General features: G+C 61.0%; 128 protein-coding genes, 2 pseudogenes and 2 riboswitches (2 of these 132 cut by a window edge). Of the genes and pseudogenes, 54 read left to right on the top strand and 76 right to left on the bottom strand.

Translation table 11 applies throughout. From position 1 onward, the window contains the following. The 16 genes from BXA07_RS30300 to BXA07_RS19140 form a co-directional block, all read right to left on the bottom strand. Nucleotides 1-665, bottom strand: the 5' portion of a protein-coding gene (locus tag BXA07_RS30300; RefSeq protein ID WP_076569929.1) for a phage tail tube protein. The gene continues 541 nt to the left of window position 1, outside the view; 665 of the gene's 1206 nt are visible here — the first part of the coding sequence; the start codon lies at nucleotides 663-665; the stop codon falls past the left edge of the window. Nucleotides 666-731: 66 nt separating this feature from the next. Next, nucleotides 732-1133, bottom strand: coding sequence for a DUF4128 domain-containing protein (locus BXA07_RS19210; RefSeq protein WP_076569927.1), 402 nt, complete (start codon nucleotides 1131-1133; stop codon nucleotides 732-734). Continuing rightward, nucleotides 1130-1606 carry a hypothetical protein gene (locus tag BXA07_RS19205; protein WP_139335654.1) on the bottom strand — a complete coding sequence of 159 codons (477 nt, stop codon included), beginning with the start codon at nucleotides 1604-1606 and terminating at the stop codon, nucleotides 1130-1132. The genes BXA07_RS19210 and BXA07_RS19205 overlap by 4 nt, the downstream gene beginning before the upstream one ends. A gap of 20 nt (nucleotides 1607-1626) precedes the next feature. Then, complete coding sequence (locus tag BXA07_RS19200) at nucleotides 1627-2001, bottom strand: hypothetical protein (RefSeq protein WP_076569923.1); 375 nt, start codon at nucleotides 1999-2001, stop codon at nucleotides 1627-1629. Nucleotides 2002-2004: 3 nt separating this feature from the next. Next, nucleotides 2005-2376, bottom strand: a complete 372-nt coding sequence (locus tag BXA07_RS19195) for a hypothetical protein (RefSeq protein WP_076569921.1) — start codon at nucleotides 2374-2376, stop codon at nucleotides 2005-2007. After that, a complete protein-coding gene (locus BXA07_RS19190; protein WP_076569919.1) occupies nucleotides 2373-2885 on the bottom strand; it encodes a DnaT-like ssDNA-binding protein in 513 nt (170 codons plus the stop codon). Before BXA07_RS19190 ends, BXA07_RS19195 begins: the two co-directional genes overlap by 4 nt. After that, nucleotides 2882-4777: an SGNH/GDSL hydrolase family protein gene (locus BXA07_RS19185; protein ID WP_076569916.1), complete on the bottom strand. Its 1896-nt coding sequence runs from the start codon at nucleotides 4775-4777 to the stop codon at nucleotides 2882-2884. The genes BXA07_RS19190 and BXA07_RS19185 overlap by 4 nt, the downstream gene beginning before the upstream one ends. A 54-nt stretch (nucleotides 4778-4831) precedes the next feature. Next, nucleotides 4832-5188: a hypothetical protein gene (locus BXA07_RS19180; RefSeq protein ID WP_076569913.1), complete on the bottom strand. Its 357-nt coding sequence runs from the start codon at nucleotides 5186-5188 to the stop codon at nucleotides 4832-4834. Between the two features lie 57 nt (nucleotides 5189-5245). Then, on the bottom strand, nucleotides 5246-6610 hold the full coding sequence (locus tag BXA07_RS19175; protein WP_083708398.1) for a major capsid protein: 1365 nt from the start codon (nucleotides 6608-6610) through the stop codon (nucleotides 5246-5248). A 142-nt stretch (nucleotides 6611-6752) separates the two neighbouring features. Further along, nucleotides 6753-7562 (bottom strand): DUF6651 domain-containing protein, encoded by an 810-nt coding sequence (locus BXA07_RS19170; RefSeq protein WP_076569911.1) that lies wholly within the window; start codon nucleotides 7560-7562, stop codon nucleotides 6753-6755. A 124-nt stretch (nucleotides 7563-7686) separates the two neighbouring features. Further along, complete coding sequence (locus tag BXA07_RS19165) at nucleotides 7687-8868, bottom strand: structural protein (RefSeq protein WP_076569908.1); 1182 nt, start codon at nucleotides 8866-8868, stop codon at nucleotides 7687-7689. Further along, on the bottom strand, nucleotides 8869-10233 hold the full coding sequence (locus BXA07_RS19160; protein WP_076569906.1) for a DUF4055 domain-containing protein: 1365 nt from the start codon (nucleotides 10231-10233) through the stop codon (nucleotides 8869-8871). 14 nt (nucleotides 10234-10247) lie between these two features. Beyond that, the gene (locus BXA07_RS19155) at nucleotides 10248-11573 is read right to left on the bottom strand and encodes a phage terminase large subunit family protein (RefSeq protein ID WP_076569904.1); all 1326 of its coding nucleotides are present in this window, start codon (nucleotides 11571-11573) and stop codon (nucleotides 10248-10250) included. Beyond that, nucleotides 11542-12018, bottom strand: coding sequence for a DUF2280 domain-containing protein (locus tag BXA07_RS19150; protein ID WP_076569902.1), 477 nt, complete (start codon nucleotides 12016-12018; stop codon nucleotides 11542-11544). Before BXA07_RS19150 ends, BXA07_RS19155 begins: the two co-directional genes overlap by 32 nt. 31 nt (nucleotides 12019-12049) lie before the next feature. Next, entirely contained in the window at nucleotides 12050-12604 is a 555-nt protein-coding gene (locus BXA07_RS19145) for a putative metallopeptidase (protein ID WP_083708403.1), read from the bottom strand. Nucleotides 12605-12786: 182 nt separating this feature from the next. Further along, a complete protein-coding gene (locus BXA07_RS19140) occupies nucleotides 12787-13032 on the bottom strand; it encodes a hypothetical protein (RefSeq protein ID WP_076569898.1) in 246 nt (81 codons plus the stop codon). 514 nt (nucleotides 13033-13546) lie between these two features. Here BXA07_RS19140 and BXA07_RS30295 point away from each other — a divergent pair. After that, nucleotides 13547-13789, top strand: a complete 243-nt coding sequence (locus BXA07_RS30295) for a hypothetical protein (RefSeq protein ID WP_139335653.1) — start codon at nucleotides 13547-13549, stop codon at nucleotides 13787-13789. 155 nt (nucleotides 13790-13944) lie between these two features. Here the strand turns inward: BXA07_RS30295 and BXA07_RS30850 are convergent, their stop codons facing one another. From BXA07_RS30850 to BXA07_RS19090, 11 genes are all read right to left on the bottom strand, one after another. Further along, complete coding sequence (locus BXA07_RS30850; RefSeq protein WP_170909690.1) at nucleotides 13945-14112, bottom strand: hypothetical protein; 168 nt, start codon at nucleotides 14110-14112, stop codon at nucleotides 13945-13947. A gap of 242 nt (nucleotides 14113-14354) precedes the next feature. Further along, nucleotides 14355-14948 (bottom strand): hypothetical protein, encoded by a 594-nt coding sequence (locus tag BXA07_RS30290; protein WP_139335652.1) that lies wholly within the window; start codon nucleotides 14946-14948, stop codon nucleotides 14355-14357. A gap of 275 nt (nucleotides 14949-15223) precedes the next feature. Further along, complete coding sequence (locus tag BXA07_RS19130) at nucleotides 15224-15751, bottom strand: hypothetical protein (protein ID WP_076569894.1); 528 nt, start codon at nucleotides 15749-15751, stop codon at nucleotides 15224-15226. 80 nt (nucleotides 15752-15831) lie between these two features. Continuing rightward, nucleotides 15832-16257 (bottom strand): hypothetical protein, encoded by a 426-nt coding sequence (locus tag BXA07_RS19125; RefSeq protein ID WP_076569892.1) that lies wholly within the window; start codon nucleotides 16255-16257, stop codon nucleotides 15832-15834. Further along, complete coding sequence (locus tag BXA07_RS19120; RefSeq protein ID WP_244556337.1) at nucleotides 16257-16556, bottom strand: DUF1064 domain-containing protein; 300 nt, start codon at nucleotides 16554-16556, stop codon at nucleotides 16257-16259. Before BXA07_RS19120 ends, BXA07_RS19125 begins: the two co-directional genes overlap by 1 nt. Before the next feature lie 44 nt (nucleotides 16557-16600). Beyond that, nucleotides 16601-16933, bottom strand: coding sequence for a hypothetical protein (locus BXA07_RS19115; protein ID WP_076569890.1), 333 nt, complete (start codon nucleotides 16931-16933; stop codon nucleotides 16601-16603). A 36-nt stretch (nucleotides 16934-16969) separates the two neighbouring features. After that, nucleotides 16970-17785 carry a hypothetical protein gene (locus BXA07_RS19110; protein WP_076569888.1) on the bottom strand — a complete coding sequence of 272 codons (816 nt, stop codon included), beginning with the start codon at nucleotides 17783-17785 and terminating at the stop codon, nucleotides 16970-16972. Beyond that, nucleotides 17782-18654 (bottom strand): hypothetical protein, encoded by an 873-nt coding sequence (locus BXA07_RS19105; protein ID WP_076569886.1) that lies wholly within the window; start codon nucleotides 18652-18654, stop codon nucleotides 17782-17784. The genes BXA07_RS19110 and BXA07_RS19105 overlap by 4 nt, the downstream gene beginning before the upstream one ends. After that, on the bottom strand, nucleotides 18654-19058 hold the full coding sequence (locus tag BXA07_RS19100; protein WP_076569883.1) for a hypothetical protein: 405 nt from the start codon (nucleotides 19056-19058) through the stop codon (nucleotides 18654-18656). Before BXA07_RS19100 ends, BXA07_RS19105 begins: the two co-directional genes overlap by 1 nt. Next, the gene (locus tag BXA07_RS19095) at nucleotides 19055-21682 is read right to left on the bottom strand and encodes a DNA methyltransferase (protein ID WP_076569881.1); all 2628 of its coding nucleotides are present in this window, start codon (nucleotides 21680-21682) and stop codon (nucleotides 19055-19057) included. The genes BXA07_RS19100 and BXA07_RS19095 overlap by 4 nt, the downstream gene beginning before the upstream one ends. Beyond that, entirely contained in the window at nucleotides 21679-22158 is a 480-nt protein-coding gene (locus BXA07_RS19090; RefSeq protein WP_244556336.1) for a Ref family recombination enhancement nuclease, read from the bottom strand. Before BXA07_RS19090 ends, BXA07_RS19095 begins: the two co-directional genes overlap by 4 nt. 71 nt (nucleotides 22159-22229) lie before the next feature. On the opposite strand from BXA07_RS19090, the gene BXA07_RS19085 reads away from it, so the two are divergent. Further along, nucleotides 22230-22919, top strand: coding sequence for a hypothetical protein (locus BXA07_RS19085; RefSeq protein ID WP_139335651.1), 690 nt, complete (start codon nucleotides 22230-22232; stop codon nucleotides 22917-22919). Between the two features lie 2 nt (nucleotides 22920-22921). On the opposite strand, the gene BXA07_RS19080 is transcribed toward BXA07_RS19085, so the two are convergent. Beyond that, nucleotides 22922-23104, bottom strand: a complete 183-nt coding sequence (locus BXA07_RS19080; RefSeq protein ID WP_076569877.1) for a hypothetical protein — start codon at nucleotides 23102-23104, stop codon at nucleotides 22922-22924. Between the two features lie 2 nt (nucleotides 23105-23106). Further along, entirely contained in the window at nucleotides 23107-23532 is a 426-nt protein-coding gene (locus tag BXA07_RS19075) for a hypothetical protein (RefSeq protein ID WP_076569875.1), read from the bottom strand. A 35-nt stretch (nucleotides 23533-23567) separates the two neighbouring features. Between BXA07_RS19075 and BXA07_RS19070 the strand changes: the two genes are divergently transcribed. Then, complete coding sequence (locus tag BXA07_RS19070; RefSeq protein ID WP_076569873.1) at nucleotides 23568-23870, top strand: hypothetical protein; 303 nt, start codon at nucleotides 23568-23570, stop codon at nucleotides 23868-23870. Nucleotides 23871-23886: 16 nt separating this feature from the next. Here BXA07_RS19070 and BXA07_RS19065 read toward each other — a convergent pair whose 3' ends face one another. From BXA07_RS19065 to BXA07_RS19035, 8 genes are all read right to left on the bottom strand, one after another. Further along, the gene (locus tag BXA07_RS19065; protein ID WP_076569871.1) at nucleotides 23887-26028 is read right to left on the bottom strand and encodes a DNA cytosine methyltransferase; all 2142 of its coding nucleotides are present in this window, start codon (nucleotides 26026-26028) and stop codon (nucleotides 23887-23889) included. After that, a complete protein-coding gene (locus tag BXA07_RS19060) occupies nucleotides 26025-26675 on the bottom strand; it encodes a hypothetical protein (protein ID WP_083708397.1) in 651 nt (216 codons plus the stop codon). The genes BXA07_RS19065 and BXA07_RS19060 overlap by 4 nt, the downstream gene beginning before the upstream one ends. Next, nucleotides 26672-26986, bottom strand: coding sequence for a hypothetical protein (locus BXA07_RS19055; protein WP_076569869.1), 315 nt, complete (start codon nucleotides 26984-26986; stop codon nucleotides 26672-26674). The genes BXA07_RS19060 and BXA07_RS19055 overlap by 4 nt, the downstream gene beginning before the upstream one ends. Beyond that, nucleotides 26983-27678 (bottom strand): phage regulatory protein/antirepressor Ant, encoded by a 696-nt coding sequence (locus tag BXA07_RS19050; RefSeq protein ID WP_076569867.1) that lies wholly within the window; start codon nucleotides 27676-27678, stop codon nucleotides 26983-26985. The genes BXA07_RS19055 and BXA07_RS19050 overlap by 4 nt, the downstream gene beginning before the upstream one ends. 52 nt (nucleotides 27679-27730) lie before the next feature. Further along, the gene (locus BXA07_RS30285; RefSeq protein ID WP_139335650.1) at nucleotides 27731-27913 is read right to left on the bottom strand and encodes a hypothetical protein; all 183 of its coding nucleotides are present in this window, start codon (nucleotides 27911-27913) and stop codon (nucleotides 27731-27733) included. Then, nucleotides 27910-28173: a helix-turn-helix domain-containing protein gene (locus BXA07_RS19045; protein ID WP_076569865.1), complete on the bottom strand. Its 264-nt coding sequence runs from the start codon at nucleotides 28171-28173 to the stop codon at nucleotides 27910-27912. The genes BXA07_RS30285 and BXA07_RS19045 overlap by 4 nt, the downstream gene beginning before the upstream one ends. A 76-nt stretch (nucleotides 28174-28249) precedes the next feature. After that, complete coding sequence (locus BXA07_RS19040) at nucleotides 28250-28465, bottom strand: hypothetical protein (protein WP_071077715.1); 216 nt, start codon at nucleotides 28463-28465, stop codon at nucleotides 28250-28252. A 17-nt stretch (nucleotides 28466-28482) separates the two neighbouring features. Then, nucleotides 28483-28773: a hypothetical protein gene (locus BXA07_RS19035; protein WP_076569863.1), complete on the bottom strand. Its 291-nt coding sequence runs from the start codon at nucleotides 28771-28773 to the stop codon at nucleotides 28483-28485. Nucleotides 28774-28896: 123 nt separating this feature from the next. On the opposite strand from BXA07_RS19035, the gene BXA07_RS19030 reads away from it, so the two are divergent. Beyond that, nucleotides 28897-29361, top strand: coding sequence for a hypothetical protein (locus tag BXA07_RS19030; RefSeq protein WP_076569860.1), 465 nt, complete (start codon nucleotides 28897-28899; stop codon nucleotides 29359-29361). Between the two features lie 28 nt (nucleotides 29362-29389). Here BXA07_RS19030 and BXA07_RS31660 read toward each other — a convergent pair whose 3' ends face one another. After that, nucleotides 29390-29524, bottom strand: a complete 135-nt coding sequence (locus BXA07_RS31660) for a hypothetical protein (RefSeq protein WP_280175066.1) — start codon at nucleotides 29522-29524, stop codon at nucleotides 29390-29392. Next, nucleotides 29521-29844, bottom strand: a complete 324-nt coding sequence (locus BXA07_RS19025) for a helix-turn-helix domain-containing protein (RefSeq protein ID WP_076569858.1) — start codon at nucleotides 29842-29844, stop codon at nucleotides 29521-29523. The genes BXA07_RS31660 and BXA07_RS19025 overlap by 4 nt, the downstream gene beginning before the upstream one ends. Before the next feature lie 83 nt (nucleotides 29845-29927). On the opposite strand from BXA07_RS19025, the gene BXA07_RS19020 reads away from it, so the two are divergent. The 34 genes and pseudogenes from BXA07_RS19020 to BXA07_RS18870 all read left to right on the top strand — a co-directional run bounded on the left by BXA07_RS19020 (nucleotide 29928) and on the right by BXA07_RS18870 (nucleotide 47702). After that, complete coding sequence (locus tag BXA07_RS19020; RefSeq protein ID WP_076569855.1) at nucleotides 29928-30713, top strand: LexA family transcriptional regulator; 786 nt, start codon at nucleotides 29928-29930, stop codon at nucleotides 30711-30713. Next, complete coding sequence (locus BXA07_RS19015) at nucleotides 30710-31021, top strand: hypothetical protein (RefSeq protein ID WP_076569853.1); 312 nt, start codon at nucleotides 30710-30712, stop codon at nucleotides 31019-31021. The genes BXA07_RS19020 and BXA07_RS19015 overlap by 4 nt, the downstream gene beginning before the upstream one ends. Then, entirely contained in the window at nucleotides 31018-31341 is a 324-nt protein-coding gene (locus BXA07_RS19010) for a hypothetical protein (protein ID WP_076569852.1), read from the top strand. The genes BXA07_RS19015 and BXA07_RS19010 overlap by 4 nt, the downstream gene beginning before the upstream one ends. Nucleotides 31342-31577: 236 nt before the next feature. Further along, nucleotides 31578-31826: a type II toxin-antitoxin system HicA family toxin gene (locus tag BXA07_RS19005; RefSeq protein WP_076569850.1), complete on the top strand. Its 249-nt coding sequence runs from the start codon at nucleotides 31578-31580 to the stop codon at nucleotides 31824-31826. 12 nt (nucleotides 31827-31838) lie between these two features. Next, nucleotides 31839-32342 carry a type II toxin-antitoxin system HicB family antitoxin gene (locus BXA07_RS19000; protein ID WP_076569849.1) on the top strand — a complete coding sequence of 168 codons (504 nt, stop codon included), beginning with the start codon at nucleotides 31839-31841 and terminating at the stop codon, nucleotides 32340-32342. Beyond that, nucleotides 32279-32830: a hypothetical protein gene (locus tag BXA07_RS30280; RefSeq protein WP_170909689.1), complete on the top strand. Its 552-nt coding sequence runs from the start codon at nucleotides 32279-32281 to the stop codon at nucleotides 32828-32830. The genes BXA07_RS19000 and BXA07_RS30280 overlap by 64 nt, the downstream gene beginning before the upstream one ends. Before the next feature lie 61 nt (nucleotides 32831-32891). Further along, nucleotides 32892-33182 (top strand): hypothetical protein, encoded by a 291-nt coding sequence (locus BXA07_RS18995; protein WP_076569847.1) that lies wholly within the window; start codon nucleotides 32892-32894, stop codon nucleotides 33180-33182. A 235-nt stretch (nucleotides 33183-33417) separates the two neighbouring features. Then, a complete protein-coding gene (locus BXA07_RS18990) occupies nucleotides 33418-33714 on the top strand; it encodes a hypothetical protein (protein ID WP_139335648.1) in 297 nt (98 codons plus the stop codon). After that, the gene (locus tag BXA07_RS18985) at nucleotides 33711-34085 is read left to right on the top strand and encodes a hypothetical protein (protein WP_076569844.1); all 375 of its coding nucleotides are present in this window, start codon (nucleotides 33711-33713) and stop codon (nucleotides 34083-34085) included. The genes BXA07_RS18990 and BXA07_RS18985 overlap by 4 nt, the downstream gene beginning before the upstream one ends. A 62-nt stretch (nucleotides 34086-34147) precedes the next feature. Beyond that, nucleotides 34148-34669 carry an HNH endonuclease gene (locus BXA07_RS18980; protein WP_083708396.1) on the top strand — a complete coding sequence of 174 codons (522 nt, stop codon included), beginning with the start codon at nucleotides 34148-34150 and terminating at the stop codon, nucleotides 34667-34669. Nucleotides 34670-34817: 148 nt separating this feature from the next. Continuing rightward, the gene (locus BXA07_RS18975; protein WP_076569842.1) at nucleotides 34818-34997 is read left to right on the top strand and encodes a hypothetical protein; all 180 of its coding nucleotides are present in this window, start codon (nucleotides 34818-34820) and stop codon (nucleotides 34995-34997) included. Nucleotides 34998-35233: 236 nt separating this feature from the next. Further along, nucleotides 35234-35548 (top strand): hypothetical protein, encoded by a 315-nt coding sequence (locus BXA07_RS18970; protein WP_076569840.1) that lies wholly within the window; start codon nucleotides 35234-35236, stop codon nucleotides 35546-35548. Further along, on the top strand, nucleotides 35545-35676 hold the full coding sequence (locus BXA07_RS31655) for a hypothetical protein (protein WP_256267347.1): 132 nt from the start codon (nucleotides 35545-35547) through the stop codon (nucleotides 35674-35676). The genes BXA07_RS18970 and BXA07_RS31655 overlap by 4 nt, the downstream gene beginning before the upstream one ends. Then, entirely contained in the window at nucleotides 35673-35906 is a 234-nt protein-coding gene (locus BXA07_RS18965) for a hypothetical protein (RefSeq protein ID WP_076569839.1), read from the top strand. Before BXA07_RS31655 ends, BXA07_RS18965 begins: the two co-directional genes overlap by 4 nt. Then, nucleotides 35894-36034 carry a hypothetical protein gene (locus BXA07_RS30845; RefSeq protein ID WP_158301319.1) on the top strand — a complete coding sequence of 47 codons (141 nt, stop codon included), beginning with the start codon at nucleotides 35894-35896 and terminating at the stop codon, nucleotides 36032-36034. Before BXA07_RS18965 ends, BXA07_RS30845 begins: the two co-directional genes overlap by 13 nt. Continuing rightward, nucleotides 36031-37107 (top strand): hypothetical protein, encoded by a 1077-nt coding sequence (locus BXA07_RS18960; RefSeq protein ID WP_076569837.1) that lies wholly within the window; start codon nucleotides 36031-36033, stop codon nucleotides 37105-37107. Before BXA07_RS30845 ends, BXA07_RS18960 begins: the two co-directional genes overlap by 4 nt. A gap of 40 nt (nucleotides 37108-37147) precedes the next feature. Continuing rightward, nucleotides 37148-38929 (top strand): YqaJ viral recombinase family protein, encoded by a 1782-nt coding sequence (locus BXA07_RS18955; RefSeq protein WP_076569835.1) that lies wholly within the window; start codon nucleotides 37148-37150, stop codon nucleotides 38927-38929. Between the two features lie 31 nt (nucleotides 38930-38960). Beyond that, complete coding sequence (locus BXA07_RS31140) at nucleotides 38961-39671, top strand: KTSC domain-containing protein (protein ID WP_212592334.1); 711 nt, start codon at nucleotides 38961-38963, stop codon at nucleotides 39669-39671. Further along, the gene (locus tag BXA07_RS18940; protein WP_076569834.1) at nucleotides 39668-39910 is read left to right on the top strand and encodes a hypothetical protein; all 243 of its coding nucleotides are present in this window, start codon (nucleotides 39668-39670) and stop codon (nucleotides 39908-39910) included. The genes BXA07_RS31140 and BXA07_RS18940 overlap by 4 nt, the downstream gene beginning before the upstream one ends. Beyond that, nucleotides 39907-40593: a hypothetical protein gene (locus BXA07_RS18935; RefSeq protein WP_076569832.1), complete on the top strand. Its 687-nt coding sequence runs from the start codon at nucleotides 39907-39909 to the stop codon at nucleotides 40591-40593. Before BXA07_RS18940 ends, BXA07_RS18935 begins: the two co-directional genes overlap by 4 nt. A gap of 28 nt (nucleotides 40594-40621) precedes the next feature. After that, complete coding sequence (locus BXA07_RS18930; RefSeq protein WP_076569831.1) at nucleotides 40622-41035, top strand: recombination protein NinB; 414 nt, start codon at nucleotides 40622-40624, stop codon at nucleotides 41033-41035. Nucleotides 41036-41044: 9 nt separating this feature from the next. Continuing rightward, nucleotides 41045-41932: pseudogene (locus tag BXA07_RS18925) on the top strand (recombination-associated protein RdgC); the annotation flags it as partial. A 138-nt stretch (nucleotides 41933-42070) separates the two neighbouring features. After that, a pseudogene (locus tag BXA07_RS31385) lies at nucleotides 42071-42262 on the top strand (DNA translocase FtsK); the annotation flags it as partial. Then, on the top strand, nucleotides 42259-42684 hold the full coding sequence (locus BXA07_RS18915; RefSeq protein WP_076569829.1) for a hypothetical protein: 426 nt from the start codon (nucleotides 42259-42261) through the stop codon (nucleotides 42682-42684). The pseudogene BXA07_RS31385 and the gene BXA07_RS18915, both read left to right, overlap by 4 nt. Then, the gene (locus tag BXA07_RS18910; protein ID WP_076569827.1) at nucleotides 42681-42998 is read left to right on the top strand and encodes a hypothetical protein; all 318 of its coding nucleotides are present in this window, start codon (nucleotides 42681-42683) and stop codon (nucleotides 42996-42998) included. The genes BXA07_RS18915 and BXA07_RS18910 overlap by 4 nt, the downstream gene beginning before the upstream one ends. Then, complete coding sequence (locus BXA07_RS18905) at nucleotides 42995-43609, top strand: hypothetical protein (RefSeq protein ID WP_076569825.1); 615 nt, start codon at nucleotides 42995-42997, stop codon at nucleotides 43607-43609. The genes BXA07_RS18910 and BXA07_RS18905 overlap by 4 nt, the downstream gene beginning before the upstream one ends. After that, a complete protein-coding gene (locus BXA07_RS18900; RefSeq protein WP_076569823.1) occupies nucleotides 43606-44040 on the top strand; it encodes a hypothetical protein in 435 nt (144 codons plus the stop codon). Before BXA07_RS18905 ends, BXA07_RS18900 begins: the two co-directional genes overlap by 4 nt. A gap of 70 nt (nucleotides 44041-44110) precedes the next feature. Next, nucleotides 44111-44233, top strand: coding sequence for a hypothetical protein (locus BXA07_RS31650; RefSeq protein ID WP_280175065.1), 123 nt, complete (start codon nucleotides 44111-44113; stop codon nucleotides 44231-44233). A 9-nt stretch (nucleotides 44234-44242) separates the two neighbouring features. Further along, nucleotides 44243-44569, top strand: a complete 327-nt coding sequence (locus BXA07_RS18895; RefSeq protein ID WP_076569822.1) for a hypothetical protein — start codon at nucleotides 44243-44245, stop codon at nucleotides 44567-44569. Further along, the gene (locus tag BXA07_RS18890) at nucleotides 44566-44808 is read left to right on the top strand and encodes a hypothetical protein (RefSeq protein ID WP_076569820.1); all 243 of its coding nucleotides are present in this window, start codon (nucleotides 44566-44568) and stop codon (nucleotides 44806-44808) included. The genes BXA07_RS18895 and BXA07_RS18890 overlap by 4 nt, the downstream gene beginning before the upstream one ends. Beyond that, the gene (locus BXA07_RS18885) at nucleotides 44805-45392 is read left to right on the top strand and encodes a hypothetical protein (RefSeq protein ID WP_212592333.1); all 588 of its coding nucleotides are present in this window, start codon (nucleotides 44805-44807) and stop codon (nucleotides 45390-45392) included. Before BXA07_RS18890 ends, BXA07_RS18885 begins: the two co-directional genes overlap by 4 nt. Further along, nucleotides 45389-45724 carry a hypothetical protein gene (locus tag BXA07_RS31135; RefSeq protein WP_076569819.1) on the top strand — a complete coding sequence of 112 codons (336 nt, stop codon included), beginning with the start codon at nucleotides 45389-45391 and terminating at the stop codon, nucleotides 45722-45724. The genes BXA07_RS18885 and BXA07_RS31135 overlap by 4 nt, the downstream gene beginning before the upstream one ends. Beyond that, nucleotides 45640-46839 (top strand): Arm DNA-binding domain-containing protein, encoded by a 1200-nt coding sequence (locus tag BXA07_RS18875; RefSeq protein WP_348532967.1) that lies wholly within the window; start codon nucleotides 45640-45642, stop codon nucleotides 46837-46839. Before BXA07_RS31135 ends, BXA07_RS18875 begins: the two co-directional genes overlap by 85 nt. A 257-nt stretch (nucleotides 46840-47096) precedes the next feature. After that, nucleotides 47097-47702 carry a hypothetical protein gene (locus BXA07_RS18870; RefSeq protein ID WP_076569815.1) on the top strand — a complete coding sequence of 202 codons (606 nt, stop codon included), beginning with the start codon at nucleotides 47097-47099 and terminating at the stop codon, nucleotides 47700-47702. Nucleotides 47703-47710: 8 nt separating this feature from the next. On the opposite strand, the gene BXA07_RS18865 is transcribed toward BXA07_RS18870, so the two are convergent. Together BXA07_RS18865 and BXA07_RS18860 are read right to left on the bottom strand one after the other, a co-directional pair. Further along, nucleotides 47711-48007 carry an RnfH family protein gene (locus BXA07_RS18865; RefSeq protein ID WP_076569813.1) on the bottom strand — a complete coding sequence of 99 codons (297 nt, stop codon included), beginning with the start codon at nucleotides 48005-48007 and terminating at the stop codon, nucleotides 47711-47713. Continuing rightward, the gene (locus BXA07_RS18860; RefSeq protein WP_076569812.1) at nucleotides 48000-48431 is read right to left on the bottom strand and encodes a type II toxin-antitoxin system RatA family toxin; all 432 of its coding nucleotides are present in this window, start codon (nucleotides 48429-48431) and stop codon (nucleotides 48000-48002) included. The genes BXA07_RS18865 and BXA07_RS18860 overlap by 8 nt, the downstream gene beginning before the upstream one ends. A 93-nt stretch (nucleotides 48432-48524) precedes the next feature. On the opposite strand from BXA07_RS18860, the gene smpB reads away from it, so the two are divergent. Further along, entirely contained in the window at nucleotides 48525-48974 is a 450-nt protein-coding gene (gene smpB / locus BXA07_RS18855) for an SsrA-binding protein SmpB (RefSeq protein ID WP_076569810.1), read from the top strand. 313 nt (nucleotides 48975-49287) lie between these two features. Here smpB and BXA07_RS18850 read toward each other — a convergent pair whose 3' ends face one another. The 5 genes from BXA07_RS18850 to ppsA form a co-directional block, all read right to left on the bottom strand. Continuing rightward, nucleotides 49288-49596 carry an H-NS histone family protein gene (locus tag BXA07_RS18850; protein WP_076569808.1) on the bottom strand — a complete coding sequence of 103 codons (309 nt, stop codon included), beginning with the start codon at nucleotides 49594-49596 and terminating at the stop codon, nucleotides 49288-49290. A gap of 626 nt (nucleotides 49597-50222) precedes the next feature. After that, nucleotides 50223-51167 (bottom strand): SPFH domain-containing protein, encoded by a 945-nt coding sequence (locus tag BXA07_RS18845; protein ID WP_076569806.1) that lies wholly within the window; start codon nucleotides 51165-51167, stop codon nucleotides 50223-50225. Between the two features lie 15 nt (nucleotides 51168-51182). Further along, on the bottom strand, nucleotides 51183-51599 hold the full coding sequence (locus tag BXA07_RS18840) for an NfeD family protein (RefSeq protein ID WP_076569970.1): 417 nt from the start codon (nucleotides 51597-51599) through the stop codon (nucleotides 51183-51185). Nucleotides 51600-51914: 315 nt separating this feature from the next. Further along, nucleotides 51915-52412 (bottom strand): Dps family protein, encoded by a 498-nt coding sequence (locus tag BXA07_RS18835; protein ID WP_076569804.1) that lies wholly within the window; start codon nucleotides 52410-52412, stop codon nucleotides 51915-51917. Between the two features lie 165 nt (nucleotides 52413-52577). Continuing rightward, complete coding sequence (gene ppsA, locus BXA07_RS18830) at nucleotides 52578-55010, bottom strand: phosphoenolpyruvate synthase (protein WP_076569969.1); 2433 nt, start codon at nucleotides 55008-55010, stop codon at nucleotides 52578-52580. A gap of 152 nt (nucleotides 55011-55162) precedes the next feature. On the opposite strand from ppsA, the gene BXA07_RS18825 reads away from it, so the two are divergent. Then, on the top strand, nucleotides 55163-56011 hold the full coding sequence (locus tag BXA07_RS18825; protein ID WP_076569801.1) for a posphoenolpyruvate synthetase regulatory kinase/phosphorylase PpsR: 849 nt from the start codon (nucleotides 55163-55165) through the stop codon (nucleotides 56009-56011). On the opposite strand, the gene BXA07_RS18820 is transcribed toward BXA07_RS18825, so the two are convergent. The 17 genes from BXA07_RS18820 to rpsB form a co-directional block, all read right to left on the bottom strand. Further along, nucleotides 56008-57219, bottom strand: coding sequence for an aminotransferase class V-fold PLP-dependent enzyme (locus BXA07_RS18820; protein ID WP_076569799.1), 1212 nt, complete (start codon nucleotides 57217-57219; stop codon nucleotides 56008-56010). The genes BXA07_RS18825 and BXA07_RS18820 overlap by 4 nt on opposite strands. Nucleotides 57220-57240: 21 nt before the next feature. Further along, complete coding sequence (locus BXA07_RS18815; RefSeq protein ID WP_076569797.1) at nucleotides 57241-58026, bottom strand: TrmH family RNA methyltransferase; 786 nt, start codon at nucleotides 58024-58026, stop codon at nucleotides 57241-57243. Further along, entirely contained in the window at nucleotides 58023-58661 is a 639-nt protein-coding gene (gene rnhB / locus BXA07_RS18810) for a ribonuclease HII (RefSeq protein WP_076569794.1), read from the bottom strand. Before rnhB ends, BXA07_RS18815 begins: the two co-directional genes overlap by 4 nt. A 37-nt stretch (nucleotides 58662-58698) precedes the next feature. Next, entirely contained in the window at nucleotides 58699-59874 is a 1176-nt protein-coding gene (gene lpxB, locus BXA07_RS18805; RefSeq protein WP_076569967.1) for a lipid-A-disaccharide synthase, read from the bottom strand. Beyond that, nucleotides 59858-60649 carry an acyl-ACP--UDP-N-acetylglucosamine O-acyltransferase gene (gene lpxA / locus BXA07_RS18800; RefSeq protein ID WP_076569791.1) on the bottom strand — a complete coding sequence of 264 codons (792 nt, stop codon included), beginning with the start codon at nucleotides 60647-60649 and terminating at the stop codon, nucleotides 59858-59860. The genes lpxB and lpxA overlap by 17 nt, the downstream gene beginning before the upstream one ends. Then, nucleotides 60649-61143: a 3-hydroxyacyl-ACP dehydratase FabZ gene (gene fabZ / locus BXA07_RS18795; protein ID WP_071324018.1), complete on the bottom strand. Its 495-nt coding sequence runs from the start codon at nucleotides 61141-61143 to the stop codon at nucleotides 60649-60651. Before fabZ ends, lpxA begins: the two co-directional genes overlap by 1 nt. After that, nucleotides 61140-62195: a UDP-3-O-(3-hydroxymyristoyl)glucosamine N-acyltransferase gene (gene lpxD / locus BXA07_RS18790; RefSeq protein ID WP_076569788.1), complete on the bottom strand. Its 1056-nt coding sequence runs from the start codon at nucleotides 62193-62195 to the stop codon at nucleotides 61140-61142. Before lpxD ends, fabZ begins: the two co-directional genes overlap by 4 nt. A 65-nt stretch (nucleotides 62196-62260) precedes the next feature. Then, on the bottom strand, nucleotides 62261-62779 hold the full coding sequence (locus BXA07_RS18785) for an OmpH/Skp family outer membrane protein (RefSeq protein WP_076569785.1): 519 nt from the start codon (nucleotides 62777-62779) through the stop codon (nucleotides 62261-62263). Between the two features lie 51 nt (nucleotides 62780-62830). After that, complete coding sequence (gene bamA / locus BXA07_RS18780; RefSeq protein WP_076569782.1) at nucleotides 62831-65167, bottom strand: outer membrane protein assembly factor BamA; 2337 nt, start codon at nucleotides 65165-65167, stop codon at nucleotides 62831-62833. A gap of 84 nt (nucleotides 65168-65251) precedes the next feature. Continuing rightward, nucleotides 65252-66613, bottom strand: a complete 1362-nt coding sequence (gene rseP / locus BXA07_RS18775) for an RIP metalloprotease RseP (protein WP_076569780.1) — start codon at nucleotides 66611-66613, stop codon at nucleotides 65252-65254. Further along, nucleotides 66610-67794 carry a 1-deoxy-D-xylulose-5-phosphate reductoisomerase gene (gene ispC, locus BXA07_RS18770; RefSeq protein ID WP_076569778.1) on the bottom strand — a complete coding sequence of 395 codons (1185 nt, stop codon included), beginning with the start codon at nucleotides 67792-67794 and terminating at the stop codon, nucleotides 66610-66612. Before ispC ends, rseP begins: the two co-directional genes overlap by 4 nt. A gap of 8 nt (nucleotides 67795-67802) precedes the next feature. Beyond that, entirely contained in the window at nucleotides 67803-68636 is an 834-nt protein-coding gene (locus tag BXA07_RS18765; protein WP_076569776.1) for a phosphatidate cytidylyltransferase, read from the bottom strand. Beyond that, on the bottom strand, nucleotides 68636-69403 hold the full coding sequence (uppS, locus tag BXA07_RS18760) for a polyprenyl diphosphate synthase (RefSeq protein WP_076569774.1): 768 nt from the start codon (nucleotides 69401-69403) through the stop codon (nucleotides 68636-68638). The genes BXA07_RS18765 and uppS overlap by 1 nt, the downstream gene beginning before the upstream one ends. Nucleotides 69404-69502: 99 nt before the next feature. Further along, on the bottom strand, nucleotides 69503-70063 hold the full coding sequence (gene frr / locus BXA07_RS18755; protein WP_076569771.1) for a ribosome recycling factor: 561 nt from the start codon (nucleotides 70061-70063) through the stop codon (nucleotides 69503-69505). Nucleotides 70064-70239: 176 nt separating this feature from the next. Beyond that, nucleotides 70240-70956 (bottom strand): UMP kinase, encoded by a 717-nt coding sequence (gene pyrH / locus BXA07_RS18750; RefSeq protein ID WP_076569768.1) that lies wholly within the window; start codon nucleotides 70954-70956, stop codon nucleotides 70240-70242. A gap of 148 nt (nucleotides 70957-71104) precedes the next feature. Next, nucleotides 71105-72016 carry a translation elongation factor Ts gene (tsf, locus tag BXA07_RS18745; RefSeq protein ID WP_076569765.1) on the bottom strand — a complete coding sequence of 304 codons (912 nt, stop codon included), beginning with the start codon at nucleotides 72014-72016 and terminating at the stop codon, nucleotides 71105-71107. Nucleotides 72017-72175: 159 nt separating this feature from the next. Next, entirely contained in the window at nucleotides 72176-72928 is a 753-nt protein-coding gene (gene rpsB / locus BXA07_RS18740; protein ID WP_076569763.1) for a 30S ribosomal protein S2, read from the bottom strand. Nucleotides 72929-73318: 390 nt separating this feature from the next. Here rpsB and map point away from each other — a divergent pair, with 390 nt between their 5' ends. The 4 genes from map to BXA07_RS18720 all read left to right on the top strand — a co-directional run bounded on the left by map (nucleotide 73319) and on the right by BXA07_RS18720 (nucleotide 78421). Beyond that, entirely contained in the window at nucleotides 73319-74131 is an 813-nt protein-coding gene (gene map / locus BXA07_RS18735; RefSeq protein WP_076569965.1) for a type I methionyl aminopeptidase, read from the top strand. 36 nt (nucleotides 74132-74167) lie between these two features. After that, on the top strand, nucleotides 74168-76735 hold the full coding sequence (locus BXA07_RS18730; protein ID WP_076569761.1) for a [protein-PII] uridylyltransferase: 2568 nt from the start codon (nucleotides 74168-74170) through the stop codon (nucleotides 76733-76735). Nucleotides 76736-76776: 41 nt separating this feature from the next. Next, entirely contained in the window at nucleotides 76777-77526 is a 750-nt protein-coding gene (locus BXA07_RS18725; RefSeq protein WP_034752263.1) for a pseudouridine synthase, read from the top strand. Nucleotides 77527-77656: 130 nt separating this feature from the next. After that, on the top strand, nucleotides 77657-78421 hold the full coding sequence (locus tag BXA07_RS18720; RefSeq protein WP_083708394.1) for a flagellar brake protein: 765 nt from the start codon (nucleotides 77657-77659) through the stop codon (nucleotides 78419-78421). A gap of 140 nt (nucleotides 78422-78561) precedes the next feature. Here the strand turns inward: BXA07_RS18720 and def are convergent, their stop codons facing one another. From def to BXA07_RS18685, 7 genes are all read right to left on the bottom strand, one after another. Then, nucleotides 78562-79098: a peptide deformylase gene (def, locus tag BXA07_RS18715; RefSeq protein WP_076569759.1), complete on the bottom strand. Its 537-nt coding sequence runs from the start codon at nucleotides 79096-79098 to the stop codon at nucleotides 78562-78564. Next, nucleotides 79095-79988, bottom strand: coding sequence for a UTP--glucose-1-phosphate uridylyltransferase GalU (gene galU / locus BXA07_RS18710; RefSeq protein ID WP_076569757.1), 894 nt, complete (start codon nucleotides 79986-79988; stop codon nucleotides 79095-79097). Before galU ends, def begins: the two co-directional genes overlap by 4 nt. Before the next feature lie 25 nt (nucleotides 79989-80013). Next, the gene (gene ligA / locus BXA07_RS18705) at nucleotides 80014-82380 is read right to left on the bottom strand and encodes an NAD-dependent DNA ligase LigA (protein WP_076569755.1); all 2367 of its coding nucleotides are present in this window, start codon (nucleotides 82378-82380) and stop codon (nucleotides 80014-80016) included. Between the two features lie 14 nt (nucleotides 82381-82394). Beyond that, the gene (locus tag BXA07_RS18700) at nucleotides 82395-83567 is read right to left on the bottom strand and encodes a cell division protein ZipA C-terminal FtsZ-binding domain-containing protein (RefSeq protein WP_076569753.1); all 1173 of its coding nucleotides are present in this window, start codon (nucleotides 83565-83567) and stop codon (nucleotides 82395-82397) included. Further along, complete coding sequence (gene smc, locus BXA07_RS18695; RefSeq protein ID WP_076569751.1) at nucleotides 83564-87091, bottom strand: chromosome segregation protein SMC; 3528 nt, start codon at nucleotides 87089-87091, stop codon at nucleotides 83564-83566. Before smc ends, BXA07_RS18700 begins: the two co-directional genes overlap by 4 nt. Before the next feature lie 184 nt (nucleotides 87092-87275). Then, nucleotides 87276-87875: a phosphatase PAP2 family protein gene (locus tag BXA07_RS18690; RefSeq protein WP_076569749.1), complete on the bottom strand. Its 600-nt coding sequence runs from the start codon at nucleotides 87873-87875 to the stop codon at nucleotides 87276-87278. A 197-nt stretch (nucleotides 87876-88072) separates the two neighbouring features. Then, nucleotides 88073-88645, bottom strand: coding sequence for an ATP-dependent Clp protease proteolytic subunit (locus tag BXA07_RS18685; protein ID WP_076569747.1), 573 nt, complete (start codon nucleotides 88643-88645; stop codon nucleotides 88073-88075). Nucleotides 88646-88814: 169 nt separating this feature from the next. Continuing rightward, a riboswitch (glycine riboswitch) is annotated at nucleotides 88815-88901 on the top strand. A gap of 28 nt (nucleotides 88902-88929) precedes the next feature. Then, nucleotides 88930-89035, top strand: a riboswitch (glycine riboswitch). 75 nt (nucleotides 89036-89110) lie between these two features. Between BXA07_RS18685 and gcvT the strand changes: the two genes are divergently transcribed. The 3 genes from gcvT to gcvP all read left to right on the top strand — a co-directional run bounded on the left by gcvT (nucleotide 89111) and on the right by gcvP (nucleotide 93703). Continuing rightward, the gene (gcvT, locus tag BXA07_RS18680; RefSeq protein ID WP_076569745.1) at nucleotides 89111-90232 is read left to right on the top strand and encodes a glycine cleavage system aminomethyltransferase GcvT; all 1122 of its coding nucleotides are present in this window, start codon (nucleotides 89111-89113) and stop codon (nucleotides 90230-90232) included. 71 nt (nucleotides 90233-90303) lie between these two features. Next, on the top strand, nucleotides 90304-90684 hold the full coding sequence (gcvH, locus tag BXA07_RS18675) for a glycine cleavage system protein GcvH (protein ID WP_076569743.1): 381 nt from the start codon (nucleotides 90304-90306) through the stop codon (nucleotides 90682-90684). Nucleotides 90685-90802: 118 nt separating this feature from the next. Further along, nucleotides 90803-93703 (top strand): aminomethyl-transferring glycine dehydrogenase, encoded by a 2901-nt coding sequence (gcvP, locus tag BXA07_RS18670; RefSeq protein WP_076569741.1) that lies wholly within the window; start codon nucleotides 90803-90805, stop codon nucleotides 93701-93703. A gap of 231 nt (nucleotides 93704-93934) precedes the next feature. Here gcvP and BXA07_RS30840 read toward each other — a convergent pair whose 3' ends face one another. After that, nucleotides 93935-94093, bottom strand: a complete 159-nt coding sequence (locus BXA07_RS30840; protein WP_170909688.1) for a hypothetical protein — start codon at nucleotides 94091-94093, stop codon at nucleotides 93935-93937. 144 nt (nucleotides 94094-94237) lie between these two features. On the opposite strand from BXA07_RS30840, the gene BXA07_RS18665 reads away from it, so the two are divergent. Both BXA07_RS18665 and BXA07_RS18660 read left to right on the top strand, forming a co-directional pair. Continuing rightward, a complete protein-coding gene (locus tag BXA07_RS18665; protein WP_076569739.1) occupies nucleotides 94238-95455 on the top strand; it encodes a Bcr/CflA family efflux MFS transporter in 1218 nt (405 codons plus the stop codon). 22 nt (nucleotides 95456-95477) lie between these two features. After that, a complete protein-coding gene (locus BXA07_RS18660) occupies nucleotides 95478-96083 on the top strand; it encodes a TetR/AcrR family transcriptional regulator (protein WP_083708392.1) in 606 nt (201 codons plus the stop codon). A gap of 12 nt (nucleotides 96084-96095) precedes the next feature. Here BXA07_RS18660 and BXA07_RS18655 read toward each other — a convergent pair whose 3' ends face one another. Together BXA07_RS18655 and BXA07_RS30275 are read right to left on the bottom strand one after the other, a co-directional pair. Continuing rightward, nucleotides 96096-96392: a hypothetical protein gene (locus BXA07_RS18655; protein WP_076569737.1), complete on the bottom strand. Its 297-nt coding sequence runs from the start codon at nucleotides 96390-96392 to the stop codon at nucleotides 96096-96098. Between the two features lie 17 nt (nucleotides 96393-96409). Next, nucleotides 96410-96658, bottom strand: a complete 249-nt coding sequence (locus BXA07_RS30275) for a hypothetical protein (protein WP_139335646.1) — start codon at nucleotides 96656-96658, stop codon at nucleotides 96410-96412. A 684-nt stretch (nucleotides 96659-97342) separates the two neighbouring features. On the opposite strand from BXA07_RS30275, the gene mgtA reads away from it, so the two are divergent. The 3 genes from mgtA to BXA07_RS18640 are packed head-to-tail and all read left to right on the top strand — an operon-like array spanning nucleotide 97343 to nucleotide 100929. Then, nucleotides 97343-100027 carry a magnesium-translocating P-type ATPase gene (gene mgtA / locus BXA07_RS18650; protein WP_076569735.1) on the top strand — a complete coding sequence of 895 codons (2685 nt, stop codon included), beginning with the start codon at nucleotides 97343-97345 and terminating at the stop codon, nucleotides 100025-100027. 36 nt (nucleotides 100028-100063) lie between these two features. Further along, entirely contained in the window at nucleotides 100064-100405 is a 342-nt protein-coding gene (locus BXA07_RS18645) for a DUF6677 family protein (RefSeq protein ID WP_076569732.1), read from the top strand. Next, entirely contained in the window at nucleotides 100402-100929 is a 528-nt protein-coding gene (locus BXA07_RS18640) for a ribonuclease HI family protein (protein WP_076569729.1), read from the top strand. Before BXA07_RS18645 ends, BXA07_RS18640 begins: the two co-directional genes overlap by 4 nt. Here the strand turns inward: BXA07_RS18640 and BXA07_RS18635 are convergent. From BXA07_RS18635 to BXA07_RS18625, 3 genes are all read right to left on the bottom strand, one after another. After that, nucleotides 100926-102563, bottom strand: coding sequence for a methyl-accepting chemotaxis protein (locus BXA07_RS18635; RefSeq protein ID WP_076569726.1), 1638 nt, complete (start codon nucleotides 102561-102563; stop codon nucleotides 100926-100928). The two genes, BXA07_RS18640 and BXA07_RS18635, sit on opposite strands and share 4 nt — an antisense overlap. A gap of 109 nt (nucleotides 102564-102672) precedes the next feature. After that, nucleotides 102673-104304, bottom strand: coding sequence for a methyl-accepting chemotaxis protein (locus tag BXA07_RS18630; RefSeq protein ID WP_076569723.1), 1632 nt, complete (start codon nucleotides 104302-104304; stop codon nucleotides 102673-102675). A gap of 217 nt (nucleotides 104305-104521) precedes the next feature. After that, nucleotides 104522-105013 carry a chemotaxis protein CheW gene (locus BXA07_RS18625; protein ID WP_076569720.1) on the bottom strand — a complete coding sequence of 164 codons (492 nt, stop codon included), beginning with the start codon at nucleotides 105011-105013 and terminating at the stop codon, nucleotides 104522-104524. A 318-nt stretch (nucleotides 105014-105331) separates the two neighbouring features. Here BXA07_RS18625 and BXA07_RS18620 point away from each other — a divergent pair, with 318 nt between their 5' ends. Then, nucleotides 105332-105982, top strand: a complete 651-nt coding sequence (locus BXA07_RS18620; protein ID WP_076569717.1) for an HD domain-containing protein — start codon at nucleotides 105332-105334, stop codon at nucleotides 105980-105982. Nucleotides 105983-106101: 119 nt separating this feature from the next. Then, nucleotides 106102-107085, top strand: the 5' portion of a protein-coding gene (locus tag BXA07_RS18615; RefSeq protein WP_076569961.1) for a TCR/Tet family MFS transporter. 306 nt of this gene lie beyond the right edge of the window; only the first 984 of its 1290 coding nucleotides appear in the window; its start codon is at nucleotides 106102-106104; the stop codon falls past the right edge of the window.

Raw genomic sequence — 107085 nt, 5'->3', positions numbered from 1 at the left:
ACGGCGATATCGACCTTGCTGACCAGCTGGTCGATGAAGCAGCGGTTGACGGCGATGCCCGGATCCTGAACTTCCGCGGTGAACCAGTCCGTGGTGTGCCCGGTCAGCGGCGTGAAGCTGCGCTTGCCGGTCGCGGTCACGGTCACAGGGTCGCCGGCGGCTTTGACCGTCATCGCCGAGCCGTCCATGAACTGACCTGCCAATACCAAGGCAGTCACCGAGGTCACGAAGAAATTCTTACCGTTGTTGGCGGCGCCAGTGGTCAGCAGGCCGCTGATGCGCACCACGGTACCGGCGCGGTGACCGTCGGCCAGCCAGGAACCGGCGCTGCGCGTCAGGCCCGTTGCGCCCGATGCGATGGTATTTTGCGCCGTGGTGACGCCGCCAGCAGTGAAGTCGCGGCGCAGCAGCGCGGCCAGCAGCACCGCGTAGGTCCCGCAGCTCGCCTCGCCCTTAATGGCGCCGGAGGTGCGGAAGTTGCCCAGGCGGGTGTCGCTCTGTTGCTGGCTTGGGTCGATCTCGGCCGAACTGTACTTGTCGGCGTCCGTGTCGAACGTCGCGGTCACGCGCGGATAGAGGCGGCCGGCGGCGGCCAGCGCCTTCGTGCCTTCCGCTGTTTGCTTGCCGATAACGAGCAGGCTGTCGATGCCGTTTGCAGTGGTCATGATGTGGATTGCCTTTCTTTGGTCGAAAAAAAAGACCGCCGAGGCGATCTGTGTGGGGTGATGTGGTTACAGGTTGCAGAAATACCTGATCTTGACAGGGACCATCCAGCGATCACCGTCCTCGCGGCCGTCAGCGATTTCAGGCGTGCGCTCAATCTGAACGGTCACGTCGCCCTTCGTGAAGCTAGCGCCGCGGCGGAACAACTCCCTGATCATTTCAGCGCGCGCGCCGGCGGCGGCGGTGCCCTGCCCTGGCGGATACAGCAAGCTGACCTGGAAGATGCCGCGCTCCTGGCGTGCGCCATCGCCCATGGAATGATTGTCCGGTTCCGCCGGCAGCAAATAGGCCGCTTGGTACGGCCGGCCAGTGACTGGCGTGTACGGCACGTTCTGCCAAGCGGTGTCGATGGCTGGCGCGAGGCTGGCCAAGGCCGCCTCCAGCGCCGCTCGTATTGTTGGTTGGCTCATAATTTATAGCTCGAATAGCCTTGGGCGAACTCGCTTGCGGTGGTGCCGTCGCGCACGCCGTTCACAGCATTGTCCACAATGGTGCGGAATTCCACGACCGTCAGCATCACGACGCCGACGGGCGCCTGGCGCGACCAGCCCTCCTCGATGCGTTTCGCATAAGGTAAATTGTTGACTAGGTAGATCACGTCACCTGCCTTCGCCGCGTTGATCGTGCTGCCGTGCGCGGCAATCGTGGCGCTGCCGTCCTTATCGATCAGGTCCCGCACGCCCGCAGCCGGCGAGCCGATGGAAAGCTGCCAGTTGGCACGGAAACGACCGCCGGTGTAACCAGGTGGAGGCTTGTGCTTCCAGAACTTGGCGTCACCGACCGGCGAGCGTTGCACCAGCCTGTTGTCGATCTTCATGGTGATGGCGCGCACCACCAAGTCCTGATTGGCCTTGGTCTTCGCGATGAATTCGGCGATCTGCATGGAAAACGACATACTAGCCATCAAATCCCCCTGAGTTGCAGCGTGTGCAGCACGGCCACGTCGACCGGCGCTGTGGTTTCGACGGTCTTGACCGTGTAGCTGGCGCCGCCGAACAGCACCAGGTCGGCCGTGGTCGGCGTCGGCATTGGCGCGCCGTTGCGCTGCAGTGGCGAAAGCAGCAACTGCTGGTCGCCCGAATGTATCAGCGTGCCGTCGATATTCTCGGCCTCGTAGTTGATCTTGACGCCCGTGCCTTCGTAGTCCGTGGTGATGATAGGCGCCGCGCCCAAGCCCGGGTCGTACTCGCCGGTCACGACTTGGCGCAGAACCGCGATGCCGCCCTTACGGCGCAGCGAATGGTCGGCGCGCGCGGCAGTTTTGGCGTAGTCGGTCATAAGCTATGGAACTTTCACGTAGTCATACGGCGGCGTCTCGGCGAAGCGCACCGCCTTGATCGTGGTCTTGCCGTCGATCAGCGCGCGCAGCACCCGGTGCCAGCCGTCCATGATGAAGCCTTGCTGGCACATGATGATCGGGAAACTGGTATCGACGTCCAGCGCACGCCGCACGTGATGCGCGATCCCGTAGGCCGAGCCGACCGGCGTCCACACCTCCGACCCGCTGTAGATCGCCGCCAGCGGCAAGTCGAACGCTTCGAGATCCTTGGCGCGCGCGATCAAGTTGGTCACAGTCCATACCTTCCCATCGGAACTGTATGTGTTGTCTGCGACGAAACAGCCGTCGATCTTCACTGCTGGGTAAGCGCTCATGCTCGTGTCACCTTAATCGAATTGCCGCCACCGGCCGAGCCGAAGTACGGCGCCAGGAGCGCGTCCACGGCCACGAAGCGCTCTCGCGCGTCTGTGGTGTTCTGGAAGTACTCCGTTTCCAGCGGTCCCGTTTTGTCTTTCTTGATCGCGTTCGAGCCAGTATCGAGGTCGGGAAGCAGCTCCTCGCCGCGCCCGGCGCGCACGGCCAGGTCGATGCAGGCATTGACCACTTCCGCTGGCACGATGGTGCTGGGCACGGTGAAGCCGTCGACCGCCACGTTGTAGCGCGGCCAATCCAACGCTTGGCGCTGAGACACGCGGCAGCCGGCCCAGCGCGTGCGGTAGGTGGTCATGAACAGCGTTGCCTTACGCAAGGCGATCTCCTTGGATGCCTCGGCCAGCGCCACCCATCCGGTGAGGCCCAGGCTGGCGCAACGGGCATCTGCGGCTGCAATGCTGGCGTAGGATTCGGCATCGGCCAGGCCGGCGCCAGTTTCGATGATGATCATTGGGCCACCTTATGCAGATTCTGCGTCTGTCCGATGTCGAGAACGGCTGTTCCGCCGGCGCGCATACCGACCACGATTCCGATGATCATCCGCGTGATGCCGGCATCAACGCGCACCGGGGCGCCACGGTACGGAATGGGCACAACATCACCACCCAGATCGCCCATCGCAGCATTGGCCACGGTATTCGTGCCGACAGCTGCAGCTGAGTAGACCACCGCCCCCGGCGAATTGTCCAGCACGGTCTCGACAAACACGTACTGGATGCCCGTGCCCTGGATGCGGATATCACCCTCCAGCACAAACAAATCGCCGGGCGCGTAGCCGGCAGTGATAAATGCGGCAGGCCGAAAACGGATTGCCTCGCCGTCCACACCGCCGACATTAGAGATTTCAACGGACGCGTATTTACCCTGGCGTTTATCAGCACGGGAAACCGCGTTCGCGCTGTCTGGTGCGCGACACACGGCGGTGATATTCGCACTAGCGCCATCACGAGCACACGCCCAACCATTGGGAACCTCACCCGTAACCCCGGCGCCCTTACCGCCACCCACGCCAGCCATCTGAGGATTGATCAGATGATTGCCGAACGGCGCTGTGGCTGCGTTATACGGCGAGCCGCAGAATGTTGGCACGTCAGCTGCGCCCACATATTTCCGGTGGATCGCAGCCTCAACGCGAGCAGCTACCAAGTAGCCGCCCAGGTTGGAGAAATGCAGACCATCCGAGGCCATACCCGGCGCGAAACCACCGGTGCCACTGGCGTTGGCCAGATACGGCCACGGGTCCGACAGATCAACGTTATAGCGCGCTGCCATCGCACGCAGGCCTTGATTGAATTCAAGTACGGCAGCTGTCGCGGCTGCTGGGCGCGTGTCATATGGCGTGAGCGTCACCAGGAACGGGCGCGAGCCAATCGCTAAACGCAGCCGCACAATTTGCTCGACATCAGCCAAGGCCTGCAATGCAGTTGCACGATCACTCACATCGTTGGTGCCCAGCGCGATACAAGTCACATCGGTGTAGACGTTTTGCCACTGTTCGCACGCGTCGAGCCAGTCCGCTGCCCGGATGCTGGGGATCGCATAAGCCAAAATCGTCGAGTAAGGACTTCCCAGCAGTAGCTGAGCCCATGCTATCGGGCCAAATACTCCGGCGTTGCTGTTCATGCGCAAGACGCCAGTATTATTGATAGCGTCCATTTTATCGACCGTTGGGCGCAAACGAGCTACCACGCCCACATGCATAGCGTGGCCAGCAACTCCACTCTGGAGCGTATAAAAACCAGAGGTGGGGATCGCAACAGGCGGTCCCTCTACATCGCCCGGCGCCTGCCAGCTCAGTGATTTTCTGCTGACGTAGTAACGCACAGTCCCTGCCCCCACCGGGCAATCGGTTGACGTTTCCGACAGCACGATGAACAGGCCGCCGGCATTGATATTGGTGAATGCCTGGTTTAATGGCCGTGTCGCTCCGTTGGCTGGCAAAATAGGCATGCGCATGCCCTGGGCACGCAGGCTATCGCCCAACACCATAAGCGAAGAGGCGCGGGACCGATACCATGACGGGATCGCATTGCCGCTAGGCGCACTGAGTAGTCCAGGGACATCACCGACCGCGCGCACACTCGTCAACGTCGCCGCGACATGGGCTGCGTCAATACTGCCTGCCGAGCAGGAGATCAGAAAGCGCTGCTGGCCTGCGTACGGTCCGATGGCTGCCAGCGTGCCCGCACCAACCTGCCACGACTGCAGCGAGTTTGTCCCGCCCAGCTCTTGGTCGAGCCGATATACCACGCCGGCGGTGCTGGGGGCACCGGTTACATTAAGAACTCGTCCCTCTGGCAGAATGATGGTTTGTGGCGTGCCGCCGGGGACGATAGTTGGCATGATGATCCTACGGTGAAGTGGTGAATGAGGTGGCCTGGCTGCGCTGACGGCCGATTACGAAGCCTTGCCAGCCTTGGCAGGCTTATCGGTCGATGCTGGCGCCGCTGCTGCTGCCGCGTCTCCGGCGGCCTGCAGGCTCGCAGCCTCGGCGCGCAGGCGCTGCGCTTCGGCCTCGTTGGCACGGGCCTGCTCGCCAACACGTTCTTTCTCGGCCGCCAGTTCGCGCTCGCGTTCCAGCAGCTGATCACGTGCCGCCAGCAATTCGGCCTTGGTTGGCGCGCGCTCGGTTGGCGCGCCCAGGTCGTTGTCGTCGCCGTACAGTTCGTGCAGGTCAGGGTTGAAGTCAGATTTGTTGATGACGACGAACGGGCCTTGAGTGGCCGGATCGCTCGAAACGATTTTGATGGTCATGGTGAATTCCAGGTGAGGTCCGGCAGCACAGCAGTGCTGGCCGGGCCGGGTTGGTGGTTAGCCGTGCAGGATGCCGATGAATTCATCCTTGACCGAACCGCAGCCCCATGCCAGCGCCACTTCGTACTGCATCTGGCGGTACTGGGCGTACATGCTGATCTCGAAGGTCAGGTTGGTCAGCGGGTCGGTGACCAGCATGCGATCAACGGCAGAGTCCCCCTGCTTCGGCAGCGCTGGCGCACGCGTAGCCAGTTGGATGGCCGAACGGGCGAAAAACATGTTGCGGAAGCCCGATGCAGCGACGGTGATGGCGGTGGCGGCGGCCGGAATGGCTTTCAGCAGGCCAGGTGCTGCGAGTGTGATCGTGCCGCCGTTCGAGACATCGCCATCGCCGCTCGACACGACGTACTGATTGGTATCGCCAGCGAAGGTGATGGTGTCGCCAGCCAGCGAAGTGCCGGTACCAGCTGCCGCCAGGGTGATGACAGTGGCGCCAACAGCATAGCCCGTGGCATTGGTAGTTGCGGCAGCGGCGGTGCCTTTGGTATGCAGTTTGATGCCCGAGCTGTTGCGCAGTGCAAAGCCCTGCAGGCGGTCAGTCATGCCGTTGCGCAGCATGTCTTCGCGGCCAGCTTCATTGACCTTGAACAGGCCAGACTGCTTGCCGCGCAGGTTGACCATGGCGGCCGATCCCAGTACCAACTGGAAATCCAGGCCTTGAGCGCCATTCTCTTCCAGGATGCGCAGCGCGCCAGCGGTGTCGGTCAGGTCGCCAGCAGTAGCGAACGGAGCGACGTTCGCAGTGCCGCAAGCGCGGGATGCTTTGACATACAGTGCAGCCAAATCGCTCTCGACTTCGTTCACCAGCGTACGCATGGCCTGCGAAATCTGATCACGCAGGATCACGTTATAGCTCGCGCCATTGTTATCCAGGGCAAGTTGCTCTTCGCCATTCCAGCGGATCGGCACGCGGCGCGCCTTGGTGATTACCACGCCTTTTTTGCCGATGTTCTGGTCGCCGTCATTCGGCGGGGTCACCGCTGGGGCAATATCGGTAGCAGTCGCGGCAGGCGCCACTGGCGACGTAACCTCCTGGCCGACCGCCGCTCGGGTAAAGTTCATATCTGCGGAAACTGCTGGGATGAAGCCGACCAGCTCGCGTGCAACTTGGTCCGAAGCACTGTAGATGGTGGTAACCAGACCGCTCAGCGAGTTGGCGCCGAGGATCAGGCCGGTGCGCGCAGCGTAGTTGGTGATATAGCGATATGCCAGTTCGACCAGCACGCGACCGGCGAAATCGGCTTTTGCCGGCACGACCACCAGCATCTCGACGGCCTTGTGGGCAATCGCTGTGGCCGCCGACGCGGTCAGAGACATGGTCACAGCGCACAGGGCCATGACCGACAGCAGGGTTTTCTTCATGGTAAAGCCTTTAAAAGTTGGTGATTTGGAATTTTTTAAAACAGACAGGCCATCCAGCCCAAAGCACCAACCCCCATCCAGGCGTTGGCTATGCGTTGCGGTACTAAGGAAATAGAAACGGTTTGCTCAATGTCAGCAGCGATTAATCTGTAACGGCACCGCCGCCCTTGGCAAATTCCGCCTTGGCGGCCGGCGTCGCTGCATCAAAAGCGGCGCGCGTCATGGATTTGCCTGCGCCAGCGCCTGCACCACCGCCCGTCGCGCCACCACCTGATGCGCCGGAACCCTTGAGGATCTGATCTTTGAACGGGCAGGCTTGCACCAACTGCGCCAGGCCTTCATCGAAGTCGGCGATTTCGCCCGGGCGGGTCGGCGAGAAGATCTTGTTACCGGCGGCGTCATACGGAACGGTCTTGCCGTCCTCGACTTTGAAGTTGCTGCCGAAATACGCCTTGGCCATTTCGGGAGGGATGGCCAGGCGCAGCGGGTGCTTGTCGTCAGTGAACAGCTTCGAGCTGGAAAAGCCGCCGCCGATCATATGGGTATTCAGTTCGCTGGTGCGCTTTTCCAGCTGCGCAGTCAATTCCTGCAACTGCGTGGCGCTAGCCTTTGCCTGCGCGGCCACCTGCTCTTGCGCGGTCTTGGCAGCCGCGTCTTGGATTTCCTTGACCTGGGCGGCCGTTTTCAGTTCGCCAGAGCTGAGGCTCTTGACAGTATTCAGCGCGGCCAGGGCGGCCACACCATCTTCGATGCCATCGAACGACTTCAGGCGCTGCTCGGCAGCCTCCTTCGCCTCGCGGTGGGTCTTTGCCTCGCCGTTCAGGCGGGTAATTGTGCCCAGCGTGGTATCCGCGTCGAATGGAGCTTCGGTACCGTTCGGATGAATGAAGATCGGCAGCTTCTTCTCGCTGTCGATCGCAATGGTTCCGTCTGCGTTGAATTTGAATGGCATGGTCGTTCTTTCCGGGCATCCGCCCTATCGATGGCCTTCCGGCCGTGCACCGCGTCGCGTCCGCTTGCGGCAATAAAAAAGGGCCACCTGGTTGCCCGGGCGGCCCTCGTTGGCGTGAAAAAGTCTACTTGTACTTCGCCTGCAGCTCCTCCAGAGTCAGTTTGCGCCCCTTGAGATTCATCAGGTCATTCAGCGTGATCTTGCCCGCCTCGTACATCTCGGCGCGGCCTGGGCCCAGGTACTCAGCCCGCCAGGCCTTGTCCTTGCTGGCCAAGAAGTCCTTGAAGTTCATTTTGCTGCTGACCGGGCCGCCGTCGCTCGGCCGCGTGCTATCGCCCGGTTCGTCCAGCTCGATGCCCAGGTCTTTAAATGACTTGGTACGCGTGCTGAGCACGCATCGGCAGCTGAAATGGATGGCGCCCGGTCCACCCGCCCACTCGTGGGTGTGGTTGATCGGTTCCTGATCGTCCAGCGAGTACTCGTGCAAGTCGCGCATGGCGCACAGCAGGCAGGTATGCGAATCGAGCGTCGACAGCCACACCAGGCACTCGATCAGGTCGGCGTTCTGCTGAAAGGACGCCAGGCGCGCGGCGTTGGCCACAGCCTGCACCGAACTGTGCACCAGCGCGCGCGCGTTTGCGGCTGACGTTTTCAAGATGCCCTGCTCGCCCGGCGCAACAGGATCCGGCGCAGGCGCAGGCCCCTTGGCTGCCGGGGCCGCTAACGCGCTTGGTGTCCCGGACGGCATCGGTGGCGTGGCAGGCGTGCTTGGCGCCAGATCGGCCGCCTTGGCGCTCTTGCCCAGCACACGCGACACGATCTGCGACGTCGTTTCGCCCTGCGCCGCGCCGAGACGCACCTGGCTGGCGAAGCGGAATTGCGTATCCAGCGCTTGGCGCTTCCACCAGTCCGCCGACGGCGCGCCCTTAATCAGGGTGTCGCCGACCAGCTTTTCCAGATAGGTCGCCGGCGGAAGCTTGGCGCCCAGCTCGATCTTGAGCGCTTGCGTCAGCACTTTGGCCGTGTAATCGGCCTCGATGCGCACCATGCCGGTCAAGTTGCGGGTCATTTCCGCCTGCATGCCGGTGTAGTGCGACGAAATCACGGCATTCGACTCGCGCAGCAGTGCGCCCAGGCGCTGCTTGCCGTAGGTCGATATCTCGCCTTCGTTCAGCTTGGCCGTCAATTCCTTCGACATGGCCGCCATCAGCAGCAAGATTTTCTCTTGCGCGCCGGATGAAAAGCGCAGCAGATTCAGGGAATGAACGAGGAACATCTCGGCAATCCACTCTTCGAGCGCGCCCATTTATGCTCCCATCAGGTCTGGCGGAGCCGACTGGATACGCTCTTGCTCCGTCTCCCAGTCCAGATCCGGCGACAGGATGCCGCGGCGCTGCAGTTCGTTGAAGTAGGTTTCGCCCGAGATTTTCCCGCCGGCGGCGCTCTTGAACAGCAGCTCGGCACTGGCCTCGGCCAGCGACGCGGCACCGAAGTCCTTGAAAATGGTGATGTGGCCACCTTCGGCCTCCCCCACCCAATCAGCCATGAACTGCAGCGCCTGGTCACCGGCGTCCTCGACGTTGCCCGCGATCTTCTGCAGCGCGCATGCGCCCTGCTCGTTGTCGGCCAGGGTCTGGCTCTCGGTCACGTTGCCTGGCTTGATCACCAGCAGCTCGGCGCCAGCCTGGCGCATGCGGTCTTCCAGGTCGAGGATGGACAGACGGCCGGCCTCGATGGCCTTGCCACCGTGCTCCACGAATTTCAGATCGCCCCCTGGCGATTCGGACTTGACCGCACTGCCGGCGCCGACCGTGATACCGCCCTCGCCCAGCATCTTGGCGAACAGGATCGGTACGCGCGCGACGTGCAGGATGTTCTGTTGGTCGCTCTTGCTTTGCCAGTGCTCGATGTTGCTGTGCGCCAGTTCCAGCAGCGGCGGCGTGGCCTGCATGTAGCCCAGGCGCTTGCCGTAGACGGGCACGAATGGGATGATTTTCAGGCTGGTGATGCCCTCTTCATGCAGCGCCCACTCCTTTTTGCTGCCGGTATCGCTCTGGCGCCAGGTCTGCCAGGTGCCCCGTCCCAAGACGCGAACCTGCTCGATTTCCTTGGTGTCGAAGTCGCCATTCGGCTCGGACACACTTTCCAGCAACCGCAACTGGGTCAGCCCATCAAGGCTGGTCGCATTCTTCGGCAGCCAGCCCAGGACGTTTTGCACATGCACTTGGACGAAGTACGGGCGCACGCCGGCAGCCTGCTCGTCGGCCTTCGTGACCAAGTTGCCAGCCTTGGGGAAGTCGACCAGGATGCCAGCGAAGCCATAGCCCATCGCCTCCTGTGTAATTTCCGACAGGAAGCTATGCAGGTCACGGCCGGACAGGTCGACGTTTTGCAGCCAAGGCTTGAGCCGCTCCGGCACGTCCTCGCCCAGCGTCACTGGCTTACTGAATGGCTTGGCCGACAGCACGTCGATGGTGCGGGCATAGGCCGGGAACAGCGTGGCCACGGCCAAGCGAAGGGTGTAGCTTTCGCTGTCCTCGCCTGGCCACTGCGGCAAATACTTCTTGCCAGCGGCGCGCATGGTCTTCGTGCCGCCCAGCAGCGCAGCGATCAGCGCGCAATCCTCGTTCAGCTTGGCGGCTTCGGCTGATTGTGTGCGTACATCGGTCATGGAAATCCTTGTTGTTACATGCGCAGCGGCGCCGTGGTAGTCGTGCGACTCGTCACTGGCCATCGCTTGGTGATGAAGTAGCCGCCGGCATCATTGGCATGGTCGAAGCCACCCTTCTTGTCCGGTTCGCCCTTGTCGTCATATATCTGACGCTCCAGGCTGAGTGTGTATTTCTGGCACTTCGTGGTGTTGACCAGCATCCGGCGCTGGTCATAGGTGTTGCACAGCATGGCGTTCACGCTGTTGATGCGATCTTTCACGGCCGGGTTGCTATGGTCGACCACCACCGTGAAGCCGGCTGCCTTGAGCAGCGACAGGTCCGATTCGCTGGCGCCACTGCTCTTGCGGTTCTGGCCGGACGCATCCGGATAAATCGTTATCAGATGCTGCTGGCCAGTTTGCTTGTACCGGCCCTTGATCTTTTCAATCATGGCCGGCGTGTCGAACACTTCCATGAACTCATCGACAGCGCGGGGAAGGTCGTCGCGGATCACGAAAACCACCGCCGCACCTTTGCCAACGTTAAAGTCCATGCCGATGTGCAGCGCGTCGCCTGGCTTGACTGAATCGTCGGTATGGTTGCGCCGACGGTCAAAGCAGTAATAGATGACGCCCTGGTAGTTCTCGAAGCTGGCCAGGTACTCTTGGCGGAACGTGCGCGGGTCCATCTTGCGCCGCGCGGCTTCGATCTCTTCGGCCGGCACGTTGCCGCCGTCGACCGACGTATATAGCCAGCTCTTGTGGTCAGGCTCACGCCCTTGGCCATCGAGGTAGCTGTCATAGCAATGATTGAAGCCTTTCGGCGTGCCGATGCGCAGCGCGTGACCGCCAACCCGCTCCTCGCCGTTGATGACGAAGCGGCAGGTCGACAGCATCGGCCGCAGCACCTCTTCCCACGCCGCGTACACGCAGTCGGCCCATTCATCGACCAGCGCGAAGAACAGGCCGGAGCCGCGAAGGTTGTCGTACGCGTCCAAGCCGACGATGCGGATGACGTGGCCGGCCTTAGTGGTGATCGAGCACTCTGTTTCGTTCGGCTTGCCGGCGCGCCAGCTCGGTGGAATGGCTTGCTTGAGGCGTTTCCAGAAAACCCGCTTCGCCTGCTTGAACGTCGGCGCGCAATACCATATCTCGTCCTCGGTGCTGACGCCCCACTCTGCAGCCAGGCGCGCAGCACGGCGAATCTCGGCCTTGCCCAGGAACGTCTTGCCGAAGCGGCGGCCGCAAACCGCGTCACGGAAGCGCGCCTTCTTTTGCCACCCCCAGCAGTAAATGTTCGCCTGCTTGGGCGTCAGTGCGACCGGCCCTTCAGAGAATCGGGCTGTCGGGGAGGTCTTCATCGGGCTTCAATATGTATTCAGGTGCGGCCGGCATGCCTTCGCCGGTATCACCTGGTGCTTTCGGTGCATCAAGGCGGCGGTTTACGTAGACGTCGCCTACTTCCTTGGCTGCCTGCTCGATCACGGCGACGGCCAGCGCGATATTGCGCATGCCCTCTGCCTGCTGTGCCATCCTGGCCAGCGCACGCAGGCGGAATGCCTTGCTGGCAATCGGGATCACCGCGACGTCTTCGCGGAACTTGGCACGCGTGTCATGGAAAAGCGTCTTCCACTTCGTGCTGAGACTGCGCCCGACGTGCTTTTCAGGATCGTAGGTTGCGATCTGCTGACGCGGTACATCAAGGCCGAATTCTTCCTTTACTGCGATGGATACCTGCGTCGGCGTGTCGAAGCATGCCAGCGCCTTGACGATGAACAGCTTCACCTCGTCTTTAAGTGCTGCCATGTGTTGCCTTCCGGTAAATGGCCGGTCAACCTTATGCAGCCTTCAGCAAACAGGTTCCGCAAGCCCTCGCGATGTTGATTTTCGCCACTTCTGGCGCTGTCTTTGCTGCGTCGATAATGCGCTGCACGTCATCGCTGGCGCCGTAGCGCCGGACCACGCCGACGAACTCTTCGACGTCATGCGAGCGCATGCACAGCTTCGGCAAGCCGTACTTGTTGAAAGCTGGCGCGCCGAATTCGTCCTGCTCTTGGGCGATGTGATACAGCTCGTGCTCGAGCAGCGCGCAGAACTCGGCATCGCTGCAGGTCAGGCAATACGATGCGTCCAGGGTGATGAGGAAGTCCGGCACCGCGCCGAACCAGTCAACCATCTGCTGTTGCAGGCGCCCCTTTTGCCACGGCCCACAGCGGAACGTTACTTCTTCGCACTGGCCCAGCACGGTACGGCCAGCCTTCACGAAGCCCATCGGTGCCCACAGAAACTGCACGTCGGCATATTCCAGGTGGGCGTGGTCTTCGTTATAGAGCGTGCCGCCTTCGGTGAGAATTGTTGCGCGTGCCCATTTGAGCACCTCGGGCGCGGGCATGTACCGATTATTCAGCGGGTCGGTGAATTCGGTCGGCGGCGTCGGGCGCGCCGACGTGGGCGCTGCGGAATTGTGGCTTTTCTTCATTCCGACCTACTAGATGTAGTGTTTGGTAGCGATTATGGCGGTCTCATCCCGGTGTTTTTTGACACTTTTGCTCGCGACCTACTAAATGTAGTGTCTCAGGCGTTTTCGACGTCCAGCATCACGGGCGGCATCGTTGCGCCCACCACCCACAGCCGGACGGCGCCGCCGGCGTTCAGTGCGGCCAGTTCGTCGGCATCGGGGCGCCAGTACGACAGTACGGTCGGCAGGTCGCCGACGTGCGTGTGCGTGATCGGTAGCGCGCTGCAGGGCAACTCGACCTGGTCCCAGCCCGCAGGCGCGCCCAGCACGCCGTTGTTCGACGGATGTTGAATTTTATTCATTTCGCTTATTCGCCAATATGTTGACGCAAATCAAAGTCCACTCAGGTGGCTTTGACATCATTTGATTTCGAACAAGGATCTGATGTGATGCCAAAAAATGACGCGCTTGCGCCCGCCAGAGGCTACCCTCCAGACAGCGCACTTCATGCAATTGTCGAGACCGCAGTGCAACTCGTCATGGAGGAAGGCCTGTTCGCGGCTGAAGGATATCTTCAAGCCCAAGGCGTTAGTCGGTACTCGCTGATAGCTCCCGCAAATGCGGATAACCTGTGTCACCGCCCGTGCCAAGCAGGGCCGCGATGAATTGCGGTGGAGCCTCTTGGCCATGATGCGTCGGTGACTGCGCCCGCTTTTCAAAGCCCTGCCACTGCAGCGCGATGGCAGGACAAGCAAGGAATTTTTAGTTTTTTTATTGCATTTTTCGCAAAAACAGCAATACTGTAGCTTGCATTCCGCGATGCAAATTATGCACTATCGGAGTTTTTATCAACGCGGATTCCCTAGGAGATGGATAATGAAAAAGATGCTTCTGCTTTCTGCACTTCTTTGCGCCATGGGTTCGGTTGCAGCACAGTCAGATACAGATAAGTCTCACAAGCAAGGAGAGCGGAAAAGTCCTGACGTCGAAGATAATCGAAAGAATCCCTCGGTCAACAATAGCAATAAAGACATGGGATACAATAGCTCAAGGAAAACGGAAAACGATCCCGCACCAAAGAAGGTGCCTCAAAAAAATGAGTGCCCTAGTTGCAAATAAACTAGGTCGAAAGCGGGCAGATTGAGAATCTCTTGCAGTACACGCAGCAGATTACAGATCGGCGCATGGTGCGCCGCGATCATTTGGATTACTACTTCGCGGCGCACCTCCTTTTCAGATCTGCGGCGGCATGATCGCGCGCGCATCCGGCCAGTTCAGTTTCGTTCGTCGCGTTCGGCGCGCGTCTGGCGCTCAGCAGCGATCAAAGCCCAGCCCAGCTCGCGGCGCACCTCTTCCCGCGTGGGAAGAGAATCGGGCACCGGCGTGTGGAGCTCCAGGTAGTCGCGAGCCAAGCGGTGTGGTGTTTGTGTGGTTTCAGACATGGCGGCCTCGAAAGTGGGCGCGCAATAGAAAAAGCCCGCATGAGCGGGCTTCGGTGTTTGCTCCCACGGCCATAGTGCGTGGTGGGCGGCTAATTCAAGACGAGCAGATCCTATGCTGGGGCGGGTACTGTCGCAAGTTCCGGCTATCGGCGCATTTAAGCGTGGAGTGCCAGAAGAATTTTACTGAAATTAACTATGCATCATAATAGCAGAAAATACTGTTTGCAAACACAGCTGGAAAATTATTTTTTTGATTCACCAGTAGGCTTGGCAATCGGCAGTTGGGGCGATGGTTTTTGCGGAGAAGGAACGCGAGGTAAGGCACCTGAAGGTATTCCATTTTGCAGAGGCCCAACACCGGGCACTTTGTGAAGCATGCCTGGAGGAATTCCATCTTGAGCAATATTTGGCTTTTTCATTTCGGGTGTCCTAATTCCATTAATAAACACAAAAAAAACAGTGACGGCTACGGCCAATACAAATATGGTGGCCGCACCAAGATTTCCCCATCTAAGATACCGGTTCCTCCAACCAGGCCTGACGCTGCCCTCATCGATTCCACACAGATACAACTTATAAGCATCATTGGCGTTAGTTTCGGATGCTGTGAAACTAACTTGAAAAGAAATCATGGTGATAACTATTGCCAATAAGAATAATGCCCATGAAAGATAAAGAAGCCACGGGAAAACTGCTGTTGCGAGCGGTACCACATCCTTAGAAAAAGCCAATGATATTACTAAGCCGGCAGTCGAGCAGTTCAGTATTCCCTTGTCGAAATTATCAGAGCTTAGGCGCTGCCTCGTTTGTGCCTCAGCCCAAGTCAACAGAAACATTTTCCAATGAGTGTCAGAAGGTTCAAACTCACTCGCAGGGCCTGGAGTGGATACCCCTATCTCCGACGCGGATGATTTAGACGACCTGACTATTCTCTTAAAAATCCGTTGCTTCATTTTTCCCTAGGCCTATTCCACCACAATCCACGATACCAAGCAGAATTTACATTAAGATCGAAAAAATCAGTAGCACTTTTAGCAAATATTTGCCGTTCCGACCTAATCAAAGAAATTTCACGCAATAAAGCGGATGCACCTGCCAAAAATTGCAGCAACTACCGAAGAATGGAATTCGCGCGCCACTGATGACTTGCCAACATTGAGTGCAGTTCACTTACCATATCCTTGATGCGCTCCCGCTCGAATCCTCCGGCACAAACAACGTCTGCCTGGCCGCTCCCGGAGCACGTCACGCAGCCACGCAAACTCCTGAGTGACACACCAGTGCCATTACAGTCCTTGCAATGGCCGTCCAACCAATGCGCCAGCGATGCATGCGCCACGCGCTTATACAAAGCATGTGCAGTGAAAATGTCGCGCTCACTGTTAATTTTCACCCAGCGGCGCGCCTTGCCCTTCTCCGTCACTGCCGCCGTCCAGATACGCAGCAGCTGCGCAAGGTTTCCTGAGTTCCCCTCGAAAAGCTTATTGATTGTGCCGTCCGCATACTTGACCCGGCACAGCAGCGAGCCCAGATCACCGGCCAGGGCAGCCGCAGCAATGGCATCGAGGTCGTGATGAAACGCATCATCCCGTAGATTTGACGATTGCAACGATGCTACAAATTTTTCTGCGAAGCCCATGAATTCCCTTTCATTCCGTATGTCAACGTTAACACCCTTTTTTGACCTGTGCTAGTCCTGCCACTCCTCGGGAGGGGCGCTCATACCCGCAGCACGCCGGTGCGGTTGAATTCGCGCACGGCCGCCAGTCCGGCGCGCGCAATGTCGACGTTCGGCACGCCGCGCAGGAAGACCATCGTCTTGCCGACGCCCTCGCGCAGCACGCGCATCTCGTCGCCGTTGACGCCGAAGGCGCCCGTGCGCTGGGCGCGCGCCTGGATCTCGGCAATCGCCTCGACCATGGTCTGCGCCACCGGCAGGATGGCATGGCCAGTTGGTGCAATGCGGCGCGCCAGGTCGGCGTTGCTCAGCAAGTCGTAGACGTGCTGCTCCTGGAAGTGGCCCTTCCCCATCGCCTCGCTGGCCTGGAACCCTGGCATTTCGAAGGCAAGGTCTGCGCGCAGGCCCGCCGGCAGCACGGCTGGCTTCGGGATGTACCGCTTGCGCGGCTTCTTGTTCGCGGCCATCAGAATTCCTCCGTTTTCCAACCGCCGCCCGCCTTCTTCGGCAGCGCCTGCACGGCGACAAAGCGCAGCGGGTACATGTCGGCCGCGATCTTGATCTTCGCTCGAGCATCCTCTTGCCAGTACCCTTTCACTTCGTGCGCCTCCAGTGCACCGTCGGCCAGCTGTACGGCAAAATCTGGCGTGTAGAACGTGTTGTCGGCCAGGCGGAATTTGAGGCCTTCGAACCGGTACCAAGCCACCTCGCCGGCGGCCTTGCGCAGCTCCAGCGTCTGCGCATACGCGGCCTCGGTCTTGTTCATGGCGCCGACCTTGAGGCGACCCAGGGCCTGTAAGCCACGTGCCATCATCGCGCTTTCTCCAGGCGATGTGTGACCGCCTTGACGATTGCTGCGCGCGCAGCTGCGTCCCTGTCCGGATAGAACCGGTACCACTCCAGGAAGCCGGCGGCATCCACGCCCGCCGACATCGGCATCAGCCGGATCTCGAACTGCGCGAGCAGCGGCCCGGCGGCCGACCAGTCGCCCAGCCAGTCCGGCACCAGCGCCTGGCCGCGGCTTTCGGCTGTGCCCGCCGGCGGCGTGCCGACCAGGGCGCCGCCCACCTCGAGGAGGCTGGTCCAGCCGAGCAGCTCGGCCAAGCGTTTGTTTGCTGCGATTTTGTTTTCTTGATTTTTCATTTGAAGCCTTTTAAGCCGTTTTTTCTGATGGGTACGTCACTTCGTAGCGGCCATGGCCCTTGCGCAGTGCGGCGGTGCCTCTGGCAAATCCTGAGCAGCATTCGCGCTTGCCGGGCCAGGTGCATTTCTGCCGTCAGCCAGGTAAAGCTGCACGCGCTTAGCGGTCGACCGTTTGAATTCTTCGTCCGCCAGGCGCTGCTGCTCGACGCGCTCCAAGCGCGCCGCTTCCTTCGCGGCAGCGCCGTCGGAAATCATTTTTTTGATGGCGGCAAGCTGGGCGCGCGCGGCGTCGTCCGGCGTCTGGTCCTGCTTGCCCTGCAGCAGGCCTGCCACGGCCGGCGCCGGCAGGAGCCCTGCCCTCACCGCATTACCCAGCACCTCGACGTGGCGGGTCTTGTCCCAGCCCACGGACGCCACCCACTCAGCCGGGTGCCGCGCAGCGCGCGCTGCGGCAACGATGCGCTCGTAAGCCTCCAGGAACGGCTTGCGGGCGCTGATGGCGCCGCTGGAGTCGAGCACTGGCCGGCAGATGCGGAAGGCCTCAGCAATCTCGGTCGTCCAAACCACGCTGGCCATTTCGTCCTGGCTGGTCAGCGCGATAGCCCATGCCTCCTCCGCGCCAGGCCGGCCATCCATGAGCTTGCAACGCTTGGCGATGCCGGCCGGTACCGGTGCAAATTCGCCGCTCTCGTCGCGGTAGGCCTGCATGGCGGCTTCCACCGTGCGCAGCGGATACGGCTCAAGGTTGGCCAGCCAGGCCCGGGCCATTGCCGCCTCGGGCAGCGGCTTGCCGTAGGCGGCCAGCGTTTCGGCCAGCAGCTGCATGAAGCGCGGCGTGTCGGCGGTGTTCATGCGGGCTCCATGTCGATGACGTCGCCGGCTGGCGCAGAAGCGCCCATCAACTCGCGCATGACCCGCGCATTCGTCTGCTCGATCGTCTCGCTGCCGGCGCTGGCGCGGGCCTGGCCAGCATCGTTGCGGATGAAGCGGTCTATGTGGTCCGCGTCGCGCAGGATCAAGCCCAGGCCGTTGTACTTCGTTTTGCTGTCGTTCTGGCCCATGTTGTGTGGCGTTTTCGAGCAGCCACGGATGGCCTTGCAGATATCGGCCGGCGAGTAACCCTTGAGCGCTTTGACGATCAGCTGCTTGCGCTTGTCGTCCAGAACTGACTTGGGCGAGTCCATGACTTTTTGCCAGAACGCGAAGATCGTCTTCACGGGGTCGAGCTGGGTTTGCTCGACAAGAGTCTCCTTCCCTTTCTGTTCCCCTTCCCTTCCTTTCCCTTCCTTTCCCTTCCCTTCCACTTGAGCATGCTTAAGGGGCGTGACTGTCGCGTCATCCACGCGTGCCGCACGCGTCGAAGTCATTGATATATATAGGGATTCGTCCGGCGCTGGCAATTCCGAGTCAGATTCACGATTATTTATGACTTGGTGCTTGGAAAACGTCGGAATGAAGCCGAAAAACTCGCTTTCGACCTCATATTTCACTACAAATCCACGCGTCATTAACGCGTCAAGCACGCGTGAAAAATCAACTTCGTCGTATGGAAGAATATCGAGCTTGAGCGCGCGCGGGCGCCACTTAAAGCGCCCTTCCTTGTCGCAGCAGGTGAAAAGACCCATGAATGCGGTACGGATTGGCAGGCCAGTTTCTTTTTCCAAGTCGAACAAATCCTCGTGCTTGAAGAGCTCCGGCTTTACAGTGCGAATACGGCCCATCAGCGAACCTCCTGCGCACGCGCCGCGCCAAACAGCGCAGCCACCAGCGGATCGCCCACAGCGCCCGCCTTGCGTATCCAGTACTTACTGCGCCAGCGCGCCTTCATTGCGTCATAGCGGCCATCCTTCCTGGCCTTGGCCTCGAAGCGCAAACGAATCTGGCGCTTGGTCAGGTGCGGCAGCGTGCACGGGGCGTCTGGCAGGTCACCGACGGCATACACGGCCATGGCGGCGCCAGCGCGCGGGTGCGGCTTCCAGTTGGCGATGTAAATCTTGCGCCCGGCGTGCAGCAGGCGAACCCAGCGCAGCACGGCCGCCTGGCTGACGCCCGACTTGATGACGATCTCGGCCTTGGTGCCGGGCATTGCGCCCAGCACGAATTCACTGAAATTTGCGCGCGTCACTTTGCATTCTCCTCGTCCATCAATTCCATATCGAACAGCGTGGGCATGCTCACCTCGCGCTCCATTGCCTGGCAGTAATGCACCTGGTCAGTGAAATACGCCGGGTTCAACTCACTGCCGGCGCCGCAGCGGCCCAGCTTCATCGCGCGCACTGGCACGGTACCCAGGCCACAGAACGGGTCATAAATCACCTCGCCCGGGTTGCTGTAGCGGCCGATCAGGCGGTCCACGATGTCGATCTGAAACGGGCAGACATGCTTTTCAACCGCGCGCGCCGACTGCTCACCGTTCAGGGTGCGCATGCGCACAATGTCGTGCCACACGGCCGGATCGGCGCTGCCCGGCGCCAGGCTGAGATAATCGGCAGGCAGCGCTTTGCCGGCCAGCAGCGCCTCGCCCACCTCAACGTGGTATTCGTAGTTGTAGACGTTGTCCAGCGACATGCTGGTGAACAGCTTCGCAAGCTTGCCCGGGCCGAAACTGGCCAGCTCGGCCGCGCCCAGCAGGCGATCGCCGCTCGAGCGCCAGAAAGCATGCGCGTCGACCTGCCAGCGCGCTACGCTGTAGCCGGTACCGGGAATCGGCGCGGCCTTGCGGTCAAACGGGATCCGGTCGCCGGCATCGTCCAGGCACATCGGCTTGGCCTTCGTGACCGGCGTATCCGCGTAGCCGCGGCTGCGGTCCGTCTGCGGCTTGTGGAACAGCAGGATGTATTCCGGCGAGCCGACGCCCATCTTCGTGCCGTCCTTGCACACCTCGGAATAGCCCAGGCGGTAGGTCTGGTTGTTTTCGCGCACCACATCGGTCACGACGGTGATCATGCCCATATAGTCGAAGCCGTGCTTGATGCCGTGGAACAGCGCCTCAGCATGGAACGGGCTGACAGTGGGCACGCCGGCGCCGGTGACATTGCCAAAGTTGATGCGGTCCTTGACGTGGCAGGCGTAAATGCGGCCCGGCTGCAAGATGCGCAGCAGCTCCGGCGTCAGGAAGTCCATCTGCGCCCAGAAGTGGTCGTTGTCCTGGGTGTGGCCGAAGTCGTTATAGCTCGGTGTGTATTCATAATGGTTTGCGAACGGGACGCTGGTGATGATCATGCCGACCGAGTTGTCCGGCTGCTGCAGCGCTTCGAGCACGCAGTCGTTATTGGCCACCGAGAAGCGCTCGCCAGCCACCACGGCGCGCTCGACGCCAATGGTGCGCGCCAGCGAATCCTGCATCGACAGCTGGTCCAGGCCATAGGCGCGGATGATCTTGCCCATCGTTTCCTGCATTTCGTCGTGGCGGCGCCATTTTTCCATCAGGTCGGCCAGCACCTTGCGCTCGACCTCCGTGTGGATGATGTCGATGCGCACGGCGTGCTGCTGCTGGAAGCGCTGGACGCGGTGGACGGCCTGGATAAAATCGTTGAACTTGAAGCCGATGCCCGCGAAAATCTCGCGATGGCAATGCATCTGGAAGTTGCAGCCGCTGCCCGCGATGATCGGCTTGGTCGAAAGATCCTTGATCTTGCCGTCGCTGAAATCGGCGATACGCTGCTCGCGCTGGTCCAGGTCCTGCGTACCCCACACACTGACCACGCCAGGCACGGCAGCCTGGATGGCATGACGCTCGTCCTCCAGGTCGTGCCAGATCAGGAAATGATCATCAGGATCCGCCGCCATTATCTCGGCCACCTTGGCGACGCGCGCGGCCATGCTGTCGCGCTTCTCGCCGGCGGCCGCCGACAGGCCCATGGCAACGTTCGGGATCAGCAGGCCCTGGCCGTTCTTTTCTGCGCCCGCCGTGCTGTAATTGCTCGGTACCTCGTGAAAGCGCACGTCCAGCGCCGGCAGGTCATAGCCTTCGTCCGAATGGCCCAGGTCGCTCGGGCGCTGGATGAAGACCGCCCAGCTGGCCACCCACAGCCAGAATTCCTGTTCCTTATGCGGATACAGGGTCAGGTTTCCTGCCTTCTCGCTGTCGCGCTGGAAGAAGCGCGTCAGGGCCTGGCCCGTGTCCATCACGCCCAGGAAGCCGGCATAGTGGATCAATTCCTTGAAGCGGTTCGGCGACGGCGTGGCGGTGTAGACGAATTTGAACTCGACCTGCTCGAACAGTGGCAGGAACTCCTGATAGGTCTTGCTGCCGTAGCTGCGCAGCACGCTGGCCTCGTCCAGGCCGACGGCGCGGAACTTGCGCACGTCGATTTTGCCCTCGCGCACCGATTCGTAGTTCGTCAGGTAGACGACGTCCTGGCTATCGATCTCGGCGTCCGTGCGGATAAACCGCACTTGCACCTCGTATTCGCTAGTGAAGCGCTTCGCGGCCTCGCGGATGAACTCCTGGCGCACCCCCAGCGGCAGCACGATCAGGCGCAGGCCTGGCCGGTGGATGCCGATCTGGCGCATCACTTCCAGGTTGGTGCTGGTCTTGTGCAGGCCGAACGAGGCGAAGATAGCGCGCTGGCCGCCGGCCAGGGCCCAGCGCACGATGTCGCGGGTGTGCGGCTTGAGGCCAGAATGGATATCGGCCAGCGGCACGTCGAAGCCCTTGCGCTGCGCCAACTTGATCTTAGCGCGCAGGAATTCGCTGTATTCGGCTTCTTTCAGGTGTTTTTGCTCTTGCGGGCTAAAGGCGCTCATGGGTGTTCCAAAGTAGGTTGAATGGTGGCTGGCGCCGCTGCGGCGTCCTGCTGTTCAAATAAGAGTTGCGCGCATTCATCCATCAGCTCGCCCTGCGTGCCGTAGCGCGCTTCAAAACGGGCTTTCCATGGATGAACCGCGATCAGGGTTTTGTCTTCTCCTGTGCCGTCCTGATGGTGACCGGCGCAAAGTGGCAGCACGAGCTGGTGACAGCCGGGCTTTGTACGGCCGTCGACGTGATGAATGCTGACGTGCGTATTGAAATTGCCGTCTTTCATGCAGGCGACGCAGCCAAGCGCGGCCAGGCGGGTCCACATCAACTTCTCGGCCGCCGTGACAGCGCGCTCTTTTGATTTCAGGCCGGACTTGCGCTTCGTCGCCGTGCGCTGGTGCGACTGAATGGAAAGCATGCCGGTGCTGGGCATGGGTGAGGTGCGCTTAAATGGCGTGCGCGCCAAGGGTTTGCCGGGCTTCATGGGTGAGCGTTTCATTTCCCACCACCAATACTCGCCGTGTTACGATTCCACCAACTTTGATTGGAGAGATAATGTTTCTGCGCATATCGCTGGGCGTTTTTATTGGCGTTGTTACAATCACGTTGATTGGCTGTGCTCTTGCGCTCTGGATCCCGTGGTGCACAGTTGGACAGAATGGATGCAAAATGGGAGCTTCCGAATGGGCGTATTGGGTCGGAGCAATAGGCACCATAACTGCCGTAGGGGTAGCAATAGCCCTTGCCTCGTATCAAAATAGCATGCACGAACAACGTGAAGCCCGTGCCGAGGCGGACGCCTTGCATGGGCTGCTTTTGGGTATTCGTGCCGAACTTCAGGTTAGTTTCAATTTGGTTGAAAATCGAGTCGGCGAACACATAGAAAACATCGTTCCAGGACAAATCTTCGGCATTGATTTTCCGATATCGGAGCGGGTGTTGCCTGTCTATCATGCAATGCTGCCGAGTTTCTACTTGATCAAAGACCATGCTTTGCGAGTGCAGATAATCCAAGCTTGTGCAGTTGCAAATAGCCTTGTTACAACATTCAGAGCGAATAACTCCATCCTTGCCGAATTCGCTGCGGCTAATTCCCTTGCCCGCAGATCTGAAGCCGCGGTGGACATTGCGATAGCTCAGGAGAAATTTAATCAGCTTGCAACTTACGCACTCGGACTGAAGGCAATTTATGCTGAGGCTAAAACCGAAATACTCAATTTGTTGGCTGTGTTGCCGAGTAAATAACCTCATACCTCCCTCACTATCCCGCACCTCGGCGACTCAGTCGATACTCCAGGCGGCAGCACCATGTCCTGGCTGCAGTTGCCGCCAATGTAGTTGATGTCGAAGGCGGGGCCGCGCGCGATCAGGTCGATGATTTGCTCGGGCAACTGCGTGACCCAGGCAGCGAACAATACGGGCTCGCTCATCGTTATTCCTCCAATGCGCGCTTGATGCCAGCGGCGTCGAGGCCGGCAGCCTTGCAGCCCATGCGAGTAGCATGGAAGTAGGTCATTTCGTTGGCGGCACGGCCAGCCGTGGCCAAGCCGGCGGCCACCAGGCGCTGCATGGCCTCGTACTGTTGGCCGCTGCCGGCGGCAAAGTAATTGCGCCAGCCCCACTTGGACTTCGGATATTGCTGTACGACGCCCAGCATGTGCTGCAGCTTGGCAAAGTCGCCAGGCATGATTGCGTCGCGGACGGCCTCCAGCGCGCAGGCGGCGCATTTACCGTACTGGGCCAGCTGCTTGGCGGTGCTGGCCTTGCCGCAGGCGCAGACCTTGCGGATCAGCGAATAAGCAGGCGCGGCTTGGTTCGCCAAATGATGGCGGGTAATTTGGGCGGGGTTGGTAATCATGATAGGATTGCCTTTTAATTAATATCGAGGATCGTATGGCGACCATGTGGAACTCTCCGATGCATAACTGGTGCGCGATTGAGTTTGCCCAGATGGGGGAAAGTGTCTTTGTGCAAATCTGGCTAGGCCCTGACAAGAAGGGCCCGTCGCAGACATACAATCTCCATTTCTTCACTGGCGATGTCCCTTTGAGTGGCCAGGAGCACTTTTCCAGAGCCATGCATTTGGCAATGGGTGAATTCAACCAAAGAGACAAATTCAATGAGCCGCTTGTTGAGTTGGCAGATGATGGAACTATCAATCCATGGGAGGGCGAGCTCTTTAAGACGGAAAACTGAAGACCGGAAACTACGCTCACGCCACCCTCGCAAACTCACGTTCATGCGCGAAGTTGGCGAGGATCAAGGCCTTCGCCATGGGTGGACAGACAGAATTGCCGCACATGCGCACTTGGGCGCTCTTCGTCAGCTTCAATCCCTGGGCAGGGTCATCGCCGATGATGTAATCGTCGGGAAATCCCTGGGCCCGGAACAGCTCGCGCGGCTGCAGCATGCGCAGGCCGATATCCACGATCTGGTAATCCTGGCCATGGATCGTCACCAGGCCGAACCGGTCGCGGCTCGTGACGGTGGCCAGCGGCCCGTCGATCTCGGGCGCCTGGTCCGTGCCGTAGTAGCTCAGCAGGAACGCGCGCACCTCGGCGTGGTGCTGGCCGCCGGCGCTGACCGTGCCCAGCGGCTCGTCGGTACCGGCCGCCGTGCTGGTGCCGCGCAGCTTGACCAGATTGCTGGTGACGATGCCCAGCGCATGCGGCGCGCCAGCCGGGTTTTCCTTCGGCCCAGCCGTGATCGTCGGCAGCGGCGTGTTCATGTCGCTACCGGTGGCGCCCGTGCGGAATTTGGTGATATGCGCCGACACCATCGAGAAATGTCCACCCTTGACCTGGGCGCAGATCGTGCGCAGCGGCGCGTCGGCCGGCATCACGCGCTGCGTGCTCGCGTTGGCATGCTCCGTCAAGAAGGCGGTCACCAAACTGTGGTGGTCGCACGCGGTGACCGTGCCGATAGGGTCGGCCAGGTCCGAGCCCACGACGCCGGTGTAATGCTTGGCCAGGAATGCCGTGGCCACTGCCTTGTTGCCGCTGGCCGTGACGGTGCTCAGCGGCGCCTCGACGTCGTGTGCACCCGTTCCCCAGCGCTTCACGCCGCTTGGCGACACCTCGCCGTGCGCGGCATCGACCAGCACGGCCGTGACCAGCGCCGCGTCAGCCTTCGACGTTGCTGTTGCCGTCGGCTCGTCCACGCCGCGTGGGCGACTCTGGCCAGCACGGCCACCGACGCCGGTCAGTAGCGCGGACACGAGCGCATGCTTGCTCTCGCCCACCACCGTGCCCAGAGGCTTCTCTATATCCAGCGCGCGCGGCGCCTGGCCTTCGCGCTCGCCGTAGCCGACTTGCACCAGCGTTGCCACGCCCAGCGCCTTCTCGCCGCGGTGCGCTCCAGTGATGGTGCGAAACGGCTCGCCGATGGATTCGGTGCGATCTCCGCCCTGGTGCGTGACCGGGACGATGGTCGGCGCCACGACAGAAAAGCCTGGCGCACTGGTGATGGTGCGCAGCGGTTCGGCCGCTTCCCAAACGTTCGGGGCCCTGCCGGTGGTTTTGCTGTTGGCCGTGTTCACGATGAACGGATCCGCCGCATCGACCACATAACGCATGATGCCTTTGGCGATGCGGCGCAGCGTGGCCGGCGCCAGCGGCTTATCGCGCTCGAAGATCGACGGGCATGGCAGGCTGAAGTCGATGCACTCGGCGGCCGTGCGGTACGGCAGCAGCTTGCCGGCGCGCACGCCGATGCTGTCCGGCGCGCCGTGAGTAGGCTCCGGCCACTTGATGGCGATGCCGTCGCGGCGCGCCACCAGGAAGAATCGCTTACGGATAGTAGGCGTGTCGTGGTCGCAGCCGCGCATTTCGCGGTAGTCGACGGTGTAACCGTGCGCGCGCAGCTGGCGGATGAAGCTGTCGAAGGTCTTGCCCTTTTTGGCCGGGTCCGGCTTGGCGCTGCCGTCGGCGGCGATCAGCAGCGGGCCCCATGTTTTGAATTCCTCGACGTTTTCCAGCATGATCACGCGCGGCTTGCACTTGGCCGCCCAGCGCAGCGTCACCCAGGCCAGGCCACGGATGCGCTTCTCGACGGGCTTGCCGCCCTTGGCCTTGCTGAAATGCTTGCAGTCGGGCGACAGCCACACCAGGCCCACCGGGCGGTTGTTCGTGACCTTGATCGGGTCGACGTCCCACACGCTCTCGCACAGGTGCGTGGTATGCGGGTGGTTCGCCGCGTGCATGGCCAGGGCTTCAGGGTCGTGGTTGATGGCGATATCGACCGGGCGGCCGAATGCCTGCTCCAAGCCGGTGCTGGTCCCTCCTCCGCCCGCAAAATTATCTATTATCAATTCGCTACCAAGATCGAGCGATAAAGTGAATGCGTCGCGCTTCATGGGCGCACCTCCGCGCCAGCCGGGCCGAAAAACGCCTCTACCAGCGGATCGCGCGTCGGCGTCCCGCGCCAGGCGCGCACTGAGTACGGCACGTCGTCGCCCATGATGTGCAAGTGGCGGCCTGGCACCTCCGGCTTGCGGTCCTTGGCCGCCGGCGGTACGGCGCGGTGCTGCACCGCAACTCTCGGCTCCGACAGCGTGGCGATGAAAGCATTCACGACGCCCTGGTCATCACTCAGTCGAAACACTGGCTTGCCGATGTAGCTCGCTGTGCCGCCGATGTGGCGCGCCAGCTCGATCACGCCGGCATTGCGCAGGATCCTGACGTACTTGCGGGTGCCGGACGGCGAAAATCCGAGGAAGAAGCAGATCTCGTCCGACAGCATCTCGCGCGTCGCAAATTCGGCGATCAGTGCTTTCGTGTGCTTGACGCGGCGCTCGGTAGCTGTGGTGCACCGCTTAGCCGGGGCCGGCACAACTGGCGCAACTGGGCTCGGCTTGGCCGCCACGGCCAGCGCCGCGCGGGCGATATCGGCGACGCTACGGCGCGCGGCCGCTGTGTTGGCCATGGCCTGGTCCTGAGCTACCGCCAAGTCGGCGCGCGCGCGCGCGAAGTGCTCGGCGGGCTGGCGGGGGACGGGCGTCATGGGGCGACCTTTCTGCATGCGTTCTGCAGGCGGCGCTTGATATTACTGGAGGCGCGCTTGGCGGCCAGGTGGGCCGCGTATTCGGTGGCTGTTTCGGCTTTCATTTCTTCGCCGCCAGGGCCGTTGAAGTCGATGCGACCTTCGCCGCACTCAAAGTCGCGGATAGCCTTGTGATAGGCGTCTTTGGCCGCACGGGCGATGTTGGTTGCTTGGTGCAGATCCATCGCCAGTTGTCCGATGGTCAGCAGCTCTACGAGGGTTTGCACGTCCAGCGACGGCGCAGGCGCTTTTGAATGTGGGCGGACATTCATGATTCTGCCTCCCCTGCCTTGGAGTACTTGCGCACTAGAAACACTTGGCCAGCGCCAGTCACCATCGCGGTAAAGGTCGGATGCTCGACACCTTTGCTGTCCCGGTACGGGTTGCCTTCGATGACGGTGAAATAGCCCTTGTCGATGTATTTCTGATACGGCATGCGGCTGCCGTCGATCAGGATGTGATCTTCGCGCAGACGCTTGAACAGTTTGGTGCGCCCGATGCCGATCATCTTGCCCACCTTGTCTATGTGGCAAACGCCATCGATGGCGCGGATTGTCTCGGCAAACAAAACCTTCGGCGCGTCACTAGTGATCTTGGCTGCTTGCTCTTCGATGATCTCGGCCTGCTCGGCGGCCAAGCGCAGTGCGGCGCTGAAAGTTGTAGGCGTCTTGATGGTCGGTACCGCAATAACCGCTTCCAGCTCCATCCAGCGGTCAACGATGCGGCCAGTGAACTCGGGCGACAGGCGGGCGACCAAGACGAGAGAATCGCGTTTGGTCAGTTGGTGCATTGGATACTCGCGACCGCCAACTGTGGCGCGGTACTGGCATTCCACAGATTGTGTTATGCCCTGCGCAGCCAAGTCGCGGGCCGTGCGCAGCACCTGGTCATGACGTTTGCTGGTCAGCGCCGCAATTTCGACACTGGTCATCAGCAAACCGCCTGGTGGTATAATCATTTCCATCGTGTTTCCTCACGTAAAGTTTTACAGAAGCCAGCCTGCCAGCTGGCTTTTTTTATTTCCGGCGTTGCAGTTCGGCCAGCATCGCGCTGTAGTGCGCCAGTGCGCGGACGTGGCCAGGGTCCGGGTCGTGTGGCTGCACGTAATCTGGATTCGGTTCCATCTGGTCGTGCTGCTGGCCGCCCTGCTCGCCCTGCGCCGACGCGCTGCCTTCCGGCTGCATCGTCGTCCAGGTCAAGCTGGCACCTCGGCGCGCGCGATGCGCTTGAGCTCGCGGATCGACACGTCGAACACCTCGTGCATGCGGATCAGCAACGAGGCGCCAATCGGCAGGCGGCCGTGGCGAATCTTCGAGATCACGGGCGGCGCCACTTCCAGCGCGCGGGCCAGAGCTGCATCGTTCTTTGGGCCTTTGGCCAGCAGCGTGTCGAGCAAGTCGTTGTTGCCATCGGCGTTGTTCAGCGAGCCATACGGCGTAATTGCAGTTGTTTGCGTCATGTCATATTCCTAATTGATGGTGATTAAAGTGGCCGATTCCGGCCATGCGATGCTGTAGTTGTCGGGTGCGGGTCCGTTATGGCGGCTCGCGCCGCGGCACCTCGTATTTCTTCGCCACCCTGTCGGTGGCATCGCGCCATTTCTGGCGCGCTTCCTTGTGCGCGGCCTTCGCCGCGCTCTCGCCCTCCCCGTCCTTGGCGCCCTGCAGGTCTTTCTCGGCCTGGCGGTAGATCATCGAACGCTGGAAGATCAGCTCCTTCTCCTCGGCTGTGACCTCGGCTTGTTTATTCAATAGCTGCCTCCATGCCGTTAAACCCGCATCCGCACGACGCGCGGGACGACGCCAAAGCACGGGCGCGGTGCCGGCACAATCTGGGCCCTGTTATTTATTGATTTGGGCCTAGCTCCGCTGGAAAACGGCGGCGTATCATTCCGTTTCGGCCTGGCGTCCAGGTGATTGCGGATGATTACGATCGTGCATTCGTTCAGCACGTCGCTGACGGTCTTGCGCATCGCAGTGCACGCGGCTTGCAAGTCAGCCTTGTTCTCGTCGGTGATGTAGCCCTTGACGAGCGCGGTGCGTTTTTGCTTCTGTTTCATGGTTTTCTCCTGGTGGTCGGTGTTACAGGGTTTGGGTGCTGCTTGTATTGCTGGCGGTGCTCGGTATCAGACCTTCTCAGCGTGGTAAATTTGGCATTCCATACAATCAAAAAAGGAACGGTCGTGGCCTTTAACTTTTATGAAGCGCTCACTGCACTGTCGACTGCTGCTACTGGGCTGCTTGTCTTCATGCAGTTCAGGACCCAGCGAGCGTTAGCCTCTCCTTTCTTGAGCGGGAGCATCACCAATGAGAGCAATGGCGAACTTCTTGTACGACTTTTGATTTATCCGGCTGATCTTCCTGTTCAATTCACAAAGATTTCCGCAGTGAACGCAGATGTCGGAGTAGTTAAAATTAATTACGATCCTGGTGGAACGGTCGTCTTTTCGCTCATTGGTGATTGGCAACCTGCCTTAGTGGAGGCGATCGACATTGGTCCGGCGCGCGTTTCTTCTTCGCCGGTTACACAGTGGTTCTTCATCAAGCTTCGAAGCAACCAAAGTTCCGTCCTCATTTCGCTCCATACCCGGGTTATGTGGCTCCCGGTTCGATACAAGATAAAAGTGGCGATCACGATCAATACGTGACTGGTAAGTTGCAATAATTCAGCCCTGTTCATGCTGGCTCCTCCTGTTGTTTCAAGCATTCATCGAGCGGCGCGCCTGATGGCAGCTGGTGCAGTTCGAGCAGCGGGATGCACACGAAGTCACCCGCCATGCAAGGCGGGGAAATTGGGATCAGGCTGATCATGGCTTCGCGCCCGCGTCGATTCCGACAGCGGCCCGCAGCGGCACGGTGTCGAAGATGGCATTGGTCGTAGGCGGTTGGCGGCCGGCGTGGCCTGGCAGCTGATCACTACGTAAAGCGGAAATCGGCTCACCGTAAATGTCGGTGTAAGTCACGGTTTCGCCCAGCGTCGCAGCGTATGCAATCAACAGTTTGGCCACCGTCGGCGGCATTTCTTGGCCTTGCTCATAGTGAGAAACGTTGCTTTGAGTAACGCCAAGGGCCTTTGCTAATGCGACTTGGGTCACGCGCAGTCGTCCACGAATCGTTTGGATTGGGTTCATGAAACGAATATTAGTCCGACTGCTAAATTAAGTCAACAGTCGGACTGTTTGAAATTTATTAGCTTTCCTTATAATCTCGCACGATGCCAGCCCTCCCACTATCAGAAGAACAACTTGCCGATGCGGCGAGACTCAAAGACCTTTTCAAGGAGTGGCAACACTCGCAGAAAGAAAAGAAACTCCCAAGCTCGCAGGAAGCAGCAGCTGGTGCGCTGGGCTTCGGTCAAAGTGCGCTCGCACAGTATCTAAATGGTCGAATTCCGTTAAACGTCGCAGCCGGCATAAAATTCGCGCAGCTGTTGGGCGTCGCGCTTAGTGAGTTCAGCCCATCACTGGCGAGCGAGGCCGAAATGGTTGCGCATGCCGTGGCGCCAAGCGCAGACGATGAGGCAACCATGCATTTTCCTGGTCTGCGCCAGGTGACCGGTGACGACGACCAGGCACCCGTGATGGTGGCCATCCGGATGGTTCCTGAGCACGTACGGGCCGGCATTACCGGCTTTGAGACTGATCATCTTTTCGAGGACGGAGGCCACTTGCACGTACCACGCCAGTGGCTCGAGGAAAACGACCTCTCGCCGGATCAACTGCGCGCCGTGAAGATCAAAGGCCAAAGCATGGTACCGATGATGTATCCAGGCGATGTTGCGGTCGTAAACATCAAGGACAAAAGCCGCGTCAATGGTGGCGTATTTGCACTTAATTACAATGGCGAGTCGGTTGTCAAGCGCTTGAAATATGAGCGCCGAGAATGGTACTTGGCATCGGAGAATCCCGACTTCCGCCAAGAGCCATGCCGTACAGGTGATTGCGACGTGATCGGTCGAGTTGTGCGCTTCGAGCCGCGCAACTTCAAGGATCGGCTATGAGCCCCACTCCTGGCAGCCACGATCTAGCGCGGCCGACGATCTTCAAGGTTATTGTTCCTGGTCTTGTGGCAGCTGTGACAGTGCTGCTTTTCTTTGGGTATTGGTCGTTGCACAGCGAGCCAGATGGCGCAGCGCCAAGCCGGCAGCAAGTCGAGGCTCAAGAAAAAGCTGCTGCCAAGGATGCTATTGAACTTTGCCAGGGCCGCGCTAAAGCGTTGCCGGCGGGCTCGGGCGAAGCGCAAATTGCTCAGGATGCATGCCAGCAGATGCAAGCGCAATACGAGCAAACCTACCGACTGACACCATGATCCTAAAAACAATTTTCGTCGCGGCAGGCTTAGCACTATCGCTTGCTGCTAGCGCTGCACCCTGCAACAAGGTGGCGGCCCAAGACGTTCAGCGCGGCCTCAGCGAATTCGCCAAGTCACACATCGAGGGAGATCACCTGGCCGTGCACTGGACGTTTGCCATCGAGAAGCAGCCCGAGGCAAAGCGCCTGCAGATGGTCACGGCCTATGCGGATATGGATGCGTGCCTGAGTGGCGCCGCGCGGGAGATCATGTTCTACCGCAAGGGGAAATTGATGGGGATCGCTACTTCCGAAGCAGGGGTAAAGCTTGTCAAATAAAATGACAATTGGATAGATTTTTCGATTGCTAAATTTCATACAATAGCTGATTTTTAATATACTTTAACAATCAACAGGCTCCCTGGGGAGACAGGCATTTTGAACCTTGAAAGAGCCATTCGGCGCTCAATGGCTGACACTGCCTGGAGGATTCGCTATGACGCAGAACAACTCGTTACAACATATTGTGCAACTAAATTTTAGTTGCACTATACTACTTAAAAGACCATAATCTCGTGTCCAAATCCGTCAAACTGCTTTCTAGGCTGCGCCAAATCCCTGCAGACTTCACATGGGATGAGCTCGTGACCGCATTGACATCGATTGGCTTTAAAGACATCTCAGATAAGCCCGGCTCTTATAGAACGTTTATATTCGTTGCATCAGGCATAAAGATTTTTTTACATAAGCCTCATCCTGCAAAAATTATGAAACGCTACGCCTTACGAGAAATTGTCGCCAAGCTCGATGAATTGGGACTTTAAAAGGAGTGAATTATGAGCGATAAAGCATTGAGCTATAACGGCTATTGCGGCTCAATAGAAGTTAGCATTGAAGATAACTGCCTTCATGGGAAAGTTATGTTCATCAACGATTTAATAACATATGAAGCCAGCAATCCATCTGAACTGGAAGCGGAATTCCGCAAAGCCATTGATTATTATCTGGAAAAATGCGCATCAGAAAATGTCATTCCAGATAAACAGTTTAGCGGAAGCTTTAATGTGAGGATTTCGCCCGATCTTCATAAGGCCGCAAGTATAAAAGCAATTGCAAAAGGAACTAGCCTTAATGACCTGATGCGAGAGTGTATTACTGAATTTCTTAGCGAAAGCCGGACGGTCTTAACCATTAACCAAAATCATGAGCATCATCATTATCCAGATGATACTCAAGCAGCGACAACTGCACCATATGAGGAGGACTCTAGATCATCATGGACACAAGTACCCCCAAGCCGAGAAAAAAAGCGCCCCCAAGAGAAAAGAGCGACGCATTGAAGTCTGCCGCTATTGATCATCAATTAGTTCTTAAATCAGTGGATTTAATTAAAGTCAGCGCTGAGCGAATAATTAATTCTGCGGATGCTGCTAAAGGGGTTTATGCATTATCACAACAATGCCGCCATATTCTGACCTCATCCAATCCTGAGAATCCAAAGGGAACATTTCAATACCTTATGACATTGGAGGGATTCGTAAAAGAAACGAAATCCTCAAAAAAACACGAGAAAAAATCTTTCTCTATTTATATTGAGCTAGAAGCTTCTTTTGATATCGAGGGAGGGCCGATTGATGATGTAAAGCTATTTAATAGTCTTACGCCTCATCTTGTTGCGCAGGTTCATGCGGTTGGAACAGCTAGAATTACCACAATGGCTGCAGATCTTGGATATCCAGGAGTTCGTCCCGACTTGGGTATAGAAAAAAATCGTATCCCAGCCTTTAAAATCGACGACGCTCAAATTGTAGAAGACAACAAAGCGTAGCACTGAGAAATGCCCTTTCTATCGGGGAATTTTTACCTCAGTAACGGCAGATTGCGCGATTTTGAGCAACATCATCACAATTCAAGCCACGATCATCAAGATCAAGCAAGTCCAATTGGCCGTGGTACAGGTCGAGCCAGAGCATACCTGGCCGACCACCGGCCCGGCCGCCCTGCTCCATGCACAACGGTTCTTCCCTACCCTGCCTATTCTGCTGCTGTCGCCGCGCGTCGGCGGCTTCTCGCGCAGCTACTCCACGTTCGACATCGGACCGCTGATCAACCAGATCAACGCTGACGAAATCGAATGGCAGGCCTTCCGGCCGCCACCGCCTCCCGAACTGCCCTTCTAAGCACGCATACCAGCCTCGACGATTCGAGGCTTTTTTTCGTCGCTCGATAAATAATTAATTTTTTATTAGTCCGACTGTTGACATCTCATTAGCAGTCGGACTAATATTCGCCATCGAACAAGCAAACACAGGAGTACGACATGTCCCCAGCAGAGCTCGCAGCACTCGAAGCGGTCCTCATCGCCCACGGCGAAGTGATCCCGGCAATCGTCATCCCAGCGCGCGGTTGATCGCCATGAAGATCAGTCCACAAGTCGCAGCCCTGCTGCCGCTGCGCACCACCGGCCAACGCATGATCCTGTCCGCCACCGGTGCGACCGTGTGCGTGACGCCATCCGTAAAAATCGGCGTCACAGCCGCGAACGATCTGGAAGCAACGATCGTCGCCTCGGTGAATTTGCATGAGGCGCTGGTCACGGCGCTGGCCGAATTGCTGGCATCAGCAATTGACGCAAGCCCGGCCGATCCGCTGCGCTTCACTCGCGCTTGCAGCGGCGCTACCGAATCCCTTTTGATGGCAGGTGCCGCATGAGTGCCCGCGACCACGATGCTGCCGAGCTGCGCGAGGAAATGATCACCAGCCTCGCAGCTGAGAAAAATGCAGCCGCTCGCATCGTAGTGCTGACCGGCGGCGCCGGCGCCAGCGGGATCGCCAACCTGCTGCTCGAACGGCTGGCAGCGGCTGGCGCCATGAATGTGCTGGCGCGCACCGCCTTGGCATGCGATGCGGCCACCGCTGGCAACGCGTTCCGGGAATTTGTCGCCGGCACGATTTATTCGGATGCGCTGGCGGCAGCCACCAGAGAAGTCGATGGTGCCGCGCAGCTGGCGCGTGACGATCCGGCGAACTGCCAGGCCAAGACCCGCGCGCAGGCCGTGGGCCTGGAGAGGTTGCAGATTTAGCGGTCGCCCACGCCGCTGTTCAAGGCAGAACAGGACTCATAAACATAGATGGATTTCTACCAATGCTCACTATCTCGATTGACTACCTGCGTTCCGAAATCGAATACGCCCCGGAAACCGGACTGCTGACCTGGAAGAAAACCTCCAAGAACAAAGTTCGGCAGCGCGGCGCGCCGTGCGGGCGACTCGACAGGGATGGTTATCGCATTTTGAACATTGACAACCACTCCCATTTGGCGCACCGCCTGGCATGGGCGATTCATTTTGGCGAGTTCCCAGCGCTGAGCATGGATCACATAAATGGTGTGAGAGACGACAACCGAATTGTGAATCTTCGTCTGGCAACTCATGCACAGAACATTGCAAACACAACCGTCAAGGCGGCATCTGGCCTCAAAGGCGTGACGGAGCGCCGCAATGGCAGTTGGCAGGCCCAAATCAAGATCGGCGGCGTCAATCACTACCTTGGCTGCCACAAGACACGTGAACTGGCTGCTCAGGCTTACGAGATTGCGGCAAAAGCAGCATTCGGTGAGTTTCGATTTAGCAATCGTCCCTCACCAGTAACGGGTTCTCTGCAGTAAGCGGTCGTCGGGTGCTGCAACCATCCGGCTAGTCCTGGTCAGGCAAAAGAACCGACCCAGTGGGATCTGAAATGCCCCGATTGATCTTCGTGAGGATCAGGCGCCCGGGGAAGCCCGGCGCCGCAACCAACCTTGAAGGAAATACAGCATGTCGAATTTCAAAGAAAACCAGAAGGTGAATGTGAAAGGCACCAAAACCGACCCAGCGGCGCGCCCAGGTAAGTTCGTGAAGACGCATCCCGGCGCCCGTGGTGACTTCCTGGAAGTGCTGCTGGACGGCTCGACGCAACGCCAGCGCTTCCGCCCCTCGCAGGTGTCGGCAGCCTAATTTCACCCCGGCCAGTCGCCCTGGCCCGTTTCGCCGGCGTAACCGGCGGCCAACAAAGCAAGGGACGGGCGTGAACTTCGCCCCGATCGTCGCGCAGCAAAAGCGAAGACCGGCCTTGAAGCAGCTGGGTTTGTGACCAGCCCCTTGCTTTGTTGGTGGCCCACCAGCCGCAGGAATCACACGCCCGACGGATTTTCTCGGGTCGCCAGCAACCAATTAACCAGAGGAGCAGAACAATGAATTGCGACTGCGTCAAAAGAATCGAGACAAACCTGGCCAGCTCGCCATTCATCGTGGCCAAGGCCGGCAGCGACATCCAGGTCGAGTGCCAAGCCACCGGCTTTGCCATGACGGATGACATGGGCCTGCTCAGCACGATCAACATCCCGTTCCGCATCCGTGGCACGGGCAAGGGCTATGCCAGCGCCAAGGGCAAGGAAATGCCGTGCATCGCCAGCCACTGCCCGTTCTGCGGCCGCACGACTGGCCGCTACGTGGTCGGCGAAGACGCCGGCATCGCTGCCGCAATGCATCCAGCAGGTGCAGCATGAGCTACATCATCACCATCCGCACCGCCAGCACGGTGCACAGCTTCGCCGCCATCGGCAACCTGGCCGCGCTGATCGATGCCGCCTACGACGACGGCGCCCTGGGCGTCACGGCAATGGTGCGGCCATGATCACCCTCTTCCACCGCCTGCTGGCCGCACATCGCCACTACCAAGCGCAGCACCAGCACCGCATGAACAAGATGCGCCTGGCCGGTGTGCGCCGCGAACTGGCTGGCCTCGAAGAAATGCGCAAAGAACTGATCACCGCGCAGATCGAAGCGCTGATCGACCTGGATGCATCCGCCGCGCGCGTGCAGCGCCTAGGCCGCGCCCACCGGGAGGCGCAGTGGACGTCGTAAGCCAAGCCGTGATGGACGTGGCCAGCCAGGCCTTACGCAACTGGCATGCCGGCCACGCCATCGTCTACGCCGTCCGCCTGGCGCTGTTGAAGGCGGAAATTATAAAACTCACAAGGAAAAAGTCATGAACGCACCAATCAGCCAGAACGCCCTGGCCACCCGCGAGGGCTTCGGCGAATCGCAGTCTACGTTCGCAGTGCAGGAAACCGCGTCGACCATGGCTGCCGCCCAGGGCAAGGCGATGGTCGAGGCACGCTATGTCATGGCCATGCGCAATCCGCGCAACTGGGACCAGGTACGCAGCGACATCCTGGTTGAATGCCGCAGGCCTTCGTTTGCCAATAACAAGAGCGTCTACTACGTCAAACCTATCGGCCAGGGTGTCGAAGGCCTTGGCATCCGGTTTGTCGAATCGGCGCTGCGCCATATGAAAAACGTGCTGACCGAGCCGGTCATGGTGTTTGAGGACGACCTGAAAGAAATCCAGCGCGTCACCGTGACCGATCTCGAAGCGAACATCACCTATTCGATGGACGTCAAAATTTCCAAAACAGTCGAGCGCAGCAAGCCGATGGATGACGGCAGTTATATTTCGCGCCGGCTGAATAGCTGGAATAAGCCTGTTTTCACCGTGCCCGCGCAGGACGATGACTTGCTCAACAAGCGCGGCGCCCTCTTGTCGAAAGCCGTCCGCACGTTGGGACTGCGCATCATTCCAGGCGACATTCAGGATGAGGCTATCGACATCATCAAGGCCATCCGCATGGATGACGCGGCACGCGACCCTGCAGCAGAACGGAAAAAGATTGTCGATGCCTTTGGCGCGCTGGGCGTCAAGGCGGTCGATCTGGTCGATTACCTCGGGCACGACATTGACCAGTGCTCGCCAGCCGAGTTGGTGAGCCTGCGCGGCATCTATGGCGCCATCCGCGACGGAGAGGCAACGTGGTCAACCGTGCTCGACAACAAGGCCGAGCAGGACGGCGAGGCAAAACCGGCCGCCGAGAAAAAACCAGCAACGCCGAAGGTTTTGCCAACTTGCACCGATGAGGACTTCGCGGCAAACACGCCCGCCTGGCGCAAAGCAATTCTGGAAAAAGGTAAGCCAGTGAAAGACCTGATCACCTCCATCCAGACAAAAACACTGCTGACAGAAGACCAGAAGACGGTCATTGACAGCTGGACCCACGAAAACGATTAATCCGGCGCGCCGGCCCAACCTCACCCACCAAGGAACCAGAATGGAACAGCACGAACTCACCCAAGGCACGCCGGAATGGCTGGCATACCGAGTCACCCACCGCAATGCCAGCGACGCGCCGGCGATGATGGGCGTCTCGCCGTACAAGACCCGCAATCAGTTGCTGCACGAAGTGCACACCGGCCTGGCCGCCGAGATCGATGCGCATACGCAAATGCGTTTCGATGATGGCCACCGCTTTGAGGCCTTGGCGCGCCCGCGCGCTGAGGAGTTGATCGGCGAGAGCCTGTACCCGGTCGTGGGTTCGCTGGGCACCCTGTCAGCGTCGTTTGATGGCCTGACCATCTGCGACGATACGGCGTGGGAGCACAAAACCCTGAACGACAGCCTGCGCGCAGCAATCCGCCAGCAAGGCGGCAACGCCAATGACTTCTTAGCGCCGGCATACCGGATCCAGATGGAACAGCAGTTGCTGGTGTCGGGCGCTGACCGGGCGCTGTTCTTGGCAACCCGATGGGAGGGCGACGCACTGGCCGAAGAGCGCTACTGCTGGTACACACCAGACCAGCAGCTGCGCGCAGAAATCGTGGCAGGCTGGGAGCAGTTCGAGATAGACCTGGTCAACTACGTGCCTGCGGCGCAAGCTGAAAAGCCCGAAGCTGAAGCGATAATCGCCCTTCCCTCCCTTGTCGCCAATATTCGCGGCGAAGTCACGCTGACGAACCTGCCGACGTTCAAGGAGCAGGCCGAGCACTTCATCGCCGGCATCAAGACTGACCTGCAGGACGACCAGGACTTCGCCAACGCGGAACTGACGATCAAATACTGCGACACAGCCGAGAAGGACATTGAGCGCGCCAAGGCGGCCGCCATCGCGCAAACGGCCAGCATTGACGACTTGATGCGCACGGTCGACCTGATCAAGGACCAGCTGCGCACCAAGCGCCTGATGCTGACCAAGCTGGTCGACAGGCGCAAGCTGGAAATCAAGGAAACGATCCTGGCCGAGGCCAAGTCAGCCTATGCCGACCATGTGGCCGCATTGGAAGCCGAGATCAAGCCACTGCGCCTGGCCCAGGCCATGCCCGACTTTGCCGGCACCACGAAGAACAAACGCACGATGGCCAGCCTGCACGATGCCGTCGATACGCTGCTGGCCAGCGCCAAGATCGCCACGAACACCATGGCCGCAGACTTCCGTGCAAAACAAAATTGGTGCCGCGAGAATGCTGCCAGCTACGGCTTCCTCTTCATGGACATGGCCAACATCATCGGCAAGCCGATGGATGACTTCCAGCTGGTCATCACCACCCGCATCGCGGACCACAAGCGCACCGAGGAAGCGAAGGCCGAAGCCGAGCGCGCACGGATCCGGGAAGAGGAACGCGTCAAGGCAGAAGAGGCAGCGGCCGAAACGATCCGGCTGGCCCAGATCGAATCCGACCGCCTCGCGGCGGCAGCGGCGCAGGTCGAGCGCGAACGCGCGGCAGCCGACACGCAGCGCCAGTTGGCCGAGCAAGCCTCGCAGCTCACTGCCGAGCGTGCCGTCGAGCCGGTCGCCCAAGTTGCAGCGTCCAAACCTACCGCCCCTATTGCCGCCCGCCGCGCGCCGGCCGCCACCGCACCAGTGCCGGCCGCGAGCCGCCCAGCGCCAGCGCCTGACCTCCTCGACGCCGCTGCCGATGACCTCTACCCATCCGACAGCGACATCCTCGATGTGATGTTCGAGCAGTTCGGCCTGACGGCAGCCGAGGCCATCGAACGCCTGGCCAAGTTCGACTTTGCCGCTGAGTACGCTGCCCTGATCACCAAAGCAGCATAAACACCACCTCGCCCACCACCAGGAGAAACCAATGAATACAGCAGTCGCAGCACCACAAATCACCCTGCAAGCCATTCAATCCTCGCAGATTGCCGCCATCGGCCACTGCCCGGCGACCGAGACCCTGGCCGTGCAGTTCTTCCGCAAGGGCGCGCCGGCCGACGTTTACCACTACGCCAATTTCTCAGCGACCGAGTATGCAGCCTTCGCCAGCGCCGAATCCGTCGGCAAGCACTTTTACGCGCACATCAAGCCGCATGCCGACAAGCATCCGTACACGAACATGGGCACGCCGGCCGTCGAGTTGGCGCCGGTCAAGCTGAGCAAGGAACTGCTGGCCGGCCTGCTGACGGGCCGCGAATACGGCAGCGAAATGGCGAAGGAAGAAGAACTGCAGGCCAAGGCCGCCGGCCTGATCGTGATCTTCGGCGCCAGCGACGACCTGATGGAGCTCCGTGGCTTCGTGGACGACGAGCGCGGCGCGCCGACCATCGCTCTGCTCGACGCCAAGGGCTTGCTGCCGTTCCGCGAGGATATCCAGCACGACGACGATGCACTCAAGGACTATTTCGCTCGGGCGCCGCAGGTGCGGGCCGTGGATGCTCTGTGGGGCAAGGAAGACGGCTACAGCTGGACCTACCGTACCGACGTGCCGCACGCCACATTCGAAATCGTGGAAGGCTGCGAGCCGTACTGCCGCGGCATCGTGATCGACGTGGCTGACCTGGGCGGTGCAGCGTGACCGGCCGCCCTGCCCGCAAGTCTGCCGCCCAGCTGCAAGCGGCCTGCGACAAGTTCAATGCCGCGCACCAGGTCGGCGCCGCCGTCAGCGTCGAGCTGGATAGCGGCGAAATGCGCAAGACGATCACCGTCAGCGAGGCGCAGGTGCTCAGCGGCCACAGCGCGGTGATCTGGCTCAAAGGTATCAGCGGCTGCTACCTGCTGGAGCGCGTGACGGCTTTGAAGACGGCAAAAGCATGAGCGCCGCCTGTTCCGAAGAGCGTTTCCTGCGAGACGTAGCCAAGCACGAAATGACCGTGATCCGCGATGACGGCGTGCACCGCCATATCCGGTTCAAGCAGCCGGACAGCAGCAACATGTTCTTCGATCTGGTTACCTGGCCGGGCTTCCTGTGCTACAGCGGCGACATGGGCACCTACGTTTTCCAGCGCACGCAGGACATGTTTGGCTTCTTCCGCAAGAACGGACGCCTGGACGGCATCGATCGGCGCTACTGGGCCGAGAAAATCGAGGCAGCCGATAACACCGGCGTGACAAGACACAGCCACGATGAGTTCACGCGCCAGATAAATGACTGGGTGAACCAGCAAGCAGAGGGCGACAAGCCGGCCGACGACGAGCCTGAGCAGCTTGCGCTGTGGGCTGAGGCCTATGCCGAGCTGCGCGCCGAGGTCGAGTCGGAGGTGCTGAGCGCGGACAGCAACGAGGTGCGATGCTTCGACGCCGCGAACGACTTTACGCACGCCGGCGATGCCTGGAAGGCATTCCATGGCCCGGATGCAAAGTTCGAGTTCACCGATTTTTGGGAGGTCGATACGAAGGAATACACGCCCCGCTTCCTCTGGTGCTGTTACGCGTTGGCCTGGGGAATTGAGCAATACGACGCGGCCAAGCGGCTGGCGGCCGAGGCGGTGCCAGCATGACGGCGCGCCACGCGGCGGGAGTACCGCCATGACGAAACAGACCTACTTCCTCGTACACGACGAGGCACGGCGCCGGGCGGTCGAATTCGCCAAAACCGCACCGGCCGGCTGGATGGTCGTATTTTCCGAGCCGAAGAAGAAACGCGCCCAGGAAGAAAAGTATCACGCGATGATCGGTGAGATCGCAAAACAGGTCGAGCACATCGGGCGCAAGTGGGATGCGGACGACATGAAGCGGCTGCTGGTGGACGAGTTTGCCGACGAAATGCGCCTGGCCGGCACGCCGCTGCACCACGACGGGCGCGTGACGCCCAGCTTCGACGGGCGCCGGATCGTGCAGCTGGGCGTCCAGACCAGCGACTTCTACGTGAAGGAAGCCGCGCAGTTCATTGAATTTTTGTATGCCTTCGGTGCCGCGCGCGGCGTCGTGTTCTCAGAATAAGGAAGCGCCATGTTTTTCAAGAATTTGCAGATTTACCGCTTGCCCGCCGCTTGGGCCATGACGGCCGCAGTGCTCGAGCAGGCGCTGGCGCCGCAACAGTTCACGCCGGCCACCAGCATGGACCTGGTACGCCAGGGCTGGGCCGCACCTCGCGCCGCCGGCACGCCGCTGGTGCACGCCGTCGGCGGCCAGTTCCTGCTGCAGCTGAAAACCGAGAAGAAGCTGCTGCCGTCGACCGTGATCAACCAGGTGGCCGCTGCCCGCGCGCTGGAAATGGAAGAGGCCCAGGGCTTCGCGCCCGGCAAGAAGGCCATGAAAGAATTGAAGGAGCGCGTCACCGACGAACTGCTGCCGCGCGCCTTCGCCATTCTCAGCACCACGGCCGTGTGGATCGATCCGGTGAATGGCTGGCTGGTGGTGGATGCGGCCAGCCCAGTCAAGGCCGACGAAGTGATCAAACTGCTGCTGAAATCCGTCGACAAGCTGCCGCTGGAAAGCCTGCGCGTCATGCGCTCGCCAGTCGGCGCGATGACGGAATGGCTGCAAGCGGACGAATCCCCGGCCGGCTTCACGGTCGACCAAGATGCGATCATGCGCGCCACGGGCGAGAGCAAGGCCCAGGTGGCATACAAGCGCCACACCCTGGAAGCGGACGATATCCGCCGCCATATCGCGGCCGGCAAGCAGTGCACGCGCCTTGCCATGACCTGGAGCGACAAGGTCAGCTTCGTGCTGGACGAGAGTCTGGCCATCAAGTCCGTGAAGCCGCTGGAAATTATCAAGGAAAGCGCCACGCGCAACGACGACGAGCGCTTCGACAGCGACTTCGCGCTGATGACGGGCGAGCTGGCCAAGATGCTGGCCGACCTGGTTGAGGCGCTGGGCGGCGAAGCGGAGGTGGATGCGCGGCCTCCGGGCCCGGCCGTTGACACGGTGCCGGCCAAAGGCCACGAGCCAGTGCGCGAACAGCGCGTGGTGCTGGAGTTGAACGGCCAGGCGCCCGGCGCCGTGCCGCCCGGCGACGGTAGCGCGAGCGATCCGCTGTACGACCAGGCCGTCGAGGTAGTGCGCACTCAGCAGCGAGCATCGATATCACTGGTGCAGCGCCACCTACTGATCGGCTACAACCGTGCGGCCCGGCTGATCGAGGCGATGGAAGTCGCCGGCGTGGTCAAGGGTACGCAAGGCGTCTATACGGTGGCGGCGGTGACGGGAGCGGCAGCATGAGCGGCGTGCGCACCCCTGGCCTGCTTTTCGTTGCCGAAACGGGTCAGGATGACGGCTGCAGCCCGGAAACCGTGATCCGTGGGATGGGCGGCAGTGCTGGCGTAGCGGTGGCCATTGACTTTGGCGCGAACAATCCCGGCATGCGCGAGGCCAACGCGCAGCACCTGGTTGCCTGCTGGAATGCACTCGATGGCCTGCCCGACGACGCGCTCGATGGTGGCTGGAACGTGCGCAGCATGAGCGCCTACACCAAAGGCCTGGAAGAAAAGCTGTGCGCGGCGAGCGCCCTGCTCATGGCGATCAAGAAGCTCGACGACAGGAACGGCATCGCGGACCACCATGAAGGCATACCGTGCACATCGCCCGAGTTCGATGAGGTAATGGCGAGCGTGCACGAAGTCTTAAAAGGCGCCGCCACATGATCAACCGCCTTTACACCGTCAGCGCCACCCTGACGGCCGTCGTCATGGCCACCAGCGAGCGCGAAGCCGAAATCCGCTTTAAGTCGAGCTTTGGCGAGATCAAGGACCAGCCCATCGACGCGGTGGCCGACGAGGAAATTCGGACAGAGGACGACCTTCCGGGCGACTGGACCGTCGATTGCCTGCCGTATGGCCCGCGCGACAACGCGCTGACCATCGGCGAATTCCTGGACGTGCTGCCGCCGCTGGTGGTGCGCGACACCAAAACCGTCGATATGTTTGCGGCCACGCCGGCCGCTGGAGAAAAAGCATGAAAGAGCGCCCTATCTTCATGAACGGCGCCATGGTGCGCGCCGTGCTCGACGGCAGCAAGACGCAGACCGGGCGCATCATCAAGCCTCAGCCGCAGATGGTCACCAACAAGCGTATCGAGCCGTGGCAAGGCGATCCGACCGCACTCCTTGCACTGCTGGCGGAATCGGGCCGCAAATGCCCATACGGCCAGCCTGGCGACCGCATTTGGGTGCGCGAGACGTTTTGCATGGACGATAACGGACATGAGGAATGTCCGATCTTCCGCGCCGATGGCGCTGAGCTTCCACAGCGGCAGCCGACACGAAAACCAGCGCGCTGGACGCCCAGCATCCACATGCCGCGCTTGGCAAGCCGCATCCTGCTGGAGATCGTGTCGGTGCGCGTCGAGCGCCTGCAGGATATCAGCGATGCCGACATTGTTGCCGAGGGCATTGATATGGAAGCGCTGGCCGAATCGCAGGATCGCTACGACATCGTGTGCAAAGGATCGGATGCCAGCGGTCGCGCAACCGAGCGCACGGCCTGGCGCGACCTGTGGGAATCGACCGGCGGCGACTGGGATGCCAATCCGTGGTGCTGGGCAATCACCATCAAGCGAGTTGCGCCATGAACCCGCGCATCTACAAAAAGCAGGCCAAGCGCGCCGTCCAGCTGTTGCGCAGCCATGGCGACACGACGAAGTACACGCCATCGAGCGAGCTAGGCCTGGCTGACGAGCCATTCTCCTGTGCGCGCGCGAAATGGCTACGCCGTCACCGGCCCGCCGAATACGGCCTGTGGCAACGCATCAGCGGCATCCCGGAACACACCTGGTGCGATTGGGATGGGGATTGGGATGGTCGGGATTCCCGGGTCGGCTGGGTGCAGCACTATGATCACGCCCGGCTGCCGGCTGATTACTGGGAAGGCCCGGAATGGGAGTCCGGCGGCAAGCCGTGGCCACGCATAACCACCAGCGATCGCATGGGCATGTGGCGCTACAGCCAAATTGCGCCGGGCTGGCGGTGGCGCGGCGGCCGTGCTGTGCCGGTGGCGTCATGAAGCCGGCGGCCGCAGGGTGCGTGCATGGGGTGCACGGGGTCGGAAGTCGAAACCCTAAAGGTAATACGCAATGACCGACGACGACGAAGTGCAGAACAGCGAACGCAGCCCCGGTGCCGCGCGCGTGGCGGCGGCCCTGATCCTGATTTACGTGGCGGCGACCATTGCGGGCGTCTTGGCCGCGACAACCTGAAAGGCGGATATGAAAAAGATAATTGAAGCAGCACCAGTCATACGCGATGCTCAAGGCTGGTATGAGCATCCTGATCTGCCACCCTTTGACGAAGGCGATGCCGCCAAATTCAAGGAATGGATAGACGCCCAGGGGCTGGAGGTTCAACGCGTCTGGATGGACGGCGACGCACCCGACTTGGCAGAGCGTTACCTGGAAGGTGATGGCGATCCGAGCGCATTAGTCGACTGGCAGCCCACGGCGCCAGGCCCAGGCTGGTTCCTGCTCGCGCTGTACGACGAAGAGAACGATGGCCCAGTGGCATGGTTCGCGCGCCGCGCGTCGGCGGCGCAATGAGCAGCCGCACCCCAGCGCCCGCGCCGGAAACTCCGGCCGAGGCCGCCTACAAGCTGGACCGCGCCGTGCTGCGCGCGATCCACACCTGCCAGCCCGTGCTGTTCGACGGCAAGCAGCGCCACTTGCGCGCCATGGGTGCCCAGGTGCTGGGCGGCGGCGTGTCGTCCGTGATTTACCTGATGGGCGACGCGACGCCGCGCCAGCCCAACGAAATAACTTTTTTGGAGCATGCAGAATGATCAACAACGAGCAACGCAATCCGCCTGTCCGTGCAACGCCCATCGATTCATTCCAGGGCCGCGTACAGCTTTGGATGATGGCGTGCTTCGGTGCCGAAATCTCCGCCGACGGCGCCGAGCGCAATCACCGTTTCCTGGAAGAATCACTGGAGCTGGTGCAGGCATGCGGCTACACGGCCAGCGAGGCGCACCAGCTGGTTGGCTATGTATACGGCCGCCCAGTCGGCGAGCGCGCGCAGGAAGTCGGCGGTGTCATGGTCACACTGGCGGCGCTGTGCTTGGCCCAGGGCCTGGACATGCAAGCCGCCGGCGAGACGGAGCTGGCCAGGATCTGGACGAAGGTCGAGGCGATCCGCGCCAAGCAGGCGGCCAAGCCGAAGCATTCTCCGCTGCCTGCTGCTGCGCCTCAGCCGATCATCGGGCGGCTGATGGATCAAATCTCGGCGCTGCCTGTCCTGTGGGGCTTGAATGAGCCGGGCGCGCTGCTGCGCAACAGCGATGTGTTCCGCGTACTGGTTGCTGCTGGCCGCGAGCAAGCCGCCCTGGAACGCGCTGCTGACGTGGCGACAGGGAGCGCGCCATGAACATGGGCGAGCACGACATGGTGGCCAAGCTGGTCGAAACCATCGAGCGCAATGCGCGCGCGGCGGCCGCCAAGGCAGAGGCAGAGCGCCAGCCTCTGGCCTGGGTGAAGCTGGAGCGCTACGTTGAAATATCAGGTGATTCCGTCGATTCCGTGCAGGCCCGCCGCAAGGCTGGCAAGTGGCTCGACGGCAATCAATGCAAAATTGTGGATGGCCGGCTGTGGATCAACTTGCCGGCAGTAGAAGAATGGGTAGCAAAATGGGAACAAACAAGTCCAGCCCGCCAGGCGTCGAACTCCGGTCCGGCGTCCAAAGCGAATCGATCCGCATAAAATTTATGTACCGGGGAACTGAGTGCCGGGAAACGTTGAAGCTCGCGCACAGCAAGGCAAACATCAAATACGCCGAGCGGCTGCGCGGCGAGATCCTGAATGCGATTGCGCTAGGCAATTTCAGCTATGCCAAGTACTTCCCTGATTCGACGCAGCTGAAGAAGTTTGGCTTACAACCTCGGGGCAAGGATGTAACCGTTGGCGACCTGCTTAAACAGCAGTTCGAAATCTATGAGCGCATCCTCGCACCCAGCACGTTAAAAAGCTACAAGCGCGTGCTCAACAAAATTCTATTGGGGCAATGGGGCGACACGCTGCTCACTGAGCTTACGCCGGCGGCGCTGCGCACTTGGATTGTCGATCTCTCGCTGAAAGCAACCTCCGTGCGACAAATTCTCATCCCGTTGCGCGGTGCCCTGGAGCTTGCAATAAACGACGACCTGATCGAAAGCAACCCGCTGGACCGCGTGAAATTGCAAAAAACGCTAGACCGCGATGCGTACAAGGCTGAATACGAGGTAGACCCCTTCTCCGCACAGGAGATTGCGGCCATCCTCGGGGCTGCCCAGGGCCAGGCCAGGAACGTCTTTCAGTTTGCCTTCTACACGGGCATGCGCCCGAGTGAATACATCGCGCTACGTTGGGAATCGATCGACTGGGCCGGATTCAAGGCGAAGGTTGAGCGGTCGCGCGTGATGGGCGAGTCTCGGGAGGAACTGAAGACACGCGCCGGGCGTCGCTTGGTCGACCTGCGGCGCGGCGCTGTCGCGGCGCTGGTTGCACAGAAACAACATAGCTTCCTTGCTGGTGGCCTGGTGTTCCTTGATCCGGCTACCGGCCAGGGCTGGGACAACACGCAGCGCCTGAGCCTCTTCTGGGCAGCAATGATCAAGAAGGCCCAGGTCCGCTACCGAAATCCGTATCAGACGAGGCACACATTCGCGTCGACGCTGTTATCGACGGGCGCCAACGCAATGTACGTGGCAAAGCAAATGGGGCATACCGATACGACCATGATCACCCGAACGTATGGCCGCTGGGTTGAGCAAGAGGGTGGCGTGTTGCCGGATCAATACTGCAAAATGACAGATGGGTTAAAGGCAGGAGTCGCTTAGATTTTCGCCCACGTTTCGCCCATGCGTATTGCGAAATGGCTAGAACCCGCATGGATACTTACCTGTGACGGATAAAAGCAACTTATACAGAAATCCAGAAACTTTGTCTTGAACTTCGGCAAGCCATGGGCGAAAACGGGAATCAACACGCCCCGCATGCATGCAAGGCAATATTTCGTTAGATTCCTTCTTGCCAATCCTGCCTATAATGCATGCTGCTCCGCCCGCCGCAGCGGAGGCCACCGGAAAGCACTCACATGAACATCAAACTGAACTTCATCAACCGCTCCAACGAGGCAGGCAACACGCAGATTGCCATCTTTCAGAAAAATGTTGCGAGCGCATCCAATGACCTTCCGATGGTCTGGACGGTGATCGCAAGTCGCGGCATCAACGATACTCAGCCTTTGATGTGGCCACTGCAGATCCCGGACGATCACCTGGGCTTCAGCTTTCAGCCGAAAGTTGAGCCTACCCAGCATCAGCTGACAGCCCAAGACAAGCCAGATGTGGCCGGCCTCCCCATGACCGTCGGCACGCAAGCGCTGGAAGTAAAAGTGATCGACAGGCTGAGCAGGGGAGCGCTCAGCGCCGACATCTACCGATCCGGCAGGCTGCTGGCCAGCACGCAGGATGACGAGGCCTGCCAGAGCACGGCGCACGCAGACGAGCCAGCCATCTTGCTGGGCGCAGTGACGGGCATGACAGCCGGAGAGGCCGCGTCCACTGCCCTGCTCTCGCAAGTCAACACGGAGCTGTCCCTGCTGGGCATTGCCAGCGCCGATATCGTCATGACGGGCGGCGGCTCCGGCCCATCGCCGACACCGCTTTCATTTCACCTCGAAAATATCGTGCTGGCGTAAATGCCCGCTTATGCCTTGCCCGACTTGCTGCCTGCGCGGCGCCGGCGCGCCTCTTTCGGGTCCGCCTGCAAGGGGCGATAGACTTCCACCCTGTCATGCTCACGCAAGACGGTATCGCGCGACTTTTTCTTGCCATAGATGCCGACCATGTTCACGGCCAGGTCAATGCCAGGGATTTCCTGCAACAAACCACTGAGCACCACCGCCTGCTCGACAGTGGTGCCCGCAGGCACGCTCAGGGAGCGCAGGAAGGCCAAGTCCGGCAGCGCATGGCAGACCTGCACCTGAATGCGCGCTTCAGCCATATACGGTCTCCGCGCGCTTGCAGAAGGAATCGACCATGCTGTTGGCGATCATGCCGAACACGGGGCCGATGATCTGCTCGAGCACCCGGCTGGAAAACTCGTAATGCAGGTCCAGTTCGATCTTGCAGGCGTCCTCGCGCAGGGCCTTGAAGGTCCATACACCATCGAGGGTCTTGAAAGGACCGTCCACCAGCTTCATCTTGATGGAACTGAAAGGCACGTTCTCGTTGGACGTGGTGAAGCTTTGGCGCACGCCATGGTAATGTATGCCCACGCTGGCGACGATCGTATTCTCGCCACGCTCACGTATCTCGACCGCGCCGCACCAGGGCAGGAATTTGGGATAATCTTCCACCGCCGCCACCAGCGCGAACATTTGTTCGGCGCTGTAGCCAAGAAAAACTGATTTATGTACTACTGCCATTGAAGAACCATTTGCTATGATGTTGGATACATTTGATTTTATCGCGCTTGCGCGAGACAGTAGTTTAACCGACCCGCGCACATTTACCATCTCATGACCATAGCAGACAACAGAAAAGCATTCCACGACTACTTCATTGAGGATCGCTACGAAGCGGGCATCGTGCTGGAAGGCTGGGAAGTCAAAGCCATCCGCGACGCTCGCGTACAGATCAAGGAAGCCTACGTTGTCGTCCGCGGCGACGAGCTCTTCCTGTTCGGCGCGCATATCAGCGCCCTGCCGACCGCCTCCACCCACATCCACCCGGAAGCCGTACGCACGCGCAAGCTGCTGCTGCACCGCGCGGAAATGGATAAACTGATCGGCAAGGTCGAACGCTCAGGCTACACACTGGTGCCGCTCAACCTGCATTACAAGGGCGGCCGCGTGAAATGCGAAATCGGCTTGGCCAAGGGCAAGAAACAGCACGACAAGCGGGCCGCGGAACGCGACCGCGATGGCGCACGCGAAGTCCAGGCGGCAATGAAAGTGCACCGCCGCTAATGGCGCCACCTTGCACGCAGCGTGCACGGCAACACCAACCCGCCCGGCTATATGCCGGGTTTTATTTTGCCGATTGCGGACAGCAGGCGGAAAATCATGGACGGCGCACGCAATAAGGAATGATAGAAAGGGAAAAGATAAAAACGGGAGAAGATATTGACATTGTTAAAAATGTCATAAAATATACAGCAGATAGATCAGGCAGACTACATTAGTCAATGACGTACCGAGAAAGAAAGTTCCGGATGCTTGTATGCTGCCTTGCACCACACCTGCATTACCACACAGGACAAGCATCCGAATGAATGGTGTATTACACCTTCAGCAGATCACGCGACTTGCCCGAATCGGTCCACTCTTTGACCCATTTCGGTTGACGGCCACGGCCAGTCCATTGCTGAGTTGGATCATCGGGATTGCGATAGCGCACAGCAACGGTACCGGTTTTAGCGCGGATGCCCGTGCCGACAAGATCTTTTACCGAAACACCGACGCTCTGCGCGATTGCCAGGATTTGTTCGCGCGCTTTGGACAAGTCGTCCTGCTCGCGTTTCTTCATTTGCTTCTTGATGTCGTCCTGCAGCGTGCGCAGTTCAGACAAGGATAAGCTGGACAGATCCATGATATTTCCTTTGTATGAGTTGAAAAATATAACTGAACAGTTAAATTCTATCCAATTGTAACGCGACTGAGGCAATTTTTCTTAAGATTTGACTGTTTTTTACACTTCTTTTATCAAAATACCCACTTTCCATCACCAGCAAGCCGATGCGGCCCGCAAAAACGGGAAGGCGGCAACGCCGGCATGCCGAGCAGAAGAAGCGAGGAGAAAATTCAATGCGGTGCTTCTCCTCATTTATTTTGCAGCACTTTTTGTTTCATTGCAATTTATTGCAATAATAAATTGCGATTCCAAAAAAACATGGGAGCAATACTATCTCCGTCCCTTGCATTATTCCTGAAGATCAAATGCCCAACGGCACCCATTCATCAAATCAATCACCGCGACAGGCACATCTGTACTCACTGCAATCGAAAATACAAATCAGCGCTGCATGCCAGGCGCAATATGCAGACAAGTGGAGCATAACACGACATGAGATAACAAACCCTGCCCTGCCAAATCAGGCCATATTGCCCATTCCCTTGCAACTGCCTAATTCACCCTTGCAAATGCAAACCGCCCGCTATCAGGCGGGCGGCACTTGCTACAGCAGTTACTATTGAATAACTAGCCAACCCGCGTACTCAGGGAATGGCAACCCCGCTTTTCGGCTTCTGGTTTTTCACTACCTGCATCGCAGTCGCAATCAGGCCACTCATGTCACCCATATTTGCGGGAACGATAATCGAGTTATTCGTTTTTGCCAATTGCGCAAATGCAGCAACATACTGTTCAGCAACTTTCAGATTGACTGCGTCTTCACCGCCTGGCTCACGGATAGCAGCCCCCACCTGGCGCAGCGCTTCGGCACTGGCCTGCGCCAGGGCCACGATAGCAGTCGCCTGGCCCTCGGCACGGTTGATGGACGCTTGTTTCTCGCCTTCCGAACGGGCAATGTTCGCTTCACGCTCGCCGCTGGCAATATTGATCTGTTCCTGCTTGCGCCCTTCCGATGCGGCGATCAGCGCACGCTTTTCGCGTTCGGCCGTGATTTGCGCCTGCATGGCATGCAGGATTTCCTTCGGCGGCGTCAGATCCTTGATTTCATACCGCAATACCTTCACGCCCCAATTGGCGGCTGATTCATCGATGGCATTCACGATGGCCGTATTGATATGATCGCGCTCCTCAAATGTCTTGTCGAGTTCCATTTTACCGATGACCGAACGCAGCGTGGTTTGCGCCAGTTGCGTAATGGCGGCGATATAATTCGACGAACCATACGAAGCGCGCATGGCGTCGGTAATCTGGAAATACAGTATGCCGTCGACCTGCAATTGGGTGTTATCACGCGTAATGCACACCTGCGGCGGCACGTCGAGCGGAATTTCCTTCAGCACGTGCTTGTAGGCGATGCGGTCGACAAACGGCACGACGATATTCAGACCGGGTCCCAATACGGCGTGGAATTTACCCAGGCGTTCAACTACCCAGGCATGCTGCTGCGGCACTACATTGACCGTCTTGAAGACAAATACCAATGCCAGCAATAACAAGATCAGCGACACGCTTCCGATGTTTACTTCCATAATCCACTCTCCAGGTTATCCAACAATCAAACGGCTGCCGCGCACGGCACGTATGGTGTAATGACCGGCCTGCGTATCGCTGCCGGGTATCAATTCCACATCCCACAAGGCGCCGCGATACATGACACGCGCCACGCCATCGACCCAATGCGAGACTGCCACGCTTTGGCCGATATCGAGATTTACATTCGGATCCTGGGCCGCATCGCGCCGCGCCGCCTTGCCAAAACGGCTGCGCCGCAGTAACAGGGTGGCCGCCACGCCGACAATGGCCGCCGTGACGGCCTGCCAGCTGCCATTACCGCCTGCCAGCGCCACCAATCCGCCAGCGCCGACACCAATGGCAATCATCAGCAGATAAAACGTGCCCGTGAACAATTCCAGGATCAATACCACGCCTGCCGCCACAAACCAGCCCACCCATTCAGCCATGATGCCTCCGTCCATTTGAATCCGAAAATAAAAAACCCCGCAGCCTATATAAGCGACGGGGTTTAATGCGTAATACCAGCTGATATTATTCTTGCCAGACACCTATATACAAGCAGTCTAACGCAATTCCGGATGACGTCAATAGCCGGGGGCGAATTAGCGGCGCCGGGCCGGCACGTGCAGCACCTGACAAAACCGTAGCGAGCGCAGGTGATTTGTGACTGAGAAGCACAATTGTGCGAAGCAAGGGGCCGCCGAGGCAATGAGCATCGGCGGCCGCACATCGCGACGCGCAGCAGGTACTGGCAGGTGTTCTTACTCTTCCAGCAGGCTGCGTAACATCCACGCCGTCTTTTCATGCAAATCCAGGCGCTGCGTGATCAGGTCGGCCGTTGGCTGGTCGTTGGCCTTTTCCAGCAGCGGGAACAGGCGGCGCGCCGTGCGCGCGGTCGCTTCCTGCGCCGACACCAGGTGGCTGACCATTTCCAGGGCCGGCGGCACGCCGTCGATTTCCTTGATCGAGGCCAGCTTGACGAATTCCTTGTACGTGCCCGGCGCCGGATAGCCGAGGGCGCGGATGCGCTCGGCGATCAGGTCCAGTGCCCCCCATTGCTCCGTGTACTGCGTCATGAACATCAGGTGCAGGGTATTGAACATCGGCCCCTTCACGTTCCAGTGGAAATTGTGGGTCATCAGGTACAAGGTGTAGCTGTCGGCCAGCAGGCCGGACAGGCCTTCCGCGATCTTCGCGCGGTCCGCTTCCGAAATGCCGATGTCGATCTTTGCAGCTTTGCTCGGTTTCTTGCTTGCCATATGAACTCCCGTCAATGTGTTGGTGGAATCATTTTAGCTGATCTTGCGCTACCTCATCATTCACGCGCGTGCGCCATCCGCCAGGGACTTGATGCGGGTGACGGCGCATAAAAAAACCCGCTGCCAGGACATGGCAGCGCGTTTTTCAGAAAGCGCGAAAGAAGCTTAGGCTTTCAGCGCGGCCAGCTTCTGCCACGTATCGATCACCGAGTCGGGATTCAGGGACATCGACTCGATGCCCTGCTCCATCAGCCAGACGGCGAAGTCAGGATGGTCGGAAGGACCCTGGCCACAGATGCCGATGTACTTGCCGCGTGCCAGGCAAGCCTTGATGGCCAGGGCCAGCAGCGCCTTCACGGCAGGATCGCGCTCATCGAAGTCGGCAGCCAGCAGCTCCATGCCGGAATCGCGGTCCAGGCCCAGGGTCAGCTGGGTCAGGTCGTTCGAACCGATCGAGAAACCGTCGAAATAATCGAGGAACTGGTCGGCCAGGATGGCGTTCGACGGCACTTCGCACATCATGATGACGCGCAAGTCGTTCTCACCGCGCTTCAGGCCGTTTTTCGCCAGCAAGTCGATGACTTTCTCGGCCTGGCCCAGGGTGCGCACGAATGGCACCATGATCTCCACGTTCGTCAGGCCCATGTCGTTGCGCACGCGCTTCATCGCTTCGCATTCCATGTTGAACGCTTCGGAGAAGTCGGCCGACAGGTAGCGCGCCGCGCCGCGGAAGCCCAGCATCGGGTTTTCCTCGTCCGGCTCGTAGCGCGAACCGCCGATCAGCTTCTTGTACTCGTTCGACTTGAAGTCGGACAGGCGCACGATGACTTTTTTCGGCCAGAAGGCGGCAGCGATGGTGGCGATGCCTTCTGCCAGCTTGTCGATATAGAACGCTTTCGGCGAAGCGTGGCCGCGCGCCACCGATTCCACGGCCTTTTTCAGGTCGGCATCGATGTTCGGGTATTCCAGGATCGCGCGCGGATGCACACCAATATTGTTATTGATGATGAATTCCAGGCGCGCCAAGCCCACGCCCGCATTCGGCACGGACTGGAAGTCGAACGCCAGCTGCGGATTGCCCACGTTGAGCATGATCTTGGTATCGAGCTTCGGCAATTCGCCGCGCGACACTTCCGATACTTCCGTTTCCAGCAGACCGTCGTAGATCTTGCCTTCGTCGCCTTCCGAGCAGACGACGGTAACAAACGTGCCATCTTTCAGCACGTCGGTCGCGTCACCGCAGCCGACGACGGCCGGCACGCCGAGTTCACGCGCAATAATTGCTGCGTGGCAAGTACGACCGCCACGGTTGGTGACGATGGCCGAGGCGCGCTTCATGACCGGCTCCCAGTTCGGGTCCGTCATGTCGGCAACGAGCACGTCGCCTGGCTGCACGCGCTCCATGTCCGCCGGGTCGTGAATCACGCGCACGGGGCCGGCGCCGATCTTCTGGCCGATGGCGCGGCCGGACGTCAGCACGGTGCCGGTGCTCTTCAGCTTGAAGCGTTCCTGCACGTCGGTCGCCTTTTGCTGCGACTTGACGGTTTCGGGACGCGCCTGCAGGATGTACAGCTTGCCGTCGCGGCCATCCTTGCCCCACTCGATGTCCATCGGACGGCCGTAGTGGTTTTCGATGATGACGGCGTATTTCGCCAGTTCCACCACTTCGCTGTCGTTCAGCGAGTAGCGGTTGCGCATTTCGACGGGCACGTCGACGGTTTTCACGGAACGGCCGGCTTTCGCTTCGTTCGTGAATTCCATCTTCAGCAGTTTGGAGCCGATATTGCGGCGGATCACAGGCGACTTGCCTTTTTCCAGCATCGGCTTGTGGACGTAGAATTCGTCGGGGTTGACGGCACCCTGCACCACGGTTTCGCCCAGGCCATAGCTGGAGGTGACAAAGACGACGTCCTTGAAGCCCGATTCCGTGTCAATGGTAAACATCACGCCAGCCGCACCCAGGTCGGAACGCACCATGCGCTGCACGCCGGCCGACAAGGCCACTTCAGCGTGGGTAAAACCCTTGTGTACGCGGTAGGAAATGGCGCGGTCGTTGTACAGCGACGCGAACACCTGCTTCATCGCTTCCAGTACGTTGTCGATGCCGACCACGTTCAGGAAGGTTTCTTGCTGTCCGGCAAAAGATGCGTCCGGCAAGTCTTCCGCCGTCGCCGAGGAACGCACGGCAAACGACATTTCCGTGTCGGAGTCGGCTACCAGTTTGGCGTAAAACTGGTCAATTTCCGCTGCCAGGCGTGGCTGGAACGGCGTTTCCACGATCCATTGACGGATTTCGGCGCCGGCTTGCGCCAGCGAGCGCACGTCGTCGATGTTCAGCCCTTCGAGGCGCTGGGCAATGCGTTCGGCCAGCGGCAAGCCGCCATTGGCGCTATACGACAGGAAGTCGCGGAATGCCTGCGCCGTGGTGGCAAAACCACCGGGCACGCGCACGCCGGCTTCGGCCAGCTGGCTGATCATTTCGCCCAGGGAGGCGTTCTTGCCGCCGACGGATTCGACATCCGTCATGCGCAAATGCTCGAACGAGGCAACATACACCGCGTCCTTGTCTTCCTGCTGTTGCGATACTGCGTTGGTCATAATGACACCCTTACTGATGATAGAAATCTTTACGCGAGGCGCACCGACAGTCTTCTTGTTATTCTTGGCGTCGTGCAGCACAATCATACCGTTACAGCCATTTTACCTTGTGCGGCGCAAAATGACGACGCACAATCTTGATCCGAAGACCAATGACACAAGAACCACGCCCCCCTCTGCCCGCCGCGGCCCGCACCGTTTTCTTCGTTTCCGACGGTACCGGCATCACCGCCGAGACCTTCGGCCACTCGGTGCTGACCCAGTTCGACCTGCGCTTCCGCCAGATCCGCCTGCCCTTCATCGACACCATGGACAAGGCCTACGAGGCGGCGCGCAAGATCAACGAGGCGTTTGCCACCGACGGCCAGCGTCCGATCATTTTCTCCACCCTGGTGAAAAACGACCTGTCGGCCGTGATCCGCAAGTCCAGCGGCATGCACATGGACCTGATCCAGACCTTCGTCGCGCCGCTGGAGCAGGAGCTGGGCGTGATGTCGACCCACACCATCGGCCGCTCGCACAACATCGTCGACAGCGAGGAATACAAGAACCGCATCGAGGCGATCAATTACTCGCTGGCGCACGACGATGGGCAGTCGCACAAGAACCTGTCATCGGCCGATGTCATTCTGGTGGGTGTTTCACGCTCTGGCAAGACCCCGACCAGCCTGTACCTGGCCATGCAATATGGCATCAAAGCGGCCAATTACCCGCTGATTCCCGACGATTTCGAGCGCGAAAAGCTGCCAACGGCACTGAACGAATTTAAGAATAAAATTTTCGGATTGAGCATTACGCCCGAACGTTTGTCGGAAATACGCAACGAAAGACGCGCTGGAAGCAAGTATGCGGCCATCGAAAATTGCCGTTACGAGGTCAACGAGGCGGAAAAGATGATGAAACGCGAAGGCATCCGCTGGCTCTCTTCGACCACCAAGTCGATCGAGGAGATCTCGACGACGATCCTGCAAGAGATCAAGCCGAACCGCCGCGAGTACTAGAACGCCTCGCGGGACAGCACCGTCAGCGCCGCCACCAATTGGTCCAGTTCAGCGGTGGTGGTCGTGACGGCCACCGTGGCGCGTACGATGTCGGCATCGCCGATATTGCGCTGCACGGTGAATATGCCAAAACGCTGCAGCAAGGCTTGCTGCAGATCGCGCGCGCTCATGCCGTCGACGGCAAAGGCCACCAGCGCCGTGCCGCGCCTTGCATCAAGCGGTGACAGCATTTGCACGCCGGGCAATTGCGCGGCGCGGCTGACCCAGTAATTGCGCAGCCAGGCCAGCCGTTCGGTCTTGGCCGGCGTGCCACCCAGGCGCGCATGGAAGTCGAACGCGGCTGGCGCGGCCAGGATGGCGCCGATGGGCGGCATGCCCATGTGCAGGCGGCTGCGGATATCGTCCAGCGGATAATCGTCATCGCCACAATGCGGCTCGATCTTGTGCAGCTGCGAGGCGCGGATATACACGACACCGAGTCCTGCCGGTGCCCCCAGCCATTTGTGCAGATTGAAACCGGCGAAATCGGCGCCCATGGCCTGCACGTCCACGTCAATCTGCCCCAGCGCATGGGCGCTGTCGAGCAGCACGTCGATGCCGTGCTCGCGCGCCAGCGCCATGATGGCCTGCACAGGCATTTGCTGGCCATTGGCCGGCGCCACCTGCGACAGCAGCAGCAACTTGGGCTTGACGGCCTGGCGCATGGCTTGCGCGTAGCTGGCGATGATCTCGTCATCGCCGATGGGCAAGCGCAATGCGACTTGCGTGCTGGTGACGCCACGGCGCTGCGCCAGCCAGCGCATGGCCGTGCGCATGGCCGGATAGTCGAGATTACTCCACAACACCGTATCGCCGGGCGCCAGGCCGTGGTACTGCGCGATCAGCACCTGCATGGACTCGGTACCGCTGCGTGTCAGCAGGATCTCGTGCGGCTCGGCGTGGATCAGTGCGGCGACGCGCTGGCGCAGTATATCCACCTGCGTGCGCGTAAACGCGCCGCGCACGAAAGGACTCAGTTGCTCGTTGGTGTAGCGCACGGCCTGCTCGAAGGCCGCTTGCACGGGCGCGGCCATGGCACCGAAATAGCCGTGCTCAAGATTGATAATGGCGTCCGGCGGCGCGGGATAAAACGCGGCTACCTGGCGCCACCAGGCCTCGTCACGTGCGGCGCCGTCGGCGAGCGAAGGAAAATCCGGATGATCAGGCATGGCGGGCCTTGGTGTGAAATGTCAGGACTGGCCCTGGCGCAGCTGCTCGAAGAAGCATACGGCGGCGCAGGCGGCCACGTTCAGCGATTCGATCTGGCCCAGGTGGGGAATGACCACCTGATGCGTCGCCATCGATAATAAATCGTCGGCCACGCCCTGCCCTTCATGGCCGAACAGCCAGGCGACGGGCTGGCGCAGGTCGACATCGTACAGGCGCTGCGTGGCGTAGCCGCTGGTGGCCAGCGTCGCCACCTTGGCGTTCGATACGAGTGCCGCCAGGTCGACGTTTTCAAAGATGTCGAGCACGAAGTGCGCGCCCATCGCCGCGCGCAGCACCTTGGGCGACCAGCAGAAGGCCGTGCCGGCGCTGCAGTACACCTGCGTGATGCCGGCGGCGGCGGCGCTGCGCAGGATGGAACCCACATTGCCCGGGTCCTGCAGGTTATCGAGCAGCACGGCCGACACGCTCAGCGGCTGCGTGACGGCCCGTTCCGGTGTCTCGATGAGGAACATCACGCCTACGCCGTGCTCGACCTGGCTCACCGCGTTATACAAGGCATCGGGCAAGCCCAGTACGTGTGCGCGCTGGCTTTCCAGCTGACCGACGATGTCCGCCACTTCGGGGTTCTGCAAGGCGCTTTCGCTGACGATGCACTGCTCCGGCATGCCGCGCAGCTGCAGGTACGACTGGCACAGGTGCACGCCGTCGAGCAAGGTGCGGCCGGACTTGCGGCGCGCCTGCGAACTGCCCGCCAGCTTCAATAACTCCTTGTATTGCGCATTGTCGCGCGAGGTAATCGTCTTCATGCGACCACCTCCTGCCCGCCGAACAGGGCGATCACGTTGCGCACGGGCGCGAACGAGCGGCGGTGCACGGGCGAGGCGCCGTGCAGGTGCAGGCGCTCCAGGTGCAATTTTGTGCCATAGCCCTTGTGCTGGTCGAAGCAGTACTCGGGATAGGCCGCATGCAGGTGCACCAGCGCCGCGTCGCGCGCCGTCTTGGCCAAGATCGAGGCGGCGGAAATCGAATCGACCTTGTCGTCGCCGCCGATGATGGCCATGCCGCGCACCGGCATCACGGGGCAGCGGTTGCCGTCGATCAGGGCCAGGGTCGGCACGGTCGCCAGGGCTTCGACGGCGCGGCGCATGGCCAGCATCGACGCCTGCAGGATGTTCAGGCGGTCGATTTCCTCTTCCGACGCTTCGGCGATGGCCCAGGCCAGGGCCTTGGCCTTGATCTGCGGCGCCAGAAGGTCGCGCCTGGCTTCGCTGAGTTTTTTCGAGTCGCGCAAGCCGTCGATGGGCTGGTTCGGGTCGAGGATCACGGCGGCGGCAAACACGGGGCCGGCCAGCGGACCGCGCCCTGCCTCGTCGACGCCGCAGACGATGTCGTCGGGCGAGAATGGCAAGTCGTCAAACAGGCCGGGATAGATATTTTTCACGTTGAATCTTTGGTTGGAACTGCAATTGAAACGGTGCTTACTTGCGGTGGGCCGCGATGACCTGCATGACCGCGTTGGCGCTTTCGCGCGCGCTGTCGCGCAGCAGGCTGTGGTGCATGTCCGTGAAGCGCTGCACCAGGCGCAAGCGGCCCGGCACGTCGCTCAGCTGGCGCCACATGGCGTCGGCCAGCGCCTCGGGGCTGGCCGCATTCTGCAGCAGCTCGGGCACCAGGTAATCGCGCGCCAGGATGTTCGGCAAGCCTATCCACGGCTGGTAGCCCATGTGGCGCATGATTTCCCACGAGGCGCGCATCATCTTGTAGGCGATGACCATGGGCTTCTTGTACAGCGCCACTTCCAGCGACGCCGTGCCGGACGCCACCAGCACCGCATCGGCGGCGCAGATGGCCGTGTGCGAGCCGCCATCGGTGAGCATGATCTCGACGTCCTGCAAGCCAGCCTCTGCTATCAGTTGCAGGAAGTACTGGCGCTGTTTTTCGCCGGCCATGGGCGCGACAAAGCGCAAGGAGCGGTCGCGCGCCAGCAGCAGTTTGCAGGCGCCGACAAAGGCCACTGTATTGTATTTGAGTTCGCCCATGCGGCTGCCCGGCATCAGCGTCACCACATTCGCATCCTCGGGCAAGCCCAGGGTGCGGCGCGCGGCCGCTTCATCGGGCTGCAGCGGGATCATCTCGGCCAGCGGATGGCCGACATAGGTGACGGGCACGCCTGCCTTGCGGTAGATCTCTTCCTCGAACGGGAAAATCACCAGCATGTGCGAGACGGCCTTGATAATTTTCTTGATGCGTCCGCCGCGCCAGGCCCAGATCTGTGGCCCGATGTAGTGCACGGTGGGGATGCCGCCTTCCTTGAGCTGCTGTTCCAGTCCCAGGTTAAAGCCCGGATAATCGGCGCCGATGAAGACGGCGGGCCGCTCGGCCAGCAGCTGGTCGCGCAGCGCGTTCTGGATGCCCTTGATTTCGCGGTAACGGGGAATGATCTCGAACAGGCCGCGCACGGTCAACTTGTCGAGCGGCCAATCGGACACAAAACCCTGCCTGGCCATGTGTTCGCCGCCGATGCCATGGAAACGGGCACCGGGCAGCTGCGGCACGAGGCCGGACAGCAGCCGGCTGGCCAGCAGGTCGCCCGACACTTCGCCGGCGACGATGGCGACCGACAGGCCGCGATCCTGGTCAGCGGACGATGCCACGCGACGCCACGCCAAGGAATTCGCGCATGGCGCGAATGTGTTCCGCCACCTCGGGCGATGATGCGGCCTCTTCTTCGAACAGGGCTGCCTTGGACTCTTCCAGGGTCAGCCCCGAGCGGTAGATGAGTTTATACGCGGTGCGGATGCCGTTGATCTGCTCGCGCGTAAAGCCGCGGCGTTTCAGGCCCTCGATATTCACACCGTGAGCCTGCGCCGGATTGCCGTTCAGCAGCACGAACGGCGGCACGTCCTGTGTCAGGCTGGTGCTCATGCCGACAAAGGCGTGCGCGCCGATCTTGCAGAACTGGTGCACGTTGGCAAAACCGCTCATGATGACCCAGTTGCCGATCTCCACGTGGCCCGCCAGCTGGGCATTGTTCGAAAAAATCGTGTTATTGCCTACCAGGCAGTCGTGCGCCAGGTGCACGTATGCCGAAATCCAGTTGTCATTGCCCAGGCGCGTCACGCCGCCGCCTTGCACGGTGCCCGTGTTGAAGGTGCAGAATTCGCGGATGGTGTTGCGGTCGCCGATTTCCAGGCGCGTCGGCTCGCCCGCCCATTTTTTATCCTGCGGCTGCGCGCCGATGGAAGAGAACTGGAACAGGTGATTGTCGCTGCCGATCGTCGTGTGGCCGTCGATCACCACGTGCGGGCCAACCCGGGTACCGGCGCCGATGCGCACGTGCGGACCGATGATGGTGTACGGCCCCACCTCGACCGAGCTGTCAAGCTCGGCCTTCGGATCGATGACTGCCGTCGAGTGGATGGCCGCCATCACTGCCCCGCTGGCTGGCTCGCAGACTGGCTCGCATCCTGTGCGCTGCGGATGGTGCACATCAGTTCCGCTTCCAGCGCCACTTTGCCGTCAACGGAGCCGACTGCCTTGTACTTCCAGATGCCGCGCGAGACGCGCAGGATTTCCACGTCCATCTTCAGCTGATCGCCCGGCTCGACGGGACGCTTGAAGCGCGCATTGTCGATGCCGACGAAATACACCACAGAATTCTCGTCCGGTTTCACGCCCATGGTCAGGAACGACAGCAGGGCAGCCGTCTGCGCCAGCGCTTCAATCATCAACACGCCGGGCATGACCGGCTTGTGCGGGAAGTGGCCCTGGAAGAACTCTTCGTTGACCGTCACGTTCTTGATGGCGGTAATGGATTTGTTCGCTTCCCAGTCCAGCACGCGGTCCACCAGCAGCAACGGGTAACGGTGCGGCAGCAGCGATTTGATGGCGAGGATGTCGAGGGTCTTTTTTTCAGTAGTCATTTTTCGTCTTGCGTGGTCAGTGTTTTAATTGTTTTTTCAAGCGCGCGGATCTTCTCGCGCATGCTTGACAGGTTGCGCACGATGGCGGCGCTCTTTTCCCAGTCGGCGTTCTTGGCCAGCGGATAAAAACCCGTGTACTGGCCAGGTTCGGCGATCGAGCGCGATACCATGCTGCCCGAGCCGACGTGAACGCGGTCGGCGATCGTCAGGTGGCCCAGCACCATGGCGGCGCCGCCAAAGGTGCAGTATTTGCCGATGATGGCGCTGCCGGCCACGCCGACGCAGCCGGCCATGGCCGTATGCGCGCCAATGTGGCAGTTGTGGCCGATCTGGATCTGGTTGTCCAGTTTGACGCCGTCTTCGATGATGGTGTCGGCCAGTGCACCTCGGTCGATGGTGGTATTGGCGCCGATATCGACATCGTCACCGATCACCACCCTGCCCGTCTGCGGAATCTTGATATACACGCCGCCTTCGTTGGCGAAGCCGAAACCGTCGGTGCCGATCACGGCGCCCGAGTGGATGATGCCGCGCTGGCCGATCACGCAGCGCGCGTGGAAGGTCACGTTGGCGAACAACTGGGTACCCGCACCGATGACGGCGTCGCGCCCCACCACGCAGCCGGGACCGATGACGCAGCCGGCGCCGATCACGGCGCCCGCCTCGATCACCGCATGGGCGCCGATCGAAGCGCTGGCGTCCACCTGCGCGCCCGCGTCGACAAAGGCGCCCGGATGAATGCCGATTGGCGCCTTGATTTCATGCAGCGCGGCGAAGTACTGCGCCGCGCGTGCAAAATACACATAGGGATTCGGTGTGACGATGCGCGCGCCCGCATACTCGGCGCCGATCAGCGCATCGTCTGCCGGCGTGAGGATCAGCGCGGCGGCGCCGCTTTGCGCCGCCTGTGCGCGGAATTTGCTATTGCTGAGAAAGCTGATGTGCGAAGCGCCGGCGTCAGCCAGAGGGGCGATCCCTGAAACTTCCAGGTTGGGCTCGCCCGCCAACTGTCCGCCGAAGCGTTCGACCAAATCTCCTAGTCGAGTGCCCATCTGGTACCTTTATAAATACCCCGCCAGCGCTTGCTGCTCGCCGCCGGCAGGTGTTAACACGTTTTTTACTTGTCCAGCGCCTTCAGCACCTTGTCGGTGATGTCGATGCGCGGGCTGGCCCACAGGGCCTCCTGCAGCACGATGTCATATCCTTCGATATGCGCCATCTGCTGGATGATGGTGTTGGCCTTTTCCGCAATGGCACTGCGCTCTTCGTTCGTGCGCTGGCTCAGGTCTTCGCGGAACTCGCGCTGGCGGCGCTGGAGTTCCTTGTCCAGCTCGAAGAACTCGCGCTGGCGCTTGGCCCTCTCGGCCTCGCTCAGGGTCGGCATGTCCTTTTCCAGGGCCTCGTTGGCCACCTTGAAGCGGGCGGCCAGTTCCTGCATGGCCTTTTCACGCGTGCGGAATTCCTCCGCCAGCTTGGCGCTGGCCAGCTTGGCCAGCCTCGATTCGTTATAAATACGTTCGCTGCTGATCCAGGCGATCTTCGACTCCTGAGCCTGCGCCTGCACCGGCAACAGCGAACTCCAGCACAATGCAATCATGGCGAGGGACTTGGGCAGGGTAGCGGATGCGGTGTTCATGATACTCCATGGTCAAAAAGTAAAAGCTCGCGCCAGGCGCCAGCGGGCCGGTTAGAAACCGGTGCCCATCTGGAACTGGAAGCGCTCCAGGCGGTCCGTCGGCTTGGCGTTCAGCGGCTTGGCGTAGCTCAGTTTGAGCGGACCCACTGGCGAAATCCAGCTGATCCCCAGGCCAGCAGAATAGCGCAATTGCGAAATCCGCATTTTTTCGCCTTCCTGGTAGACCTGGCCGCCGTCGAGGAAACCAAACCAGCGCAGGCTGCGGTCATTGCCCGAACCGGGGAATGGCATCTGCAGTTCCGCGTTACCGATCAGGCGCGAGGCGCCGCCCAAGGCATCGTTGGTGCTCGGCTCGACCGCGCCCAGCGAGGAACTCAGGTAGCCGCGCACCGAACCGATGCCGCCGCCGTAGAAGTTCTTGAAGACAGGGTAGACGTGCTTGCCGATGCCATGGCCGTAATCGAGCTCGCCTTTCAGCGCCAGGGTGACCTTGCTGAACAGCGGACGGAAATACTGGTGTTCATAGATGGCGCGGAAGTACTTCTGGTCGCCGATCAGGTCAGCCTCCAGGTTGACGCGCTGGTAGCGGCCGATCGATGGCGTCAGTGCGCTATCGCGGCTATCGCGCTGCCACGCCGCCGTCAGCGGGATGGAATTGGTGGTAGCCGAACCGATGCCGTCGGACGGGCCGCCGTTGTCGATCACGTACTGCTTGAAGCGAATCGGGCTGGTGACATCGGTCTCGATGCGCGAGCGCTCGGCGCCGATACCGAAGAAGACGGTGTCGACTTCCGAGAACGGCACGCCGAAACTGACGCGGCCGCCCGTCTGCTTGATCTTGTAGCTGCCGATGTTCAGCGCCGGCGGTTCCGTCGTACGCAGATAGACTTCGAAGCTGCGCGAAATGCCATCGTCCGTGAAGTACGGATTGGTTTGCGAAAACGCAATGGTGCGGCTGTAATGGCTGGTATTGAGTTCGATACCGACCGTATTGCCGCTGCCGGCAAAGTTGGCCTGCGAAATCGAGGCCGACAGGGTGAATTTTTCCGATTGCGAGAACGCGCCGCCGATCAGGAAGTTACCGGTCGGCTTTTCCACCACCGTCACGTTGACGTCGACCTGGTCGGTCGTGCCCTGCGCTTCCGGCGTGTCGATGGTCACGTCCTTGAAGTAGCCCAGGCGGTCAACGCGGTCGCGCGACAGCTTGATCTTGTTGCTGTCATACCAGGACGATTCGAACTGGCGGAATTCGCGGCGGATGACTTCATCGCGCGTGGTGGTATTGCCGGCGATATTCATGTGGCGCACGTAGACGCGCTTGCCCGGATCGATGAAGAAGGTAAACGCCACTTCATGCTTTTCGCGGTTGATCTCGGGATTGGCGTTGACGTTGGCAAACGCATAGCCGAAGGTCGCCAGGCGGTCCTGGATGCGCTTGTTCGTCGCCGTCAGGCGCGCGCCCGAATAGATCTCGCCTTCGCGCATCAGGTTCAGGGCCTTCAGTTCTTCTTCGCGGCCGAACATCTCGCCTTCGAACTTGGTGCCGGCGATCTTGTACTTCTCGCCTTCGGTGATGTTGATCGTCAGGTAGATGTCTTTTTTATCGGGCGTGATCGACACTTGCGTGGAATCGACCTGCATCTCGATGTAGCCGCGGTCCAGATAGTAGGACTTGAGCGACTCGATGTCGCCCGTCAGCTTGGTCTTCGAATACTGGTCGGCTTTGGTGTACCAGCTGAACCAGCCGCCCGTATTCAGGGCCAGTTGCTCGCGCAATTCCTTGTCCGTAAAGGCCTTGTTGCCGACGATGTTGATCTGCTTGATGCGGGCCACGTCGCCCTCGTCGACGGCGAACACCACGTTGACGCGGTTGCGCTCGATCGGCGTGACGGTAGTGGTGATCTTCACGCCGTACAGGCCATGCGACAGGTACTGGCGCTTGAGTTCCTGTTCCGCGCGGTCGACGGACGCCTTGTCGAAAATCTTGGCTTCGCCGACGCCGATTTCCTTGAGTGCCTTGACCAGCACGTCCTTTTCAAATTCCTTGGTACCGGTAAATTCCACGCTGGCGATGGCCGGGCGCTCCTCGACCAGCACCACCAGCACGTCGCCATCGGCTTCCAGGCGCACATCCTTGAACATGCCCGTCGCGTACAGCGCCTTGATGGCGGCAACACTCTTCTCGTCGGAGAAGGTCTCGCCGACCCGCACCGGCAGATAGGCAAAGACGGTGCCCGCTTCGGTACGCTGGATCCCTTCGACCCGGATGTCCTTGACAGTGAACGGCTGGACGGCCAGCGCTTGGCCGGAACAGAAGGCCAGGACGGCAGCGCCGATCAGGCTGCGGCGAAAGGAAGGCAAGGCAAAACGAGCAGAATGTAATTTCATTGGGGTTATTCAATGGTAAATCAATGGACAACATACACAAAAGATTGCTTGTGCGACTCACTCAAAAAGGCATCAACCAGCGCCTTAATTGATCAGCCGCAATACGTCGTTAAAGACGGCAAGCACCATCAAGGTCAGCAACAGACCGATCCCCAGGCGCTGGGCAATCTCGCCTACGCGTTCCGGCACGGGGCGTCCGGTCAAAACTTCCAGCGAATAATACAGCAAATGCCCGCCATCCAGAACAGGAATGGGTAGCAAATTCATCACGCCCAGACTGATACTGATGAAGGCGATGAAGCTCAGATAGCTTACCAGGCCGATGCGCGCCGTCTGGCCCGCGTAGTCAGCGATGGTAATGGGCCCCGTCACATTCTTCAGCGACACCTGGCCGGTGATCATTTTACCCAGCATTTTCAGGCTCATGGCGCTGGTGTCCCAGACCTTGGTGGCTGCCTTGCCCACGGCGGCAAACGGTCCGGACGCCACGACGATCATATCCGGCACCTGCCCCAGCTTCGCCTGGATCTTACCAACTGTTACAGCTCCCCCGGCCCCGGCGGCCTGCACGGCTTCCGGTGTAATGGACAGGGTCAGGTCTTGTCCATTGCGCAAGAGCTGCAACTGCAAGGTCTGGCCCGGTGCCCGGCTCAGGGTGTCGATGATCGCGCCCACGTCCTGCACCGGCTTGCCGTCGATGGCCAGGATCTGGTCGTTCTTCTGCAGGCCGGCGCGCGCGGCGGCGCCATCGGGCATGATTTCCATCAGGGTGGGCGCGGAACGGGCCAGTGTCAAACCCAGCTTGCCCAGTACATCGCCTTCCAGATCCGCTTCCGTCAGGCTGGCCGTCGGCACGGTGGCTTCCTGCACGCCGCGGTCGGGACGGCGCACGTCGATGCGGGCCGCTTGCTTGTCGAGCGCGGCCTGGATCAGCTCCCAGCGCAGCTCGGACCAGCTGGCCACGGGCTTGCCGTTCACGGCCTCGACAGTGTCGCCGCTGCGCAAGCCGGCCATGTAGGCGGCCGTCTGTTCCGCAACGGGGCCCAGCTTGCTGGACGGCTCTTCGATGCCATGCATGAACAGGCCCGCATACAGCACGATGGCGACGAGGAAGTTGGCCAGCGGGCCGGCGGCCACGATGGCGATGCGGCGCCACACGCTCTGGCGTGTAAATTCACGGCGCAATTCGCTTTCCGGCAAGTCGCTGAGATCCTGGGCGCGGCTGTCGAGCATGCTCACGTAGCCGCCCAGCGGCAGCGCGGAAATCGCCCATTCCGTCTGATCCTTGCCAAACTTGCGCGAATACACCACTTTACCCATGCCGATGGAAAAACGCAGCACCTTCACGCCGCACCAGCGCGCCACCAGATAGTGGCCCAGCTCATGCAGGGTGATCAGCGAACCCAGAGCGACGATGAACGCCAGCAAGGTGGTGATGAGCGTCATGCGGCCAGCCTGTGGGCGATATACGTCTGTGCCGCCACGCGCGCCAGGCGATCCTGCTCCATCACGGCCTCGATGCTGGAGGCGGCGCCATGCGGCACCGTCTCGATCACGTGCGCGATAACGCGGTCGATCTGGCGGAAGCCGATCTGCTCGTCAAGAAACGCCTGCACGGCCACTTCATTGGCGGCATTGAGCAAAGCCGGCGCCGTGCCGCCCGCGCGCAGGGCGTCAAACGCCAGCGCCAGGCAAGGGAAACGGCGGAAATCGGGACGTTCGAACTGCAAGGTCGCCACTTGTGCCAGATCAAGCTGCGCCACACCGGAAGCGATACGCTGGGGATACGCCAGCGCATGTGCAATCGGCGTGCGCATGTCCGGATTGCCCAGCTGGGCCAGCACGGAACCGTCGACATACGACACCATCGAATGGATCACGCTTTGCGGGTGGATCAGCACCTCGATCTGCTCCGCTGGCGCACCGAACAGCCAGTGCGCCTCGATCACTTCCAGGCCCTTGTTCATCATGGTGGCCGAATCGACGGAAATCTTGCGTCCCATGGCCCAGGTCGGATGCTTGCAGGCCTGGTCCGGCGTCACCGAGTCCAGCGTCTCGACGTCGCGCGTGAGGAAGGGGCCGCCGGAAGCGGTCAGCACGATCTTCGCCACGCCCGCGGCGCCTGGCGCGCGGCCATGGGCGTGCGGCATGCACTGGAAGATGGCGTTGTGTTCGCTGTCGATCGGCAACAGCACGGCGCCGTTATCGTGCACGGCATCGATGAACAGCTGGCCGGACATCACCAGCGCTTCTTTATTGGCCAGCAATACTTTCTTGCCGGCACGTGCCGCCGCCAGGGTGGGCGCGAGACCAGCCGCGCCAACGATGGCCGCCATTACGCCCGTCACTTGCGGCGCGCTGGCGATGGCGCACAGAGCCTCCACGCCATACTCGACTTGCGTATCGACGCCCTGCCCGCGCAGCAAACGCGTCAGTTCAAGGGCGGCGGCGGGCGTGGCGACGACAGCGCGCTGGGGACGGAATTGCAGGCACTGGGCGGCCAGTTCGGCCACGCGGCTGTGGGCGCTCAGCGCATACACGCTGTATTGCTCGGGATGACGTGCGAGCACGTCCAGGGTGGACACGCCGATCGAGCCGGTGGCGCCAAGGATAGTGATGTATTGCATGAGTTTCCTTAAAGCCAGCTGGCCACGAGGGCGGCAAATGGCAGGACCGGGATCAGCGCATCGATACGGTCGAGTACGCCGCCATGGCCAGGCAGCAGCTTGCTGCTGTCCTTGATGCCGGCACGGCGCTTCAATTGGGATTCGAACAGGTCGCCGACAATGCTGGCGGCGACGATCAGCAGCAGCACCAGCAAGGCCACCAGCCAGCCACGGCGCAATTGCAGCTGCACGGCGAAGGTGTCTTGCAGGATCGGCAGCGATGGCGCGGCCACGATGGTGATGGCGGCAATGAGCAGCACGGCGATGCCGCCGCCGATGGCGCCTTCCCAGGATTTACCTGGGGAAATACTCGGCGCCAGCTTGCGTTTGCCGAAAGCCTTGCCCGAAAAATACGCGCCGATATCGGCGATCCACACGAGGGCCATGACGGACAGCAGGTACAAAGGGCTATGCAGGAACAAGGCGATGATGGCGACGAAGCAGCCGACGATGGTCACCGGATACACCAGGCTGAGCAAGGTATTGCCCAGGCCTTCGGTGGGCGGCAAGCCCGTCGCCAGCGAGGGCACGAAGCGGATCAGCCAGATGGCCACGCACAGGGCGAACCAGAAATTGAGCTGCGCCATGCCGTTGCCGACAAAAAACGTATAGGCGAAGGCGGCAGTCCAGACGGCGGCAATCAGCAGCGCCTGGCGATTTTTGAAGATGCGGAAGCTTTCCCATACGGCGGCGCCGAAGAACGCCGTGGCGATCACGGCGAAGGCGGGGAAATAATTCAGATACAGAACCGGCAGCAAGACCGCCAACAAGACCAGGGCGGTGATTATCCGTGTTTTCAGCATCAGTTTGTCTTTTCAGTTAGTTGCGCGCTGGTACGGCCAAAGCGCCGTTCGCGCTGCTGGTAAGACGCGATTGCCGCGTCGAGGCACTCGTCATTGAAGTCGGGCCAGAAAGTCTCGGTAAAGAACAACTCAGTGTACGCCAGTTGCCACAGGAGGAAATTGGAAATGCGCTGTTCGCCGCCCGTGCGGATGAACAGGTCCGGCTCGGGCGCATAGGCCATGGCCAGGTGCGGCGCCAGCTGCTCTTCCGAGTAAGCGTGCCCGGCAGGCTGCCCCCCGGCGAGAGCCTCGGCCGTCATTTTATTGACTGCCTGCATGATGTCCCAGCGGCCGCCGTAGTTGGCGCAGATGGACACCGTCAGGCGCGTGTTGTTCGCCGTCTTGCGCTCCGCATTGGCGATCAGGGTTTGCAGCTCCCCATTGAAGCGCGACAGATCGCCCACCACCTTCAGGCGGATATCGCTGGCATGCATCTTGACCACTTCGCGTTCCAGCATGGTGACGAACAGGCGCATCAGCATCGACACCTCTTCCTCTGGACGGCGCCAGTTCTCGGAACTGAAGGCAAACAGGGTCAGGTACTCGACGCCACGTTCGAGGCAAGTCTCGACGACACCGCGCACGGCGTCGGCGCCCTTGACGTGGCCGGCCACGCGGGGCAGGAAGCGCTTGGTTGCCCAGCGACCATTGCCATCCATAATGATTGCTACATGGCGCGGCACCGTGCCCACCTCCGGTACTGCCGTTGTCGAACTCGAATAGATCATGAAAACACTAATGCCAAAAATAAAAGATAGCTATTATGCGCCAAATAGCACTGCCCGGAAAAGCCATGCTTTTCCGGGCAGCGTCAAAGGGGCCGAAAACTAGACCGTCAGCACTTCTTTTTCTTTGTCGACCACCATCTTGTCGATGTCGGCAATGAACTTGTCCGTCAGCTTCTGCACTTCTTCCGACGAGCGGCGCTCGTCGTCTTCGGAGCAGGCTTTTTCCTTGACCAGTTTTTTCAGCGACTCGTTCGCATCGCGGCGGATATTGCGCACGGCAATTTTCGCATCTTCCGCTTCGCTCTTGACCAGCTTGACCATTTCCTTGCGACGCTCTTCCGTCAGCGGTGGCGTCGGTACGCGGATCAGGTCACCCTGTGCCGACGGGTTCAGACCCAGGTCGGCGTCACGGATGGCTTTTTCGATGGTGCTGGCCATCTTCTTTTCGTACGGCTGCACACCGATGGTGCGCGCGTCGATCAGGGTCACGTTGGCGACCTGGGTCAGCGCCGTCGGCGAACCGTAGTATTCGACCATCACGTGGTCCAGGATACCCGTATGGGCGCGGCCGGTACGCACCTTGGCCAGGTCGGCCTTCAGTGTTTCCAGCGACTTCGCCATGCGTTCCTGGGCATTCTTTTTAACGTCAGCTAAGGACATGCTGCTCTCCTGTGGTGACGCCTGTCAAAACCTGCTGCGCGTCGGCATTTGCGGCCTGCGATGCTCACCGTACCTTCGCACGGTTGCGCCTCTCAGCCACAACTTCCTTCCGCTCGCGACGGTTTTGTCAGGCGTTATTAATGTTAATGAATCTTGAAATTACTACCAATACTAATTTAGACGTGAACCAAAGTACCTTCGTCTTCACCGAGAATCACGCGCATCAGCGCGCCGGGCTTGGTGATCGAAAACACTTTAATCGGCAGTTTCTGGTCGCGGCACAGGGCGAATGCGGTGGCATCCATCACTTGCAGGTGCTTGGCGATGGCGTCGTCGAACGTGATCGTGTGGAACAGGGTGGCGTTCGGATCCTTCTTCGGATCGGCCGTGTAGACGCCGTCGACCTTGGTGGCCTTCAGGACGATTTCGGCGCTGATCTCGGAACCGCGCAGGGCGGCTGCCGTGTCGGTGGTGAAGAACGGATTGCCCGTACCGGCGGCGAAGACGACCACCTTGCCCTCTTCCAGGTATTGCAGGGCTTTCGGGCGGACGTAAGGCTCGACCACTTGCTCGATGCCGATGGCCGACATGACGCGTGCGGTGATGCCGACGTGGCGCATGGCGTCGGCCAGTGCCAGGGCGTTCATCACGGTGGCAAGCATGCCCATGTAGTCGGCGGTGGCGCGGTCCATGCCTTGCGCGCCAGGCGCGACACCGCGGAAGATATTGCCGCCGCCAATCACGATTGCCAGTTCCACACCCAACTTCGCCACCTCGGCCACATCGGCCACCATGCGCTCGATCGTGGCGCGGTTGATGCCGTAGGGATCATCGCCCATCAGGGCTTCGCCGGACAACTTGAGGAGGACGCGCTTGTAGGCTGGTTTTGACATGAGCTGGGGCTCCATAAATGAGGTTATTCGAGTATGACATGGCGCAGCGCCTTGCAGCGCCGGATAGGCGGGAGGAAGCTGCCCATGCCGCCGCCCGGCACGACAGGTGCGGGCGGGCCAAAAAAACGGGCCTCTCGGCCCGCTTTACTTACGCTCCCTGGGAGGCAGCCATCTGTGCTGCAACTTCTGCTGCGAAGTCGTCTTGCTTCTTCTCAATGCCCTCGCCTACCACGTACATGGCGAAACCTTTGACGCTGGTGTCAGCCGCCTTCAGCATTTGCTCAACCGACAGCTTGTCGTTCTTGACGAAAGCTTGGTTCAGCAGGGAAACTTCTTTCAGGAATTTCTGTACGGAACCTTCCAGGCGCTTGGCCAGGATTTCCGGCGATTGCGCTGGCTTGCCTTCGGCGGCCGCTTTGGCTGCGTCTTCTTCGGCTTTCAGTTTTGCAACCGAACGCTCTTTTTCGATCAGTTCCGCAGGAACTTCGTTCGCCGACAGCGACACTGGCTTCATGGCAGCGATGTGCATGGCCACGTCCTTGCCCACTTGCTCATCGGCGCCGTCGAATTCGACGATCACGCCAATGCGCGAGCCGTGCAGGTACGATGCCAGCTTGGCGCTGGTTTCGAAACGCTGGAAGCGGCGGATGGTCATGTTTTCGCCGATTTTGCCGATCAGGGCAGCGCGCACTTCGTCCAGGGTCTTGCCATCGAGTGGCAGGGCCAGCAGGGCAGCTACGTCAGCCGGGTTGTGTTCCGCTACCAGGCGGGCAGCGTTGTTGGCCAGTGCCAGGAAATCGTCGTTTTTCGCAACGAAGTCGGTTTCCGAGTTCACTTCGACCAGGGCGCCTACGCCGTTGGCGATGTAGGTTGCCACTACGCCTTCAGCGGTGATGCGTGCCGATGCTTTCGATGCCTTGCCGCCCAGCTTGACGCGCAGGATCTCTTCCGCACGCGCCATGTCGCCTTCGGCTTCGGTCAGTGCTTTTTTGCATTCCATCATTGGTGCGTCGGTTTTGCCGCGCAATTCGCCTACCATCGCTGCTGTAATCGCTGCCATGTGTTTCTCCTGATTCGGTGAGTCGACAGTCGCGGCCGGGCAGATTTGCCTCGCCAGCGGTCACTATCGATTTTTTTGTTAAAAAAAAGGGGGAGCTGCTGCCACCCCTTTTCCCTTACTGCTGTGCTTACAAACGGCTATCCTGCGATAGCCTGGCCATTAAGCCTGTTCGTTTACTTCGACGAATTCGTCGCCAGCGGCTGCTTTAACCATTTCAACAACTTCGTTACCGGCAGCTGCACGGCCTTCGATGATTGCGTCAGCAACACCGCGAGCGTACAACATGATGGCTTTCGAGGAGTCATCGTTACCTGGGATCACGAAGTTCACGCCTTCTGGGGAGTGGTTGGTATCGACAACGCCGATGACCGGGATACCCAGTTTAGCTGCTTCGGTGATCGCGCCCTTGTGGTAGCCGACGTCCACAACGAAGATTGCGTCAGGAATGCCGCCCATGTCCTTGATGCCGCCGATCGATTTTTGCAGCTTGATCATTTCGCGGGAGAACATCAGCGCTTCTTTTTTCGACAGCTTCTCGATCGAACCGTCTTCGATCATCGCTTCCATGTCCTTCAGGCGCTTGATCGAGGTTTTGATCGTCTTGAAGTTGGTCAGCATACCGCCCAACCAACGTTGATCAACGAAAGGCACGCCAGCGCGTTGTGCTTCAGCAGCGATGATTTCGCGAGCTTGACGCTTGGTGCCAACCATCAGGATGGTGCCACGGTTTGCAGCCAGTTGACGCACGTGCTTCATTGCGCCCTGATACATCGCCATGGTTTTTTCCAGGTTGATGATGTGGATCTTGTTGCGATGGCCGAAGATGAACGGTGCCATTTTTGGATTCCAAAAACGGGTTTGGTGACCAAAGTGGACACCGGCTTCCAGCATTTCGCGCATTGTTACGGACATTATTAACTCCAGGGTTGGGTCTGGAATCCGATCAGTCACCATACAGGCACCCTTGTCGACCGGATTCGCGTGTTTATATAAATTAAAGACACTGTTTTACTGCATTGCTTAAAAGAGAATTCAAGCAACCCGGGATTCTACACTGAAATGCCCATTGCATCAAGTCCGCGGCGCAAATCGCGCGCAGGGGGCAGGCAGGTATTGCACCACGCTGGTGCAAGTTGTGTCCATTCAATGTTTTCCCGCATAAATCACCGGCCAGCCCCGGGATGGAGGCGGCGGATACAGGGCGCCTCGTTTATAATTTCGGCATATTTGCAGACTTTTCCTCATACGCTGAGATTCGTCTGTGCTTTTCACCTGAATATCTTGCAGATTGCGAATTACACCATGTCCACCATCCGTATCAATTCCGCCGCCGACATCGAAGGCATGCGCGTCGCCGGCAAGCTCGGCGCCGAAGTGCTCGACTACATCACGCCCTTCGTCAAGGTGGGCGTCACGACGGGCGAACTGGACCGCCTGTGCCACGAATACATGGTCAACGTGCAGGGCACCATCCCTGCCCCTTTGAATTATTGCCCGCCAGGCTACACGCCTTATCCGAAAGCCATCTGCACCTCCGTCAACGACGTCATCTGCCACGGCATTCCGGGCGACAAGGTCCTGAAAAGCGGCGACTCCGTCAATCTCGACATCACCGTCATCAAGGATGGCTACCACGGTGACAACAGCCGCATGTTCCTGGTCGGCACGCCCACCATCCTGGCCAAGCGCCTGTCGGAAATCACCTATGAGTGCATGTGGCTGGGAATCGACCAGATCAAGCCGGGCGCTCACCTGGGCGACATTGGCCATGCCATCCAGCAACATGCGGAAAAGGCCGGCTACAGCGTGGTGCGGGAATTCTGCGGCCACGGCATCGGCAAGGTTTTCCATGAAGAGCCGCAAGTATTGCATTATGGCAAGCCTGGCACCCTGGAGCGCCTGGAAGCGGGCATGATCTTTACCGTGGAACCGATGATCAACGCGGGCCGCCGCGAAATCCGCGAAATGAACGACGGCTGGACCATCAAGACCAAGGATCGCAGCCTGTCGGCGCAGTGGGAACACACGGTGCTGGTGACGGAAACGGGCTATGAAGTGCTGACCGTGTCGCCCGGCATGCCGCCACCGCCCGCCTTGATACTGAACAAGGCATAACTTTTTAAATCGCGCGCAACGCCACCCAGGGCCCAGATGAAAAAGCAAGTGCGGGAACAGCTGAAACAGCAACTGAAAGCCGACCGCCAGGTCGTCATTGCGGCCTTCCAGGCCGACGGCAAGCCTGAAAAACTGCTGCGCAGCCTGCGCCACAGCGTCGACGGCGTGCTGGCGCGCGCCTGGCAGGAAGCAGGATTGCCGCCCGGCACGGCGCTGGTGGGCGTGGGCGGCTACGGGCGCGGCGAACTGTTTCCGTATTCCGACGTCGACCTGCTGATCCTGCTGCAACAGGCGCCGGACGCCGCCACGCAGGAAAAACTGGAAGAACTGGTGCAGCTGCTGTGGGACCTGGGCCTGGAAATCGGCCACAGCATCCGCACCGTCGACGAATGCCTGGTCGAATCGAAGGCCGACATCACCGTGCAGACGAGCTTGCTCGAAGCGCGCCTCGTCTGCGGCAACGCGGACCTGTTCGCGCAATTGCAGCAGCGCTACGATGCGGCGATGGATCCGCAGGCATTTTTCCAGGCGAAAACGGCGGAAATGCGCCAGCGCCACGCCAAGTACGAAGATACGGCCTTCAGCCTGGAACCGAATTGCAAGGAAAGCCCGGGCGGCCTGCGCGACCTGCAGGTGATCCTGTGGGTGGCCAAGGCGGCGGGCCTGGCGAACTCGTGGCGCACCCTGGCCACGGGCGGCCTGATCACCCTGACGGAAGCGCGCCAGCTGATGGAAAAGGAGCGCGCCTTCAAGGATATCCGCGTGCGCCTGCACCTGCACGCGGGACGGCGCGAAGACCGCCTCGTATTCGACGTGCAGACGGCCATCGCCGAATCGCTGGGCCTGCAAGCAACGGGCAGCGGCCCGCACATGCGCCGGGCCAGCGAATTCCTCATGCAGCGCTATTATTGGGCCGCCAAGACCGTGACCCAGCTCAACACGATTTTGCTGCAAAACATCGAGGCACGGCTGTTCCCGCAGGACGACGTGGCCGTGCCCATCAACGAGCGCTTCAATGAAGTCAATGGCTTGATCGATATCAGTGCGGATGATACGTTTGAGCAATATCCTTCAGCCATGCTGGAAATCTTCGTGCTGATGACGGAGCGCCCCGCCCTGAAGGGCATGACGTCGCGCGCCACGCGGGCCCTGTGGCACGCACGGTTCAAGATCGACGCGGCCTTCCGCCAGGACCCCGTCAACCGCGCCCTCTTCCTGCGCATCATGCAGGCGCCCGTCGGCATCATCCACGCGCTGCGGCGCATGAACGAGATGAGCATCCTCGGGCGCTACCTGCCGAATTTCCGCCGCATCGTGGGCCAGATGCAGCACGACCTGTTCCATGTGTACACGGTCGACCAGCACATTCTGATGGTGGTGCGCAATATGCGCCGCTTCACCATGAGCGAACACGCGCACGAATACCCGTTCTGCAGCCAGCTGATGGCCGATTTCTCGCAATCATGGCTGCTGTACGTGGCGGCCCTGTTCCACGACATCGCCAAGGGCCGCGGCGGCGACCACTCGAAGCTGGGCGTGGCCGACGCCACCCAGTTCTGCCAGGACCACGGCCTGTCCGACGAAGACACGGAACTGGTGGCTTTCCTGGTGGAAAATCACCTGACCATGTCGCAAGTGGCGCAAAAGCAGGACCTGTCCGACCCCGACGTTGTGCAGGCGTTCGCGAAAGTGGTCAAGGACGAACGCCACCTGACGGGCCTGTACCTGCTGACGGTGGCCGACATCCGCGGCACCAGCCCGAAGGTGTGGAATGCCTGGAAGGGCAAGCTGCTGGAAGACCTGTACAAGATCACCCTGCGCGTGCTGGGGGGCGAGCCGCACACGGCCGACCGCGAACTGAAGAACCGCCAGCAGGAAGCGCTGGCCACCCTGCGCCTGTACGGCTTGCCGCCGGATGCGCATATCAAACTGTGGCAGCAGCTGGACGTGGCGTATTTCCTGCGCCACGACGCCTCCGACATCGCCTGGCAGACGCGCTCGCTGTATGACAAGCTCGACAGCAAGTTGCCGGTGGTAAAATGCCGCCTGGCGCCCATCGGCGAAGGCTTGCAGGTGGCCGTCTACATCCCCGACCAGCCGGATCTGTTCGCGCGCATCTGCAGCTATTTCGACCGCAAGAACTTCAGCATCCTCGACGCGAAGATCCACACGACGAAGAACGGCTACGCGCTCGACACCTTCCTCGTCACGGAACAGAACTTCGCCAAGAGCTACCGCGACATCATCAGCCTGATCGAGCATGAGCTGGGCGAGCTGCTGCAGTCGCAGGCGCCGCTGCCGCCGCCGGGCAAGGGACGGCTGTCGCGCCTGTCGCGCACCTTCCCCTTCCAGCCGACCGTCGACCTGCGGCCCGATGAGAAGGGCCAGTATTACCTGCTGTCGGTGGCCGCCAACGACCGCACGGGCCTGCTGTACTCGATTGCCAACGTGCTGACCAAGTACCGCATCAACCTGCACACGGCCAAGATCATGACCCTGGGCGAACGGGTCGAAGACGTCTTCCTCGTCGACGGCCCCGCGCTCAACAATGCCCGCAACCAGATATTGCTGGAAACCGATTTACTCGATGCGCTGAAAGTGTAAGCTTTCCACGCAGCGCCTACCCTTACTGAAACTGAAACAACATGACCGAAGAATTATTACGCTTGTCCAAACGCATGTCCGAACTGGGCCTGTGCTCGCGCCGCGAAGCCGATGAATGGATCGCACGCGGCTGGGTCCGCGTGGATGGCAAGGTGGTGTCCGAGCTGGGCAGCAAGGTCTATCCCAGCCAGCGCGTCACCGTGGAGCGCCAGGCGGCCGCCGAGCAGTCGAAGCGCGTCACCGTGCTCATCAACAAACCCGTCGGCTACGTCAGCGGCCAGGCCGAAGACGGCTACACGCCCGCCGTGGCCCTGATCAAGGCGGAAAACCGCTGGGCGGAAGACCGCAGCCCGGAACAGTTCCACCCGACCCAGCTGCGCAGCCTGGTGGCGGCCGGCCGCCTGGACATCGATTCCGTCGGCTTGCTGGTGCTGACCCAGGATGGCCGCGTGGCCAAGCAGCTGATCGGCCACGACACCGATATCGACAAGGAATACCTCGTGCGCGTGAGCTACACCAAGGGCGGCACCCTGCCCGACAGCGAGCTGAAAAAACTCAACCACGGCCTGTGGCTCGACGGCAAACCCTTGCTGCCGGCCAAGGTGCGCTGGCAGAATGAGGACCAGCTGAGCTTTACCTTGCGCGAAGGCAAGAAACGCCAGATCCGCCGCATGTGCGAAGCCGTCGGCCTGAAAGTGCTGGGACTCAAGCGCGTGCGCATCGGCAAGGTCAAGCTGGGCGACCTGCCGACGGGCCAATGGCGCTACCTGAGCGCGGACGAGCAGTTTTGAACTTGCCAGGGTCCATCTCCAGCAGGCAACAAGAATAGTGCGATAAAGGCAATTATTGTGATTTAGTTAGCAAATATTGCCCTGAACCTATACACTATTCCCCATTAGAAATTACAAGAGATACGCCTTCGTGAACGATCCCATTCCTAATCCCCTGCGCAAAGGCGCCCCCAGCCTGGCCGACGTGGCCGAGCCGATGGCGCCCGGCACCAAGCCGCACCATATGAGCGATCCGTGGGATATCGGTGAAACCCTGTGCAGCCTGGCCGACAACGGCGACGCCATCTCCATCTACCCTACGGGCGGCGACGACGTCATCATGGCACGCATCCTGTCCGTCGACGACGACTTGCCGCAATTCGTGCTGGAACTCAACGAAGGCACGACCCTGCCTGAAGGCGGTGCCACGTTTGTGTCGTGGGTGCAAAACGCCAAATTGCAATTTACCATCAATGGCGAATGGGAAGCCTATCCCGAGCGCCCCAACGTCTACCTGACGAACTTCCCCAGCCATTGCCTGGTGCTGGAACGGCGCGAATCGGCGCGCCTGGAAACGCCGCTGGGCGTGTACTACCTGGCCGCCTTCGTGCTCGAGGGGCGTCCGTATGAATTGCAGCTGTATGATTTCTCGGCCGGCGGCATCGGCATGCGTGCCCACCCGCGCGACACGGTGGGCCTGTACGTGGGGCGCAAGCTGTCGCGCGTGCGCCTGGAACTGGGACCGGACAAAGTCATGATCGCCGACCTGGAAATCCGTCTGTCGCGCACCTTCCGCTCCTTCCTGCTCGGTGAACAGGTACAGATCGGCTGCCGCTTCCTGAACCTGACGGAGGCCATGCAGGATGAGCTGAAAACCTTGCTCGACAACCTGGGCAGCAGCCGCAAGGTGCGCTAGGTTCGCAGCTTTGTCTCAGGCATAAAAAATGGCCGTCCAGCTCAGCTGCGCGGCCATTTTTTTGACAGTCAAACTCGCGAGGCCCCTGAAAAACGTTCAGGGCAAGGCTACGCCGCCATGCACGTTTTCGCAGGTGTCGATCAGTCGTCGTCGTTGGGATCCAAGTCTGGAAACATCACTTCCGTGTAGCCGAATTGCGTAAAATCAACAATACGCATCGGATACAAAATGCCGTGCAAATGGTCCACTTCATGCTGCACCACGCGCGCATGGAAGCCGTCGCAGTCGCGGCTGATGGGCTGGCCGAACTGGTCCACGCCTTCATAGTGCAGCTCGCTCCAGCGCGGCACGCTGCCGCGCAGGCCAGGCACGGACAGGCAGCCTTCGAAGCCCTCTTCCTTGCGCTCCGACAAAGGCGTCAGCACAGGATTGATCAGCACGGTTTCCGGCACTTGCGGCGCGTCGGGATAGCGCAGGTTCTGCTTGAAGCCGTAGATCACCAGTTGCAGGTTGACGCCGATCTGCGGTGCCGCCAGGCCCGCGCCATTGGCGGCGTGCATGGTGTCGAACATGTCGGCGATCAGGGCGTGCAGCTCGGGCGTGTCGAATTCACGCACGGGTTCGGCCATGCGCAGCAGGCGCGGATCGCCCATCTTGAGGATGTCGCGTACGGTCATTTTGCGTCCAGTAGTGATTGCAGTTGTTGCAGATAATCACGAAAGCCAGGGCCCGTTTCCGGGTGCTTCATGCCCATCGCCGTCGTTGCCTTCAGATAACCGAGCTTGGAGCCGCAATCATAGCGCTGTCCCTGGTAGCGGTAGGCCAGCACGCGCTCCTCGCGCATCAGGGCGGCGATGCCGTCCGTCAGCTGGATTTCACCGCCGGCGCCGGTGCCGATTTTTTCCAGGTGCTCGAAGATGCGGCTGGTCAGCACATAGCGCCCCACCACGGCCAGCGTCGATGGCGCCTCTTCGGGCGCGGGCTTTTCCACGATGGCCGAGACCAGTTCCAGGTCGGGCTGATAATGCTGGGCGCTGACGATGCCGTACTGCTTGGTTTCCGCGCGCGGCACATCCTGCACCGCCAGCAAGGAACAGTTTTCATACTGATACACATCCGCCATCTGCGCCAGCACGGGGCGCGTACCCTCTTCCACATCCATGAAGTCATCGGCCAGCAGCACGGCGAACGGCTCATCGCCGATCACGGGACGGGCGCACAGCACGGCGTGGCCCAGGCCCAGCGGCGCCGACTGGCGGATGTAGATGCAATTGATGTGCTTGGGGATGACGTTCTGCACCATTTCCAGCAACTGGCGCTTGCCGGCCGCTTCCAGTTCCGCTTCCAGCTCATAGGCCGTGTCGAAGTGGTCCTCGATGGCGCGTTTATTGCGCCCCGTAATGAAAATCATTTCCGTGATCCCCGCCGCCACAGCCTCTTCCACCGCATACTGGATCAGCGGCTTGTCGACGATGGGCAGCATTTCCTTCGGTTGCGCCTTGGTCGCAGGTAAGAAACGGCTGCCCAGGCCGGCGACGGGAAAGACTGCTTTTCTGATCTTTTTCATGGGTCTTCTGTGAGATGTTGGATGATTAGTCTTGCGCGAGCAAGGCCAGCAAACCAGCCTCGTCGAGTACGGCCACGCCCAGTTCCTGGGCCTTGGCCAGCTTGCTGCCAGCATCAGAACCGGCCACGACATATCCTGTCTTCTTCGACACGGAACCGCTGACCTTGCCGCCGGCCGCCTCGATCAGCTCCGCGGCCTCGTCGCGGCTCATGTTGGGCAAGGTACCGGTCAGGACGAAGGTCTTGCCGTCCAGCTTGCCGCCAGAGGCTGGCATTTCAGGCAATTGTGACAGTAAATCATTTCGCAGGGCGTCCAATTGAACAAGCAGCCCGACATTGCCCGCATCGGCCAGCCATTGCGCCAGCGCTTCAGCCACGGCAGCGGGGAGGCCCGCGTGGAAGCTGGCCCCCTGTGCCGCCAGGCTGGCCAGGGTCGCCCCCCGCTCCACCAGTTGCTTGCTGCGCGGCTCCGTCAGTTTCGGGATGCCGATGGCCGCCAGCAGCTTGGCTTGCTCCAGTTGGGCACGCAGCTTGGCGCTGGGCGCATGTTCGCCCTGCGGCGTGACGCCCGCGTCCAGCAATGCCTGCAGCGCCTGTTGGTTCTTTTCCTCGGCAAAGAAATCGGCAATGGACTCGGCCACCGTGCCGCCGATATCGGGCAGCACGCGCAGCAAGGCCGCCGGCGCCCGGCGTACATAATCCAGGCTGCCCAGCCACTCGGCCAGGGTCTTGGCCGTCGACTCACCCACGTGGCGGATGCCCAGGGCGAACAGGAAACGCTCCAATGGCGGACGCTTGCTGGCCTCGATGCCGGCCAGCAGGTTTTCCGCCCACTTGGTGGGAATCTTGCCTTGTTGTACTGTTTCCGGCGTCGAACCGTCGCGCTCATCGGCGCGCAGCTTCATTTCCAGCAGTTTGTCCAGGGTCAGGCTGTACAGGTCAGCCAGGCCATGCACGTATTCGAGTTCGACCAGGGTATCGATATAACGTTCCCCCAGGCCCTCGATATCCATCATGCGGCGGCCCGCGAAGTGGCGGAACGCTTCCTTGCGCTGGGCCGAGCAGAACAGGCCGCCCGAGCAGCGGGCGATGGCCTCGCCCTCTTCGCGCACCACGTGCGAGCCGCACACGGGGCACGCTGCCAGCATCTTGAACGGCAGCGGCGCCGGTTCCGGGCGCTTGTCCAGTACCACGGACAGCACTTCGGGAATCACGTCGCCGGCGCGGCGCACGATGACAGTGTCGCCCACGCGCACATCCTTGCGCAGCACTTCATCCTCATTGTGCAAGGTGGCGTTGGTCACGGTCACGCCGCCGACGGAGACGGGCGCCAGCCGCGCCACGGGCGTCATGGCGCCCGTGCGGCCCACCTGGATATCGATGCCCAGCACTACGGTCAGGGCTTCTTCGGCAGGAAACTTGTGCGCCAGCGCAAAACGCGGCGCGCGCGAGACAAAGCCCAGCTCCTGCTGGTCCTGCGTCGCGTTCACCTTGTAGACGACGCCGTCGATTTCATACGGCAATGCGGGGCGGCGCGCGCCGATATCGGCGTAGTAGGCCAGCAAGCCCTGCGCGCCCTGCACCACCCTGCGCTCCGTCGACACGGGGATGCCCAGGGTTTCGTACCAGTCCAGCAGGGCCGAGTGCGAGGCGGGCATGGCCGCGCCGTCAAGGGCGCCGATACCATACGCATAAAACCGCAGCTTGCGCTGGGCCGTGATGCGCGAATCGAGCTGGCGCAGGCTGCCGGCCGCCGCATTGCGGGGGTTGGCGAATTCCTTCTGCCCCGCTTCGCGCTGGCGCTGGTTCAGGCGGGCAAAATCGGCCTTGAACATCATTACTTCGCCGCGCACGTCGAGCACGGCGGGTATCTTGTCGCCATGCAGGCGCAGCGGGATGCAGGAAATGGTGCGGATATTCGCCGTGACGTCCTCGCCCGTGGCGCCATCGCCGCGCGTGGCCGCCTGCACGAACAGGCCGTGCTCGTAGCGCAGGTTGATGGCCAGGCCGTCGAATTTCACTTCGGCAGCATAGTCGACTTGCGCACCGTCCAGGTCCAGGCCCTCGCGCACGCGGCGGTCGAAGTTGACGATATCGTCATCGGAGAAACCATTGTTGAGTGACAACATCGGCACCGCGTGCGTGACTTGCTCGAATTGCGGCAGGGGCGCCGCGCCCACGCGCAGGGTGGGCGAATCCGGTTGCAGCAACTCGGGATGCGCCGCTTCCAGCGCCTGCAGTTCGGCAAACAGCTTGTCGTACTCGGCGTCGGGGATGGTGGGATTGTCGAGCACGTGGTAGGCGTGCAGATGCCGATTGAGTTCGGCCGTGAGTGCCAGGACGCGCTGGGCGGCATTCCGCTGGGCGGCGTCCTGGTTGATCGGATCAGTCATTATTGCGGGATTCTTCAGCTAAATAAACGCAGGGCGCGGGTGGAACCGGCCGGAATGTCGGCCGCGTCCATTTCCTGGTAAAACTCGTGCACCTGGCCGGCGATCTCGGCCAGCGCCGCGTCCGACAGGGCCTGGTTGTAATCGTCGACGATGGTCGCGTCCAGGCGGCCCACCAGTGCCTTGGCGCAGGCGACCATGGCGCCGAAACCGTCGCGCGCGGGCGCCACGCAAGGCACGTCGAGCAGCAAGGTCAGGCGGGGCGTCGTTTCCTCGGCCAGGGTGACGTTCGTCGACAGCGAGAACAGGTGACCGCCGTCGCCGTCCGGCATGACGAAGCGGCCGTCGGGACGCACGTCGAAGCCTTGTTTCTCCAATGCAACGAGCAGGGTGGCAATGGCCCACGGGGCGCCGTTGGTGTGCAGGTTCACGCCCAGCTGGGCGTCGTGGCCGGCGACGAAACGGTGCAAGGTGCGCGCTTCGGCCATTACTTCCATCATGTCGGGCACTTCCGGCTCGGCGCCGATCTCGTCGGCCACGCCGCGCAGCCGCGTGACCAGTTCCGAGTATTCCAGTTCATTGAGGGCCGTGCTGCGGCTGGCCAGCTGCACGCCGCCCTGCATCTTCGTGTAGACGCCGCCATGCGTGATCGGTTCCCAGTCGCCATTCACGTGCAGGCCGATGAAGTGCACGGGCTTGTTGCCCACCAGGCGCAGGGTTTGCAGCACGGGCAGGATCTTGTCCCCGCGCACGGGCGCTTCCAGCGACAAGGGCAGCAGACAGTCGATCAGCGGGTCGACCAGGCTGGTCGCCTGTTCGCTGGCGGCGCTGACTTCCTCCTGCACGGGCGCAGCGGGCGCGGCAACGGCCGGCGCGGGCTCGGCGGCGTCGCCCAGCGACGGTTCCGCATGCACGGGGGCATCGGGCACGGCGCTAGCGGGCGGCGCGCCGAACGACGGCTCGGCCTTGACGGCGGGCGCCGCGTCGAAGCGCGGTTCCTGGCGCAAGACGGGTTCCTGGGCGTCCGCCACGGGGGCGTCGCCTTCGCGCATCAGCACGTCATCGTGGTCGGTGGAAAAGGCCCGTTCCACGCTTTTCTTGGCCTTGTATTCCTGCCATTTGTTGTACGAGAAAACACCGACGATAAAGACGCCGCCGGCGCCGAACAAGGTAATTTGAAGGTCTGTCATGCTGCTTGTGCCTCGGTTGCAAAATTTGCGGCGGACTCCATGTCCACCGCCACGATGCGCGATACGCCTTGCTCCTGCATCGTCACACCGATCAATTGATGGGCCATTTCCATCGCAATCTTGTTATGCGAAATGAAAAGGAATTGGGTCTGGTCGGACATGCGCTTGACCATGCGGCAGAAGCGTTCCGTGTTCGAATCGTCCAGCGGTGCATCGACTTCGTCGAGCAGGCAAAACGGCGCCGGATTCAGGCGGAACATGGAAAACACCAATGCCGTCGCGGTCAGCGCCTTCTCTCCACCGGACAACAGGTGGATGGTGGCATTTTTCTTGCCAGGCGGCTGCGCCATGACTTGTACACCGGAATCGAGAATCTCGTCGCCCGTCATGGTCAGCCTGGCCTGTCCCCCGCCAAACAAAATAGGGAACAGCTCGGAAAAGTGGTGGTTGACCTTGTCGAACGTGTCTTGCAGCAAGTCGCGCGTTTCCTTGTCGATCTTGTGGATCGCGTCTTCCAGCGTGTTGATCGCTTCCGTCAGGTCGGCATTCTGGGCGTCGAGGAAATTCTTGCGCTCGGACGCCTGCGCCAGTTCGTCCAGCGCGGCCAGGTTGACGGCGCCCAGGGCCGTGATGGCGTTGGTCAGGCGCGTCACTTCGCCCTGCAGATACGACGGACGCATGTCCGGGTGCAGTTTTTCGCTCAGGACAGCCTCGTCGGCGCCCGACTCCAGCAATTGCTGGGCGAACTGCTCCTGGTTCAGGCGCGCCGCTTGCTCCTTGAGCTGCATTTCCATGATCTTGTCGCGCTGCGGCTGCAAGCTGCGTTCCGATTGCGTGCGCGCATCTTCGGACAGGCGCAGCTGCTGCGTGATCTGGTCCAGTTCATGGCGCGCGTCCGCCAGCGCCCGCTCCTGCGTGGTGCGGCGCTCCAGCAGATCCTGCAAGCCGTCGGCGGCCGCGCCGCTTTCCAGGCTGGCCAGTTCCTGCTGGCCAGCTTCCAGGCTTGCCGTCACCTGCTGGGCCTGCGTACTGGCCGTGGCGATGTTGCGGCGCAATTCCTCGATCTTCGCGCGGTGGGCTTTTTCCGCGTATTCCGTATCCTTGGCAGCGCGCTCCAGGTCGCGCAATGCTTCGCGCGCCTCGGCCAGACGCTGTTCCTTCTGCAAAAAGTCGGTATGGCCGTCTTCGTGCGCTTCCTGCAGGTTGCCCAGTTCCATGTCCAGCTGTTCGAATTTCTCTTCCGATTCGGCCTTGATCTGCTGCTGCTCGGCTTCCTGCGCGGCAATTTCCGCCAGGTCGGCGCCGATCTGCGTGCTGCGCTGGTTGAAGCGCGCTTCCACTTCCGACAGTTTCACCACGTCCAGTTGCAGAGTATGCACGGAAGACGTCAGCTGCTGTATGCGCAAGCGCAAGTCCGACAGGTTGCGCGTCAAATTCGCTACGGCCGCGTCGGCCCGCACGGCACGGGCGCGCGCCTCTTCGGCCAGCAATTGCTGGGCGCGCAGCTGCTTGCCGATATTGTCGATTTCCTGCTGGCGGCCCAGCATGCCTTCCTGCTCCGAATCGGCCGCATAGAAGCGCACGCTGGTGGCTGTCACCACATGGCCGGCGCGCGTGACGAAATAGCCGCCCGGCGGCAATTTGCCGCGCTCGGCCAGCGCCTCGGCCGCGTCTTCCACGGCATAGGCGTTGTACAGCCAGTCCTGCAGCAAGCCGCGCAAACCTGGATCGTTGAGTTTCAGCAAATTCAAAAACGGTTTCAGGCCAGGCACGTCCGGCACGGGCAGCGGTGCCACCGTCGATGGCGCGTACAGGGCCAGCTTGGCCGGGGGCGCATCCGCAAAGAAGGCCTTGGCCCAGTCGATGTTCGACAGTTGCAGGGCCGACGTGCGCTCGCGCAGGATCGATTCCATGGCCGCTTCCCAGCCCGCTTCGATCTGCAGCTTTTGCCACAGACGGGGCAAGGTGTCGAGTTCGTGCTTTTTCAGCCAGGGCTGGACCTTGCCCTGCGTCTGCACCCGTTCCTGCAACTGTTTCAAAGCGGAAAGACGCGCTTCCAGCTGGGCGTTGGCCGCCGTTTCCGCATTGACCTGTGCCTGCGCCTCGGCACGCTCCTGCTCCAGCTTCGGCTGCTGCTCCAGCGCTTCTTCCAGGTAGAAACCCTGCTCTTCCAGGGTTTGCTGCTTTTCTTCCAGCTGCAGTTTCAGGTTTTCCAGGTGACTGCTGTCGGGCAAACTGAGGCTGTTCTTTTCCTGCTGCAGGCGCTCGCGGCGGCTCAAGAGGCTGGCCAGGATGTTGGAGGCATTGCGCTGGTGCGCCGATTCCAGTTCCAGCTGCTGCTGGGCCTGCATGATGCGCGCGCGCGATTCCGTGCTTCTGTTCTGGGCGGCGCGCCAGGCGGCGTCCAGCTCGGGCAATTGCTCGCCCTTCTGTTCGGCCATCATTTGCGATTGCTCCACCTTGGCGGCCAGTTCCTCGAGGTGGAATTCCGCCTCTTCGATCTGTTCCTGGTATTCGGCGCCCTGGCTGCTCCACTGGTCGCGCTGGGCCGTCAAGGTGGACAGCTGGGCCTGCAGGCGGGCGCGCGATTCGATGACGAACTTGATCTGCGCTTCCAGGCTGCCGATTTCCGCATTCGTCTGGTACAGATGGCCTTGCGCCGTATGCAGGCGGTCGCCCACGGCAAAGTGCGCCTGGCGCATCTGCTCGAGGGTCAGCTCCACGTTGCGCAGCTTGGCCGTCTGTTCTTCCAGGTCCGTCTGCGCCTGTTCCACTTCGCGGAAATAGCGCGTCTGCTCGTTTTGCGCCTCGTTCTTGCGCAACAACCACAGCAGTTTCTGCTTTTCTTCCTGGTCCGCCTGCAAGGCGTGGAAACGCGTGGCCACGGCCGCCTGCGCTTCCAGCTTTTCCAGGTTGGCATTGAGTTCGCGCAAGATGTCTTCCACGCGCAGCAGATTCTCGCGCGTGTCCTGCAAGCGGTTTTCCGTCTCGCGCCGGCGCTCCTTGTATTTGGAGACACCGGCCGCTTCTTCGAGGAAGACGCGCAATTCTTCGGGGCGCGATTCGATGATGCGCGAAATCATGCCCTGGCCGATGATGGCGTAGGCGCGCGGGCCCAGGCCCGTGCCGAGGAAGATATCCTGGATGTCGCGCCGGCGCACGGGCTGGCCATTGATGTAATAAGTGGACGTGCCGTCGCGCGTCAGCGTGCGCTTGACGGCGATCTCGGCGTACTGGCCCCACTGGCCGGACGCCTTGCCATCGTTGTTGTCAAACACGAGTTCCACGGAAGCGCGGCCGGCAGGTTTACGGTGGGTGGAACCGTTGAAAATGACGTCCTGCATCGACTCGCCGCGCAACTCCGACGCTTTCGATTCGCCCAGCACCCAGCGCACGGCGTCGATGATGTTCGACTTGCCGCAGCCGTTAGGTCCGACCACACCCACGAGCTGGCCTGGCACCTGAAAATTGGTGGGATCGACAAAAGACTTAAATCCCGACAACTTGATGGAAGAGAGACGCACGTGTTTTAGAGTTCCTGGCCTATGCTGGCGTTGATATTATGGGTGAACCCGGTTCATATTCAGTTCAGATGCACCATTGCGACGGCTGTCTGGCCATTCACCGCAAAAAAAGTGGTTCATCATACCATTTCCTGATGCTTTTCTGGCCAAAAAACAGCAGTGCCAGGCGTCAGGCGGCGGCGCTTCACGGGGCCGGGCGGCCATCCTGCGCCAGTTTCCAGTCCGCGCGGGAAAAAACATGCTCATGGCCGGACAGCACCATGGCCAGTTTTTGCAGCCACGCCTCGGTGGGCATCGGTTCCGCCTTGAAACTGAGCAACACCATCAGCACCAGACTGGCCAGCGCCAGCGCATGGCTGACGGCGATATTCACGGCGCCGCGGGCATTCCACATGAAGCCCAGCGCCACCGCCAGGCCCAGCACGCAGCCGCTGACGGCTTCCGACACGCTGTGCGCATGCACGACCACGCGGGAAATGGCCACCAGCACGGCAAAGGCCACGCCGGCCAGCACGCCCGCATGGCGCCAGCGCGGTTCGGCGCGCTGCAGCAGCACGTATATCAGGACGGGGAACACGGCGCCGGCGCGCATGGCGTGGCCGCTGAAACCGGTGAAGTCGAGCGTGCTGCTGCCCACGCCCCAGCTCATGAAGGCCAGCTTCGACAGCACCACGAGGGCCAGGCCGCCGCCGTACCACAGGCTCCAGCTGAGCACCAGCTTCCATTGGCGCGACACCAGCAGCCACACGGCGATCGCCACGCCCGCCGGCCCCATCACGGACATATCGGCTGCAAAAGAAATCCCATTCCACCAAGTCATCGTGCCTGCACTTATTTCATGATCAGCATGCACTATGCCACGACTGACCCCGCTTGCGCCCGGGATTTCATCAACAGCAAGCAAGAATTACATTCCATTACAATTTCCACCTTAGAAATTGCCACATAAAAACATTTTCGCTCCTGGCCGACGGGCGAACGTCAGATATTCGTCAGACGCTTGCCCTTGGGCGGTGCGAAGTCGCGGATCGAGGCGATCAGGCCCACTTCCAGCGCCTGGTCGGCCGTCAGGTGCAGGTCAGAATATGCGTGCACCTGCCACTGCTCTTCCGTCAGGCTGACGTGGCTGCGCAGGATGCGTTCCGTGCGCATGTCGTCGGCGCGCAAGCCCTCGACGATGATGCTGAGCGCATCGGGACGCGAACCGGGCGAAGCCGTCGCATGCGACTTGTGCACCATGAAGCGGGCCGTGTCGCTGGCATGGCGCTGGCGCCCCGCCAGGAACAGGGTCACGGCGATGGAGGCCACGGCGCCCGCGTTATAGGTAATGATGTCGAGCGGCAACTTACTGAGGAAGTTGTACAGGCAGATGCCATCGCTGACATAGCCGCCGTTGGACTGGATCAGGATGTGCGCGGTAGTGAGCTTGTCTTCCGAGATGTCGGCCGCGGCATTGAAGACGCGCCGCACCATATCGCTGTTGACGTCGCCCGAGAGGGTGAAGTAGCCGTGCTGCTCGGTGTTGTTTTGCGTCTCGCTTTGTGTAGTGTTCATGACAGGCACCCGCAAGAAAGCCAGAACTTCATCATAGCCCATTCCTGCGCGGCCGGGCGCCCTTTTACACGCTGGCAGCAGCCTCCCCAGCCCCGCAAACAAGGGCTTTTGCAGCAATTTGGCAACGTCTTTACAGATTGACAGAAACACCCTGCTGGCATATATTCCTTGCACTTGATCGGGAGAGGGCAACCCAGCGTTGCCGCCGAAGGGGCACTACCCAAAAACTCTCAGGCAAAAGGACCGATCAGGCGGACTGAAGCTGTTGCTTTGGCGACATGTTTTAGCTCAACTCTGGAGAGCGGCCGCGGCACATGCCGGCGGCCCACCGAAGGGGCGCACGGGGCAAGCCCCCGTAATCTCTCAGGTACAAAGGACAGGGGGGTCAGTGATCACGCTGGAAAGCCGTGTTTGGCTATTCTATGTTTTGTTAACTTCCCCCTTTACCTTCGTCCCGAGGAATCCATGACGCTCAAAGCGACCCCACTCAACAACGCCCACCGTGCCCTCGGCGCCCGCATGGTCGATTTCGGCGGCTGGGACATGCCTGTCAACTACGGCTCGCAAATCGAAGAACACAACGCCGTGCGCGGCGACGCCGGCATGTTCGATGTGTCCCATATGTGCGTGGTCGATATCGAAGGCCCGAACGTGCGCGCCTTTTTGCGCGGCTTGCTGGCCAACAACGTTGACAAGCTGCAAGTGTCGGGCAAGGCGCTGTACTCGTGCATGTTGAACGCCGAAGGTACCGTCATCGATGACCTGATCGTCTACTTCTTCAACGAAAACTGGTTCCGCCTCGTCGTCAACGCGGGCACGGCTGAAAAAGACGTGGCCTGGATGCAGCAGCAAAATACAGCCACCAACAGCGGCCTGACGATTACCGAGCGCCGCAATGCCAACGACCCGATGGCCCTGGTGGCCGTGCAAGGTCCGAACGCGCGCGCCAAGGTGTGGCAAGTGCTGCCGGAAACGCAAGCCGCTTCCGAAGCCATCAAGCCGTTCAACGTCGTCATCGTCAAGGACACGGCCTTCGGCGAAGTCATGCTGGCGCGCACCGGCTACACGGGCGAAGACGGCTTTGAAATCGGCGTGGCCGCCACCCAGGTGGAAGCGCTGTGGAACGCTCTGGCTGCCGCCGGCGTCAAGCCGGCCGGCCTCGGCGCGCGCGACACCCTGCGCCTGGAAGCGGGCATGAATCTGTACGGCCAGGACATGGACGAAACCGTCAACCCGCTCGACGCGGGCCTGGCGTGGACCATCGACCTGGTCAGCGAGCGCGACTTCATCGGCAAGGCCGCCCTGCTGGCCAAGGGCCAGAACGCGCAATTCGTCGGCCTGATCCTGCGCGAAAAAGGCGGCGTGCTGCGCGCCCATCAAAAAGTCATCATCGCCGGCAGCGACGCCACGGGCGAAATCACCAGCGGCACCTTCAGCCCCACGATGCAGGAAGCCATTGCTCTCGCGCGCGTGCCGAACGGCGTGGCCGTGGGCGACACCGTGCACGTGGAAATCCGCGGCAAGCAGCTGGCCGCTTCCGTCGTCAAGCTGCCTTTCGTGCGTAACGGTAAAATCCTGGCTGCGTAAGCGTTGATAGAGCCGCCCGCAAGACCGTACAACCATAATCAATAACGAACATTTACCATCTGGAGCCACACATGAACATTCCTGCAGACCTGAAGTACACCGCTTCCCACGAATGGGTACGCCTTGAAGGCGACGGCACCGTCACCGTCGGCATCACCGAATACGCGCAGGACGCGCTGGGCGACATCGTCTTCGTCGAACTGCCAACCGTGGGCAATACCTATGGCGCCGGCGACGATGCCGCCGTGGTGGAATCCGTGAAAGCCGCCAGCGACATCTACGCGCCGGTTGCCGGCGAAGTCGTGGCCGTCAACGACGACGTCGTCAACTCGCCAGAGTCGATCAATGCCGACGCCTACGCCAACTGGCTGTTCAAGATCAAGCCAGCCGACGTGTCGGCCCTGGACGGCCTGCTCGACGCTGCCGCCTATGGCGCCACCACCAGCGCCTGATCGCGTTTGACTCACGGGCCGCGTTTGCGGCCCGTTTGCATTTAGTTTTGTAGCTATACCCCGCCGCCGCGCCCGCGCGCCGCATCCCGGTTTTTCAGTCTTTTTTGGCCTCTATATCATGACCCGCACCAGCCTGACCCAACTCGAAGCACGCGATGCCTTCATCGCCCGCCACATCGGCCCTTCCGCCACCGAACAGCAAGCCATGCTGGCGACCCTCGGCTATCCATCGCGCGCCGCGCTGATCGACGCCCTGGTGCCAAGCAACATCCGCAACAAGGGCGCCCTGCCCCTGGGCGCCTACTCGCAGCCAATGCCGGAACAGGAAGCCCTGTCGCGCCTGAAAGCCATCGCCGGCAAGAACCAGGTCTTGAAATCCCTGATTGGCCAAGGCTATTACAACACCTTCACCCCCGGTGTCGTTTTGCGCAACATCTTTGAAAATCCCGCCTGGTACACGGCCTACACGCCTTACCAGCCCGAGATTTCGCAAGGCCGCCTGGAAGCTATTTTGAACTTCCAGCAGGTGATCACCGACCTGACCGGCATGGGCATCTCGAACGCCTCGATGCTGGACGAAGGCACGGCCGCCGCCGAAGCGATGACATTGATCCAGCGCGTGGGCAAGTCGAAATCGAACGTGCTGTACGTCGCCAATGACGTGCTGCCGCAAACCTTGGAAGTGGTGCAGACGCGCGCCCAGCCGATCGGCATCGAGGTGCGCACTTTTGATCCGGCTGAAATCGAGTCGCTGGACGCCTGCTTCGGCGTGCTCCTGCAATACCCTGGCGTCAACGGTGTCGTGCGCGACTACCGCGCCGGCGTGGAAAAACTGCACGCGAATGGCGCCATGGTCATCGTCGCGGCCGACCTGCTGGCCCTGACCATGCTCACGCCTCCAGGCGAATGGGGCGCCGACGTCGTCGTCGGCAACAGCCAGCGCTTCGGCGTGCCGCTCGGTTTCGGCGGCCCGCACGCAGGGTACCTGTCCACGCGCGATGAATTCAAGCGCAATATGTCGGGCCGCCTGGTGGGCGTGACCGTCGATGCGCAAGGCAACAAGGCGTACCGTTTGGCCCTGCAAACGCGCGAACAGCATATCCGCCGCGAAAAAGCGACGTCGAATATCTGCACGGCGCAAGTGCTGCTGGCCGTGATGGCCTCGATGTACGCCGTCTACCACGGTCCTGCCGGCCTGCTGCAGATCGCCCAGCGCGTGCACCGCTTTACGGGCGTGCTGGCCGCCAACCTGACGACCCTGGGCCACAAGGTCGTCAATACCACCTATTTCGACACCCTGACCATCCAGGTCGCCGATGCGGAAAAACTGCACGCGGCGGCACTGAAGCACGGCGTCAACCTGCGCAAGATCGACACCACCCACGTGGGCCTGTCGCTGGACGAAACCACCACGCGCGACGATATCGCGCTGCTGTGGAACGTCTTCGCCGACGGCGTGGCCAACGCGCCTGCCGCCCCGGACCTCGATAGCGTGGAAGCGGCTGTGACCAGCGCGCTGCCGGCCAACCTGGCGCGCGAAAGCGCCTACCTGACCCACCCCGTCTTCAACAGCTACCACTCGGAACACGAAATGCTGCGCTACCTGCGCAGCCTGGCCGACAAGGACCTGGCGCTGGACCGCACCATGATCCCGCTCGGCTCGTGCACCATGAAGCTGAACGCGACGAGCGAAATGATTCCCGTCACCTGGCCCGAGTTCTCCAACATCCACCCGTTCGCGCCCGATGCGCAAACGGTGGGCTACCGCGAAATGATCGCGCAGCTGGAAGAAATGCTGTGCGCATTGACGGGCTACGCGGCCGTCTCGCTGCAGCCGAACGCCGGCTCGCAGGGCGAATACGCGGGCCTGCTGGTGATCAAGGCCTACCACGAGTCGCGCGGCGAAGGCCACCGCAACATCTGTTTGATTCCATCGTCGGCGCACGGCACCAATCCCGCATCGGCCAACATGGTCGGCATGCAGGTGGTCGTCACCAGCTGCGACGCCAACGGCAACGTGGACCTGGCCGACCTGAAGGCGAAAGCGGAAAAGCACAGCGCCAACCTGGCCTGCGTGATGGTCACCTACCCATCCACCCACGGCGTGTTTGAAGAAGGCATCCAGGAACTGTGCGAGATCATCCACTCGCACGGCGGCCAGGTCTACATCGACGGCGCCAACATGAATGCGCTGGTCGGCGTGGCCGCTCCCGGCAGTTTTGGGGGCGACGTGTCGCACCTGAACCTGCATAAAACCTTCTGCATCCCGCACGGCGGCGGCGGACCGGGCGTCGGCCCCATCGGCGTGGGCGCCCACCTGGCGAAATTCCTGCCGAACCAGCGCTCGTCGGGCTACCAGCGCGACGTCGCAGGCATCGGCGCCGTCAGCGCCGCGCCATTCGGCTCGGCCAGCATCCTGCCGATTTCGTGGATGTACATCGCCATGATGGGCGCGGAAGGCTTGACGGCGGCGACCGAGACGGCGATCCTGGCGGCGAACTACATCGCGCGCCGCCTGGCGCCGCACTACCCTGTGCTGTATTCGGGCCACGACGGCCTGGTCGCGCACGAGTGCATCCTGGACCTGCGCCCGATCACGGACGCCACCGGCATCAGCAACGAAGACGTGGCCAAGCGTCTGATGGACTTCGGTTTCCATGCGCCGACCATGAGCTTCCCCGTGCCGGGCACCTTGATGATCGAGCCGACGGAAAGCGAATCGAAAGTGGAAATCGACCGCTTCATCGACGCCATGATCGCCATCCGCGCGGAAATCGCCAAGGTCGCCAGCGGTGAATTCGACCACGACGACAATCCGTTGAAGAACGCGCCGCACACGGCACAGGTATTGATGTCGGACAACTGGGAACGCAAGTACAGCCGCGAAATCGCCGCCTACCCGGTCGCTTCCTTGCGCCAGCGCAAATACTGGCCACCGGTCGGCCGCGCCGACAACGTGTACGGCGACCGCAACCTGTTCTGCGGCTGCGCCCCGATCAGCTCGTACGAAGAGGAATGACGCCAGACCAAACCTACTGCGCGTCGCGCTTTGCGGCCGGCGATGCTCACCGTACTCAAGTACGGTAGCGCTTCTTGGCCACAAGGGGGCGCCGAGCCTCACTGACGCTCGCTACGGTTTTGTCAGGCGTCGAAACTCAGCAATCAAGAAATGAAATCCCGGCAAAAGCCGGGAGTATTAAATTAAAACAGAACGGCAGGCCGCAAGGTCTGCCGTTTTTTTATGCGCGCTCTACAGCGCCAGCAAGACGGCCCCAGGCACGCCCAGCACGGTGCCCAGTATCGTCAGGCACACGACGTCACGCCGCTCGCAGCGGGCGCGATACGAACTCCAGGCGGCAAACAGCAGCGCCACGGCTACGCCGCTGAGCGAAATTCCCACTTCCGTCATGCCGTCTCTCCCCTCATAGTTTCTTCCTTCATCGTTCTCATCCTTTCATTGACCGCGATAGCTACCTATCGGTAGGTAGCCAGTGTACAATAAAAAAGACGGCGGTGTCCATGCCGCGTTTTTTGACGATATGAAGGAAATGCAATGCAGCAGCAAACCACCCTCCCCGCCGCCAGTCTCGCTCTGGCGGCTTCCCTGGCCCTGGTGGCCGTGCTCGGTCCGGCCGGCATCGACATGTACCTCGCTTCCATGCCGGCCATGGCGCGCGAGCTGCACACCTCGTATGCGAATGTGCAGCTGAGCCTGACCGTTTTCCTGCTGGCCCTGGGCGGCGGGCAGCTGCTGTGCGGGCCGCTCACCGACATGCTGGGCCGGCGCCGTCCGCTCCTGGCCGGCATCGCCGTCTATATCGCGGCGGCCCTGTGGGCCGCGCAGGCGGATCAGTTGACCACCCTGCTGCTGGCGCGCGCGGTGCAAGGCCTGGGCGCGGCGCTGACCCTGGTCGTGGTGATGAGCATGGTGCGCGACGTGGCCGACGGCGTCCAAGCGGCGCAGCTGTTTGCCCTCCTGATGACCATCGTGGGCCTGGCGCCCGTGCTGGCGCCCGCCGTGGGCGGCTTGCTCGACGCACATTACGGCTGGCGCGCCGTGATGCTGGCCCTGGCCGCGCTGGGCGCCTTGACCCTGCTCAATAGCGCGTTGTTCCTACCGGAAACCTTGCCGCCGAAGCAGCGGGTGTCGCCGAAAGGCATGCACCGCACGTATGCGCGCATCGCGCTCGACCGCGCCTTCCTGCTGCCCGCGCTGGCCCTGTCCGCCACTTTCTTTTTCCTGTTTGCGTATATCGGCGGCGCGTCGCTCGTGTACCAGCGCGATTTCGGCCTGTCCGCCGGCAGCTTCGGCCTCGTCTTCGGCGCCACGGGCGTGGCCGTGCTGCTCGGTGCGCTGGCCAGCGGGCGCCTGGTAGGCCGCCATGGCGTGGCGCGCTTGAGCGTGGCGGGCAGCGCCGCCATGCTGGCCGGCGCGGGGCTGGCCCTGCTCGGCGCCTGGGGCGGAGGGGGAATCATGGCCGTCGTCCCCGGCATGTTCGTGGCCCTGTTTGGCCTGGGCATGGCGGAAGCGGCGCTGATGGCCATGGCCATGGGTTCGCAGCAGCGCGCGCTCGGTTCCACGGCGGCATTGCTGGGCGCCATACAGATGAGCTTGTCATCGCTGGCCACGCCGCTGGCAGCCGGCCTGTCCGAACGGGGACCGCTGCCCTGGCTGCTGTTCTTGACCGTGGCCGGCCTGCTGGTATCATGGCTGACCCTGGCCACTGCGCGCGTCCATCCGGCACCCGCCAGCAGCCTGGGAGCGCACTGACGCCTCACCCACTCTCACCCCAATGATGAAAAAACGCTCGGCCTCGGCCGATAACATCTGTGCCGTCGCCGTCGTCCATTTTTCGGAACACGGCTACGACGCTTCCTCCCTCAGCGACATCGCCGCGCAAGCCGGCATGCGCAAGGCGTCGCTGTATTCGCACTTCGCCGGCAAGGACGCCCTGTTTCTGGACGTGTTTGCCGACGCGCTGGCCGAAGAGCATGCCTTCATGGATGCCTGCTTCGCCGACGAGGCCGCGCTGGCGGCGCCGGGCGGACAGCGGGCCGGTGCCCTGTACTGCGACCGCATGGCGCAGCGCTATGCGGAGTCAGCCCATTTGCGCTTCTTGCTGCGCACGGCGTATTTGCCGCCCGCGCCCCTGCGCGTGGAAGTGGGCACGGGCTACGAAGCCTTGCTGGCGCAATTGCAGCGCCATTACGTGGCCAGCCTGGGGCGATTGGCGCCCGCCCTGCCGCCGCAACGCGTCAACCTGTACGCGCAAGCCTACCTGGGCATCGTCGACAGCCTGCACGTGGAACTCATTTACGCGGGCGGCGCCGCGCTGCAGCAGCGCCATGCGGCGCTGTGGCAGATATTGTCCGATTCGCTGGCCAGCAGAGTCCAGTGAACTCGTGACAAGTTAAGCATCCAGGAGCATCATCACAGCCGACAATACCAGCAACTGAAAAAAAGCGAGAAACAAAGCTCGTGGTATCGGCGGCATGAACTGCCATTGCAAGCTCTTCGTCGGTGAAATCAACGCAAACTTATTGCTTCCTACGCAATAAAATAATGCCGATACAGCCAAGGAAAAAAACCTTACATTCGCCGGTCCAACTTCAGGAGCAAAGGCGCAGCCAAAGAAAATTAAGGAGAAAAAAAATAGAGAAATGCGGGAAATTTTCTGTCCCAACTGAAGTTGTATTTGAGATTCCATAATTTTTATCATTGATTTTAGTTACTCAAGTTGCGCTTCGAACGACTGCTCCTTGCCGTTGTTGGCAGGTCACGCCCTTTGATGTTGAAAAACTCAGGTACGTCCACCATTAGATCAATATTCTGCGAGCCCAGCCCGGCCTGTACCGCCGCCGGTGAACGACCACCGGCGGCCTGGAGGTTGGAGACCTCCCAAAACTGTAGCCACTCAATTTCTTCAACGCAATGAACCGAAAGACGTCGGCCGCTGCCAATCATGCTCGCCATATAAGAGTCATTCACGGGTTTCTACGCATGCGGAGCAGCAGCATCGTGGAAGCTGGCAGGGAGCGCGTAGCCTTTGGCGAGGCGCGCCACGCCAAAAATGGCTCAGGCTCAGGCGTGCACCAGTAGAAAGCCGGTCAGCGGAACGACGGCAAACAGCACAACAACGCCAAGGCATCCTGATGTCGAGCAGGATCTGGAAGCTGCAGGAGTAGCGCATCCGCGTACCCGAGCATAACGGATTGCCAAGCAGAAAGAATCACACATTGTCACAACAACGCGAATGGCCGAGGCCTCGGACTTTCGTGTTCGTCCACACTAACATTACACTTTGGAAACCTAAGATTTCTTCAGTTGACACTGTTGCAGCACGTGCATAAGATGCCCCCATTATTCATTTACGGAGTCCCACGTGGGTACTTGTTCTAGTGACAGTAGCCGATCTTGTATCGGTGATTGCCTCGGCAGCTAAACAGCAAGCAACGCGGAACTCTCTTTCCTCCGTGCCTTGCTGAGCAAGGTGCGGTGTCTCGCGCGGCCAGTCCGGCCGCGCGCCTCTCCCTCCCTCTTTCCGATCGCGACCGGCTACTGACCCGGATTGCCCGCCAGCACTATTGTGTCTAGGCGGCACGCAAGTCTTGCCTGCGGCTGCGCCGCCCGTCAACACCTCGTCGTGAAAGGAAGAGCATGAATCTCTTCACCCGTTTGTTCGAATCGTTCCTGCGCAAGCGCCACACGGCCGGCAACTTCCGCCGCCGCGCCATGCCGCTGGAAAACAGCACGGCCCGCCCCGTGCCCGACCACCTGGCGCGTCAGCTGCTGGCAGCCGCCCATGAAGAGCTCGACAGCGCCCTGAACCGCCTGCACACGCGCCTGGAAGGCTTGCGCGATGCCGAGGCGCAAGTCATCGGCGCGCAAACGGGGCCGAATGAAGTCGAACACGAAAAACCGCTGGCCTGGTACCAGCATCTGTGGCTGTGCTACAAGAATCCGTTCAACCTGCTGCTCACCGTGCTGGCGATTGTTTCCTACCTGACGGAAGACCCGAAAGCCACTATCGTCATCGGCACCATGGTGATTTTGTCGACCCTGCTGCGCTTCGTGCAGGAAGGCCGTTCGAACCGGGCCGCCGAACGCCTGAAAGCCATGGTCAGCAACACGGCCACCGTGCTGCGCAACGGCCAGCAGGCCGAATTGCCAATCCGACAACTGGTGCAGGGCGACATCATCGTGCTGTCGGCCGGCGACATGATCCCCGCCGACTGCCGTCTGCTGTCCGCCAAAGACCTGTTTGTCAGCCAGGCCGCCATGACGGGTGAATCCTTGCCCGTGGAAAAGATGGCCGAGCTGGCCGACGCCCATGGCAAAGACCCCATGGACCTGGCCAACCTGCTGTTCATGGGCACGAATGTGATCTCGGGCGCGGCCACGGCGCTGGTCCTGGCCACGGGCAACCGCACGTATTTCGGCACCATCGCCACGCGCGTGACGGCCACCGAGCGCACGCCGACGGCGTTCGAGGCGGGCGTGAACAGCGTCAGCTGGCTGCTGATCCGCTTCGCCCTCGTGATGGCGCCGCTCGTGTTCCTCATCAATGGTTGGACCAAGGGCGACTGGATGGAAGCGTTTTTGTTCGCCCTGTCCGTGGCCGTCGGCCTGACGCCGGAAATGCTGCCCATGATCGTCACCAGCACCCTGGCCAAGGGCGCCGTAAAACTGTCGAAAAAGAAAGTCGTCGTCAAGCGCCTGGACGCCATCCAGAACTTCGGCGCCATGGACGTGCTGTGCACGGACAAGACGGGCACCTTGACGCAGGACAAGATCGTGCTGGAACGCCATACGGACGTGTTTGGCCAGCAATCGGACGAAGTACTGCAATTTGCCTACCTGAACAGCCACTACCAGACGGGCCTGAAAAACCTGCTCGACCGCGCCGTGCTCGACCACGTGGAATTGCAGACGGAAATGCAGCTGGCCCGCGATTACGTGAAGGTCGATGAAATCCCGTTCGATTTCGTGCGCCGCCGCATGTCCGTCGTCGTTTCCGAAAAGAATGATCACCATGAACTGATCTGCAAGGGCGCCGTCGAGGAAATCCTTGCCGCCTGCAGCCATCTGCGCCTCAATGGCGTCAACGTGCCGCTCGACGCCGCCCTGCTGGACAAGGTGCTGGAAACCACGCACGGCCTGAACGCGGAAGGTTTACGCGTGGTCGCCGTGGCCGTCAAGGAAGTGCCGCCCCATAAGACCGTGTACGGCGTGGCCGATGAAACGGCGCTGACCCTGATCGGCTATGTCGCCTTCCTCGATCCGCCCAAGGAATCGACGGCGCCCGCCCTGCGCGCGCTGGCGGAACATGGCGTCACCGTGAAAGTATTGACGGGGGACAACCACCTGGTGACGGCGAAGATCTGCCGCGAAGTGGGCCTGGCCGTGCACGGCGTGCTGCAAGGCCCGCAACTGGACGACATGGACGACGCCACCCTGGCCCGCGCGGCCGAAGACAATACCGTGTTTGCCAAGCTCAGCCCGCTGCACAAGGAGCGCCTCGTGCGCGCCCTGCGCGGCAATGGCCATATCGTCGGCTTCATGGGCGACGGCATCAACGACGCGCCCGCCCTGCGCGCGGCCGACATCGGCATTTCCGTCGATTCCGCCGTCGATATCGCCAAGGAAGCGGCCGACATCATCCTGTTGGAAAAAAGCCTGATGGTGCTGGAAGAAGGCGTGCTGGAAGGCCGGCGCACCTTCAGCAACATGCTCAAATATATCCGCATGACGGCCAGCTCGAACTTCGGCAATGTGTTTTCCGTGCTGGTGGCCAGCGCCTTCCTGCCATTCTTGCCCATGCTGCCGCTGCACCTGCTGGTGCAAAACCTGCTGTATGACGTGTCGCAGATCGCCATTCCCTTCGACAATGTCGATGCCGAACTGATCCAGCAACCGCTGAGCTGGAACCCGCGCGACATCGGCCGCTTCATGGTCTTTTTCGGCCCCATCAGCTCGATCTTCGACATCAGCACGTTTATCCTGATGTGGCATGTGTTCGGCGCGAATACGCCGGAACAGCAAACCCTGTTCCAGTCCGGCTGGTTCGTCGTGGGCTTGCTGACGCAGACGCTGATCGTGCATCTGATCCGCACGCCCAGGCTGCCCTTCATCGACAGCATCGCGTCCGTGCCCCTGCTGGTGGCCACGACCCTCATCATGGCCGTGGGCGTGTTCCTGCCGATGGGACCGCTGGCGACCTACTTCAAGCTGCAAGCCTTGCCACTGGGCTACTTCCCCTGGCTGCTGGGCATTCTCGTCTGCTACACCCTGCTGACGACTTTGATGAAACGCTACTATCTGCGCAAATTCGGCTGGCAATAGTATGATGAGCCGCTCTTTCCCTTACAAAAGGCGCGCATGAGCGGCTCCTCTCTTTCCAAACGTCATCTCGCCCTGCTGCTGTCGGCCCTCGTGTTTCCCGGCAGCGGGCATTTCTTACTAAAACGCAAGGCACGCGGCTGCCTCTTCCTCGTGCCGGCCCTGGTCGCACTGGCGCTCGTATTGCGCCAGATCATGGCACGATTGGACCAGGTCATGGCACAGATCGACAGCGGCGCCCTGCCCCTCGACGTGCAGCTGATCATGGAAAAAGTCGACGCGCTGTCGGTCAATGACGGCCCCGCCATGACGGTGGCCGTTTGTGTGCTGGTGGCGTGCTGGATAGGCAGCCTGATCGACACCTTGCTGATCAAGCCATGACGGCGGAGGCAGAGGCGCGCAAACTGCGCAAAGAGGCGAGGATGCAGGCGCGCCGCGCCCAGCTGGCGCTCAAGCGGCAGGACGACGGCGGCCCGCTGGCCTGGCGCGGCTGGTTCGACGGTTCCGCCCACCCGAACCCTGGCAAGCTGGGCATAGGCGCACTGCTGCTGGGGCCGAACGGCGAACGCATCGAAGTGAGCGAAGCGGCCGGCCATGGCAGCAGCAGCGACGCGGAGTATGCGGCCCTGACGGCCGTGCTGCAGGCGGCACTCAAGGTGCGCCCGCCGCCCGTGCAACTGCTGCTGTACGGCGACAGCCAGGTGGTGATCAATGACGTGCTGGGAACGACGCCGGTCGGCGCCAAGGGCCTGGAAGTACAAAGGGCCAGCGTAGTGGCCCTGCTGCAGCAATTCAATGATGTCAGCTTGCGCTGGCTGCCGCGCCACAGGAATGGCGAGGCGGACCGGCTGTCCCAGCTGGCGGTCGCCGGCTGGAAGGAAAATCCTCCACTGCCGGACGATTAAGCGGCGCGGCCGATCCGCAACGCTTCTTGCTGTGCCTTGGCCGCCGGACGCTTGACGCCGTTCAAACCGCTGACACTGGCCTGCTGGGCATTGAGCTTGAACACGCTGACCACTTGCGCCAGGTTGTGCGCCTGGTGCTGCATCGATTCGGCCGCGGCCGCCGACTCTTCCACCAGCGCCGCATTTTGTTGCGTCACGGCATCCATCTGGCCGATGGCGCGGTTGATCTCGTCGATGCCCACGCTTTGCTCGCTGCTGGCGGCCGTGATTTCCGTGATGATGTCGCTCACGCGCTGCACGCTGTCGACGATGTCGTTCATGGTCGAGCCGGCTTGCGCCACCAGCATGCTGCCCGCGTTGACTTGCTCCACGGACGCGCCGATCAGGGTCTTGATCTCCTTCGCGGCCGAAGCGGAACGCTGGGCCAGGTTGCGCACTTCGGACGCCACGACGGCAAAGCCGCGGCCCTGTTCGCCCGCGCGGGCCGCTTCCACGGCCGCATTCAGGGCCAGGATGTTGGTCTGGAAGGCGATGCCGTCGATGACGCTGATGATGTCGACAATCTTGTTCGACGACGTATTGATCGATTCCATCGTGCCCACCACCTGCGCCACCACTTCGCCGCCCTTGACGGCCACTTGCGCCGCCGAAGCCGCCAACTGGTTCGCCTGGCGCGCATTGTCCGCATTCTGTTTCACGGTCGACGTCAATTCTTCCATCGACGAGGCGGTTTCTTCCAAGGAACCGGCCTGCTCTTCCGTGCGGGAAGACAGGTCTTGATTTCCGGCGGCAATCTGCGTCGAGGACGTCGCGATGCTGTCCGTGCCGCTGCGCACTTCGCCCACGATATTGAGCAGGCTGGTGTTCATATCCTTCAGCGCCTGCAGCAATTGCCCCGTTTCATCCTTGGCGCTGGCGTCGATCTGCGCCGTCAGGTCGCCATCGGCCACCTTGCGGGCGATCTCGACGGCCGTGCGCAGGGGCCGCACGATGCCCATCGTCAAGACCCAGGCGCAGGCGATACCGAAGGCCAGCGCCAGCGCGGCCAGCACCAGCATCAGGTTGCGGCTGGTCTTGGCCACTTCGTCGATCTCGCGCGCGGTGGCGTCGATGCTGGCACGCTGGTGCTCCAGCATGTTCATGATGACTTTCTGGTATTTCGTCGATCCGGGCACGAAGACGGCCTGGAAGGCCTTGTCCGCCTCTTCCGTCTGCCCGGCCGCCTTCAGCTTCGATACTTGCTCACGAGCATCCAGATACACCTTGCGCATGTCGCTGACCTGGCGGAACAGTTCCGTTTCTTGCGGGCCAGAAATCAGGGCTTCGATTTTCTTTTGCAGCTCACCCGAGACGACGGACGACTGTTTCGCTTCTTCCGCGAAATACGGTCCCAGCGAGGTGTCGGAACTGCGCACGATGGCCGTGGTGCGGCGGATGCCGCTGTCGATCTTGCTGTACCAGTCAGAAATATAGCGTTCCTTCGCCAGCGGCTGCTCCATCATGGTGCGCGTGGCCGTGGCCACGTCGTGCAAACGCCACACGCTGATGCCGGTAATGACCATGGAAAACAGTAAAATGACGGCAAAACCGAGGCCGAGGCGCACACCAATACTGACGTTTCTTAACAAATTCATGTGAATATCCTAAAAAGCGGAACCAGACTACATAAGAGGGAAGGCTGAACAAGGCAGCCAGCGCAGCAGGCAAACGCTGCCGCGCTCGCCACTGGTCGTGCAAGAACGCTTAGCCGAGGCGCAAGGCGCGCGGCGGTGCTTCCTTGCCTGCCGGGCGTTGCACCCCCTTCAAGCTGCCGGCACCGGCCTGCCCGGCGTTGAGCTTGAAGACGCTGACCACTTGCGCCAGCTTGTGCGCCTGGTGCTGCATCGATTCGGCCGCAGCCGCCGACTCTTCCACCAGCGCCGCATTTTGTTGCGTCACAGCATCCATCTGGCCGATGGCCCGGTTGATCTCGTCGATGCCCACGCTTTGCTCGCTGCTGGCGGCCGTGATTTCCGTGATGATGTCGCTCACGCGCTGCACGCTGTCGACGATGTCGTTCATGGTCGAGCCGGCCTGCGCCACCAGCATGCTGCCCGCGTTGACCTGTTCCACGGACGCGCCGATCAGGGTCTTGATCTCCTTCGCGGCCGAAGCGGAACGTTGCGCCAGGTTGCGCACTTCGGTCGCCACGACGGCAAAGCCGCGGCCCTGTTCGCCCGCGCGGGCCGCTTCCACGGCCGCATTCAGGGCCAGGATGTTGGTCTGGAAGGCGATGCCGTCGATGACGCTGATGATGTCGACAATCTTGTTCGACGACGTATTGATCGATTGCATCGTGCCCACCACCTGCGCCACCACTTCGCCGCCCTTGACGGCCACTTGCGCCGCCGAAGCCGCCAACTGGTTCGCCTGGCGCGCATTGTCCGCATTCTGTTTCACGGTCGACGTCAGCTCTTCCATCGACGAGGCGGTTTCTTCCAGGGAACCGGCCTGCTCTTCCGTGCGGGAAGACAGGTCTTGATTTCCGGCGGCAATCTGCGTCGAGGACGTCGCGATGCTGTCCGTGCCGCTGCGCACTTCGCCCACGATATTGAGCAGGCTGGTGTTCATGTCTTCCAGCGCCTGCAGCAGCTGCCCCGTTTCATCCTTGGCGCTGGCGTCGATCTGCGCCGTCAGGTCGCCATCGGCCACCTTGCGGGCGACGTCCACGGCCGTGCGCAGGGGACGCACGATGCCGGCCGTCAACAACCACGCGCAAACGACGCCAAAGGCCAGCGCCAGGGCCGACAGCAGCAACAGCAGATTGCGGCTGGTGCTGGCGATCTCGTCGATCTGGCGCGCCGTGGCGTCGATGGTGGCGCGCTGGTGTTCCAGCAAGCCGTAGACCATCTTCTGGTATTTGGCGGCGGCGGGAACGAAGGTCTTTTCAAATACTTCGTTGGCGGCCTCGGACTGGGACTCGCCCTTGAGCTTGTAAACCTGGTCGCGCGAGCCGACATAGACTTCGCGCAATTCCAGCAAGCCGGCAAACATGGCCTGCTCTTTCGGGTCCTTCAGCAAGGCCGCGATCTTCTTTTGCAGGACCGCGGAGCTGGCGGACGACACTTTCGACTCTTCGGCGAAATAGCCGCTCAGCGAAGTGTCGCTGCTGCGGGCGATGGCGATCGTGCGGCGCACGGCGCTGTCGATGCGCGTATACCAGTCGGAAATATAGCGTTCCTTGGCCAGCGGCTCTTCCATCATCGTGCGCGTGGCGCTGGCCACGTCATGCAAACGCCAGACACTGATGCCGGTGATGATCATGGAAAACAGCAAAATAATGGCAAAACCCAAGCCCAGTCGTACCCCGATGCTGACGTTTCTTAACAAATTCATGTGAACTATCCTAATATCCTGAAGAGAGGCCCTGCAGCCAGCGCCAGTGACAGCAAGGCAGACGCCGCCAAACCTGGGCTGACAAGTAAACTGGCGCACGGTTCGGTTGAACCGTGCGCCAGGAAAATGCGCTAGCGTGCTCCCTGCGGAAACGATATGCAATACTTAATGTCAATAGTTTTTGACAATATGCAGGGAAATCCTGTTCATTGCGGCATTACGCCGCCAGTTTCTCGATCAAACCCATGTCGGCGCTGGACATCAGCTGGTCGATATCGACCAGGATCAGCATGCGCTCGTCGATGGTGCCCAGGCCGATCACGTATTCCGTGTTGATCGAGCGCCCCATGTCCGGCGCCGGCTTGATCTGTTCCGGCAGCAAGGTCGTGACGTCGGAGACGCGGTCGACCACCATGCCGACGACGCGGTTGCCGATATTGAGGATGATGACGACGGTGAACTGGTCATAGCTGGGCGTGCCCAGGTTGAACTTGATGCGCATGTCGACGATCGGCACGATGATGCCGCGCAGGTTGACCACGCCCTTGACGAACTCGGGCGCGTTGGCGATGCGGGTCGGCGTTTCATAGCTGCGGATTTCGCTGACCTTCTGGATATCGATGCCGTACTCTTCCTGGCCCAGGGTAAAAGCCAGGTATTCGGCGGCCTTGGCGACGGCCGTACCAGTGTCGCTGGAAATGGTGCTCATGATGTTCCTTTAATTAAATATGTCGCCCGGGGCTACAGGCCAAGGCGCCCTGCGCGCATGCCATGGACGTGGGAAGAGCCGACAAACGAACGGTTCCCGCCTGTTTGTTGTGCAAATACTTTCTTGTAATTAGCTTAGACTTCTAATTTCCGTGCGGCAATGTTACCCTATGTAAATATTACATGCACTAAAAAAGAGCATCGGGCGCCATGTAGCGTTGCCAGGGAAAAACAAAACCGGCGCGCCCGCGCGGCGTCCACGCCACCGTGCCCGGCGATTCATGCCACACTGCGTGCTTTGCCTTAGAAAAGTCTGAACATGCACTCCTTGCTTTCCCAATGGCAACCACGCCTGCTGGCGCTAGCCACGGCCGGCCTGGGCGACGACAGCGCCCACGACATCAACCATTTGCACCGCGTGTGGCGCAACGCCGCCGTCCTGCTGCAAGAGCATGGGCAGGCCGATGCGCTCACCGTGATGGCCGCCTGCTATCTGCATGACCTGGTCAACCTGCCGAAAAACCACCCCGAGCGCCATCTGGCCTCGCGCCAGGCCGCCGCGCTGGCTTGCCGCCAGCTGGCGCAGCTCGATTTCCCGGCAGACAAACTGGCCGGCGTGGCCCACGCCATCGAGACGCACAGTTTTTCCGCCAACCTCCCGCCGCACACCATCGAAGCGCAGATCGTGCAGGATGCCGACCGCATCGACGCGCTGGGCGCCGTCGGCCTGGCGCGCCTGTTCTACACGGCCGCGCGCATGGACAGCGCCCTGGCGCATGGGGCGGACCCGCTGGCCCGGCACCGCGAACTCGACGACAAGGCATACGCGCTCGACCATATCGTCACCAAGCTCGACAAACTGCCCGGCAAGATGCAGACGGCGGCCGGCCGCGCCCTGGCCGAACAGCGCCTGGCCGTGCTGACGGATTTCCGCGCCGCCTTTGCCGACGAATGGGGCATGAGCGCATAACATTGGTGGCGATAGCCAGCATGGCCCATGCTGTCTATAATGCAAGCCTCAGCGATCGCGCCGCGCGCCAGCAGACCACTGCAAGGCGCCGGCGCCTTGCCAACGCGCCGAAAGCATGCATGTCCGATAAAACCAGCCCCGACAGTCATTTGCCGCCCTCGCCAGCCGCGCCTGAGCGTGCCGGCAATCTCAACTTCATCCTCGTCTGTGTCTTCATCGACATGCTGGGCATCGGCCTGGTCGTGCCCGTGCTGCCCATCCTGATCGGCGACTTTGTCAGCGGCAAGGATGCGCAGGCATTCTGGTACGGCATCATGGCGGCCGTCTTCGGCTTGCTGCAGTTCATCTTCATGCCCATGCTGGGCGCCATCAGCGACCGCGTGGGGCGCCGCCCCGTGCTGCTGTACTCGATGGCCGGCATGGGCGTCAATTTCCTCGCCACGGGCTGGGCGCCCAACCTGGCCTGCCTGTTCATCGGCCGCATCATCGGCGGCGTCTCGTCGGCCAGCATGTCCGTGGCCTCGGCCTACGCCTCCGACATTTCCACGCCAGACAACCGCGCCAAGAGCTTCGGCAAGATCGGCGCCGCCTTCGGCCTGGGCTTCATCTGCGGTCCCATGCTGGGCGGCCTGCTGGGCGAAATCAATCTGCACCTGCCGTTCTACGTGGCGGCCGGCCTGTCGGCGGCCAACTTCATCTATGGCTATTTCTTCGTGCCCGAATCGCTGGCGCGGGGCCCCGGCCCCCGCCCGCCCTTCACCCTGGCGCGCATCAACCCGTTCGCGGCCCTGCTCAAGCTGGCGCGCCGCGTGGAAATCCGCGGCCTGGTGGTGGCCTTCGGCCTGATGACGTTCGCGCAAATGATGCTCAACACTACCTGGGTGCTGTACACGCATTTCCGCTTCGACTGGACGCCGCGCCAGAACGGCATCGCCCTCTTCTGCGTGGGCCTGTGCGCGGCCGTCGTGCAGGCGGGCTTGCTGGGCATGCTCATCAAGCGCTTTGGCGAGGTGCGCTTGTCCTTGCTGGGCATGGCATCGGGCGCCCTCACCTACCTGCTGTACGGCCTGGCCACGCAGGGCTGGATGATGTACGCCTTGATC

Source organism: Janthinobacterium sp. TND4EL3 (assembly GCF_900156175.1).
In the GTDB taxonomy this organism is placed as follows: Bacteria; Pseudomonadota; Gammaproteobacteria; order Burkholderiales; family Burkholderiaceae_D; genus Janthinobacterium.
Note: the sequence above shows the minus strand (reverse complement) of the source record. Positions and strands in the feature narration are given on the sequence as shown.

What these genes read in the sequence shown, in the direction of transcription:
- BXA07_RS31660 (WP_280175066.1), bottom strand. Translation starts at nt 29,524, where the DNA reads ATGATCAGCCTGATCCCAATTTCCCCGCCTTGCATGGCGGGTGACTTC.
- galU (WP_076569757.1), bottom strand. Translation starts at nt 79,988, where the DNA reads ATGAAAAAGATCAGAAAAGCAGTCTTTCCCGTCGCCGGCCTGGGCAGC.
- BXA07_RS18870 (WP_076569815.1), top strand. Translation starts at nt 47,097, where the DNA reads ATGAACATCAAACTGAACTTCATCAACCGCTCCAACGAGGCAGGCAAC.
- BXA07_RS19140 (WP_076569898.1), bottom strand. Translation starts at nt 13,032, where the DNA reads ATGAATAAAATTCAACATCCGTCGAACAACGGCGTGCTGGGCGCGCCT.
- BXA07_RS19020 (WP_076569855.1), top strand. Translation starts at nt 29,928, where the DNA reads ATGCCAGCCCTCCCACTATCAGAAGAACAACTTGCCGATGCGGCGAGA.
- map (WP_076569965.1), top strand. Translation starts at nt 73,319, where the DNA reads ATGTCCACCATCCGTATCAATTCCGCCGCCGACATCGAAGGCATGCGC.
- BXA07_RS18890 (WP_076569820.1), top strand. Translation starts at nt 44,566, where the DNA reads ATGAGCAGCCGCACCCCAGCGCCCGCGCCGGAAACTCCGGCCGAGGCC.
- BXA07_RS30275 (WP_139335646.1), bottom strand. Translation starts at nt 96,658, where the DNA reads ATGGCGAGCATGATTGGCAGCGGCCGACGTCTTTCGGTTCATTGCGTT.
- BXA07_RS19155 (WP_076569904.1), bottom strand. Translation starts at nt 11,573, where the DNA reads ATGAAGACCTCCCCGACAGCCCGATTCTCTGAAGGGCCGGTCGCACTG.
- BXA07_RS19115 (WP_076569890.1), bottom strand. Translation starts at nt 16,933, where the DNA reads ATGAAAAATCAAGAAAACAAAATCGCAGCAAACAAACGCTTGGCCGAG.
- BXA07_RS19165 (WP_076569908.1), bottom strand. Translation starts at nt 8,868, where the DNA reads ATGGGCGCGCTCGAAGAGTGGATTGCCGAGATGTTCCTCGTTCATTCC.
- BXA07_RS19080 (WP_076569877.1), bottom strand. Translation starts at nt 23,104, where the DNA reads ATGAGCGAGCCCGTATTGTTCGCTGCCTGGGTCACGCAGTTGCCCGAG.
- BXA07_RS19050 (WP_076569867.1), bottom strand. Translation starts at nt 27,678, where the DNA reads ATGGAAATGATTATACCACCAGGCGGTTTGCTGATGACCAGTGTCGAA.
- BXA07_RS18725 (WP_034752263.1), top strand. Translation starts at nt 76,777, where the DNA reads ATGACCGAAGAATTATTACGCTTGTCCAAACGCATGTCCGAACTGGGC.
- BXA07_RS19060 (WP_083708397.1), bottom strand. Translation starts at nt 26,675, where the DNA reads ATGACGCCCGTCCCCCGCCAGCCCGCCGAGCACTTCGCGCGCGCGCGC.
- BXA07_RS18885 (WP_212592333.1), top strand. Translation starts at nt 44,805, where the DNA reads ATGATCAACAACGAGCAACGCAATCCGCCTGTCCGTGCAACGCCCATC.
- rpsB (WP_076569763.1), bottom strand. Translation starts at nt 72,928, where the DNA reads ATGTCCGTAACAATGCGCGAAATGCTGGAAGCCGGTGTCCACTTTGGT.
- BXA07_RS19160 (WP_076569906.1), bottom strand. Translation starts at nt 10,233, where the DNA reads ATGACCGATGTACGCACACAATCAGCCGAAGCCGCCAAGCTGAACGAG.
- BXA07_RS18895 (WP_076569822.1), top strand. Translation starts at nt 44,243, where the DNA reads ATGAAAAAGATAATTGAAGCAGCACCAGTCATACGCGATGCTCAAGGC.
- BXA07_RS19110 (WP_076569888.1), bottom strand. Translation starts at nt 17,785, where the DNA reads ATGAACACCGCCGACACGCCGCGCTTCATGCAGCTGCTGGCCGAAACG.
- BXA07_RS18825 (WP_076569801.1), top strand. Translation starts at nt 55,163, where the DNA reads ATGACACAAGAACCACGCCCCCCTCTGCCCGCCGCGGCCCGCACCGTT.
- BXA07_RS18970 (WP_076569840.1), top strand. Translation starts at nt 35,234, where the DNA reads ATGAATTGCGACTGCGTCAAAAGAATCGAGACAAACCTGGCCAGCTCG.
- BXA07_RS18815 (WP_076569797.1), bottom strand. Translation starts at nt 58,026, where the DNA reads ATGAAGACGATTACCTCGCGCGACAATGCGCAATACAAGGAGTTATTG.
- BXA07_RS30280 (WP_170909689.1), top strand. Translation starts at nt 32,279, where the DNA reads ATGGACACAAGTACCCCCAAGCCGAGAAAAAAAGCGCCCCCAAGAGAA.
- BXA07_RS18900 (WP_076569823.1), top strand. Translation starts at nt 43,606, where the DNA reads ATGAACCCGCGCATCTACAAAAAGCAGGCCAAGCGCGCCGTCCAGCTG.
- BXA07_RS18640 (WP_076569729.1), top strand. Translation starts at nt 100,402, where the DNA reads ATGACGGCGGAGGCAGAGGCGCGCAAACTGCGCAAAGAGGCGAGGATG.
- BXA07_RS31650 (WP_280175065.1), top strand. Translation starts at nt 44,111, where the DNA reads ATGACCGACGACGACGAAGTGCAGAACAGCGAACGCAGCCCCGGTGCC.
- BXA07_RS18985 (WP_076569844.1), top strand. Translation starts at nt 33,711, where the DNA reads ATGAGTGCCCGCGACCACGATGCTGCCGAGCTGCGCGAGGAAATGATC.
- BXA07_RS18655 (WP_076569737.1), bottom strand. Translation starts at nt 96,392, where the DNA reads ATGGAATCTCAAATACAACTTCAGTTGGGACAGAAAATTTCCCGCATT.
- BXA07_RS18915 (WP_076569829.1), top strand. Translation starts at nt 42,259, where the DNA reads ATGAGCGGCGTGCGCACCCCTGGCCTGCTTTTCGTTGCCGAAACGGGT.
- rseP (WP_076569780.1), bottom strand. Translation starts at nt 66,613, where the DNA reads ATGACGCTCATCACCACCTTGCTGGCGTTCATCGTCGCTCTGGGTTCG.
- BXA07_RS30290 (WP_139335652.1), bottom strand. Translation starts at nt 14,948, where the DNA reads ATGTTTCTGTTGACTTGGGCTGAGGCACAAACGAGGCAGCGCCTAAGC.
- uppS (WP_076569774.1), bottom strand. Translation starts at nt 69,403, where the DNA reads ATGATCTATTCGAGTTCGACAACGGCAGTACCGGAGGTGGGCACGGTG.
- BXA07_RS30295 (WP_139335653.1), top strand. Translation starts at nt 13,547, where the DNA reads ATGAAAAAGATGCTTCTGCTTTCTGCACTTCTTTGCGCCATGGGTTCG.
- BXA07_RS18665 (WP_076569739.1), top strand. Translation starts at nt 94,238, where the DNA reads ATGCAGCAGCAAACCACCCTCCCCGCCGCCAGTCTCGCTCTGGCGGCT.
- BXA07_RS18975 (WP_076569842.1), top strand. Translation starts at nt 34,818, where the DNA reads ATGTCGAATTTCAAAGAAAACCAGAAGGTGAATGTGAAAGGCACCAAA.
- BXA07_RS18625 (WP_076569720.1), bottom strand. Translation starts at nt 105,013, where the DNA reads ATGAGCACCATTTCCAGCGACACTGGTACGGCCGTCGCCAAGGCCGCC.
- BXA07_RS18620 (WP_076569717.1), top strand. Translation starts at nt 105,332, where the DNA reads ATGCACTCCTTGCTTTCCCAATGGCAACCACGCCTGCTGGCGCTAGCC.
- BXA07_RS19025 (WP_076569858.1), bottom strand. Translation starts at nt 29,844, where the DNA reads ATGAACCCAATCCAAACGATTCGTGGACGACTGCGCGTGACCCAAGTC.
- BXA07_RS19170 (WP_076569911.1), bottom strand. Translation starts at nt 7,562, where the DNA reads ATGCCATTCAAATTCAACGCAGACGGAACCATTGCGATCGACAGCGAG.
- ligA (WP_076569755.1), bottom strand. Translation starts at nt 82,380, where the DNA reads ATGACTGATCCGATCAACCAGGACGCCGCCCAGCGGAATGCCGCCCAG.
- BXA07_RS18865 (WP_076569813.1), bottom strand. Translation starts at nt 48,007, where the DNA reads ATGGCTGAAGCGCGCATTCAGGTGCAGGTCTGCCATGCGCTGCCGGAC.
- fabZ (WP_071324018.1), bottom strand. Translation starts at nt 61,143, where the DNA reads ATGACTACTGAAAAAAAGACCCTCGACATCCTCGCCATCAAATCGCTG.
- BXA07_RS19200 (WP_076569923.1), bottom strand. Translation starts at nt 2,001, where the DNA reads ATGACCGACTACGCCAAAACTGCCGCGCGCGCCGACCATTCGCTGCGC.
- BXA07_RS19075 (WP_076569875.1), bottom strand. Translation starts at nt 23,532, where the DNA reads ATGATTACCAACCCCGCCCAAATTACCCGCCATCATTTGGCGAACCAA.
- BXA07_RS18910 (WP_076569827.1), top strand. Translation starts at nt 42,681, where the DNA reads ATGATCAACCGCCTTTACACCGTCAGCGCCACCCTGACGGCCGTCGTC.
- bamA (WP_076569782.1), bottom strand. Translation starts at nt 65,167, where the DNA reads ATGAAATTACATTCTGCTCGTTTTGCCTTGCCTTCCTTTCGCCGCAGC.
- BXA07_RS19180 (WP_076569913.1), bottom strand. Translation starts at nt 5,188, where the DNA reads ATGACCATCAAAATCGTTTCGAGCGATCCGGCCACTCAAGGCCCGTTC.
- pyrH (WP_076569768.1), bottom strand. Translation starts at nt 70,956, where the DNA reads ATGTCAAAACCAGCCTACAAGCGCGTCCTCCTCAAGTTGTCCGGCGAA.
- BXA07_RS19185 (WP_076569916.1), bottom strand. Translation starts at nt 4,777, where the DNA reads ATGCCAACTATCGTCCCCGGCGGCACGCCACAAACCATCATTCTGCCA.
- BXA07_RS19145 (WP_083708403.1), bottom strand. Translation starts at nt 12,604, where the DNA reads ATGCCCGCGCCCGAGGTGCTCAAATGGGCACGCGCAACAATTCTCACC.
- BXA07_RS19035 (WP_076569863.1), bottom strand. Translation starts at nt 28,773, where the DNA reads ATGAAACAGAAGCAAAAACGCACCGCGCTCGTCAAGGGCTACATCACC.
- BXA07_RS18965 (WP_076569839.1), top strand. Translation starts at nt 35,673, where the DNA reads ATGATCACCCTCTTCCACCGCCTGCTGGCCGCACATCGCCACTACCAA.
- BXA07_RS19045 (WP_076569865.1), bottom strand. Translation starts at nt 28,173, where the DNA reads ATGACGCAAACAACTGCAATTACGCCGTATGGCTCGCTGAACAACGCC.
- BXA07_RS18630 (WP_076569723.1), bottom strand. Translation starts at nt 104,304, where the DNA reads ATGAATTTGTTAAGAAACGTCAGCATCGGGGTACGACTGGGCTTGGGT.
- BXA07_RS19055 (WP_076569869.1), bottom strand. Translation starts at nt 26,986, where the DNA reads ATGAATGTCCGCCCACATTCAAAAGCGCCTGCGCCGTCGCTGGACGTG.
- lpxD (WP_076569788.1), bottom strand. Translation starts at nt 62,195, where the DNA reads ATGGGCACTCGACTAGGAGATTTGGTCGAACGCTTCGGCGGACAGTTG.
- tsf (WP_076569765.1), bottom strand. Translation starts at nt 72,016, where the DNA reads ATGGCAGCGATTACAGCAGCGATGGTAGGCGAATTGCGCGGCAAAACC.
- BXA07_RS18685 (WP_076569747.1), bottom strand. Translation starts at nt 88,645, where the DNA reads ATGAACACTACACAAAGCGAGACGCAAAACAACACCGAGCAGCACGGC.
- BXA07_RS19175 (WP_083708398.1), bottom strand. Translation starts at nt 6,610, where the DNA reads ATGAAGAAAACCCTGCTGTCGGTCATGGCCCTGTGCGCTGTGACCATG.
- def (WP_076569759.1), bottom strand. Translation starts at nt 79,098, where the DNA reads ATGACCGTACGCGACATCCTCAAGATGGGCGATCCGCGCCTGCTGCGC.
- BXA07_RS19015 (WP_076569853.1), top strand. Translation starts at nt 30,710, where the DNA reads ATGAGCCCCACTCCTGGCAGCCACGATCTAGCGCGGCCGACGATCTTC.
- BXA07_RS18980 (WP_083708396.1), top strand. Translation starts at nt 34,148, where the DNA reads ATGCTCACTATCTCGATTGACTACCTGCGTTCCGAAATCGAATACGCC.
- BXA07_RS18700 (WP_076569753.1), bottom strand. Translation starts at nt 83,567, where the DNA reads ATGACAGACCTTCAAATTACCTTGTTCGGCGCCGGCGGCGTCTTTATC.
- BXA07_RS18960 (WP_076569837.1), top strand. Translation starts at nt 36,031, where the DNA reads ATGAACGCACCAATCAGCCAGAACGCCCTGGCCACCCGCGAGGGCTTC.
- ispC (WP_076569778.1), bottom strand. Translation starts at nt 67,794, where the DNA reads ATGCAATACATCACTATCCTTGGCGCCACCGGCTCGATCGGCGTGTCC.
- BXA07_RS18820 (WP_076569799.1), bottom strand. Translation starts at nt 57,219, where the DNA reads ATGCCTGATCATCCGGATTTTCCTTCGCTCGCCGACGGCGCCGCACGT.
- mgtA (WP_076569735.1), top strand. Translation starts at nt 97,343, where the DNA reads ATGAATCTCTTCACCCGTTTGTTCGAATCGTTCCTGCGCAAGCGCCAC.
- BXA07_RS19150 (WP_076569902.1), bottom strand. Translation starts at nt 12,018, where the DNA reads ATGGCAGCACTTAAAGACGAGGTGAAGCTGTTCATCGTCAAGGCGCTG.
- BXA07_RS30850 (WP_170909690.1), bottom strand. Translation starts at nt 14,112, where the DNA reads ATGTCTGAAACCACACAAACACCACACCGCTTGGCTCGCGACTACCTG.
- BXA07_RS19130 (WP_076569894.1), bottom strand. Translation starts at nt 15,751, where the DNA reads ATGGGCTTCGCAGAAAAATTTGTAGCATCGTTGCAATCGTCAAATCTA.
- BXA07_RS18690 (WP_076569749.1), bottom strand. Translation starts at nt 87,875, where the DNA reads ATGTCCGTGATGGGGCCGGCGGGCGTGGCGATCGCCGTGTGGCTGCTG.
- gcvP (WP_076569741.1), top strand. Translation starts at nt 90,803, where the DNA reads ATGACCCGCACCAGCCTGACCCAACTCGAAGCACGCGATGCCTTCATC.
- ppsA (WP_076569969.1), bottom strand. Translation starts at nt 55,010, where the DNA reads ATGACCAACGCAGTATCGCAACAGCAGGAAGACAAGGACGCGGTGTAT.
- BXA07_RS19205 (WP_139335654.1), bottom strand. Translation starts at nt 1,606, where the DNA reads ATGCAGATCGCCGAATTCATCGCGAAGACCAAGGCCAATCAGGACTTG.
- BXA07_RS18935 (WP_076569832.1), top strand. Translation starts at nt 39,907, where the DNA reads ATGAGCGCCGCCTGTTCCGAAGAGCGTTTCCTGCGAGACGTAGCCAAG.
- BXA07_RS31140 (WP_212592334.1), top strand. Translation starts at nt 38,961, where the DNA reads ATGAATACAGCAGTCGCAGCACCACAAATCACCCTGCAAGCCATTCAA.
- BXA07_RS19195 (WP_076569921.1), bottom strand. Translation starts at nt 2,376, where the DNA reads ATGAGCGCTTACCCAGCAGTGAAGATCGACGGCTGTTTCGTCGCAGAC.
- BXA07_RS18905 (WP_076569825.1), top strand. Translation starts at nt 42,995, where the DNA reads ATGAAAGAGCGCCCTATCTTCATGAACGGCGCCATGGTGCGCGCCGTG.
- BXA07_RS19000 (WP_076569849.1), top strand. Translation starts at nt 31,839, where the DNA reads ATGAGCGATAAAGCATTGAGCTATAACGGCTATTGCGGCTCAATAGAA.
- BXA07_RS18990 (WP_139335648.1), top strand. Translation starts at nt 33,418, where the DNA reads ATGAAGATCAGTCCACAAGTCGCAGCCCTGCTGCCGCTGCGCACCACC.
- BXA07_RS19085 (WP_139335651.1), top strand. Translation starts at nt 22,230, where the DNA reads ATGTTTCTGCGCATATCGCTGGGCGTTTTTATTGGCGTTGTTACAATC.
- BXA07_RS18785 (WP_076569785.1), bottom strand. Translation starts at nt 62,779, where the DNA reads ATGAACACCGCATCCGCTACCCTGCCCAAGTCCCTCGCCATGATTGCA.
- BXA07_RS31135 (WP_076569819.1), top strand. Translation starts at nt 45,389, where the DNA reads ATGAACATGGGCGAGCACGACATGGTGGCCAAGCTGGTCGAAACCATC.
- BXA07_RS18730 (WP_076569761.1), top strand. Translation starts at nt 74,168, where the DNA reads ATGAAAAAGCAAGTGCGGGAACAGCTGAAACAGCAACTGAAAGCCGAC.
- BXA07_RS19125 (WP_076569892.1), bottom strand. Translation starts at nt 16,257, where the DNA reads ATGGCCGCGAACAAGAAGCCGCGCAAGCGGTACATCCCGAAGCCAGCC.
- BXA07_RS18955 (WP_076569835.1), top strand. Translation starts at nt 37,148, where the DNA reads ATGGAACAGCACGAACTCACCCAAGGCACGCCGGAATGGCTGGCATAC.
- BXA07_RS18860 (WP_076569812.1), bottom strand. Translation starts at nt 48,431, where the DNA reads ATGGCAGTAGTACATAAATCAGTTTTTCTTGGCTACAGCGCCGAACAA.
- BXA07_RS18930 (WP_076569831.1), top strand. Translation starts at nt 40,622, where the DNA reads ATGACGAAACAGACCTACTTCCTCGTACACGACGAGGCACGGCGCCGG.
- gcvT (WP_076569745.1), top strand. Translation starts at nt 89,111, where the DNA reads ATGACGCTCAAAGCGACCCCACTCAACAACGCCCACCGTGCCCTCGGC.
- BXA07_RS31655 (WP_256267347.1), top strand. Translation starts at nt 35,545, where the DNA reads ATGAGCTACATCATCACCATCCGCACCGCCAGCACGGTGCACAGCTTC.
- BXA07_RS19190 (WP_076569919.1), bottom strand. Translation starts at nt 2,885, where the DNA reads ATGATCATCATCGAAACTGGCGCCGGCCTGGCCGATGCCGAATCCTAC.
- BXA07_RS19210 (WP_076569927.1), bottom strand. Translation starts at nt 1,133, where the DNA reads ATGAGCCAACCAACAATACGAGCGGCGCTGGAGGCGGCCTTGGCCAGC.
- BXA07_RS18850 (WP_076569808.1), bottom strand. Translation starts at nt 49,596, where the DNA reads ATGGATCTGTCCAGCTTATCCTTGTCTGAACTGCGCACGCTGCAGGAC.
- BXA07_RS18875 (WP_348532967.1), top strand. Translation starts at nt 45,640, where the DNA reads ATGGGTAGCAAAATGGGAACAAACAAGTCCAGCCCGCCAGGCGTCGAA.
- BXA07_RS18635 (WP_076569726.1), bottom strand. Translation starts at nt 102,563, where the DNA reads ATGAATTTGTTAAGAAACGTCAGTATTGGTGTGCGCCTCGGCCTCGGT.
- smpB (WP_076569810.1), top strand. Translation starts at nt 48,525, where the DNA reads ATGACCATAGCAGACAACAGAAAAGCATTCCACGACTACTTCATTGAG.
- BXA07_RS18660 (WP_083708392.1), top strand. Translation starts at nt 95,478, where the DNA reads ATGATGAAAAAACGCTCGGCCTCGGCCGATAACATCTGTGCCGTCGCC.
- BXA07_RS18840 (WP_076569970.1), bottom strand. Translation starts at nt 51,599, where the DNA reads ATGGCTGAATGGGTGGGCTGGTTTGTGGCGGCAGGCGTGGTATTGATC.
- BXA07_RS19065 (WP_076569871.1), bottom strand. Translation starts at nt 26,028, where the DNA reads ATGAAGCGCGACGCATTCACTTTATCGCTCGATCTTGGTAGCGAATTG.
- BXA07_RS18765 (WP_076569776.1), bottom strand. Translation starts at nt 68,636, where the DNA reads ATGCTGAAAACACGGATAATCACCGCCCTGGTCTTGTTGGCGGTCTTG.
- BXA07_RS18845 (WP_076569806.1), bottom strand. Translation starts at nt 51,167, where the DNA reads ATGGAAGTAAACATCGGAAGCGTGTCGCTGATCTTGTTATTGCTGGCA.
- BXA07_RS18835 (WP_076569804.1), bottom strand. Translation starts at nt 52,412, where the DNA reads ATGGCAAGCAAGAAACCGAGCAAAGCTGCAAAGATCGACATCGGCATT.
- BXA07_RS18645 (WP_076569732.1), top strand. Translation starts at nt 100,064, where the DNA reads ATGAGCGGCTCCTCTCTTTCCAAACGTCATCTCGCCCTGCTGCTGTCG.
- BXA07_RS19105 (WP_076569886.1), bottom strand. Translation starts at nt 18,654, where the DNA reads ATGGGCCGTATTCGCACTGTAAAGCCGGAGCTCTTCAAGCACGAGGAT.
- lpxA (WP_076569791.1), bottom strand. Translation starts at nt 60,649, where the DNA reads ATGGCGGCCATCCACTCGACGGCAGTCATCGATCCGAAGGCCGAGCTT.
- BXA07_RS19095 (WP_076569881.1), bottom strand. Translation starts at nt 21,682, where the DNA reads ATGAGCGCCTTTAGCCCGCAAGAGCAAAAACACCTGAAAGAAGCCGAA.
- BXA07_RS19120 (WP_244556337.1), bottom strand. Translation starts at nt 16,556, where the DNA reads ATGAACAAGACCGAGGCCGCGTATGCGCAGACGCTGGAGCTGCGCAAG.
- BXA07_RS30840 (WP_170909688.1), bottom strand. Translation starts at nt 94,093, where the DNA reads ATGACGGAAGTGGGAATTTCGCTCAGCGGCGTAGCCGTGGCGCTGCTG.
- gcvH (WP_076569743.1), top strand. Translation starts at nt 90,304, where the DNA reads ATGAACATTCCTGCAGACCTGAAGTACACCGCTTCCCACGAATGGGTA.
- BXA07_RS19090 (WP_244556336.1), bottom strand. Translation starts at nt 22,158, where the DNA reads ATGAAGCCCGGCAAACCCTTGGCGCGCACGCCATTTAAGCGCACCTCA.
- BXA07_RS19010 (WP_076569852.1), top strand. Translation starts at nt 31,018, where the DNA reads ATGATCCTAAAAACAATTTTCGTCGCGGCAGGCTTAGCACTATCGCTT.
- frr (WP_076569771.1), bottom strand. Translation starts at nt 70,063, where the DNA reads ATGTCCTTAGCTGACGTTAAAAAGAATGCCCAGGAACGCATGGCGAAG.
- BXA07_RS19070 (WP_076569873.1), top strand. Translation starts at nt 23,568, where the DNA reads ATGGCGACCATGTGGAACTCTCCGATGCATAACTGGTGCGCGATTGAG.